The following is a 115,343-nucleotide window of genomic DNA, read 5'->3' on the forward strand; positions in this document are numbered from 1 at the left end:
ATCGCGGTCCTCACGCTGCACGGAGGGGTACGGGTCCGGTACGGCGGCCGGGTGCGGTGCGCGGCCGTGCCGGGCCCTGTTTCTCCACTCTAGGCACGGCCCGGCGGGGCGGCAGGGCCGGTGATCGCGACCTCGAACCAGACTGCCTTCCCCTCCCCGCGCGGCCGCCATCCCCAGCCGGTCGAGAGCCGTTCAAGCAGGTAGAGCCCGTGTCCGGAGGAGCGGGCCGCCTCGTGCGGGCCGTGCGGACGCGGACGTACGGGACTGGTGTCGCTCACCTCGACCCGCAGCCGCCCGTCGGAGCCGTCGAGGCGCAGTTCGTACGGTCTGCCACCGTGCGTGTACGCGTTGGTGACGACCTCCGAGACCAGCAGCAGGACGTCCTCGACGAGAACCTCCCGCGCGCCGTCGAGCGGGCCGAACCAGTCGCGCAGGGCCTGCCGGGTGAGGTCGCGGCACTCCCCCACCACGCCGGTGCCGTCGCGCAGCTCGTACCGGCGGGCGAGCCCGGCGTCCTCCCGTCCGGTCGTCGCCATAGGAGGCCGCTGCCCGAACGGACGGTGCCAAATCACCCATCCAGGGGATAATTGCCTGAGAACGCTCGAACGACGGACCGCGCCGCCCACGCGCGGCGGCGAAGGCTCGCCCCACCCGTCGAGGGAGCCATATGCCCACTCCCCGGAACCCTCCCGCCACGGCCCGCACGCGCGCGGACGCCGAGCAGGCCGCCGTGCGCGAGCGCGCGCTGGACGGTCTGCCCGAGGTCGACCGGCCCACCGAGGTGAGCACCGGCGACGCCCAGACGCTCTCCACGGCGCTCTTCGCCCGGCTGGAGAAGCTGGAGAAGGGCACGCCGGAGCACGCGTACGTACGGAACACGCTGGTCGAGCTGAACCTCAGCCTGGTGAAGTTCGCAGCCCGACGCTTCCGGAACCGCGCCGAGCCGGCGGAGGACATCGTCCAGGTCGGCACGATCGGGCTGATCAAGGCGATCGACCGGTTCGAGACGGGCCGGCAGGTGGAGTTCTCGGCCTTCGCGCTGCCTACGATCGTCGGGGAGATGAAACGATTCTTCCGTGACACCAGTTGGGCCGTGCAGGTGCCACGCCGCCTCCAGGAGCTGCGCATCGAGCTGGCGAAGGCCGTCGACACGCTGGAGCAGCGTCTTGGCAGGCGCCCGACCCGCGCGGAGCTGGCCGCCCATCTGCACGTGGCCGAGGAGAGCGTGGCGGAGGGCGAGCAGGCCTCGAACGGCTACGTCGCCCGCTCCCTCGACACGCCCGCCTGGGACGACAAGTCGACGGTGACGGAGGGGACCCGGCGGCTCGGGGCGGAGGAAGGGGCCTTCGAGCTGATCGACGCGCTGGAGTCGCTCAAGCCGCTGATCGCGGGGCTCGACGTGCGGGACCGCCGGATCCTGGCGCTGCGCTTCGGCGAGGAGCTGACGCAGGCGCAGATCGGCGAGCGGCTCGGCCTCTCGCAGATGCACATCTCCCGGCTGCTCGCCCGGATCCTCGACGAACTCCGCACGGGCCTCCTGGAGGACGCGCGGGACCGGTGACTTCGGCGCGCGCTCGGGACAGCAGCTCCGTGTGCGCGCCCGGACCCACCGCTCCGTGTGCGCACCCGACCTTCTCAGTCCGCCCCACACCCGCCCCTCACCTCAGGTGCCCAGGGCGGGGGACCTCCAGCCAGACGACCTTGCCGCGCCCTCGCGGCTCGGATCCCCAGGCGCCGGCCAGCCGGTCCAGGACCATCAGGCCGTGGCCGCCGGGCAGTGACGGCGCCCTGGGCTGCCGTCGCCTCGGGTGCTCGGGGCTGGCGTCGGAGACCTCGACACGCAGGTGGTCGTCGCGTTGGCGCAGGACCAGCTCCTCGGGGCCGTCGGCGTGCAGGCAGGCGTTGGTGACGACCTCGGAGACCAGGAGCAGGACGTCCTCGACCCGCTCCTGCCCCTCGTCGCCCTCGGCCGGGATCCAGCCCCAGTCGCCGAGCGCCGCCTCGGTGAAGTCGCGGCAGCGCGTGACGACTCCCTTGGTACCGAACAGCACCAACCGCCGCACCTGGCCCTCGTCCACGGCGTTCCCGCCCACGACACCCTCCGCCATCGCGTGTTCTAGCCGCCCGCCCGCCGGTCGGTGAGCGCCTCGGCCACGTTCTCGTACACGCGGAAAACGGTCCGCGCCCCGGTGATCTCGAACATTCGGGAGACAGGCGGGCGCAGTCCGGCCAGTTCCAGCCGACCGCCGGACTCCAGCGCCTGGAGTCGGGCCCGCAGCAGCACGTTGAGACCGGTCGAGTCGCAGAAGCTCAGCCGTTCGCAGTCGACCAGGATCAGTGCCGCGCCGTTCCGTTCCTCCAGCGCCTGCCGCAGAATGTCCGCCGTGTCATGGTCGAGCTCTCCCTCGAGGGAGAGCACCACGGCACCCGACTCACCGGACGCACCGGGCTCCGGGCCGGTCTCGGCCGTGACGGCGAAGCGCTCCGACGCCATCGATTCACCCACCTCCCTCCGTGCTCGTACAGGGGTCTACCCCACTCATGCCCCGGAACGCATGGTTCGCCCCATCGGGGTGTGGGAGCGAACGGGTCCCGTCAGGCGCCGGGGAGACCTTCCAGAGCCTGGCGGGGCGCGGGGCTCGGGCTCCCGACGTACCGTTCGGCCGCGTGCACCGCCTCGCGCGCGTTCCGCTTCCCCATCAGGACGCACAGCGTGTACGCGGTGTCCTCGAAGCGGCGCCGGATCGACAGGTCGCAGGGCCGGGCCAGAACACCCCGTTCCTGGGCCCGGTAGTGCCGCAGCAGCCGGTCGACGGTCTTTCTGTCGGGCATCAACATCATGTCCTCCTGGCGCGACCCCCCTCCCTCCGTCGCTCCATATTCGGGTCGCCGAGTCACCCGCGCGACCCATGCGAACACGGTCCGTCACAGAGCCGGGTCCGGCGTGCGGCCGCGCCCCGGATGGCGGATGGTCGATTCCATGAAGGCGAGTACGGGACTCAAGGTCGTCGTCACGGGCGCCACGGGCAATGTCGGGACGAGTCTGGTCCGGGCTCTGGAACGGGAGCCGCGGATCGCCTCCGTGCTCGGTCTCGCCCGCCGCACACCCTCGCTGTCCCTGGAGAAGACCGAGTGGGCCGAGGTGGACCTGTCGCTGGAGGGCGACGAGCCGAGGCTCGCGCGGTACATCGAGGACGCCGACGCCGTGGTCCATCTGGCCTGGGCCTTCCAGCCGACCCACGAACCGGCCGTGACCTGGCGGTCCAACGTCCTCGGGGCGCTGCGGGTCTTCGACGCCGTCGCGGCGGGGCATGTGCCGACGCTTGTGTACGCCTCGTCCGTCGGCGCCTACTCCCCCGGGCCCGGGAACAGCGCGCCCGTCTCGGAGGCCTGGCCCACGCACGGCTGGCCGGGCGCCGCGTACACCCGTGAGAAGGCGTACCTGGAACGCGTCCTGGACACCTTCGAGCGCGACCATCCGCAGACGCGGGTGGTGCGGATGCGGCCGTGCTTCCTCTTCAAGGAGGAGTCGGCCAGCGAGCAGCGGCGGATCTTCGCGGGCCGGTTCTTCCCCGGCTGGCTGATGCGTCCGGATCTGCTGCCGCTCCTCCCGGAGCTGGACGGGCTGCGCTTCCAGGCCATGCACACGGACGACGCGGCCGACGCCTACGTCCGCGCGCTCGTACGGGACGTCCGGGGGGCGTTCAACATCGCGGCAGAGCCGGTGGTCGACACGACCGCGCTCTCCGTGCTGCTGGACGCCCGGCCGGTGAAGGTGCCGAGCGGGGCGGCGCGCGGTCTGCTCGCGGCGGCCTGGCGGCTACGGGTCGCCGGGGCGTCCCCCGGCCTCTTCGACGCGGCCCTCAGGCTGCCGTTGCTGTCCACCGAGCGGGCCCGCCGGGAGCTGGGCTGGGAACCGACCCGTACCTCCCTGGAGGCGCTGGACGCCTTCCTGCGGGGCGTACGGGCGGGCAGCGGCGACGCGACGGCCCCGCTGGCGGGGCGCCGCGTGGGGTGACGCGCCGTCAGTCGGCCTGCCTGTCGGCTCGGTACGCCGCCCAGTCGACGACGCCCATCGCGGCGCCCGCTGCCTCCCGGCCGCCGCAGTGGGCGCGGTGGCGGGCCGCGATGCCGTCGAGGTCGAGGTGGCGGCCGAACGCCGGCTGCGCGGCGAGGCGTCGGGCGTAGGCCCAGAGGGCCGGGTGTCCGGCGATCCGCTCCAGGGCGCCTGCGTCCAGGTGACGGCGGTGGACGGTGTCGAGCTGGACGAGGGTCACCCAGACGTGGACGTCGGCGGCGGTCAGGCTGTCGCCGAGGACGTACTCCTGCCGCCGCAGCCTGCTCTCAAGGCCGCCGAGGGCGGCGAAGAGCTCGGCGAGCGGGTCCTGGTGAGCGGCCTCGTCGTCGAGCCCGAGCTCCCCGGCGTGCTGCGCGGCCCGGTTGATGCCGCGCTCGCAGAGTTCGCCGATCGCCTCGATCTCGGCCTCGCGCCCCTCGGGCAGCAGGTCGGGGTGGCCGGGGGCACGGAACCGCACGGCGAGGTCGCGCAGGATGTCGGGCACGTGGGTGCTCACGATCCGGCCGGTCCAGCCGTCGCTGAGCACGGGCGCGGCGGCCGGTCCCGCGTACTGGTGGGCACTGGCCTCGTACAGCGGCAGCAGGGCCGCGTACCCGCCGCCGGGCGTGTCCGGGGTGGCGGGGAGGAGCGAGAGCGGGACGGTCTCCTGGAGCCCGAGCAGGCCGTGGGTGACGGCGATGCGCAGACAGCCGGGACAGGCGAGGGAGAGGTGGAGCCGGTAGCGGTGCGGCACGGCGTAGTGGCCGCTGCGGACGTCCGGGCCGATGCGGCCCCGGAAGGCGGGCGCGGCCGAGGCCGGGGCGGCGGGCGACGGAACGGCGTACGGCCGGCCGAGGTGCGGGGTGACGGACATGCTTCTCCCTGGGGGTGCTCGGTGCTGGGTCACGGGCGCGCGACGGCGTCGGCGGGCGGCCGGAGGCAGCAGAGATACGGGAAGGAGGAGTGCTGGAAGCCGCAGTGGGGGGGGGCGGACGGCCCGCGGGCTCAGCGCGCGGTGCCGGTCGAGAGGCCCTGAGTGCCCCGGCGGCGGTGACGACTCGCCGCGCTGCACACACGCAGCAGGTCGATGTGGCGGCGGGAGGTCAGGGGCAGCGAGCGCACCGGCCGGGCGGCGAAGGCCGTCTCCCGTGCTCCCCTGCGCGCCATCGTTTCCCTACCCGTTCGCTCGGATTCCCGTTCCCGAGTGTCGGCGCGGCCACGGCCCGCGTCAAGAGCGCGGACAGCCCTCGGACACGCGGCCGCCCCGCTCCCCCGTGGGGTACGGATCCGGTCACCGAGGTGCGGAATAATGCGGGCATGCGCATCTCAGCCAGGGCCGACTACGCGGTACGAGCCGCGCTCCAGCTGGCCGCCGCCCAGGACGCGGGGCCGGTGAAGGCCGAGGCGATCGCCGAAGGCCAGGACATCTCGCACAAGTTCCTGGAGGGGATCCTCGGCGACATGCGCCGGGGCGGCCTTGTGCAGAGTCAGCGGGGCGGGAACGGCGGCTACTGGCTGGCCAGGCCCGCCGACTCGATCTCCGTCGCGGACGTCATCCGGTGCGTCGACGGGCCGCTCGTGTCGGTGCGCGGGGTGCGGCCGCCGGAACTCTCGTACACGGGTCCCGCCGAGTCGCTGCTGACGCTGTGGATCGCGCTGCGTGCGAACGTGCGGAACGTGCTCGACGGTGTCTCCCTCGCGGACGTGGCGGCGGGGAAGCTGCCGGCCGAGATCTCCGGGCTCGCGGAGTCCCCGGACGCCTGGACCAATCCCTGACCGTCTCGGTTCCTGGAATTGAACTGTCCATGATGTGAACGCCCCTTGGGGCCCCGGCCCTCCCTCTGCGACTATCCCTACCATTCCAGTGGGAAAACTCGGGATCCTATGAGGTGACGTGAGAACGCCGAAGAAGTCAGCGCTGCGCCCCACCTCCCGGCCGGCCGACCGCCGTGGTGACGACGAGATCTGGCCCCGCGTCACCCGCGAGCTCGCCGACGACCTCGCCTTCGACGCCCCGGTGCGGGACCGGGCCGGGAAACCCCCGTTCGACGAGGTCGCCCGGTTGCGGGAGGCCGGGCTGCCCGCCCTGCTCACCCCGCCGGGCGCGAGCGGGCGGGGCGCCGACTGGCGGGCCGCGTGCGCCGTGATCCGGGAGATCTCCGCCGCCGACAGCTCGATCGGCGAACTCCTCGCCCACCATTACGTCCTGGCCTGGAGCGCCCGCTTCCTCGGCGGCGGCGAGCCGCCCGGGATCGCCCCCGGAACCGCCTCCGCGCACGCCGCGTTCGAGGACGGCACGGCCCGGGAGGGCCGGCTGCTCGGCGGCGGCCTGGAGCCGACGGGTACGAGCGGCGAGCGCGAGCTCTCCCTCACCCCGATCCGAGGCGGCCATGTCCTCGACGGGCGCCGCACCTTCCCCTCCGGGGTGACCGTCGCCGACCGCCTGGTCGTCGGCGCGCGCTGTACGGAGACCGGGAACGTCCTGGTCGCGCTCGTGGATCCGGCGGATCCGGCCGTGTTCGTCGAGGCCGGGGCCGAGCGGGTCGGCCAGCGGCTCGCGGGCGCGGGGACGGTGACGTTCGACCAGGTCCGGGTGGACGCCCGGCACATCCTCGGCTCGCTCCCCCGCGACGAGCACGCCGTCGCCCCGTTCACGACGCTGGCCCCGCTCGCGCTGCGGCTCCTGCTCGTCCACGTCGGGCTCGGCATCGCCGAGGGCGCCCTGGCCGAGGCCCGGGACGTCAGCCGCGCGACCCGGGCCGCCCCGGCGGCGGCCGCCGCGCGGATCGGGGCGCCCGACCAGCCGCTGGGCCAGGAGGACCCGTACCTCCTGCTGGCCTACGGGGAGTTGGCCACCGCCGCCCACGCCGCGTCAGCGGTCGTCGAGCGCGCGACGGACGCGCTTGCGCACGGCCTTGGCGCCGGGCGGGCGCTCGGCGTCGAGGACCGGGCCGACATCGCCGTACTCGTCGCGGCGGCCGAGGCGGTGACGAGCCGGGCGGCGGTACGGATCACCACCCGGATCCTCGAACTCGTCGACACCACGGCGCCCGCCGACGCCCCGGGCGGCGGCCCCGGCTTCGACCGGTTCTGGCGCAACGCCCGTACGCTGACCGCCCAGTCCTCCCCGACGCACCGCCTGCGCGACATCGGCGACCACTACCTCCACGGAACCAGGCCGGGACTCAGACTGCTCGCCTGAGGTGCCGCCCGAGGTGCCGCCCGACGTGCCGCCCGAGGATGCCCTCCGGCATGTCGGGACCTCCGACCCTCTCCTCGGGCGGCCGTCGGGTCCAAGCTGGGAGGCATAGAGGGCCCTAGGGCCGGGCCCGCCAAGGAAGTGAGGGAGGCAGCCTGATGAGTCGCGAGATCGTCGCCGGAGTGGACGGTTCGCCCGAGAGTCTCGCCGCGGCCGACTGGGCCGCCCGGGAGGCGAGGCGCCGCGGTCTCGCCCTGCGGCTCGTGTACGCGTGGCGCACGGAGCCGCTCAGTATCCCGCTCGGTCAGGACCGCGCGCGCCAGGACCGCATGGCGGACGAGGTGGTGCGTGCGGCCGAGTCGACGATCGGCGGGCGGTATCCCGGCCTCGCCCTCACCGCCGAGGTCCTCGCCGACACCCCGGTCTCGGCTCTCCTGGGCACCGAGGAGCGGGCCGAGATGCTCGTCATCGGCTCGCGCGGGCACGGGGCGGTGGTGGGCTTCCTGCTCGGTTCCCACGGCCAGCAGATCATCGCGGCCGCCACCCGGCCGGTGGTGGCGGTCAGGGCGCGCGACGACGCGGAGGATGCCGAGGCGGACGACGAGGGCGGCGAGATCGTCGTCGGGCAGCAGGGCAGTCCTGAGGACAGCGCCGCGGCCTTCGGCTTCGCCTTCGCCGCGGCTGCGGCGCGCGGGGCGTCCCTCCGGGCGGTACGGGCGTGGAACCTGCCGTCCCTGTACGCCTACAGCCCCGGGTCCATGGCGCTGGCCGACGAGGCCGGCGGGCTCGTCCCGTACGAGGAGAAGTCGCTCCGCGAGGCCCTGGCGCCCTGGCGGGAGCGGTTCCCCGAGGTGCCGGTGACGGAGCAGGTGGAGATCGGGAGCGCGGGTCAGGTGCTGCTCACCTCCTCGGGCGCGGCGCGGCTCCTGGTGGTGGGGCGCAGGGCCAAGCGCGGGGCGCTCGGGTCCCGGATCGGTTCGGTCGCGCATGCCGCGCTGCACCTGGCGCCCTGTCCGGTGGCGGTCGTGCCCCACGAGTGATGCGGTGACTCCACGGGGCGGCGTGTTGACGGGCCAGGTTGACGAGATGTGTCGACGGGACCGGCGCCGGAAAGTGTGATGACCGCCGCCCCGGCGGCTCTCCCGCGCCGGACGGTCCGGCGGCCCCGGAGAAGAGAGCGGAGCCCATGGAGCACCACGACGAGACGAACCCCGACGAACAGCCGACGAGCGACGGGGGCCGGCACCGCAGAGACGGGGGTGAGGGACGCCGTGCCCGCGGGCGGCTGTCCTTCCGTACGGCGGTGACGCTCGCGGGCACGGCGACGGTCGTCCTCACGGTGGCCGCCGGGGCCTACGTGGCGTCCCTGGGGACCTCGCCCACCACCCGTTCGGAGGACGTCGTGCGCACGAACATGGCGCCGCTCGGCGAGCGGTCCGTACCGCCCACGGCGGGGACGACGTTCTCGGGCGGCGGGAAGGTCGGGCGGTACATCGACGAGGTCGTCGCGCTCGCCAACGCCGAGCGGGAGAAGGCCGGTTGTGCGCCGCTGCGCTCCGATCACCGCCTTGCCGAGTCCGCCCAGGCGCACGCGGACGACATGGCGGACCGCGACTACTACGAGCACAAGACGCCCGAGGGCAGGGACGCGGGCGACCGCATCACGGCGGCCGGGTACGCGTGGTCGAGCTGGGCGGAGAACATCCACCGCGGACCGAAGACCCCCGTGGAGGCGATGGAGGACTGGATGGGCAGCGACGGGCACCGCCGCCACATCCTCAACTGCGCGTTCAAGGACATCGGCGTGGGGGTGACCCTGGCGTCCGACGGGCCGTGGTGGGTGCAGAACTTCGGCATCCGGCGCTGATCCGGCCGCCTGCTCCGGCCGCCCGGTCCCGCCACGCGGTCCGGCCGCCCGGTCCCGCCTCACGGTCCGGCGGCGCGGTCCGGCCGCGCGGGTTCAGGGCGCGGGTGTGGCCAGTTTCTGCACCCAGACCGTGCCGTCGGGCCCGTCCACGGCGGCGACGCCGGTGTCGCGGTAGTCGCAGTCCAGCATGTTGCTCTCGTGCATCGAGCCGTCCATCCAGTCGTCGAAGACGGCGGCCGGGTCCGCGCTGCCGCGCGCCAGGTTCTCGGCCCACGCGGACCACTCGTATCCGACGGCCGAGATCCGCGCGTCGGCGAACCGGCCCTCCGGGCTGTTGTGCGCGTAGTAGCCGCGCCGGACCATGTCCCGCGCGTAGGCGCGGGCGGCGTCGTTGAGGCGGGGGTCGGTCCGCAGGGGCGCGCAACCCTCCTGCGCCCGCCGCTGGTTGACCAGCCGGGTCAGCCGCTCCTCGGCGGTGACCGTCCGCGTCGGCGTGGACGTCGGCTTCGGGGAGGGTGACCGGGTGGGCGTCGGGGTGGGCGTGGGGGTGGTGGGGCTCGGCGGGGGCGTGATCGGCTGGGCCGGGGGCGCCGCCACGGGTGCGGCGGGCGCGGGCGCGCGCGCCTCGGGCTCGGACGGTACGAGCAGGATGAGCCCGCCGAGTACGCCGACGGCCACGGCCCCCGCGACCCAGGCCCGCCCGATCGACCCACCGCCGCCCGCGCCGGCGGCCCCGACCGGTTCCATCTCCGCGCCCCCTTGGGGGACGGCGTCGGAGGCAGCGGAGGCATCCGCCGCCCACGCCGCGGCAGCCTGGGTCTCCGGGCCCGCCGCGCCCCACAGCAGAAGCGGCGGGACCAGCCCGAGGCCCACCAGGAGCGCCTCGGCCGGGGCGAGGACGGTGCGGGGCGGGAGGCAGCGGCGGCAGGGCGTGACATGGCGGGCGACGCGCTTGCGCCAGAGCGGGGAGGGGACGCCGTCCCAGTCGGCGGTCAGCCGGGCCAGCTCCTCGCAGCGCGGCCGGGCTCCCAGCGCGCGGACGACGGTCCGGCCGGTCTCCAGGCGCTCCTTCATCCGCTGGACGCGGACCGCAGCGTGTGCCGGGGTGACGGCGAGCGCCTCGGCCAGTTCGCCGCGGTCGAGTTCGCCGCCGGCCTCCAGCCACCACAGGGCGAGCACCTCGCGGTCGGTGTCGTCGAGCCAGCGGGTGGCCTCGGCGACCTCGCGCCGCTGGCCGGTGAGGCCGAGCCGGAGGATGGTCAGGTCGACGAAGTCGCCGTCGGGGTCGGCCAGTTCGGCCGCCCGGTCGAGGCCGGGGACGGGGCCGCTCTGCCGTTCGCGCCAGCGCCTGCGTATCTGGTTGGTGGCGATGGCGACGAGCCAGGACCGGAAGCGCTCGGGGTCGCGCAGTCCGGGCAGGCCGTCCAGGGCGCGGACCATCGTCTCCTGGACGACGTCGTCGACGTCCGCGTGCCCGTCGAGGGCGCGGCCGACGATGTTGTAGACCAGCGGAAGGTACGCGCGGGCGAGCCGCTCACCGGCGTTCGGGTCTCCCGACACGGCCGCGCCCACCAGTGCGGCGGTGCCGCGCTCGTCGCTGTGCATGTGCCCTGCTCCCTCGTCGTCCTGGGTCTGTGCCGTCCCCGTCCTGAGGAGACCCGTGGGAGCGGGTGGGATAACACTTACGTGGTGGACAAGCCTTGTGCGGGCGCCTTGTGCGGGTGCCTTACGCGGGTGGGTGGGGCAGGTACGGGACGGTGGCCGCGTGCCCGTCCCGTACCGCGTCGACGGCGGCCGCGTGGAGTTCGCGGCTCTCCGCCTCGGAGGAGCACGGCACCGGACTGCCCGCCATGGTGAACCAGTCGGAGGCGCCGGTGTACTGCACGGCTACGCGTGCTTCGCCATCTGCATAGGTGGTGTGCACGGTCATGTCGCCGGTGACCGTACCGACCTCGTCGGTGAGCACCCCACCGCGCCCGGTGTAGACGCCGGGGGTCGTCCATGATGCCCAGCTCATCCATCCAGGTTCACACCCGAATGCCACATGCGCCACCGACGGGACCGCCCCGGCCGGAGGAATTCCGGCCGGGGCGGTTCCGCTGTCGCGCCGGGATCAGGCGAGGGACGCGATGGCCTCGTTGAAGGTGGCGGACGGGCGCATCACGGCGGCGGCCTTGGCCGGGTCGGGCTGGTAGTAGCCGCCGATCTCGGCCGGGGAGCCCTGGACCGCGTTGAGCTCGGAGACGATGGCGCCCTCCTGCTCGGTCAGGGTCTTGGCCAGGCCGGCGAAGGCCTCGGCGAGCTGCGCGTCGTCGGTCTGCTTGGCCAGCTCCTGGGCCCAGTACAGGGCCAGGTAGAAGTGGCTGCCGCGGTTGTCGATACCACCGACGCGACGGGTCGGCGACTTGTCCTCGTTGAGGAAGGTGCCGGTGGCGCGGTCGAGGGTGTCGGCGAGGACCTGGGCGCGGGCGTTGCCCGTGGTGGTGGCGAGGTGCTCGAAGCTGGCGGCCAGGGCGAAGAACTCGCCGAGGGAGTCCCAGCGGAGGTAGTTCTCCTTGACGAGCTGCTGGACGTGCTTCGGGGCGGAGCCGCCGGCGCCGGTCTCGAAGAGGCCGCCGCCCGCCATCAGCGGGACGACCGACAGCATCTTGGCGCTGGTGCCCAGCTCCAGGATCGGGAAGAGGTCGGTCAGGTAGTCGCGCAGGACGTTGCCGGTGACGGAGATGGTGTCCTCGCCGCGGCGGATGCGCTCCAGCGAGAACGTGGTCGCGTCGACCGGGGCGAGGATCTTGATGTCCAGGCCCTCGGTGTCGTGCTCCGCCAGGTACGCGTTGACCTTGGCGATCAGCTCGGCGTCGTGGGCGCGGGTCTCGTCCAGCCAGAAGACGGCCGGGACGCCGGTGGCGCGGGCGCGGGTGACGGCGAGCTTGACCCAGTCCTGGATCGGGAGGTCCTTGGTCTGGCAGGCGCGGAAGATGTCGCCCTCGGCGACCTCCTGCTCCAGGACCACGTTGCCGGCGGCGTCGACGAGGCGGACGGTGCCGGCCGCGGCGATCTCGAACGTCTTGTCGTGGGAGCCGTACTCCTCGGCCTTCTGCGCCATCAGGCCGACGTTCGGGACGGAGCCCATGGTCGACGGGTCGAAGGCGCCGTGGGCGCGGCAGTCGTCGAGGACGGCCTGGTAGACACCGGCGTAGCTGCTGTCCGGGAGGACGGCGAGGGTGTCGGCCTCCTGGCCGTCCGGGCCCCACATGTGGCCGGAGGTGCGGATCATGGCCGGCATCGAGGCGTCGACGATGACGTCGGACGGCACGTGCAGGTTGGTGATGCCCTTGTCGGAGTCGACCATGGCGAGGGCCGGGCCCTCGGCGATCTCGGCGTCGAAGGAGGCCGTGATCTCCTCACCGAGGTGCGGGACGTTCTCCAGGCCCTTGAGGATGGTGCCGAGGCCGTCGTTGGGCGACAGGCCGGCGGCGACGAGCGCCTCGCCGTACTTCGCGAAGGTCTTCGGGAAGAAGGCGCGCACGACGTGGCCGAAGACGATCGGGTCGGAGACCTTCATCATCGTCGCCTTGAGGTGCACCGAGAAGAGCACGTCCTCGGCCTTGGCGCGGGCGATCTGCTCGCCGAGGAAGGTGCGCAGGGCGGCGACGTGCATGACGGAGGCGTCGACGACCTCACCGGCGAGGACGGGTACCGACTCGCGCAGGACGGTGGTGGTGCCGTCGGCGGCGACGTGCTCGATGCGCAGCGTGCCGTCCTCGGAGACGGTCGCGGACTTCTCGGTGGAGCGGAAGTCGTTCTGACCCATGGTGGCGACGTTGGTCTTGGAGTCGGCCGACCAGGCGCCCATGCGGTGCGGGTGCGTCTTGGCGTAGTTCTTGACCGAGCCGGGGGCGCGGCGGTCGGAGTTGCCCTCGCGCAGGACCGGGTTGACGGCGCTGCCCTTGACCTTGTCGTAACGGGCGCGGACGTCCTTGTCCTCGTCGGTCTGCGGGTCGTCCGGGTAGTCCGGGAGGGCGTAGCCCTGCGCCTGGAGCTCGGCGATCGCGGCCTTCAGCTGCGGGATGGACGCCGAGATGTTCGGCAGCTTGATGATGTTCGCCTCGGGCGTCTTGGCGAGCGCGCCGAGCTCCGCGAGGGCGTCCGCGATGCGCTGGCCCTCTTCGAGACGCTCGGGGAAACCGGCGATGATGCGCCCGGCCAGGGAGATGTCACGGGTCTCGACATTGACTCCGGCCGTCGAGGCGTAGGCCTGGATCACGGGCAGGAACGAGTACGTCGCCAGGGCGGGCGCCTCGTCAGTGTGGGTGTAGATGATGGTCGAGTCAGTCACCGGGTGTGCTCCGCTCCACGTCTGCGTCTGCGAGATTGCTCGACATCAAGATATCTCGTGATCCGCCTCGGTGGGAAAGGGCCCCGCCTCCTCGGTAGCGAGGGTGCCCGTGAGCCGGTACGGGGCGGGGCAGGCGTCCAGGTCGACGTGGCGGAGCAGGCCGAGGAGCAGCAGCGCGACGGCCGCGCCGGCCCCGGCGGCGAGGGCGTGGCCGCCCAGGTAGGCGAGGCGGGGGACGGCCGGGTCCGCCGGGTCGAGGACGAACATGGAGTCGACGAGGAGGACGGTTCCGAGGCCGAGGCCGCCGACGGCGGCGAGGGCCAGGGGCACGATCACGAAGAGGGCGCGGAGCGGGAAGCGGCGGGTGCGGGCGGGGGCGACCTTGCCCCGGCGGGCGAGGAGCGCGAGGAGGCCGCAGGCGACGGCGAGGACGAGGAGGTCGGCGCCGAGCACGTCGCTGGGGCGGTGCCAGCCGGCCGCCACGGTGTACGCGCCGACGGCGATCGCCCACAGGGCGCACAGGCCCACGGCGAGGCCGCGCACCCCGTACGGGACGACCAGGACGAGCCCGAACATCACGCTGGTCGCGATCGTGGTGTGCCCGCTCGGGAAGGTGTTCTGTGTCAGGTTCGGGGGCGCCTCGACCAGGTCGGGCCGGACCAGGAGGATGCGCTTGAGCACCTCGGCCAGGACCAGGGAGGCGGTGACGGTGCCGAGCGCGGCGGCCGTCAGCGTGTACCGCTTGCGCAGGGTGCCGATGGCGGCCAGGACGAGCAGGGCGACGACGAGGGAGGAGACGGTGATGTGCTGGAGGCTCCGGTTCGCCTCGTGGGCGGCGGCCAGCGTCTCGTCGGTGAGCCGGCCGGTGAGGACGGCGTTCTCCCAGCGCTGCCCGGTCGCGGTCAGGACGAGCCCGGCGTAGACGACCGCCACGAGCAGGACCGAACCGAGGCAGGCACGCCGCATCCGCTTGCGGACACGGCCGCTGAAGGAGTCGGCCGCTTCACCGGCGACGGCGGCGTACCACCAGGTGCCGGTCTCCAGGGGCCGCGCGCTGCCGTCGGGGCGGAGCCTGTCGTAGGGAGCCATGCTCCGATTCGAACCCGGCGTGCCCCGGGGCGCCCGCTGGACGCACCCGAACGAATCGCCGAGGGGTCAGGGGGTGCGGCGGGGGCGCTGGGCGAGGGTGATCAGGAGGAGGCCGCCGAAGAGGGCCGCGATGCCGACGAAGTTCAGGACGCTGCGTGCGCCGCGGTCGTCGACGAGCGCGCCGGCGATGCCCTGGATCAGGAAGGAGGCCGCCATGACCAGCTGGGCCCAGCCGAAGAGCGGGGCGCTGTGGATCCAGCGCCGCTGGTAGGGGAGCATCCAGCCGTGCCTGAGCGCCGCCACGCCGCCGGCCAGGAGCAGCAGCCCGAGGATGCCGCTCCCTATGCCGAAGTACCCGCCCGCACCCATGTCCCGCCCCTTCCGAACGATGTCGGCGGGATCATGTCACAGCCGCGCGCCCCGCGGATGATCGGTTCTGGCGACGTGTTCCGAAGAGGGTGAAGGCCGTGTTGACCAGGGCGACGTGACTGAGTGCCTGGGGTGTGTTGCCGAGCTGGCGGCGGGCGTGCGGGTCCCATTCCTCGGAGAGCAGGCCGACGTCGTTGCGGACGTCGAGGACCCGCTCGAAGACGGTACGAGCCTCGGCCGGGCGCCCGGTCATCGCCAGGGCGTCGGCGTACCAGAACGTGCAGGCCAGGAAGGCCCCTTCGGCGCCGTCGAGGCCGTCGACCTCGTGCACCTCGCCGTTGCCCACGTCCGCGTACCGCCGCAGGAAGCCGCGGTCGTCGAGCCGGGACATCGCGTCGACGGTGCTCAGGACGCGGGGGTCGGTCGGCGGGAGGAAGCCGAGGCGGGGGATCAGCAGCGCCGTCGCGTCGATGCGGCGGGCTCCGTAGTACTGGACGAACGACCGCTGTTCCTCGCTCCAGCCGAGCGCGCACACCTCGTCCTTCAGGTCACGGCGCAGGGCCTGCCAGCGCCGGACGGAGGTGCGCTGCCCGGCGATGCGGGCGAGCCGCAGGGCGCGGTCGGCGGCGACCCAGGCCATGACCTTGGAGTGGACGAAGTGGCGGCGGGGGCCGCGCACCTCCCAGATGCCCTCGTCGGGATCCTGCCGCCGCTTCTCGACGTACTCCATGAGCGCGGCCATCAGGCTCCACACGTGCGGGTCGATGGCGACGCCGGCCCGCACGGCCGAGTAGATCGTGCTCAACACCTCGCCGTAGATGTCCAGTTGGAACTGGTCGACGGCCGCGTTGCCGAGCCGGACCGGCCGGGAGCCCTCGTAGCCGGGCAGCCAGTCGGCCCGTATCTCGGGGACGTTGCGCTGCCCGGCGACTCCGTAGAGCGGCTGCAGGTCCGCCGGATCTCCGGCGACGGTGCGGACGAGCCAGTCCTTCCAGGCGAGCGCCTCGCGGTGGTATCCGCTGCGCAGCAGACAGGAGAGGGTGAAGGTGGAATCGCGCAGCCAGCAGAAGCGGTAGTCCCAATTACGCTCGCCCCCGATGGATTCGGGGAGCGAGGCGGTGGCCGCGGCGACGACCCCGCCGGTCGGCTCGTAGGTGAGGGCTTTCAGGGTGAGCAGCGATCTCATGACGGCTTCGCGATACGGACCGTCATAACGGAGCTGCCCGGCCCATTCGTTCCAGAAGGCGAGCGTCCGGTCCAATTCGGCGGACACGTCGGGCGGGGTCGGGGGCGCGGAATGCGAGGGCCGCCAGCCGAGGACGAAGGAGACTTTCTGACCGGCCGTCACGGAGACGTCGATCGTGGTGCACGAGTTGGTGACGGTGACCTCGGCGCCGGGTCCGGAGATGAGGTACGCCGCGTCCGGCCCCGCGACCGTCGCGACCGTGCGCCCGTCGATCGGGTATGACCAGGGGACGACGCTGCCGTGGTTGAAGCGCAGCCTCAACTCCCCGTGCAGATCGACCTGTCCGGCGATCCCCTCGACCAGCCGGACGATCCGCGGGGTCTGCTCGCGGGGCGGCATGAAGTCCGTGATGCGTACCGCCCCGGAGACGGTTTCCCAGACCGATTCGAGGACGAGGGAATCGCCCCGGTAACTCCGGCGACTACAGGGACGGTTGCCGACCGGCGCCAGGCTCCACTGCCCGTGGGATTCGTCTCCGAGAATCGCGGCGAAACAGGCGGGTGAGTCGAATCGGGGTGCACACCACCAGTCGACAGCACCGTCCATCCCGATCAGCGCGGCCGTCTCCAGATCACCGATGAGGGCGTAGTCCTCAATTCGCCCTGCCATGTGGGGATTGTAATCCCGCCTTGACGGCGTGGCATTATCCGCAGGATCCTGAGAAAGGTCGCTCTCGGATTCCGGAGAGCTTCTGGAGAAAGCCGTACCGATGGGTAACGGGCCACATCCACTGCGCCGGTCGACCGACCTTCCGCCGGAGGCCGACAGCCGTTCCGTGACTCTCGTCGTGCCGGTGCGCCCCGGCGACCGCGACCCCGGCTGGCTGCTCGCGCAGCTGCCGGCCGACGTCCACGAGGTGATCCTCGTCGGGTACGCGGCGGACGACGGGTACGCGGCGGACGGGCAGCGCGCGACCGGCGAACGCGACAGCGCCTCCGTGACCGTGCGCGGGCTCGGGCCGTGGAACTGCGAGGCGGGCGACATCCCGCACGCGGGCCTGAGCGCCGCCACCGGCGACCTCATCGTGCTGATGGGCGCGGACGGCAGCATGTCGCCGCAGGAGATCCCGCACTACCTGCACTACCTCGACAGCGGGTACGACTTCGTCAAGGGCTCGCGCTTCATCGCCGGCGGCGGCACCGCCGACTACCCGCTGCTGCGCCGGGCCGGGCACGGCGCACTGCTCCGGGTCGCCCGGCGGTTGTACGGTCAACGACTCACCGACCTCTGGTACGGCTTCTGCGCCTTCCGCCGCGGCTTCGTCGACCTCCTCGACCTGCGGGAGGACGGCGTCGAGCTGGGCGGCGAACTGGTCACCCACGCCCTGCACTACGGGCTGCGCATCGCCGAGGTGCCCAGCCTCGAAGGGCCCGGCCACCACGGCCCGTCGCACCCCCGCACGGTCCGTGACGGGGCACGCATCCTGGGCGGACTGCTCGACGAACGCCCGCACAACGCCCTGCTCCGGCTCGCTCCCCGAACGCGGCGCGAGAAGCGCGCGGAAGGCGCGCACCCTGCTTGACGGATCAGATATCGGATGCTAACGGTTGAAGTCAGGCATTTTCTACGCGAATCAGACCCAGGCCCTCGACAGGGTCGGTGGCCGGAAGTAGTACGCCGTGACCGCACAGCGCCTCAGCCGAACGCCGACGGCACCCGGTCCGCATCCACTGCGGCGGGTGACCGACTGGCCCACGGCCGAATCCCGGCACCGCCCGGCCCGCTTCTCACCGCGTCGCCCCACCGCCCACCCCGCCCGGCGCGCCTCCGACCGCATGTTCTCGGCGGTCCGGCACTGTCGCACCGCGCCTCGCGTGCCGAGGCCGACGGCCCGACGGCGGCGCTCGCGCACCGTCCGCGCCCGCGCCGCGAACAGGCGACGGTCCGGCGGTTCGCGAGGCTCCGGCCCAGCGGACCATCCCGGCGAATCCCGCCACTCCGGCCACTCCAGCCCGTCCGGCCCCACCGGCCGCTCGCACCCCTCCCGTCACTCCGACCGTCCAGGGCGGCAGCCTGACGCGTCCCGCGCGTACGCGTACGCCTACGCCCCGATCCGCCGTACGACTCCGCGACGCTCCGCGCGCCGCGCCCCCGAAGGAGGCGAGGCGTGATGGTCGCCGTGCGCGCACACGCACCGCTCCCCCGCTGGCTGACCCGGCCGGCCGTGGACCTCGAACTGATCATTCCGGCCTTCAACGAGCAGCGCCGGCTTCCCTCGACGATCAAGGCGACGACGGCGTTCCTCGCCGCCCGCCCGTGGTCGTCCGCCGTGGTCGTGGTGGACAACAACAGCGCCGACGGAACCCTGGACGCCCTGGACGGTCTCGCCGAACCGCCCGTGGGACTGCACGTGATCGGCTGCAGCGAGCAGGGCAAGGGCGCGGCCGTCCGGCGCGGGATCATCACCTCCTCCGCCCGCTTCATCGGCTTCGCCGACGCCGACAACGCGACCCCCATCGAGACCCTCGACCGGGTGATGGAGCTGCTGCGCGCGGGGCACGGCGCCGTCATCGCCTCCCGGCACGCGCCCGGGGCCCAGCTGGAGGTCGAGCAGTCGGTGCTCCGGAGGGGCGGCGGCCTGCTGTTCCGTACGCTCGCCCATCTGACCCTGCCGGGGATCGCCGACACCCAGTGCGGGTTCAAGTTCTTCTCCGGGCCGCTGATCCGCGAGGTGGTGCGCGACTGCCACATCGACGGATTCGCCTTCGACGTCGAGATGCTCGCCCGTGTCGTCCGCGCCGGGCGCGACGTCGTCGAGGTCCCGGTGGCCTGGTCGGACGTCCCGGGGTCGACGTTCTCGGCCCGCCGTGACGGCCTGCGGTCGATGGCCGATCTGCTGCGGATCTCGCTGGCCAGGTGATCGCGATGACCGCCCTCGACCAACTCGCCCGTACCGACATCGCGTTCCTGAACTGGCGCGACCCCGCCCATCCCGACGCCGGCGGGGCCGAGGCGTACTGCTGGGAGATCGCCCGGCGGTTCTCGGCGGCCGGAGCGCACCTCACGCTCGTCTCGGCCCGCTGCCCCGGCGCCCCGGCCCGCGAGTACCGCGACGGCATCCGGATCGTGCGCGCCGGCGGCACGTTCGGCGTGTACGCGGCGGCAGCCCGGCACCTGCTGGCGAACCGGCACGCGTACGACGCGGTGGTCGACTTCCAGAACGGGATCCCGTTCTTCTCACCGCTGTTCACCCCGCGCTGGACCGCCGACATCTGCGTCATCCACCACATCCACCAGGAGCAGTTCGACGTCCGCTTCGACTGGCCGCTCAACGCGGTCGGCAGGTTCCTGGAGAAGCAGGTGAGCCGGCGGGTGTACCGGGGGCGGCCGATGGTGGTCGTCTCGCCGTCGACGCGGGAAGGGGCCCGGCGCGAGCTCGGCTTCGGCAACCCCATCCACATCGTGCCCAACGGCAGCCCGCACGCCGTGTCCGAGGCCCCCGACGGGCCGCGCAGCGCGACCCCCGCGATCACGGTCGTCAGCCGGCTGATGCCGCAGAAGCGGGTGGACCTGCTGGTCCGGGCCGTGCCCGCACTGCTGCGGAAGGTGCCGGACCTCCGGGTCGACATCTGCGGCGACGGACCCGAACGGGAGCGGCTCGGGGCGCTCGCCGAGGAACTCGGCGTCGGCTCCGCCGTCGTCCTGCACGGGCACGTCTCGGAGGAACGCAAGAGCGAACTCTTCCGCCACGCGTGGCTCACGGTCGTGCCGTCCGTCGCCGAGGGCTGGGGCCTCACCGTGATCGAGGCGAACGCGGGGGGCACGCCCGCCCTCGCCTACGACGTGCCCGGGCTGCGCGACGCGATCAAGCCCGGCGTCAACGGCTGGCTGCTGCCGTCCTCGGCCGATCTCGCCGACGGGGTCGCGGCGGCCCTGGACGAGCTGGCGCGGCCGGAGGCCCGTACGTCCATGGCCACCCGCTGCCGCTCCTGGGCCGCCGCGTTCTCCTGGGACGCGAGCGCCGAACGGCTCGCGCGGGTGGTGCTCGAAGACCTCCAGCGGATCCACCGGCACCGGCGCTCGCGGCGCACGGCGAGCGACCTGGCGGTCGTCACGCGCTTCACCGCGCGGGACGCCGAGGCGACGGAGCGGGCGCTGCGGCGCACGCTGCGCGGAACGGACGTGTGGAGCCGCGACGGAGACGGCTTCCGGCTGATCCTGCACGGCTGCGACGAGGTGCGGGCGCTGGAGGCCCTGAGGAGGCTCGACGTGCGCGAGGCGACCGTCACGCTCGCCGGCGGCCGGGACGTGCTCGTCGGCACGGCGAGCCCTCCCCGGGGGAACACCGCGACCGGTCCCGGAGGCGTCACGCCATGACGACCACAGGACCCGACACCGCCTCCCGCACGGCCTACCCCCATACGGTCGAGGCCCGCGCGGCCGAGGTCGACCCTGCCGAAGTCCCCGGCGGGGCCGACGTGGCGGCGAGGCCTGAAGTCCCGGCCTCGGCCGACATCGCAGTCGGGCCCGAAGTCCCGGCCCCGGACGAGGTCACGGCGGTGCACGGGGCGCGGTGGATCGCCACCGCCGCCGTCACGGTCGGCGTGGTCAACTACGTGTACGCGCTCGCGCTCACGCGGCTGCTCGACGTCGGCGCGTACGCCACGTTCGCCGCCGGGCAGGGGCTGATCGTGTGCACGGCGGCCATCGCCGTGGTCACCGTCCCGTGGATGCTGGCGCAGGCACTGGCCCGGGCCCGATCGGACGCCGAGCGCGGGGAGGCGATCCGCTTCGCCGTGGTGACGGCCGTCGCGGGCGGTGTCCTGGCCGCGGCCGTCGTGGGCGCGGTGGCCACCGAGTTCGCCGGGCTCGGCACCACGCTGGTGATCGGGGCCAGCACCCTGCTCATCTACGTGACCCGGATCTGCGTCGGCTGGCTGCAGGGCACCGAGCGGCTGCGGACCCTGGCGTCGCTGACCGTCGTCGAAGCCGTCCTGAAGCTCGGCATCGGTCTCTTCCTCGTGTCGGCGCTCGATCTGGGCGAGGCGGGCGCCCTGGCGGCGTTCGGCATCGCCGTGGCGCCGTTCACGCTCTTCCTTCCGCACCGCTACCGCAGTCCGGGCCGGCGGCCGTGGCTCGCGGCCACCGCCAACCGGGAGCTGTGGCGGCGCGCCGTCGGTGTCGCGTCCCTCCAGGGCGCCATCGCGCTGATGGCCGCGCTCGACGTCGTCCTGGTGGCGATGCTGCCCGCCGAGCGGGCCGACGCGGCGAGTTATCAGGCTTCCGTGATGCTGGGGCGGGTCCCCCTGTTCCTCGCCGGGGCCGTCTCCATCGCGTTCCTGCCGGCGCTCTCCCGGCGGCGGGCCGGGACGCCGCTCGCCACCCGCGCGATGGGCATGTACCTCACGGTGGCCCTGCCGCTGGCCGTGGTCGCGGCCACGGCGCCGGGCGCCGTACTCACCACCGTCTTCCCCGACGACTACACGAGGATGAGCACGCTGATGGCGTGCACGGCGGTCGCCGGTCTCGCGCTGGGCGCGCTGTCCCTCCTCGTGACCTTCTCGCAGGCGGTGAACGACTACGCGACACTGCGTCCGCTCCTCGCCGGCCTGGTCTGTTACGTGACCGGGCTGACGACCGGGTGGGTGGCCGGCGGTGTGCTGGGGATGGCGATCGGCGGGATGTGCGGGACGGTGGCCGCTCTGGGCGTCCTGCTCGTCCGCGAGGCGGTCCGCAGGAGGGCCGCCGGGCCGGCCGGCTCCCCGCGCACCGTTCCGCGCGCCGCCGTGCTCCGCGCCCTGCTGCCGCCCCTGCTCCTCGCCGGGGTGCTGGTGGCGCTCCGGCCCCATGCCATCGCCTGGTTGATCGCCGCCGTGCTCACCACGGCCGTGGCGCTCTGGCGCTTCTTCCGCCGGCGCGGCGAGCCCGTCGCCCACGAGCCGCCCGACACGGACCCGCCGGACACGGACCCTCCCGACGCGGACCCTCCCGACGCGGACCCGCCGGGCGGGAACGCCACAGGCCCGATCGACGGCGTTCCGGGTGCCAGCCACCCGGACGGGACCGTGCACGGGACCGGGCGGGGCGGTACGGAACCCGGTGTGCCGGACCGGGCTCCGTACCCGAAGCCGCCCCCGAAGCTGCACCCGAAGCCGTACCGCCGGGACGCCCGCCCGGTGCGGACCCCCGGCCCCGACGAGCGGGCGCTCCGGCTGCTCACCGACGCCGTCTGGCGGGACGACCCGCCGCTCGCGCCGGACGAGGAGCTGCGCGCCGCGCTGGCCACCGCCCGCCGCAACCGGGTCGAGGGCCGTCTCGCGCGGGCCTACCCCGGTCAACTGGCCGCGACCGCCGACGCGGTGAGCGACGCGACCCGGCTCTTCCGGCACAACCTCGTCGTCTCGACGGAGCGGCTCGGCGACGCCGGAGTGCCCACCCTGCTCGTCGACGACGACCCGGGCGGCGACCACGTGGACGGCGCCTTCGACCTGGTCGTCCCCGCGGACCGCTGGAAGGCCGCGCGGACGGCGCTCGACGGCTGGTACGCGCGACGCCCGGCGTACTGGCCGGAACGGTCCGCCACGGTGCTCCCGGAGCCGCCCGGCGGCCCCTGCGCCCATCTGCGCACCTCGGTGTCCTGGTTCGGCGTCCCTGTCATCGCCGCCGACCGGCTGTTCGCCCACGCCGTTCCCGACCGCGACGGCCGTGCCTGGTTCGTCCCCTGCCCGGCCGACCGGCTGAGGATCAGGCTGGCCCACGGAGTCTTCCGGAACCTCTCGCTCGACCTCTCCGAACTCCTCGCGCTGCGCGAGCTCCTGGCTCCCGAGGTGCTGGCCGAGGCCCGCACCCAGGCCGCCCGCGAGGGCTGGTTCGCCGGCGGCGGGCAGGCCCTGGCCCTCGCGATGGAGGCGATCGCGCGCCTCGACCGCGGCGCGCTCGTCCGGCTCCCCCTCCCGCTGCCGGTCACCACCTCGCTGCGCACCGGCGCCGGGCACGCCGGACACCTGCTGACCCGCGGGCGGGCGGGCGCGGCCGCCCGCGAGGTCGCCGTGCGCGTACCGCTCACCGTCACCGAGCGACTGCGGAGGCACCCCTCATGAACACGGCGAGGCCCCTCCTGGTCGCGGTCTCAGGACCCGCGGGCGCGAGCACGTCCGCGCTGGTCCCGCGGCTCGCCGGGCTGCTGCGGGAGCGCGGCTTCGCGGTGACGACCCTCGACGACCACGGCTGCTTCCTCTGCCGTGGGTCCGCGCGCCGGGGCCCCCGGGCGCGCCGTGCCCACGCCCTGGTCCACGCGGGCGAACTGGCCGTACGGACGTCCGCCGCACGGCGTGCGCTGGCGGTACGAGCCCTGGGACGCCCCGCGGTCGTCCTGACGGACCGGGGGCCGCTGGACGGGCTTGTCGCCTTCGACGTGCCGCCGGGCGGCGGCGCCTCGGGCCCCTTCGTCCGGCTCGCCCGCCGCCACGATCTGACCCTGCTCATCGAGAGCACTCCGACCACGGCCCTTCGAGGGCCCGACCGGGAGGGGACGGCCCGCTCGCCGCTCATCGAGGAGGCGCGCTACCGCGCCTGGGCCGCGCGCCTGCCCCGCGTGGTCCGCCTCGACGGCGAGCGTGCCCCGTCCCGGATCGCGGCCGACGCCTCGGAACGCGTACTGGACACCGTACGGAGGCGGCGGCTGCCGGACGTCGGGGACGGGCCGCCCCCGACGGCGCGCGGGCGGGTCGTCGTCTCGATCTTCGACGACGCGGGCAACCCCGACTACCGGGGCGGCGGGGCCCTGGTGGTGGAGAAGGTCGCCCGCCGGCTCGCGGACGACTTCGACGTGACCGTGGTGACGGCCGGGAAGCACGGTGGCACCCGGTCGCGGGACGGGATCCGCTACGTCTACCTGCCGGTCCGCCGGGCCGGTCCGCGCGCCGGGCAGCTCGTCTTCCTGGCCCTGCTCCCGTTCCTGGCCCGCAGGCTGCCGCACGACGCGTGGCTGGAGAGCTTCACCCCGCCGTTCTCGACGAGCTTCCTGCCGCTGTTCACCCGCGCCCCGGTCGTCGGCGTCGACCAGGGCCGCAGCGCGGAGGCGCTGTGGCGCCGCTACCACATCCCGTTCTTCCTGGTGGAGCGGCTCGGGTTGCGCTGCTACCGGCACATCGTGGTGATGAACGAGGCCGACGCCTCCGCCGTCCGGCGGCTCAGCCCCCGGGCCGACGTACAGGTGATCGCCAACGGCGTCCAGCGGCGGCAGATCGACGACGCCCGGCTCGGCGGCGGGGACCACATCCTGTTCCTCGGGCGGATCGACACCTGGGTCAAGGGGATCGACCTGCTCCTGGAGGCCTACCGGAGGGGCCGCCCCCCGCTGCCGCTCGTGCTCGCCGGCAGCGGCACACAGACCGAGGAACGCAGGCTGGCGGCGCTGCTCGCCGCGCACCCGGGCAGCGTCCGCTGGGTGGGGTTCGCCGGGGAGGAGCTCAAGCGCGACCTGCTGCGCGACAGCGCCTTCCTGGTCATGCCGTCGCGCCACGAGACCTTCGGCCTGGTGGCGCTGGAGGCCATGTCGTACGGGAAACCGGTCCTGCACTTCGATCTGCCCGCGCTGCGGTGGATGAGCGACGGCGGCGATGTCGCCGTCCCGCCGTTCGACGTGGCCGCGCTGGGCGACCGGATGCGGATGCTGGCCTCCGACGAGGCGGCGCGCCGCGCGCTCGGCCGGCGCGCGGGGCACGCGGCCCAGCGCTACACCTGGGAGGAGATGACGGGCCGGTATCTGGCCCTGACGCGCCGTCTGATCGACACTCCGGCCGCCGGGCGGCGGCCGCGGAAGGACAGGAGGGGTGCGCCATGGCCGACCAGCCACTGACCTCCCGGACTCCCACGACTCCCCGGACGGCGACCGCCGAGGCGATGGCGGCCGAGATCGACGCCGGACAGCCGCTGATCGCGTTGTCGCCGCACCTCGACGACGCGGTGCTGTCGTGCGGCGCGCTGCTGCTGCACGCGCGCGTGCGGGCCCCGGTCACGGTCGTGTCGTTCTTCACGGAGGCCGCGCCGCCGCCGTACACCCTGTCCGGCCGGCAGTACCTGCGGCAGACCGGGGCCACGGACGCCGAGGAGCTGTACGCGGCCCGGCGGGACGAGGACCGGGCCGTCATGGCGGAGCTGGGCGTCGCGTGGAGTCACCTCGGCCTGGTGGACGGTCTTTTCCGGCGCAGGAGCGGCCGGTCGCCGCACACGGGCGGCCTGGCGGGGAGGCTGCCGGAGATCGACCACGTCTATCCCACGTACCGGCTCCATCTGTCGCGCGGCCGGGTCTCCCGCCACGACGCGAAGACCCTGAACGCGGCCACCAAGGTGATCGCCGCGCTACTGCCCCCCGGCCGGGGCCTGGTCCTCGCGCCGCTGGGCGTCGGCGGCCACGCCGACCATGTCCTGGTCCGTACGGCGGCGGAGCGCAGCGGGCAACGGGTGGCGTACTACAGCGACTTCCCGTACAACCAGCGGCACCGGCCCGATCCCGCCTTCACCGCGCGCCACGACTTCGTCGCGTGCGCCTGGGAGGACGGCCTGGCCGAGAAGCAGGAGCTGATCCGGGGCTACCGCACCCAGGCGGACGCCCTGTTCCCGCAGGGAGCCATCCCGCTCGCGCCCGAGGTCTACCTGCTGACCGAGGACGTGCGCGCCGCGCCGGCGCACCGGACGGGAGGCGGATCATGACGCTCTCCCGTACGACCGGACCGCCGGTCCCCCCAGTCCCTCCCATGCCGACGGTCCCGCCCATGCCGCCGTTCCCGCCGATGCCGATGGTCCCGCCGATGCCGCCGGGGCCGCCTCCCGCTCCCGCTCGCACCGGGCGGCGGCCGGAGAAGCCCCGCCGCGTCGGGGGGTGGACCGTGCCCACGCTCGCCCTGGCGGCCCTGGCCGCGGTGGTCACCTCGACCCTCCGGCTCGTGGCCGTCGACCGCTCGGGTGACGTGTTCGTGGACGAGTTGATCTACACGGAGCTGGGCAGGAGCGCGGGAGCGGGCGGCTTTCCCCGTACCGAGGAAGGGCTGTTCTTCCTGCATCCGCCGGGGTTCTTCTACCTCCAGGCGGGCTGGTCGCGGCTGTTCGGCACGGACGGCGGCGACGTCCTCACACAGGTGCACGACGTCCGGGTGCTCAACGCGCTGCTCGCCGGTGTGACGGCCGCGCTGCTCGTCCTCCTCGTCGCCCGGGTCAGGTCGCGTGCGGCCGGGCTGATCGCCGGTCTCGTCTTCGCCGTGGACCAGTTCTGCGTCCGGCAGAACGACCGGGCGCTGCTGGAGACCGAGACGATGGTCTGGGTCCTCGCCGGATACCTGGTCCTGATCCCGCTCGCCCGCGACAAACCACCGCGCCGGCCGCGCGCGCGGGCGGTCGCCGCCGGGCTCCTCTTCGGGCTCGCGATCCTGACGAAGGACCACTCGGCGCTGATCACCGTCCTGCCGCTGCTTGCCGCGTTCGCCCTGAACTGGGGGCCGCCGCGCCGGTTCACGGCCCTCACCCTCGCCACGGCCGTGGTGCCCTACACCGTGTACCTGACTCTGGTCAGGGCCTTCGGTCACTTCGACGACTTCTGGTACGCGAAGACGACCGGCCTGCAGCGGCTGCTCGGCATCGTGCAGGAGACCGGCTTCAACGCCCCCGGTTCGCCCTCCCTGATGGGGCGGCTGACCGCCCAGCTCCCGGAGTACGCGCCGACGTACGCGATGCTCCTGCTCACCCCCCTGGCGCTCTACCTGCTGCTGCGGCGCAAGGACGGCGTCCACCGGATGCTCGCCCTCTTCCACGCCTCGGCGATCCTCACCCTGCTGTACGCCTTCGCGCTGGGGACGCTGGAGGAGCAGGCGCTCTACCTGCTGTTCGTGCCGAACCTGGTGGCCCTCGCGGTCACCCTGCCGCTGCCGGCCCGGCGCGCCGTGACCCGGCGCGCGGCCGTCGCGGCCGGCCTCTCCGCCGCGTTCCTGGCCTGCGCGATCCTCGGTCCCGCCGCCGTGTACGCGAAGGACCGCGGCCGGGCGGACGACGGGTTCGTACAGCTACGGGCCTATGTGACCCAGCACTTGCCGCGCGGCACCACCATCGCCACCGTCGACGGCGGCACCAGCCGAGGCGTCTCCCACTACGCCCTCAACGACCTGTACCGGCTCGACCATTGGGTGTCGGAGGAGGAGCGGGCCTACGAGCGCGTCGAGTACCTGATCGTCCCCTGGAAGGTGATCGAGCAGGGGTACGGCAACACGAGCATGGCCGAGGTCGAGCGACTCACCGAGCGGGGGCAGCTGCTGTTCTCCTTCGAGGGCGAGATGTACGGGGAGCTGGCCCTCTACCGGATCCCGCTGCCGGACGGGGCCCGCCCGGCGCCCGAGGGGATCGGGCGATGACGGTGAGCGCGCGCCCGCCGCGTGTCCTGCTCCTGACCAGCAGCCCGCTGGACGGCGCGGACGGATCGGACGTGGCCCTCGCGCGGGACGTCCTCGGGGCGCTGCCCGACATCGAGTTCCTCTGGTTCTCCCAGTGGCCCGGGCGGCGCGGCCGCCCGCTGCCGCCCGTCGGCCGGGCGATCGCCCTGTGGTCCGGGGACGGCGCCCCGCACGCGCCGGTCCGGTTGCAGGCGGCGCTCGCCGGGGCCGTCGCGGCGCGCCGCGCCGATCTCGTGCACGCGTTCCTGACGATCGGGCGGGCGTTTCCGGCGTTCTCCTGGTTGCGCCCCCTGATGCTGGGGGCGCGGCCCGTCGTGCACAGCGTGCCCGGGGTGATGGACTCCCGGCTGCTGGCCAGGACCCGGCCGCTGGGGACGACGGTGGCGCTGACGGAGTCGATGGCCCGGCGGCTGCGCGCGGCGGACTTCGGTGACGTACGGGTGATCCCGCCGATGGTCCCGCTGGGGCGGTGGCCGTGCCTGCCGCGCCCCGAGGGGGTGCCGGTGGTCCTCTTCGTCGGTCACCACGATCCGCACGGCGGTGCCGCGATCGCCGTGGAGGCGGCGGCGGAGGCGGCACGGGCCGGGGCCCGGTTCCGTCTCGTCCTCGCCATGCGCGGGCGGCCCGGGCAGAACACGGCCGCACTGGGAGACGAACTGCGGGAGCTGTCAGGGGCGGTGGGGCTGACCGACTTCGAGGTGCGGGGCTATGTCGAGAACATGCACGCCCTGCTGGCCTCTGCGCACGTGCTGCTCTTCCCGCCGCCGGTGATCGGCGGCAAGGCGGACATCCCGTTCACGGTCCTGCAGGCGCTGGCCACCGGGCGTCCCGCGATCCTCAGCGACCTGCCGCAGTTCGCCGACCTGGGGGACGCGGTGCTGCGCGCGCCGGCCGGTGACGCCCGCAGGACCGGCCAGCAGTTGCTCTGGCTGCTCGAACAGCCCCGGGTCTGGGACATGCTCGCGGAACGGGGCCGGGCGATCGTGGAGGAGTCCTTCGGCCCCGAGCGGTTCGCGGCCCAGTACGCGGCCCTGTACCGGGAGTTGCTGGCATGAGGCCGCGGAGGCGCCTCCGCGCGGTCCTCGGCCTGCTCGCCGTCCTGGTCCTGGTCCTGACGACGGTCGGGGTCCTGCGCCACGACGGCGCGGCCGGGGAGAAGACGGACGCGTACTGGTTCGGCACCCTGCAGACCCACGAGGACGAGGCGCGCCACGAGTACGAACACGGCATCAGGGTCGCGCACCTGGAGATCGACTGGGACCGGTTCGAACCGCGGCGGGACACGTACGACGACGCGTACGCGGAGGGGGTCAAGGACCGGATCCGCGCGTTCCGTGACGCGGGGCTGCGGATCGAGGCCGGGCTCGGCCTCAACCATCCGCCGGCCTGGCTCGCGGAGACCTATCCATGGGCGGTGTACGTCAACCAGTTCGGCGAGCGGTCGCCGAAGACCGCGAACCTCGTCTTCAGCAAGGTCGTCCGCGACGAGGCCGAGCAGTACGTGAAGGAGGTGAAGGAGCGGATCGGCCTGGAGGACTTCTGGGCGCTGCGGATCGGGGTCAACGAGTCCGGCGAGTTCGGCTATCCCTCCCCCGTCTCCGCCGACCGCGCCGAGGGCGAGTTCTGGGCGTACGACGACAACGCCCAGTCCACGGCTCCCGACACCGACCGTCCGGCCACGGTCCCGCAGAACCCGTTCCCCGGGTGGCGGCCCGGGGACAGCACGTACCGGGGCGAGCCGTTCACCGAGCGGCAGGTGGGGCTCTGGTACCACTGGTACCTCACCTCCCTGGCCGACGCCGTCAACTGGCAGATCGGGCTGTACACCGCCCTCCGCCACGACGGTCCGCTGAAGGTGCTGATCCCCGGGGCAGGTCACCTCCCCGCCGACCAGCGGGCGGCGATCGCCGCCCACCTGGGCCCGACGGAATCGGGGCGGCTCGTCGGGCGCGGGGTCGCGTTCTTCGAGACGATCGGGATGATCCACCGGCAGGACGACGTGGTCCTGGTGTCGACCGCTCTGGTCGACGGGACGGGCACGCCACGGGACAACGCCTGCGCGCCCTCCGACGCCTCCGTGGACATCGACGCGCCGGACGAACTGACCGTACGGGCCTGGTCGTCCACCCGCTGGGTGGTGGCGGTGGCGCGCGCCGAGGGCTTCACCCGGCTCGCCGGGGAGAGCGCGGGGCCCCAGGTGGCGGCGTACCACCCCGGGGTGATGGAGACGGCCGCGCGGCAGATGACGTCCTGCGGCCTGGAGGGGCTGATGTGGGCCTTCGACCGGAACCTGTACGACGGGACGCCCGGCTCGTCGTTGGAGGAGTACGCGGCGATGATCCGCCGTCATGTGTGAGGCTCGGGTGCGAGGCTCCGGTATGAGGCTCAGGTGTGAGGTCCGGCCCGGCGGGCGGTCAGCAGCAGGACTCCGGTGTCGCCGTACTCGGGCAGGGTGGGGTCCTTCGCGACCCGGGTGATCCGCAGCTCCTCGGTGAGGGGCTCGAAGACGGACCGGAGCGCGCCCTCGTCCACCGGGCAGGCGGGCCAGCGGGGTCCGCTGCCGATCCGGTAGCTCGGCATGCGTTCCATGAAGGCGGCGACGAGGTGGCCGCCGGGCCGTACCGAGCCGACGAAGACCCCGCACAGGGCGGCGACCTCCACGAAGTCCTCGGTGACGCTCTCGGCGACGAAGTTCATCGAGGCCAGGTCGTAGCTGCCGGGCATGAGGTCGTCGGCGTCACCGGGCACGATCCGCACCCGCGCGAGCGCCTCGGCGGGTGTGGCGGGCAGTGCGGGGTCGAGGCTGCGGCAGAGCGTGTAGAAGGGCTGCCAGCTGTCGTCGGGGCCCCGCTCCAGCTGGCCGCGGAGGTAGCGGACGCCGGCCGTGCTGGGTTCGAGCGCGTCGATGCGGCGGCTCGCGGCGGCGGCCAGCATCAGCGGGTACAGGTTGGGTCCCGCGCCGAACTCCAGGGAGCGGGCGATGCTGCCGGGCGCGAACCGCTGGTAGAACGCCGAGTGGTGGTGGATGACGCCGATGTCGCAGGGGTGCAGCCGCCGGTAGTTCTCCGCCAGGTAGTCGGCGACGGGCCAGGCGTTCCAGTCCGCGTCGCGGTTGCGCCGGGGCGCCCGGATCCGCTCGGCCCGGTTCACCGGGGCTCCGGCGGCCGGCCGGCGGCGACGCCACCGGGGTGCGGGGCCTCGATCCGCTGCAGGCCGAAGCGGTGCGAGAGTTCGGTCAGCGCCGCGTTGAGCTGCTCGATCTCCTCGTCGGTGTTGGCCGCGGTGACCTGGATCCGGAAGCCCACCCGGTTGCGCGGGACGAGCGGATAGCTGGCCAGGGTGACGTAGATGCCCCGTTGCCACAGGAACGCGCCCACGGCTTCGAGGTCCTGGGCGTCGGCGAGCGGGATCTCGATGATCGGCAGCCCGTCGGTGTTGGGGGTGTCGATGTCCAGGGCGCGTACGTGGTCGAGGATCCGCGTGGTCTTGCGGTGGAGGTCGGCCCGGATCGCGTCGCCGCGCACGGCGTTGACGTCGAGCCCGGCGAGGGCGGTGGCGAGCGAGGCCGTCGGGGAGGGACCCGAGTAGAGGTAGGGGGCGGCCGCGACCTTGAGGTGGTCCTTCAGCGCCCTCGGCAGAGCGAGGAAGGCGAGCAGCGAGGAGTAGGCCTTGGAGAAGCCGCCGACCATCACCACGCCGTCGTAGCTCTCGCCGAGGTGGCGGACGATGCTGTTGCCGCGCGCGCCCCACGGGGAGGTCTCGCCGGGTTCCCGCTGGCCGATCACGCCGAAGCCGTGCGCGTCGTCGACGTACAGCAGGGCGCCGTTCTCCCGGCAGATCCGGGCGATCTCGCGCAGGTCGGGGAAGTTGCCGGTCATGCTGTTGACGCCGTCCATGCAGACCAGGCGGCTGACGTCGCCGGGGAGGGCCCGCAGCTGCACGTCCAGTTCCCAGGGGCTGTCGGCGTGGAAGCGCTGCACCGTGGCGCCCTGACCGCGCGCCACCACGCACGCGTCGTACACCGTGCGGTGGGCCTGGGCCTCGACGTAGACGCGTCCGGTGCCGGCGAGCAGCGGGACGACCGACTGGTGGATGAGGGTGATGGTCGGCAGCAGCAGGGTGTCGGGCGCGCCGAGCAGTTCGGTCAGCCGCTCCTCGATCAGGGGGTAGAGCCGGGGGCTGCCGATGAGCCGCGACCAGCTGGGGTGCGTTCCCCAGCTTCTGACCTGGGGGTCGATCGACGCCATGATCTCCGGGTCGAGGTCGAAGCCGAGGTAGTTGCAGGAGGCGAAGTCGACGAGCCACTGGTCGTCGACGCGGAGCTTGCGGCCATCGATCTCGTCGATGACGGCGTCGCACATCGGGCTGGTCCGCTTCAGGCGTTCCAGGTCGAGCCACCGGGGGTCGCGCCGCGCGGGGCCCCGGCCCTGGCGCCCGGCCACCGCCCGCGACGTCGCCGGCCGCGCAGGCGTGCCCCGCGTGGTGCCTGACGTGGTTACCGGCGTGGCGCGCTCCTTGGGCTGCGGGGCCGTCGGCCGTGCGGCGGCGGGCTGCCCGGCCTGCGCGGCGGCGGTGCCCGAGGACGAGCGGCGCAGGAACGACTCCGCCTGATGGGCGGTCATCGGCCGGGCGAACAGGAAGCCCTGTCCGTACTGGCAGCCCATGGCGGCGAGCAGTTCGCGCTGCTCCTCGTGCTCGATGCCCTCGGCGACGACGTCGAGCCCGAGGACCTCGGCGATGCGGACGATGCCCTCGACCAGCGCCACCTGCTGCCGGTCGGTGGTGATGTCGTCGATGAACGACTTGTCGACCTTGAGCACGTCGATGGGGAACTCGCGCAGATAGCTGAGTGAGGAGAATCCGGTGCCGAAGTCGTCGATGGCGAGGGAGACGCCCAGGTCGCGCAGGGCCCGCATGGTGGTGCGGATCTGCTCGTCCTTGCGCATCAGGACGGTCTCGGTGAGTTCCAGGACCAGGGAGCCCGGCGCGAGTCCGGAGGAGCTGAGGGTGCGGCGCACGTCGTCGAGGAGGCCCGGGTCGCGGAACTGCCGGGCCGACACGTTGACGTTGGCGCGCAGCGGCGCCTGCCGCCCCGGCCGGGCGCGCTGCCAGCGGGCGACCTCGAGCGCCGCGTGTTCCAGGACCCAGGCGCCGAGCGGCATGATGTGCCCGCTCTCCTCGGCCAGGGTGATGAACTGGTCGGGCGGGACCATGCCCCGGCGGGCGTGCGGCCAGCGGATCAGCGCCTCGAAGCCGGCGACGACCCCGCCGGCGACCTCCACGATCGGCTGGTAGCGCAGGGCGAAGGCATGGTCGGCGATGGCCGTGTCCATGCCCTCCTGGAGTTCGTGCCGGTCGACGAGCCGGGAGTGCAGTTCGGGCCGGAACCGCCGCCAGCGCTTCTTGCCCGCCGCCTTGGCCGCGTAGAGCGCGAGGTCGGCGTGGCCGAGGAGTTCCTCGGCGTGGGCGCTGTCGAGGACCGTGGCGACGCCGACGCTGGTCGAGACGGAGACGGCGCCGTCGGTGAGGTGGAAAGGCTGGCTGAGGGTGTGCACAATCTGGGCCGCGAGGGCCTCGGCGTCCCCGGGTTCCTTGGCCCCCTCGATCAGTACGGCGAACTCGTCCCCGCCGAGCCGGGCCGCCGTGTCGCTGAGCCGTAGGACGGAGGAGAGGCGGCGCGCGACGGCGACGAGGAGTTCGTCGCCGACGGAGTGCCCCATGGTGTCGTTGACGACCTTGAAGTCGTCGAGGTCGACGAAGAGCATGCAGGTCAGGGTGGATTCGCGGCGGCCGCGCAGCAGGGCACGCTCGATCCGTTCGAGCAGCAGGACGCGGTTGGGCAGCCCGGTGAGGGAGTCGTGGAACGCGCGGTGGGTCAGCTCGCGCTCCAGTTTCCGCTGCTCGGTGACGTCCCGCAGGGTGAGGACGAGACCGTGGACGGTCTGTTCGTTCCTGAGGTTGCTGCACCGGACCTCGACGTGCAGGTCGGTGGCCTCGCCGCGGCGCAGCTTCCAGTCGTCCCTGGCATCCCCGTCGCCGCGCGAGCGGACGCCCGCCAGGATCCGCAGCGCGCTCGTGGCGTCGCCGGGCGCGAGGAGTTCGGTGAGAGGGGTGCCGGGCAGCAGCGAGTGGCCGAACATGGACTCGGCCGAGGGGCTGGCGTACCGCACGGTGTCGTCGTCGTCGACGATCAGGATGACGTCGGAGGTGTTGTGCACGAGGGTGCGGAAGTACGCCTCGCTGGTACGGCGGTTGACCTCCTCGCTGAGCCCGAACCGCTCCAGGGCGAGCGCGGCCTGGGAGGCCAGGGACTGCGCGGGTCCGGCGATGGCGCGGAGCTTCTTCTCGGGGGCGGCGAGCAGCAGGACTCCCAGCAGGGACTCCCCGGCTGCGGGCTGCTGGAGCTCCAGCGGGGACAGCAGAGCGTGCGAGAGCAGGCCGAGGGCGTGCGCGACGGTGGGGTCGAGCTCGTCGGTGGCGACGACCCGGCCGCCCTGGGCGAGGAGTTCGGGCCAGCGGACGCCCTGGGGGCCGGTGAGTTCGGTGCCCCGGAAGTTCCAGGGCAGGTGCCCGGTGGGGACGGCGTACAGGAGCCGTCGCCGGTCGCGGGCCAGGAGCATCGTCTTGTGTGGGGTGCCGGGTCCGACGAGGGTCGCGGCGGCGACCTCGACGGCGCTGGCGACCTCGCGCGGGCTCAGTGAGGCGACCAGGGAGGCGGCGGCCACGCGCAGACTGCGCTCGCGGGCCTCGGCGTTGCGGTGCTCGGCCATCATGCCCCAGAGCCGGGTGAGGACGAGCAGGAACATGATCGCGGAGAAGACCGCGATGACGGCGATGTCCTGTTCGCGGTCCTCGCGCAGGGACTGGTAGAGCAGCAGGACGGGTGCGATGAGCGAGGCCGCGGCCAGCATCGCGAGGCGCCGCTCGGCGATGAGCGCCGGGGGCTGCGGCGCCCGCTCGGTCAGGCCGGTCATGGAGGGGTGCAGGGCCGCGAGGCCCCAGGCGGTGAAGAAGAGCACCCAGCCGATGTCCCAGCCGGTACCGACCTGCCAGGTTCCCCGCAGCTGGAGCGTTCCGTAGATGACGTCGGAGGCGAGGATGCCGCACGTGCCGACGGTGAGCAGCTGTACGGCACGGGACTTGAACCCGCCGGGGACCAGGAGGCGGGCGAGCATGGCGAGCATCAGGACGTCGCCGAGCGGATACGCGATCGAGATCGCCTTCTCGATCCACGTCATGTCCGGCGACTTGGCGAGCGGGGTGATCAGGTACACCCAGGAGAGCAGGGCGAGTCCGGAGGTGAGGATGAGGGCGTCGAGCGCCACGGCGAGGTCGCGCGAGGCGGCGCGGTAGCGGATGAACCCGAAGAGCCCGATGGCGAACAGCGGGTACGTCGCCAGATAGAGCGCGTCGGCCACCGAGGGAAAGGGGTTGGTCTGGTCGAACAGGCTCTCAAGCAGGTTGTACGCCGTATCGCCCGCGACGAAGGTGAAGTTGGCCCCCGCGAGCACGAGCCAGGGCCAGCGTCTGGCCGGCCGGTGGAGGTGCACGCCCGTGAGGATCGCGGCGACCCCGCTGAGCCCGATCAGCGCCCACAGCAGGGTGTGCCATTCGGGATACGCGAGATAGGCGGCCGTGAGCCCCGTCACGACCACCACATAGACCAGGGTCCAGCTCTTCAGCGTTCCGGGCCGGTAGGGCACCCGGTTCTGCTGTCGCAGCGGCATCGTCGACCGCCCCCTTGCCAGGTTGGCGCCCGGTGCCGGAACGGAACGGACCCTGTCTCCCCATTCTCCGCACATCGCACCACTGGTGCACCTTTCGCCACGTCGGCGCAGGTCAAGGCCTTACGACATGCGCCGCACACCCGCTCGGCGTAACGTCGCGGAAGGATCTCGGGTACCCCGACCGGCCACGGGAGGTCGTGTGCGCGACTCCAGGAACGGTGACGCCAGGGGCCCCTCCCCCGGCGACGAGGACGACGCGACGCCGTCCTCCTCTCGCGGTCGGCGCGTACGGCTCGCGGTGATCGCGGCCGGAGTGGCCCTCCTGGCCGCCGGCGGACTGTACGCGGCGGGTCTGATCGCCACCGGGGACGAGATATCCGAGGGCACCCGGGTGGACGGGGTGGACATCGGCGGCATGAGCCGCGAGGAGGCCCGCGCCAAGCTGACATCGTCGGCACCGGCGTCCTGGACCGCGCCGATACCGGTGCGGATCGGCGGGAGCACCGGCACCGTCGATCCCGCCGCGGCCGGGCTGAGGGTCGACGTGGCGAAGACCGTCGACAAGGCGGCCGACCCGGCGCGCGATCCGGTCACCGTGATCGGGCGGCTCTTCTCCTCCGACGAGCGGGACGTCGAACCCGTCGTCGCCTTCGACGAGACCGAGGCCCGGGCGGCGATGGTCGAGACGGCCCGCACCTACGACCGTACGACCGTGGACGGCGCCGTCTCCTTCAAGAACGGCCAGGCGGTCACCGTGCAGGCCAGGGACGGCCAGAAGATGGACGTAGACGGCTCGGTGGACACCCTGCGCGCCAACTACCCCGAGCCCGAGAGCGAGAACCCGCTGACGCTGCCGACCGCCGTGTCCCCGCCGAAGGTCGGCGAGGCCGAGACGGCCGGCTTCCTCAACACCTTCGGTACGCCCGCGATGTCGGGGCCGGTCACCCTCACCGTGGACGGCGAGAGCGTGCGGATCACGCCGACCACACTCGGCGCCCATCTGAGCGTGAAGGCGGACGACCAGGGCCGGCTCGTCCCCACGCTCGACGAGAAGGGCCTGCTCCGCGACCCGGCGGTGGCCCGCCCGCTCGACGCGGTCGCGACCGGCCCGGTCGAGGCGCGCCTCGGCGTGGAGAACGGCCGGGTGGTGGTCCTCGCGGACGGCACGCCGGGCCACGAGGTGACCGCGAAGGCCCTCGGGGACGCGGTCATGCCCCTGCTGCCGAAGCGCGGTGACGCCGCGCGGACCGGGCCCGTGGCCACCGAGCTGATCCAGCCGGTGCTGACCCGGGAGTCGGTGGCGAAGATGGGCATCAAGGAGCAGATGTCGACGTTCACGGTCAACTTCCCGACCGCGCCCTACCGGACGATCAACATCGGCCGGGCGGTGGAGCTCATCAACGGCTCGCTGGTGAAGCCGGGCGAGGTCTGGAGCTTCAACCGGACCGTCGGCGAACGCACCAAGGCCAACGGCTTCGTCGACGGCACGATGATCCTGGACGGCCAGTACCACTCGGCGCCGGGCGGCGGGGTGTCCGCCGTCGCGACCACGGTCTTCAACGCCATCTTCTTCGCCGGGGTGAAGCCGGTGGAGTACGGCGCGCACTCCTTCTACATCGAGCGGTACCCGCCGGGCCGGGAGGCCACGGTGGCCTGGGGCACGCTCGATCTGAAGTTCCGCAACAACTCGGACGCCTGGATCTACATCAAGGCGACCGCGACGGACTCCTCGGTGACGATCAGCTTCCTCGGCACGAAGAAGTACGACGCGGTGGAGGCGGTGGAAGGGCCCCGCACCAACCTCACGGAGCCCGCCGAGCGGACCGGCACCGGCCCGAAGTGCGAGCCGCAGCCCCCGCTGGAGGGCTTCGACATCACCGTGGACCGGGTCTTCCGCGACGGCGGGGCGGAGGTCGGCCGGGAGACCTTCCGTACGCACTACACCCCGCGCGACCGCGTCACGTGCGAACCAGCGGAGCCTCCGCCGCCAGCACCTGAAGAAGGTGAGTGACCGCCTCGGCGACTGCTGTACGCGCCGGGCCGAGGTAGCGGCGCGGGTCGACGGTCGAGGCGTTCTCCCCCAGGTGGGTCCGGACGGCGCCGGTGAACGCCTTGTTGAGATGGGTGGCGACGTTCACCTTCGTCATCCCGGCGTGCACGGCCCGGCCGAGGTCCTCGTCCGGGACGCCCGAGGAGCCGTGCAGCACCAGGGGGACGCCCACGGCCTCGCGGAGCAGGGCGATGAGCGCGAGGTCGAGGACGGCGTCCCGGGTGAGCATCGCGTGGGAGCTGCCGACGGCCACGGCGAGCGCGTCGACGCCGGTGGCCTCCACGAACGCGCGCGCCTCGGCCGGGTCGGTGCGCACGCCGGGCGCGTGGGCGCCGTCCTTGCCGCCCACCTCGCCGAGTTCGGCCTCCAGCCAGACGTCGTGGCGGTGGCAGTGCTCCGTCATCGCGCGGGTGGCGGCGACGTTCTCCTCGTACGGGAGGGTCGAGGCGTCGAACATGACGGACGGGAAGCCCAGGGCGACCGCCTCGTGGACGAGTTCGGGCGACTCGGCGTGGTCGAGGTGGACGGCGACCGGGACGGCGGCGCGGCGGGCGATGGCGAGGGCGGCGAGTCCGATGGGCTCCAGGGAGCCGTGGTAGCGGACGGTGTTCTCGCTGATCTGGAGGATGACGGGCAGCCCCGCGGCCTCGGCGCCGGCGACGATGGCCTGCGCGTGCTCGATCTGGATGACGTTGAACGCCCCCGCGCCCGCCTTGCGTTCGCGGGCGCCGAGGACGATCTCGCCGGTGGGGGTGAGGGGCATCAGCTCTCCTCCGTCCCTGCGGGGGCGAGCACGACGGACCGGGTGAGGTTCCGGGGCCGGTCGGGGTCCTGGCCCTGGGCCTCGGCGAGCAGGACGGCGAGCCGCTGGACGCGGATCAGGTCGGCCATCGGGTCGAGTTCGGCGTCGGTGTCGCCGGAGTCGGCGACGAGGGTGCCGCCGACCCGGGCGACGTCGTCGGCGAGGCCGGCGGGGACGGGGCCGAAGGACCAGGCGACGCGGCCGGGCGCGGTGATGCTGATGGGGCCGTGGCGGTACTCCATGGCGGGGTAGCCCTCGGTCCAGGCGCCCGCCGCCTCGCGCATCTTCAGGCCGGCTTCGAGGGCGAGCCCGTAGGTCCAGCCGGTGCCGAGGAAGGTGTACTGCTCCGCACCGGTGACCGCGGCGCCGAGGGGTTCGGCGACGGCGCGCTCGGCGTCCTTCGCGGCCCGCTCGACGGTCCGCACCCCGGCCGGGAGGGCGTCCTCGGCCTCCAGGTGGGCGCGGAGCAGGGCGAGGGCGGTGGTGGCGAAGCGGGTCTGCACCACCGACTCCTCGTCGGCGAAGTCGAGGACGGCGACGGCGTCGGCGGCCGTCATGACCGGGGTCGCGGGGTCGGCGGTGAGGGCGCCGGTGGCGACGGTCCCCTGGACGCGGCGGAGCAGGTCGAGGACCTCGGTCGTGGTGCCGGAGCGGGTGATCGCGAGGACCCGGTCGTAGCGGCGGCCGAACGGGAACTCGGAGGCGGCGAAGGCATCGGTCTCGCCGTGACCCCCGGCCTCCCGGAGCTGGGCGTAGGCCTGGGCGATGAACCAGGAGGTGCCGCAGCCGACGACGGCGACACGCTCGCCGCGCACCGGGAGCGCCGCGCGGTGCTGGGGCAGGGTCTCGGCGGCCCGGCGCCAGGTGGCCGGTTGGGAGGCGATTTCGGCGGCGGTGCGGGAGGGTCCCGGGATGGGCACGTGCGGCTCCTTCACAGACACAGGATGCTCAGTCTTGCTCGTAACAGATTATTTTCGAGCATCTTCGAGCAACAGCTACGGTGCGTAGTATCCATCAGCCGGGGCGTACGGTCCAGGGCCCACGGCGCCCGCGCGGCGCTAAGATCGCGATCATGTCGAAGCACGAGCGGTGGAACACGCTCCTCGAACTGCTCGCCGCGACCGGCCGGCTGGAGGTCGAGGAGGCCGCCGGCACGCTCGACGTCTCCCCCGCCACGATCCGCCGGGACCTGGACGAACTCGCCGAGCAGCGCCTGCTGGTCCGCACCCGCGGCGGGGCCGTCCCGCACGGCGTCTCCTACGAGCTGCCGCTGCGCTACAAGTCCTCCCGGCACGCCTCGGAGAAGCAGCGCATCGCCGCGGCCGTCGCCGAACTCGTCCACGAGGGCGAGGTGGTGGGCCTCAACGGCGGGACGACCACGACCGAGGTGGCCCGCGCGCTCGCCCTGCGCTTCGGCGGAGGCATGGCCGAGTCCCCCGGCGCGCCGTCCGCGCCCGCGCTGACCGTGGTGACCAACGCGCTCAACATCGCCGGCGAGCTGGCCGTACGCCCGCAGATCAAGATCGTCGTGTCGGGCGGGGTGGCCCGGCAGACGTACGAACTGGTCGGACCGCTCGCCGCCGGGGTCCTCAACGAGGTCGTCCTCGACGTCGTCGTCCTCGGCGTCGACGGCATCGACCCCGACCTCGGGATCATGGCGCACCACGAGGACGAGGCCGGGATCAGCCGGCTGTTCGCCGAGCGGGCGAGCCGGGTCGTCGTGGTCACCGACTCCTCGAAGATGGGGCGGCGCGCCTTCGCCCGGATCTGCGACCTCGACCGCGTCGACGTCCTGGTCACCGACGCGGCGATGCCCGCGGAGGCGGTGCGTCGGCTGACCGACGCGGGCGTCGAGGTCGTCACGGTCTGACCCCGCCGCACGGGAGATCCCCGCCGCGGGGACATGAAGAAGGCCCCGCGCCCGGCAGTGCGGGCGGGGGCCTACGGGAGGCGAACGTAAGGGCTCAGCGGCCCCGGCGGACGCGGGCGGCCTGGCGGGCCTCGGCGGTCTTGCGGGCCTCGGCGGAGCGGCGGGACTCGTTCTTGGCGCGGCCGGGCTTCCCCGGGACCGTGCCGATCCCCCGGAACGCCGCGCCGCCGCGCTTGGCGCCTTCGGTGCTCGGCTTGCTGCCCTCGACGGGTACGCCGGACGGCTTCCTGGCACCGGTGATACGGCTCAACTCGGCCTCGCCGGAACGGACCTGGGTCACCCGGACCCGGATCCCCGCGTCGCCCATGAGCCGGACGACCTCCTTGCGCTGGTCCGGCACGACCAGGGTCACGACGCTGCCGGACTCGCCGGCGCGGGCGGTCCGGCCGCCCCGGTGCAGATAGTCCTTGTGGTCGGCGGGCGGGTCGACGTTGACGACGAGGTCCACTTGGTCGACGTGGATGCCACGCGCGGCCACGTTGGTGGCGACGAGGACGGTGATCTCACCGCTCTTGAACCGCTCCAGGGTCCGGTTGCGCAGCGGCTGCGACTTGCCGCCGTGCAGCGCCTCCGCGCGTACCCCGCTGCCGCGCAGGTGCTTGGTGAACCGGTCGACGGAGGCCTTGGTGTCCAGGAACATGATCACGCGCCCGTCGCGGGCGGCGATCTCCGTGGCGGTGGCGTACTTGTCGGCGCCGTACACCTGGAGGACGTGGTGCTCCATCGTGCTGACGGTGGCCGCCGAGGGGTCGACCGAGTGCGTGACGGGGTCGTGCAGGTAGCGCTCGACCAGCTGGTCGACGTTGTGGTCGAGGGTGGCGGAGAACAGCATGCGCTGGCCGTCGGGGTGGACGAGGTCGAGCACCTCCGTGACCTGGTCAAGAAAGCCCAGGTCGGCCATCTGGTCGGCCTCGTCCAGAACGGTGATCTCCACCCGCTCCAGGCGGCAGTCCTTGCGCGCCACGAGGTCGTTCAGGCGGCCGGGCGTCGCGACGACGACCTCGGCGCCCTCGCGCAGCGCGGCGGCCTGCCGGCCCATGGAGAGGCCGCCGACGACGGTGGCCAGGCGCACCTTCAGGACGTTGGCGTACGGCGTGAGGGCGTCGGTGACCTGCTGGGCCAGCTCACGGGTGGGGACGAGGATCAGGGCGCGCGGCTTGCGCGCCTCGGCGCGGCGGCCGGCGATGCGCACGAGCAGGGGCAGGCCGAAGGCGAGGGTCTTGCCCGATCCGGTCCGCCCGCGCCCGAGGACGTCGCGTCCAGCGAGGGCGTTCGGCAGGGTCGCGGCCTGGATGGGGAAGGGCGTGTCGACACCGAGCTCGGTGAGCACCTCCCGTACCGCGACGGGCAGATCCAGCTCGTCGAAGGCGGCGACCGGGGGAAGCGCGGGGGTGTGGGCGGCCGGCGATGCGAATTCGTTCATGAGAGACCTCGTCCGAAAATGCGACGAGCTGGGGTCCCACCTGGCGGGTGGGAACCCCAGCTGCGTCTGAAGGCTCGGCGTCAGGCGGGGAGGATGTTCTCCGCCTGCGGGCCCTTCTGACCCTGGGTGACGTCGAAGGTCACCTTCTGGCCCTCCTGAAGCTCACGGAAGCCCGAGGTCGCGATGTTGGAGTAGTGGGCGAACACGTCCGGGCCGCCACCCTCCTGCTCGATGAAGCCGAAGCCCTTTTCCGAGTTGAACCACTTCACGGTGCCAGTAGCCATGTCATATCTCCTTCGAGGCACTACCCGAGGTCCGCACTGTGCGAAACCCAGCGTCGCGTCGATGATTGCCCCGTCCGGAAACAGCACCGAAAATACAAAAAGTGCCCGACGAAAACAATTCGTCTAAGGCACTTGAAGTCTATGGGAACCACAACTGCAACTGGTCACGACTGTAGCACGGTGTGGTCGACTGCGCACGGAATCTTTGGCGCGCCGCGCTCGGGACCGTCGGCACGGGCGAGCAGGGCCGCCGACGCAGGCGAGCGGGGCCGTCTGCGCAGGCGGGCGGGGTCGCCCCGGCGGGTGGGCGGGGCCGTCCCCGGGGACGGGGGCGGGGTCTCCGGCGGGGTGACAAGCAGCGCCTATCAGGCCATCGGAAAGTCCTCTTTGACGCGTCCACCGGAATTGTCGGAGGCTCATTCCCCAAGCCCCCTCGACCGAAAGGCGCGTTCCGCCATGCCCGTTTCCCGTTCCGCGCATGGCTGGATTCCGGTGGCGGCCGCGCTGTTCGCCGCCGGGTGGGGTGCGAACCAGTTCGCCCCGCTGTCGGTGGTGTACCGGACGCAGGAGCGGTGGCCCGCCGTCCCGGTCGCCGCCATGTTCACCACGTACCTCCTCGGGCTCCTGCCCGGTCTCCTGCTCAGCGGCCCGGCCGCGCGCCGGGCGGGGCGGCGGCGCGTGGTGCGCTCGGCGCTCGCGCTGTCCGCCGTCGCCAGCGTCGTCCTCGCGGCGGGAGCCGTGTCCCAGGCGGCCGTGTACGTCAGCCGGCTCGCCACGGGCCTCGCGGCCGGTCTCGTGCTGACCGCGGGGACCGCCTGGCTGCGGGAGCTCTCCGCCGGGGCCGGCCGGCCCGACGCGGGGGCGGTCCGCGCCGCGTACGCCACCGGAGGCGGCTTCGCCGCCGGGGCGCTCACGGCGGGCTCGCTCGCCGAGTGGCTGCCGGGGCCGACGGTGCTGCCCGGTCTCGTCCACGCCGCCGTGGTCCTGCTGGTGCTCGGTGCGACCGCCCGGGTGCCCGGGACCACGCCGCCGTCGCCGGGCGCCGGGTGGGAGCCGCGGGTCGCGAGCCTCGGCCGGGCCGTGCTCGCGCACCCCCGCTTCCTCTGGGTGGTGCTTCCGGCGAGCCCGGCGGTGTTCGGCGCCTCCACGGTCGCGTACGTCGTCCTGCCGCCGCTGGTGGCCGACCGGATACCCGGGTACGAGCCGGTGTTCAGCGGTCTCGTCACGGCGCTGACGTTCGCCGTGGGCCTCGCCGTCCGGCCGCTGGCGGACCGGCTCGACCACGCGCACAGCGCGCGGGCCACGCTCGTGTCGATGGTGACCGTGATCGGCGGGCTGCTGGTCGGCGCGTGCGCCGCGTACGGGGACTCGGTCGTCCTGGTGGTGGTCGCGGCGGTCCTCCTGGGCGCCGGGTACGGCCTCACGCTCGCTTCGGGGCTGCGGGAGATCGAGCGGCTCGCGCCGCCCGCCTCGAGGCCGTCGACGGCCTTCGTCCACCAGGGCGCCGCCTACAGCGGCTTCCTGACCCCGCTGCTGCTCGCCGTGACCGCCGGGGCCGCCCCCTACCCCGCCCTGCTCGCGGGCCTCGCCGCCGGGGGCCTGCTCTGTCTGATGGTCACGGCGCGGTTCAGCCGCCGGAGCCTGCCCCTAGGGTGAGCGGGTCGGCGGGTCCCGATTGGCGTGGCCGAGAACCGTCGGGTAGACCCGTGACGTGCTGTTCCGCCAACTCGAGTACCTCGTCGCCCTCGCCCGTGAGCGTCATTTCGCCCGGGCCGCCCAGTCCTGCCACGTCTCCCAGCCCGCGCTCTCGGAGGCCGTCCGGAAGCTGGAGGAGGAGCTGGACGTGCCGCTGGTCCGGCGCGGCCGGGCCTACGAGGGCCTGACGCCCGAGGGCGAGCGGATCGTGGTGTGGGCCCAGCGGATCCTCGCCGACCGCGACGCGCTCAAGGACGAGATCGGCGCCCTGCGTACGGGCCTGAGCGGGCGGATGCGGGTCGGCACGGTCCCGAACGCGTCCGGCGCCGTCTCCCTGCTCACCGCCCCGTTCTGCGCCGCGCACCCGCTGGTGACCGTCGAGGTCCTCGCGGACCTGCGGTCGGAGGAGATCCTCCGCCGACTGCGGGACTTCGAGATCGACGCCGGGCTCATGTACCTGGGCGCGGAGCTCCCGGACGGCTTCTCGGCCCTCCCGCTGTACGAGGAGCGGTACGTCCTGCTCACCGGTGTCGCCGACCGGACCGCGCACGGGACGACGGCGACCTGGGCGGAGGCGTCACGGCTGCCGCTCTGCCTGCTGAGCGGCGCGATGCAGGGCCGGCGAGTTCTCGACGAGGTGTTCGAGGAGGTCGGGGTGCGGGCCTCGCCCCGGGTGGAGACCGATTCGGTGGGCGCCCTCTTCTCCCATGTCCGTACGGGCCGGTGGGCCAGTGTCGTGCCGCACACCTGGCTCCATGTCTTCGGCGTCCCGCACGAGATGCGCGCGGTGCCGCTGGTCGCGCCGGAACGGACCGTACCGGTGGGCCTCGTGGTCGCCTCGCGGGAGCCGGGTTCGGTCATGGCCCGCGCCCTGACGGCGGTGGCCCGGGAGACCGATGTGGCGGCCGCCCTGGAGCGGGTCCCCGGGGACCCGTGATCGGGGTCAGTCCGTGACGAGGCCCACGACGAGATTGATGGCGGTGGCCAGGATGCTGGTGCCGAAGACGTACGACAGCAGGGAGTGGCGCAGGACCACGGCTCGGACGCGTGGACTGGACACGTCGGTGTCGGAGACCTGGTAGGTCATGCCCAGGTTGTAGCTGAAGTAGAGGAAGTCCCGGTACGCGGGCGGCTCCTGGGAGTTGAAGTCGATCCCGCCCTCGGCGCTCCCGCCCCCGTCGGCCCCGCAGTAGAGGTACGCGTACCGCGTGGCGTACATCAGGTGGAGCGCCGCCCAGGCCATGAACACTCCGCTGAGCGCGGTCGCGGCGGCGGCGTGGCCGGTGTCGGTGCCGCCGCGCAGCAGCAGGACGACGATGCTGGCGAGCCCGCACAGGGCCACGGCGACGATGACGATCTCGTCGACGGCGGGCTTGAAGTCCTCGCGGCGGGCGTCGCGGCGGGTGGTGGCCGCGTCCATCGGCCAGAGGACGAGCCACCCGGTCACCACGAACACCGTCTCGGTCGCGGCGATACCGGCGAGCGTTCCCATCGGCGGGTCGGCGAGCACGGCGACGACCACCGCGACCACCGCTCCGGCGACGAGCGAGCCGGCGAGCCGGGCGACGGCGGACTGTGGCAACCACCGCGTCATGGCGTCCTGAGGGCGACGACCGCCTCGTCCGTGTACGTCAGGAACGTCAGGGTCTCCTGGAAGTACAGCTCGATGCCCTTCGCGTCGTGCCCGGTGTAGCCGATCGCCAGGTCCTGGCCGAGCAGCAGCTCGAAGTCCCCTCCCCGGGTGGAGAGGACGAACGCGCCGGTCAGCGCGGGCGCCCAGATCGGGTCGCCGCCGAGGATGCGGCCGAGGTGCGCGGCGATCGGGTAGCCGTGGTCGGAGGTCTCGCTGACCGCCGTGTACGCGTCGGCGCCGAGCAGCAGGGCGTACGGACCGTCGACGCCGGCCAGGCGCAGCGCGGTCAGGGCCCGGCTGATCGCGTCGGGGTAGTCGCGCGGCTCGGCCGGCAGGCTCAGCTCCGGGTTGGAGGAGCGGGTCCGCAGCCCTTCGATGCCCGCCGCCGCGTACCCGTCGAAGACGGCCCGGTCCTCCGCGAACGCCATGGCGCGCGCCGCGTCCTTGACCGGCTGCCAGTCGGAGTCGTGCGAGCCGCGCTCGACGTCGTCCACGGCGGAGCGGCTCACGGTGAACGGGACGCGGAGTTCGACCAGCGGGCGGGCCTCGCGCAGGTGCGCGGTGACGCCGGGGGCGGGCGGGTCGATGGCGGAGAGGTGCCCGGTGCCGGTGGCGGCGAGCCCGGGGCCGCCCGGGTCCGGCACGTCGACGACCCGGCGTCCGGCGACGTGCCGCCGGAAGGTGCGGCGGGCCTCCTCCTCGATCTCGGCCCAGGCGGCGGGGGTGATCGGGGCGAGTTCGCGGTGCAGGTTGCCGGTGTCGGCGGGGGTCGTCATGACGCTCGGGCTCCTTTGAGGCTGCCGATGCGCAGCGAGTCGTCCCACTGGACGGCGGCTGCCGCTGCGGGCGGGGCGGGGAGGTCGTCGAGGAGGTCGGCACTGGGGACGAAGAAGAGGCCCCCGGTGACGGCCTTGGAGAAGTCGAGGATGCGGTCGGTGCGGCCGGGCGGGTCGCCGAGGAACATGTTGCGCAGCATCCGCTCGGTGACCTCGGGGGTCCGCGCGTAGCCGATGAAGTACGTGCCGAACTCGCCCCGGCCGATCGTGCCGAAGGGCATGTTCTCGCGCAGGATCTGCCGTTCGGTGCCGTTCTCGTCGACGATCGTGTTGAGCGCGACGTGCGAGTCGGCGGGCTTGACGTCGTCGGGGAGTTCGACGTTGGCGGCCTTGGTGCGGCCGATGACGTGTTCCTGCTGCTCGACGGTGAGCGACTGCCAGGCCGCCATGTCGTGGACGTACTTCTGCACGACGACGTAACTGCCGCCGTGGAAGGGCGGATCGTCGTCGTCCGCGGTGACGAAGACGGCTTCGCCGGCCGCGTCGCCCTCGGGGTTCTCGCTGCCGTCGACGAAGCCGAGGAGGTCGCGCTCGTCGAAGTAGGTGAAGCCGTGGGTCTCGTCGACGACGGTCACGGCGGGGCCCAGGGCCTCGACGAGGAGCCGGGCGAGTTCGAAGCAGAGGTCCATGCGCCGGGCGCGCAGATGGAAGAGGAGGTCGCCCGGAGTGGCCGGGGCCCGGTGCCGGGGTCCGGTGAGCGGCGGGAAGGGGTGGAGCTCGCGGGGGCGCGGCCCGCCGACGAGCCGGTCCCACGCCGTGGAGCCGATGCCGACGACGCAGGTGAGCCGGTCGTCCGGTGCGCGGAAGGCCACGGAGCGCGTCAGCCCGGCCAGATCGGCGAGCGCGTCGCGTACGGCGGTCTCTGAGCCGGGGTTCACCGTGGCCACGAGGAACACGGCGGCCTTGGAGGGCGGTACGACGACGGGCTGCGGGGTGACCATGTGACTCCCGGCGGAGAGTGGGGTGGGCGGGGCGCTGTCAGGCGGCCGGGGCGATGGTCACCCGGAGGTGCTTCATGATCGGCTGGTCGCTCTGGGTGCTGTAGTCGCCGAGCGCGCACAGGACGTTCATCTCGGGCATGTAGCCGGCCGCGCAGCCGCGCGGGATGTCGTACGGGATCGCCAGGTAGCCGTGCAGCCGGCGCCGGCTGCCGTCCCTGGCCGTGCTGGTGATGTCGACGGGGTCGAACTTCTCGACGCCGCGTTCGCGCATGTCGTCCTCGTTCATGAAGACGAGCGTGCGCAGGTTCTTGATCCCGCGATAGCGGTCGTTGTCGGAGTAGATCGTGGTGTTCCACTGGTCGTGCGAGCGCATGGTGCCGAGCGCCAGGGTGCCGGGGGCCGGGACGACGTCGGGGAGTTCGGCGGTGGAGAACTCGGCGCGCCCCGACGGGGTGAGGAAGACGAGTTCCCGCGCGGGCTGCTTGATGCGGAAGCCGAGCGGCAGCCGTACCCGGCGGTTGAAGTCCTCGAAGCCGTCGAGGGCGCGGGCCATCGTGTCGCGGATGCGGTCGTAGTCCTCGACGTACCACTCCCACGGCGTCTCGCTGTCAGGGAGGGCCGCGCGGGCCATGCCGGCGACGATCGCGGGCTCGGAGAGGAGGTGCGCCGAGGCCGGGCGCTTCATGCCGGCGGACAGGTGCACCATGCTCATCGAGTCCTCGACGGAGGTGCTCTGGAGGCCCTTGCGCTGCTGGTCCTTCTCGGTGCGGCCGAGGCAGGGCAGGATCAGGGCCTGCCGGCCGTGGACGACGTGGCTGCGGTTGAGCTTGGTGCTCACCTGGACGGTCAGTTCGCAGGCGCGCAGCGCCTCGTACGTGACGGGGGTGTCGGGGGCCGCGAGGGCGAAGTTGCCGCCCATGCCGACGAAGACCTTCACCTCGCCGCGGAGCATCGCCTCGATGGTCCGCACGGTGTCCAGGCCGTGCTCGCGCGGCGGGTCGATCCCGCAGACCTCGGCGAGCCGGTCCAGGAACTCCGCGGTGGGCCGGTGGTCGATGCCGCAGGTGCGGTTGCCCTGGACGTTGCTGTGGCCGCGCACCGGGGAGGGCCCGGCGCCCTCCCGCCCCAGATTGCCGCGCAGCAGCAGGAGGTTGACGATCTCCCGTACGGTGTCGACGCCGTGCTCGTGCTGGGTGACGCCCAGGCACCAGCTGACGATGGAGCGGTCCGCCTCGCGGTAGACGCGGGCCACCTTGAGGATGTCGGCGCGGCCGATCCCCGACTGGTGCTCGATGTCCTCCCAGGACGTGGCCTCGCACAGGGCGCGGTACTCCTCGAAACCGGCCGTGTGACGCTCGATGAACTCCGGGTCCAGCGCCTTGGGGTCGGCGGAGGACTGCTCCAGGATCGCCTTGGCCATGCCCCGTACGAGCGCCATGTCGCCGCCGATGCGCGGCTGGAGGTTGAGCGTGCTCGTCCGCGTCGCGTGGAGGGTGGCCATGTCCTTGAAGTCGTGCGGGATGATCGTGCGGGTGGCGGCCGCCTCCACGAGCGGGTTGACGTGCACGACCTGGGCGCCCCGGTGGTACGCCTCCGCGAGGGCGGTCAGCATCCGGGGCGCGTTGGAGGCGGCGTTGACGCCGAGGATGAACAGGGCGTCGGTCGTCTCCCAGTCCTTCAGGTCGACGGTCCCTTTTCCGGTGCCCAGGGACGCCTTGAGGGCCCGGCCGCTGGCCTCGTGGCACATGTTGGAGCAGTCGGGCAGGTTGTTCGTGCCCAGCTCCCTGGCCATGAGCTGGTAGAGGAAGGTGGCCTCGTTCCCGAGCCGGCCGGAGGTGTAGTACGCGGCCCGGTGCGGGGAGTCCAGTGCGTGCAGGGTGCGTCCGACGAGCTCGAAGGCCTCCTTCCAGCTGATCGGGGCGTAGTGGTCCGTGTCGGGGTCGTAGACCATCGGTTCGGTCAGCCGGCCCTGGTTCTCCAGCTCGTAGTCGCTCCAGCCGGCCAGTTCGGTAACCGAGTGGGCGGCGAAGAACGCGCGGTCGACCCGCTTGCGGGTCATCTCCCAGGTGACGTGCTTGATGCCGTTCTCGCAGATGTCCAGGTGCAGGCCCTTGGTGTCGTCGGGCCAGGCGCAGCCGGGGCAGTCGAACCCGGTGTTCTCGTGGTTCATCCGCATGATCGCCCGGGGGCCGTCCACGAGCGCGCCCTCGCGCACCATGAACCGGGTCACGCTGTTGGCGGCGCCCCACCCGGCGGCCGGGTGGTGATAGGGCTGGAACTCCGGCTCCCCGGTGGGCTCGGGCCCCACCCTCGCCTCGACCTGTTCCCGCTCCTCGGGGGTGGCGCTCATGCTTCCGCCCTTTCGCCGGCCTGGCTCGCGACGGTGTGTTCACGTACCGCGATCCGGGCCAGCTTCGTCAGCATCATGCCGTTGCGGACGGCCATGACGTAGTCCACGGGGAGGCCGTGCATCCGGGTGCCGGGGCCCCGCAGGGGGTGCCAGTCGAGGGTGAAGAGGGTGTTCTCGCCCCAGGGCTTCAGGTTCATGGCGATCCGGGCCGCGCCGAAGGGATCGGCCTTCGCCTCCAGCTCCAGGCGGCGCCCCGGTTCGCAGACGCGGACGACACAGGTGTCGTCGAGGGTCAGCGGGCCCGCGCCGACCCGGACCCTCAGCCGGGCGCCGACGGCCGGCCAGTGCGGGTCCGCGGCGAGGATCTCCCGCGTCCCCGTCACCCACTCTCCGTAACGGTGACCGTCGGCCAGCAGGCGCCAGACCTCGGGCGGCGAGCTGAGGATCAGACGGCGGTTCCGGGCCACGCCGATCACGCTCCTTCAGGAGGGGGTCGGGCCCAGCCTCGTACCGTACGGCCGTCCGCGCAGTCCGGCAGGACCGAACGGATGGCGGCGGGCTCGCGACGCGCCGACCCGCGAACTCGGACATATCGTTCGTAACGATCGGCGTTTCGTAAGGATCGTCGTTCGTCACGATCGGCCGCACTCATTCCGCGCGCCCCCGCGATTCCCTCGCGCCCCCGCGACCGCCCCCGAAAGGTCGGCTCTCATGCGTCCCGCGCTCAGCACCGAACTGCTCGCCAAACTGCGTCAGCCCCGCCCGTATCCGGCCGTGTCGCTGCTCATGCCGACGCACCGCAGGGAGCCCGACAACACCCAGGACCCCGTCCGGCTCCGCAACCTCGTGGCCAGGGCCGGGGAGGCCCTGGAGCAGGACCCCGCGGTGACCCGCGAGCGGCGGCTCGACGTGCTGAGCCAGCTGGAGCACGCCCTCGGCGAGGTCGACCTCGTCCACGCCGAGGACGGCCTCGTGATCTACGCGGCCCCCGGCGAGCACCATGTCTGGTCCGTGGCCCGGACGGTGCCCGAGCGGGTCGTCCTCGCCGACACCTTCCTCACCCGCAACCTGGTCGCCGCGCAGGCCGCCGAGCAGCCTTTCTGGGCGCTGGCCGTGGCGGCCGACCGGGTCTCCCTCTGGGACGGCGAGGCCGAGCGGGTCGTCGAGCGCACCGGGGACGGCTTTCCGCTGACGCGGAGCCTGGCGGACCCCGACGCCGAGCGGAAGGAGCAGATCGGCGACGTGCCGAGCACCTTCCAGGACGAGCAGGCCCGCCAGTTCCTGCGGGAGGCGCACGAGGCGATGCGCCTCGTGCTCAGCTCCTCGCCCCGGCCGCTGTACCTGATCGGGGACGCGCCCGCGCTCGCCCTCCTGGAGGAGCAGGGTGCGCTGGGCAAGGACGTCACGGCGGTCCCGGCCGGCGGTCTGGCGGCGGGCCCTGCGGCGGAGGTGTGGCGGACGCTCCAGCCGCTGCGGGCGGCGCGCGCGGAGGCCGACACGGCGGCCGTCGTCTCCGAGCTGGACGCCGCTCAGGGCCGGCGCGAGTTCGCGGGCGGCCTCGACGAGGTCTGGGAGGCTGCGAAGGAGGGCCGGGTCCGTCTCCTTGCCGTCGAGGAGCACTACCGGGCGGTCGTCCGCGACTACGGCGACCACCTCGAACCCGCCGAGCCGGCCGACCTCGACGCGCGCGACGACATCGTGGACGAGATCGTCGAGCAGGCCCTGGGCACGGGCGCGGGCGTGCGCTTCGTCCCCGACGACACCCTGGCCGACTCGCGGCGCATCGCGGCGGTGCTGCGGTACTGACGCCGCTACGACGGGGGCGGTACGGAGAGTCTCCGTACCGCCCCCCGGTCGTCGTCGCCGGGCCTAGTCCGTGCCCGCGAGCTGCTCGGCGAGGGCGTTCTCGTCCTCCTCGGTGAGGGAGGTCTTCAGGAGGGTGCCGCCGAAGGGCTGCATCGCGGCGGCGAACTTGTCCTCGGTGACCTTCGAGGCCATGATCACCACGGCCGCGGAGCCGGGCTTGAGGAGCGAGTCGACCTTGCTCCGGAAGTCCTTGTCGATGCCCATCTGGCTGAGCTTGCCGATGAGGCCTCCCACCGCCGCTCCGACGACGCCGATGGCCGGGGTGAGGATGATGATCCCCAGGAACATGCCCCACAGGGCGCCGGCCGTGGCCGAGACGGCCACCTTCTCGCTCTTGGCGGGGGTGTCCACGTGGGTCTCGCCGTCCGCGTCGACCGAGACGACGGCGAGTCCGTTGAGGTCGACCACATGGCTGTTCTGGAGCTCCTGCACCGCCTTGAAGGCCTTCTTCGCCACGGATGTGTCGTCGTAGCCGATCACGATGAGCTCGGACATCTCATGTCTCCTTTGTCATCAAACCAGTCACTTCGCACCCTATGCGGGTCACCGGGGGTGTGGCATCAGAGGCACGGACGGCCGGGGCGCTCCCGCTCCCGCTTCACCTGCCTGGTCTCGCGCGCGTGCGGGCGCCGGGGCGCGCGGGGAGAGTGACGTTCATGCGCACCAGCGAGCCGGGCGACGGGCCGGGCGACCCGCACGGACCTCCCGGCCGGGCCGTACCGCCCGAGCTGGAGCGGGGTGACACCGAGTTCGGCGACGAGCTGGGCCGCGGGGCGATCTCGACCGGCTCCCTGCCCGAGGCGGGCGCGGTGGACACGCTGCTGCGCGAGACGCACGCCCGCTATCTGCCGTCGGTCGAGGGCCGGGTCGCCGACTACGTACCGGCGCTCGCGGCGGCGGACCCCTCCTGGTTCGCCCTGAGCCTCGCCGACACGCGCGGACGGGTGCACACCGTCGGCTGCGCCGACCGGTCCTTCTCGATCCAGTCGATCTCCAAGGTCTTCGTCTTCGCGCTCGTCTGCGAGCGGCTCGGCCATCGCGCCGCCTGGGAGGCCGTCGGGGTGAACAACACCGGGCTCCCCTACGACTCGGTCATGGCGCTCGAGCTGAACGGCGGCTCCCCGATGAACCCGATGTGCAACGCGGGGGCGCTGGTGACCACCAGCCTGGTGCCCGGGGACAGCGAGACCGCCAAGTGGACGTTCGTCCAGGACGGCCTGTCGGCGTTCGCCGGACGGCGGCTCGAACTCGACGTGGAGGTCTACGAGTCCGAGGCGGCGACCAACCAGCGCAACCGCGGTATCGCCCGGCTCCTGGAGAGCTACGGCCGGCTGCCGTTCGATCCGCTGGAGAGCACGGACGTGTACACCCGGCAGTGCGCCCTGACCGTGACCACCCGGGATCTCGCGGTCATGGGCGCCACCCTGGCCGACGGCGGGATGAACCCGCTCACGGGCGTCCAGGTCGTGAAGCCGGGCACCTGCCGCCGCGTGCTCGCCGCCATGGCGGCCTCGGGGCTCTACGAACGGTCCGGGGACTGGCTGTACGACATCGGGCTGCCCGGCAAGAGCGGTGTGTCGGGCGGGATCGTCGCGGTGGCGCCCGGGAAGTGCGCCCTGGCCTCCTTCTCCCCGCCGCTCGACGCGGCGGGCAACAGCGTGCGCGGGCAGCGCGCGGCGCGGCGCCTGTCCCGGACGCTCGGCCTCAACCTCTTCGCCTCCGCACCTGTGGGCGGCGCGCCCCGTGAGCCCAAGAACCGGAAGGAGCGGTGACTGCGGGCTGACTACCAGCCCGGGATCGTCGGCAGCACCTGCTCCGCCACACGCAGCAGGACCGCGTCGTCCGGCACGGTGCCGTCCTCGCGCCACATCGCGAGCTCGAAGGAGCCGCCGCTGTCCTTGGCGTCCTTGGCCACGGACAGGACGCGGGCGGGGGCGCCCTTACCCGTGTGCGCGTCGCTCCCGTCGAGGCGGAAGCTGATGGCGACGGTGGACTGCGAGTACACGACGGCCGGGCGGCCGAGCACGGTCCGCGGTCGCGCGCCGTCCCAGAGGAGCCCGGCGTCGGAGCCCTTCACCGGGAGCCGGTCGTAGGTGGCCGCCAGGGACACCGTGTACGTCTCGAACTCCACCTGGGAGGTGGGCGTGGCGATGTCCCGGAGACTGCCGCCGCCCAGATTGAGGGAGGCGTCGCTCCCGCCGGCGGACGTCGCCATCTCTCCTGGTGTGCCGAGGAGTCGGGCGAGGTCGGGGCGGTTCAGCGCCTGGCACAGCTGCTCGCCGGTCACGCGCCGGCCCGCGTCGCCCGCGTCGCCCGCCGCGTCCGCGGGCGGCGGCGTAGGCGGCGTCGGCGGCGTCCCGCTGCCGCCTCCCGAACACGTGGCGGGCCTCCGTTCGGCGCCCGTGACGGGCGTGTCCGCCACCTCGCCGTAGGCCCAGAGCGCGGCGCCGAGCGCGGGTATCAGCATCAGCCCCATGATGGTCTGCCCCCACACGCCCGCGCCCTTCGGAAGCGCGTCGATGTCCTCGGCCATTTCAAGATCCCCCCTGTGCGACGGGGCACCGTAACCCGTGATCAGCGGGCGGACAAGACCCGGCCGCCGCCCTTCGGGGTATCCGGGTGGGCGGCTGCCGCGCGGCGGGGCGGTCGGCCCACCCGTAGGGGATATCAGTGGTCGCAGGAGGGCGGTCGGCGCCGATCGTCCCGTTCCCGGAAAGGCCGAAGTCCAGTGAGCGTCAAGCCCGTTCCCGAGGGATACCCGAACCTCACTCCGTACCTCAGTGTCGACGGGGCCGCGGCCGCGATCGACTTCTACGTCGCCGTGCTCGGCGCGACCGAGCGGATGCGGATGCCCGCGCCCGGCGGCACCATCGGCCACGCCGAGCTGGAGGTGGGCGACTCGCTCCTCATGCTCGCGGACGAGTACCCGGACATCGACTTCCGCTCCCCCAAGGCGCTGGGCGGCACGCCCCTCACCCTGCACCTGTACGTGGAGGACGTCGACGCGGTCTTCGCCAAGGCCCTCGCGCACGGCGCGCGGGAACTGAAGCCGCTCACGGACGAGTTCTACGGCGACCGCATCGGCCAGTTCGAGGACCCCTTCGGCCACCGCTGGAGCGTCGCCACGCATGTGGAGGACGTGTCGGAGGAGGAGATGACCAAGCGCGCCGAGAAGGCGATGGGCTCCCCGGACGGCGGCTGAGCGCGGGCGCCGGCCCCGGGTCAGGTGCCGAAGCGGCTCCGGGACTCCTCGATGGCGCCGAGATACGTATGCGTCCAGGCGCACAGGCCGTCGATCGTCACCCGGAGGGCGAGGCCCGGCTCGGTGAGGGCGTATTCGACGCGTGGCGGGACCGTGGGGTGCACGGTGCGCTCGACCAGGCCGTTCCGCTCCAGCATGCGCAGGTTCTGCGTGAGCATCTTGTGGCTGATGCCGTCGACGCCGTCCCGCAGCTGGCTGAAGCGCAGGGTGTCCTCACCGAGGAGCTCGATGATCAGGAGCGCCCACTTGTTGGCGACGTCGGAGAAGATCTCCCGGCCGAGCGAGTCCGCGCGCCGCACGTCCGCGTCGTCGAGCAAGCCGCTGAGCTGCTTGGTCACCATCGGGTTCCCCAGTCACTGAAAAGTGCGTTCTTCCATGTCACGCACCACTCTCCTACGGTGCCTGAGTAACCACAAGAGAGCACGAGAGGCACGATCATGGCCATCACCTTTGCGAACCCCACCGGACTGCCCGAGGTCCCCGTCTACCGACAGGTAGCGGTGGCGACGGGGTCGAAGCTGGTGTTCATCGCCGGCCAGGTCGCCTGGACCCCCGACGGGGTCACCGTCGGCAAGGACGACCTGCCCGCCCAGGTCGAGCAGTGCTACGTCAACATCGCCACCGCGCTCGCCGAAGTCGGCGCGACCTTCGAGAACGTGGCGAAGCTGACCGTCTACGTCGTCGACTGGACCCCCGACAAGATGCCGCTGCTGCTGGAAGGCCTCGAGCGGGCCTCCGCCCGGCTGGGGTTCACCCCGGTGCCGCCGGCGACGATGATCGGCGTCGCGGCCCTCGACGTACCGGAGCACCTGGTCGAGGTGGAGGCGACGGCGGTCATCGACTGATCCGCGGAGACTGATCCACGGCTGCGGACGACTGGCCGAGGGTGCGGCCTCGGCTCTGTCGGCTGTCGGCTACTTGCCGAAGCCGTCGAACTTCACGTCGGGACCGCAGACGTTGAAGGTGCCCGCCGAGCCGTCGGCCTTGGTCACCTTGACCGTACGGCCCTCGTCGTCCGGGAGCGCGATCTCGACCGTGGACGCCTGGATCGCGCACACCTCGCGGGCCGAGGCGCTGCCCTCGAAGTTGAGGTCGGCGTAGAGGACCGTCGCCTGGGCCGAGGCGCCGGGCTTGATGTCGACGGCGTCGGTGCCGTTCGCGGAGGTGTCGGCGCTGATCGGCTCGGCCTTGCCCTGGTCGTCTTTGGCCACCAGGGTGCTGGCACCGACGAGAGTGCAGGTCGCCTTGGAGGTGTTGGTGACCTTGACGGTCGCCGCGGCGGGCTCCTGCTCGCCGGCGTGGTGGGCGGAGGCGATGAAGGTCACCGAGGTGTTCTTCGTCGTGCACGCGGACGCGGCGCCACCCGTTCCACCGCCGGTCGAGGTGTCCTTGGTGGAGGTGCCCTTGGCCGGTGCCTTCGAGACGGAGCCGCTCGCCGAGGCGGAAGCGGAGGCCGAGGCCGTCGCGGAGGCGGAAGCCGACGCGGAGGAGCTGGTGCCGCCCGCCTTGTCTGCCTTGTCGGTGTCACCGCCGCAGGCGGTCAGGCTGAGGGCCGCCAGCACGAGGGCGGCGGCGGTGGAGGCGGTACGGAGGTGCGTGCGCATGGTTCTCTTCCAGAGGGTCGATCTTGACGGTGCACGCTCATAGAGAGCGCGGCGGCGCCGCCGGTTCCGCCGGCCGGCCGCGAGAACCGTTCCTTGACGAAAGCTGCACGATTCCCCCCATGTCAGTGGGCGTGGAGGCGGCCCCAGTCGAAGTTCTGGCCGAAGCCGGTTCCCGCCCCTCCCGTGCACACCTGCCCCGCGGCGTAGTACGTCGCCACGAGGTGCGCGTACACCGCGCGCGCGTTGGCCGAGGCTAGCGGGTCACGGTCCGTCAGCTTCGGTCCGACGGGCGGCGCCGCGGCGGCCCGCGCATCCGGGGCGGTCAGCCCGCCGGCCGCGATCGCAGCTCCGGCGGCGGCCATGAACGTACGCCTGCGCATGAAAGGCCTCCGGATCGAGGAGCGAGCGAACGAACCCAGCGAACAGAACGAACCAACCGGCGAACGGGCAGATCGTAGTGGAGACGCCCCGGCGCGGCGGGGCTGGACAGGACCCTCCGGCGCGGCTTAGGTTAGCCTTACCTAAGCCGCATCGGATGTCCCGATGTCCGTCGCCACGCGAGGAGTTGCCTTGAGCGCCGTCACCGACACCGTCCCGTCCGACCAGGCCGCCGCGGAGCGCGTCCGCTCCGTACTGGCCCACGCGGTCTCGCTCTCGCTCACCACCGACGGACAGTGTTACGACCTCATCGGCATGCACACCGTGGGGCAGACCGGGCGAATCACCCTCACCGCGCAGGCCGACAGCCCGCTGACCGCCCAGGTCGCCGCGGCGCCGCACGGCAGTCTGGCCGTCCTTCTCGAGTTCACCGACATCGCGCCGACGCCCCTGCGGGACCGGGTGCGCGCCCGGGTGACGATCTCGGGCTGGCTGGCCCCCGCAGGGCCGACCGACGTGGTCGGAGAGGCGGACGGGAACGGCGGCGGCGAGGGGCTCCGGCTCGACCTCGCGCGCGTCACGCTGCGGACCGCCGCCGGGACCCAGGAGGTGAGCCTGGACGCCTACGCCCTCGCGCGCCCCGACGCGCTCGCCGTGGAGGAGGCCGCCATGCTCACGCATCTCGCCGACGCCCACGCGGACATGGTGGCCGACCTCGTCATCCTCGCCGGGTCGCGCCTGCCGTACGGGGTGGTCCGGGCACTGCCGCTGGCCGTGGACCGGTACGGCATCACGCTCCGGTGCGAGTACCGCGAGGGCCACTGCGACCTGCGCATCCCCTTCCCCATCGAGGCCCGGGACGCGGCCGAGGCCGGCGAGCAGGTCCGGCGGATCCTCACGACGCCCTCCTGCTCCCACCACCGGCACCCTTCACCCCGCGCGTGACGGTCGCTCCGTCGCCCCGGGCAACTCATCGGCCCCCATGAGGGGTTGGCACTGCCCGGACAGGTGTCACTTAGGTTAGGCTAAGCTAAATCACACGTCAGGGGTGGTCGGCGCGGACCCGCGCCCACCATCCGGGGGGAGGAACCACCCATGGGCCTGCCGACAGTCGGCCCCTACCCCCTGCCCGACCGTGCCGCCCTCCCCCGGTCCTGCGTCTCCTGGTCCATCGACCCCGCGCGCGCCGCGCTCCTGGTCCTCGACATGCAGAACCACTTCGTGGAGGCGTTCCCGGCCGGGCAGAGCCCGGTCGTCGAACTCGTCGACAACATCACGGCCCTGCGCGAACTCGCCGGCACCCTCGGGATGCCCGTCGTCTTCAGCGCCGAGCCGGCCGCCCAGCGGCCCGGCCAGCGCGGCCTCGTCGCCGACGTCTGGGGTCCCGGCATAGGAGACGAGCCCGACGCGGCCGCGATCGTCGCACCGCTCACGCCCCGCACCGGCGAGCACCTGCTCGCCAACGTGCGCCACAACGCCTTCCTCCGCAGCCATCTCGGCCGACTGCTGCGCTCCGAAGGCCGCGACCAGCTGATCATCTGCGGGGTCTACGCCCACCTCGGCGTCCTCCTGACGGCGGCCGACGCCTTCATGAACGACATCCAGCCCTTCGTCGTCGCGGACGCCGTGGCGGACTTCACCCCCGAGGAACACGCGATGGCGCTGCGCTGGGCCGCCCGCAGCGGCGTGGTGTGCACGACCGAATCCCTGCTGCGCGACCTCTTGCTCAGCAGGGCGCAACCTGCCGTTCGCCGGGACGCGTGACCGAGTCCCCCTGACGGCGACCTGCGGCGCCGATCCTGTCACCGCAGCCCCCACACGGACAGGGAGAAACGAAGAAGATGACCGTACGGGTCGCGGTGGCCGGTGCCAGCGGCTACGCGGGCGGGGAACTCCTGCGCCTGCTGGATTCGCATCCCGGCGTGGAGCTCGGCGCGCTCACCGCGCACAGCAGCGCGGGCCGCCCGCTCGGGTCCGTGCAGCCGCAGCTGCCCGGGCTCGCGGACCGGGTCCTGACGGAGACCTCCGCGGCCGCCCTGCGCGGCCACGACGTGGTCTTCCTCGCCCTGCCGCACGGGCAGTCGGCCGCGCTCGCGCGGGATCTCGACGCCGACACGGTGGTCGTGGACTGCGGGGCGGACTTCCGGCTCCGCGACCCGGAGGCCTGGGAGCGGTTCTACGGCTCCGGGCACGCCGGGACCTGGCCGTACGGTCTCCCCGAGCTTCCCGGCACCCGCGAGGAGTTGAAGGGGGCCACCCGGATCGCGGTGCCCGGCTGCTATCCGACGGCGGTCACGCTCGCGCTGTTCCCCGCGTACGCGGCACGGCTGGTCGAGCCGGACGCGGTGATCGTCGCGGCCAGCGGGACCTCGGGGGCCGGGCGGGCGCTCAAGCCGCACCTGGTCGGCGCCGAGGTGATGGGCTCCATGACCCCGTACGGCGTGGGCGGCGGCCACCGGCACACCCCCGAACTGACGCAGAACCTCTCCCTGGTCGCGGGCGAGCACGTGACCGTCTCCTTCACGCCGACCCTGGCGCCCATGTCCCGGGGCATCCTCGCCACCTGCTCGGCCCGGCTGCGCCCGGAGGCCGCCGCGGGCGGCGAGGCCGCGGTGCGGTCCGTGTACGAGGCCGCCTACGCCGACGAGCCGTTCGTACGGCTCCTGCCTCCCGGGCGGTGGCCGTCGACCGCCGCCGTCCTCGGCTCCAACACCGCCCAGGTGCAGCTCGCCGTGGACCCGGAGGCCGGCCGGCTGGTCTGTGTGAGCGCCATCGACAACCTGGTGAAGGGCACCGCGGGTGGCGCGGTGCAGTGCATGAACCTCGCCCTCGGCCTGCCCGAGGGCCTGGGCCTGCCCACGAACGGAGTGGCTCCGTGAGCGACGCACGCGCGGCCACCGGTCCGCAGTCGACGACGATGCCCGCACTCCTGAGCTGCGCGGGCCGAGAAGCAAACGGAGAAGCACAGTGAGTGTGACCGCTGCCCGTGGATTCCTCGCCTGCGGCGTCGCCGCCGGCATCAAGGAGTCCGGCGATCGTGACCTCGCGCTGGTGGTGAACCGGGGCCCGTCCCGTGCGGCCGCCGGCGTCTTCACCTCCAACCGCGTGCAGGCCGCGCCCGTACGCTGGACCCGGCGCGCCCTCGCCGACGGCCGGCTCGCGGCCGTCGTCCTCAACTCCGGTGGTGCCAACGCCTGTACGGGACAGGCCGGCGCGGTCGACGCGCTGCTCATGGCCGAGCGCACGGCGCGGGCCCTGGACACCGAGCCGCACGAGGTCGCGGTGTGCTCCACCGGTCTCATCGGCGTCATGCTGCCGATGGACCGGGTCACGGCCGGCATCGACACCGCCGCCGAGCAGCTCAGCGAGGACGGCGGGGCGGACGCGGCCCGCGCCATCAAGACGACGGACTCGGTGCACAAGACCGCCGCCGTCACCCGGGACGGCTGGACGGTCGGCGGCATGGCCAAGGGCGCGGGCATGCTCGCCCCCGGCCTCGCCACCATGCTCGTCGTCCTCACCACCGACGCCGACGTCGACGCGGGCGCGCTCGACGCGGCGCTCCGCCGGGCGGTGCGCACCACCTTCGACCGGGTCGACTCCGACGGCTGCATGTCCACCAACGACACCGTCCTGCTGCTCGCTTCGGGCGCCTCCGGGATCGCCCCGGACCCCGAGGCCTTCGACGAGGCCGTGCACGCGGTCTGCCTCGACCTGGCCGGGCAGCTGGTCGCGGACGCCGAGGGCGCGTCCAAGGAGATAACGGTGACGGTCCTCGGCGCGGCCTCCGAGGAGGACGCCGTCGAGGTGGGCCGCTCCATCGCCCGGAACAACCTGCTCAAGTGCGCGCTGCACGGCGAGGACCCGAACTGGGGCCGGGTGCTGTCCGCGATCGGCACGACGGCGGCGGCCTTCGATCCCGACCGTCTGGACGTGGCGATCAACGACGTCTGGGTCTGCCGGAACGGCGCGGCGGGCGAGTCCAGGGAGAAGGTCGACCTGTCGGGGCGCCGGATCACCATCACGGTGGACCTGTGCGAAGGCGAGTCCTCCGCGGTGATCTGGACCAACGACCTCACCGCCGAGTACGTCCACGAGAACAGCGCGTACAGCTCATGAGCGGGCAGGGGACGGTGACCGGCCCGACGGCCGGGGTGACCGCGGGCCCGACCGCGGGGATCGACGCCGACCGGACCGCCGGGCTGACCGCCGCCGATCTGCCGTGGCTGGAGGAGCTTCAGGGCCGCACGGTCGTCGTCAAGTTCGGCGGCAACGCCATGGTCGACCCCGCGCTGCACCGGACGTTCGCCCAGGACGTCGTCGAGCTGTGGCACGCGGGGCTTCGCCCGGTCGTCGTGCACGGCGGCGGGCCGCAGATCAGCGCGATGCTCGACCGCCTCGATCTGGAGGTCAGGTTCGAGGCGGGTCTGCGCGTCACGACACCCGAGACGATGGATGTGGTCCGCATGGTGCTCACCGGCCAGGTCCAGCGGGACCTGGTCGGCGCGCTCAACGCCCACGGACCGTTCGCGGTGGGCATGTCGGGCGAGGACGCGCACACCATGACAGCTGTACGTCGCCCGGCGTGGGTGGACGGCCGGCCGGTGGACATCGGACTCGTCGGCGAGGTCGTGGCCGTGGAGCCGGGCACCGTAAGGACGCTGCTCGACCAGGGCCGTATCCCGGTGGTGTCGCCGGTGGCGCGGGGTGAGGACGGGGAGGTCTACAACGTCAACGCCGACCTCGCGGCCTCGGCGCTCGCCGTCGCGCTCGGCGCGGAACGGCTGGTGGTCCTCACCGACGTGGAGGGGCTGTACGCGGACTGGCCGCACAGCACCGAGGTGATCGACCGGCTCACGGCGGCGGAGCTCGAATCCCTGCTGCCGGGGCTCGCGAGCGGCATGCTCCCGAAGATGGAGGGCTGTCTGCGCGCGGTACGCGGGGGTGTGCGGCGGGCCCACGTCCTGGACGGCCGGGTACCGCACGCCCTGCTGCGCGGCGTCTTCGCCGAGGAAGGTCCGGGCACGACCGTCGTCCCGGACGAGAAGCCCGGCAACGGGACAGAGGAGGACCCCAGGTGACCGCGGAGGCCGACGCCGGCGCCACACCGCTCACGCGCCGTTGGAGCGCGGTGATGATGGACACGTACGGCACTCCATCGCTGGCGCTCGTCCGGGGCGAGGGCAGCACGGTGTGGGACGAGGCGGGCCGTGCGTACACGGACTTCACCGGCGGCATCGCGGTGAACACCCTCGGGCACGCGCACCCGGCCGTGGTGGCGGCGGTCCAGGACCAGATCGGCCGGCTCGGGCACGTCTCGAACCTGTTCGTGGCCGGGCCGCCCGTCGCGCTGGCCGAGCGGCTGCTCGGTCTCTTCGGCCGGGCTCGGGGCCGGGTGTTCTTCGCGAACTCCGGTACGGAGGCGGTGGAGGCCGCCTTCAAGATCGCCCGCAGGACGGGGCGGCCGCACCTGGTCGCGACGGAAGGCGGCTTCCACGGACGCACCCTCGGGGCGCTCGCGCTCACCGGACAGCCCGCGAAGCGGGAGCCGTTCCTGCCGCTGCCGGGCGAGGTCACGCACGTGCCGTACGGAGACGTCGAGGCGCTGCGCGCGGCCGTGACCGAGGAGACCGCGGCGGTCTTCCTCGAACCGATCCAGGGCGAGGCGGGGGTCGTTCCGGCGCCCGAGGGCTATCTGCGGGCCGCCCGCGAGATCACCCGGGCCACGGGAACCCTGCTCGTCCTCGACGAGGTGCAGACCGGGATCGGCCGGACCGGCCACTGGTTCGCGCACCAGGCGGCCTCGGGCGTGGACCCGGACGTGGTCACGCTCGCCAAGGGCCTGGGCGGCGGGCTGCCGATCGGCGCCACGGTGGCCTTCGGCGAGGCGGGCGAGCTCCTTGGCCCCGGCGCGCACGGCTCCACGTTCGGCGGCAACCCGGTCGCGTGCGCGGCCGGTCTCGCCGTCCTGGAGACCATCGAGACGGAGGGGCTGCTCGACCGGGTGATCCGGGTGGGCGAGCGCCTGCGCCAGGGCATCGAGGAGCTGGCGCACCCCCGGGTCGCCGAGGTACGCGGCACGGGCCTCCTCCTGGGCGTGGCCCTCACGGAGCCGGTCGCCCCGCTCGTCCAACGGGCGGCGCAGGACGCCGGTTTCCTCGTCAACGCGGCAGGCCTGACCACCGTACGCCTGGCTCCGGCCCTGACCCTGACGGACGACGAGGCCGACCAACTGGCGAAGGCCCTCCCGGAGATCCTCTCCGTCTGAACACACGCCACCCGTCACGAAAGGGCGGGCCCGAAGCCTCGATCGGCTTCCGGGCCCGCCCTTTGCGGTATCGGCGGAAGGACGGACCTCCATCGCGACGAAGCGGCTAGGAGCCCCCGTCGCCCTCGACGTTGGCGATCATCGTGCGCAGCACCTTGAGCGCGGCCACATACTCCTCGTCGCTGATGCCCTTGTGGACCTCCGCGCGGAGCTCCGTGACCAGGCCGCGCAGCCGGAGCCTGGTGGCCTCGCCGGTGTCGGTGAGGTGCAGGTGCTGCTCGGCGTCGGTCCGCAGCCAGCCGCGGTGGAGCAACTGGTCGATGACGCGAGGTATCTCGCGCTCCCCGTCGGCGAGGGGGGTCAGCTGGGCGATCACTTCTTCGCGGCTGGGTGGCGTGGGCCCGCCGTTGACTCGGTTGAGCACCCAGTACTGCGGCTGGGTGACATCGATCCTGGCCATGGCGTCACGCAGATGCCGGGTCACGGCCTCATGTGCGAGACCGCTCCAGTAACCGATGGGCTGACTGGCCAGCATGTCTTCCGTGGCGGCCGGATCGGCCGGGGCCTGGTCGGTGATGCTGCCGTTCGACGGGTTCATGATCACGACGCTACATGCCGGCCTCGGAGTGAGGCCCTAGAGGGCTCGGGCCAGGATGCGGGCGTTGCGGCGGGGGTCCAGGGACTGGGCCCAGGCCGGGGGTGCCAGGGTCGGGTGGGTGGGGGTGAAGTCGTGGCGGAGGAAGAGATCGCCGCCGCCGGTCGTCGCCGTGAACAGCGTCCGCAGGGAACGGGTCCTGGCCTTGGTCAGTGCGGCGCGCAGGAGCCGGGCTCCCGTGCCGCAGCCCTGACGGTGGCCGGCCACGCAGAAGTTGTAGAGGACGCCCGCCTTCTCGGCGGCGTACGCGCGCAGGCCGAGGCAGCCGTCGAGGGTTCCTCCGGGGGACTCCGCGACGAGGAAGTCGGACGCCTGGTCGGCGTAGACGGAGAGCGGGCGCTCGCGGAGCGCTCCCGAGCGGACGAACGGCAGGGAGAGGGCGGCTAGCGCCTCGGCGTCCTCGGGCCGTGCGGTACGGACGCGGGGGCCGCCGCCGGGGGTGTCGGGGACCGCTGGGACCTCGGGGAGATCGGGGAGATCGGGGAGATCGGTGAGATCCGGGACGACGGGAAAGGCGGGCAGGGCGGGGAGGACGAGCGGGTCGAGTGCGCGCGGCGACAGCGGGGCCTGGCGCGGCGGGGCCGTGGTCAAGGCGTTCCTTCCTCGGTCCACCGTGCGCGAAGAGACGAACGGCTCGTCGCGCCAACCGGCGGAACAGTCGAACTAAGGTTAGCCTTACTTGAATTGCCCGCCAAGTCGACCCGCCCCGCTCAGCAGGGCCGCCCGGGATAGTCGTCGCTCTCCGGTGCCCCGGCCCGCCGCATCCGGCGGACGACCTCCGCGAGCGCGGCGTCCTCCACGTCGGCCGGTATGTTCAACTCCCGGTCGAACACGATGTCCTCGCCGTCGCCCGCGTGCCAGATCACCCAGCGGGACGGGCCCTGGGCACCCTGCCAGAGGTCCGCGTGGCGCTCCAGGGGGTCCGCGGGCCCGGTCACAGCTTCTTCCCGTCCGTCGCCTCGCGCCCGTCGACGAAGGCCGCCAGGACCTCGATGTCGCCGATCCTGGAGGTGTCGACGCTGCACGGGTCGTCGCCGAGGACGACGAGGTCGGCCCGCTTGCCGGGGCCGAGGCTGCCGGCGGTGTCGTCCCAGCGGCAGGCGTACGCGCCGGCGGCGGTGTACGCGTACAGCGCCTCGTCGACCGTGATCGCCTCGTCGGGGCCGATGAGCTGCCCCGACGTCGAGGCCCGCTCGACCATGAACTGGACGGCCCGCAGCGGCGATCCGTCCGTGACGGGCCGGTCGGAGCTGCCGACGAGCGTGACGCCGTGGTCGAGGAAGCCCCGGCCCCGGTACATCCAGGGGGCGCGCTCGGCGCCCATGATCGTCGCGTAGTCGTCGCCGAAGTAGTGGAGGAAGTTGGGCTGGACGACGGCGCTGAGGCCGAGCCGGGCGAAGCGCGGGAGCTGGTCGGGGCGGATGAGGCCCGCGTGCTCGATGCGGTGGCGCGCGTCGGTGCGGGGGCGCAGCTCCTGCGCCCGCTCCAGGGCGTCGAGCGCCAGGTCCGCGGCCCGGTCGCCGATCGCGTGGACGGCGAGCTGCCAGCCGCCCAGGTGACCGTCGACGATGAGGGAGGTGAGGTGTTCGGGGTCGGCCTGGAGCTGGCCGGTATGGTCCGAGCCCTCGTACGGGGCGGTGAGCGCGGCCGTACGGGCCATCATGCCGCCGTCGGTGTAGATCTTCAGCGCGCCGACGGAGAGCCAGTCGTCCCCGAAGCCCGTCCGCAGGCCGAGGTCGAGCCCGCGCGGGATGCCGTCCCGCTCGTGCGCGCCCACCGGCCGCAGCGTGTCGCCGCCCGGCATGAGCTGGACCCGCAGGGGCAGCCGGCCCTGGTCGCGCAGGAGTTGGTACGCGCCGAGCTCGACGGGGCTGTGGCCCAGCAGGCCGCCGCCGATGCCGGCCTCGGCCACGGCGGTGATGCCCTCCGTGAGGCACTCGCGGGCCGCGTACTCGATGGCGTCGGCCAGCTCCTCCTGCGCGTACGGCAGCCGCAGCTTGCGCACCGCGCCCATCGCGCTCTCCACGAGGACGCCGTCCTCGTGCGGAACGTCCGCGGAGAGCAGGTCGAGGACGGCCGTGTTGACGACGCAGGCGTGACCGGACTGGTGCATCACGAAGACCCGGTGGCCCTGGCTGACGCGGTCGAGTTCGGCTGCCGTCAGGTGCCGCCCGAGGGCCCGCTGGTCGTAGCCGCCGACGCTCACCCACGCGCCGGGGGTGTTCTTGCGGGAGCAGGCCTCGGCCACCACGTCGAGGACGTCCTCGACGCGCGCGAGTCCGGCTAGGGACGGGGAGCTCGCCTTGAGGCCGGTCCACGCGAGGTGGACGTGGCTGTCGATGAACCCGGGCAGGACGGTGGCGCCCTGGAGGTCGATCACCTCGCGGGCGGGCAGGGAGGTCACGGCCTCGTCCAGGCCGACGATCCTGCCCTTCCAGATGCCCAGGTCGTGGGCGGCCGGATGGTCCGGGTCCATGGTGAGGACGCGGGCGTTCGTCAGCCTCGTGCAGAGCATCATGGGCGGTCCGTTCCTAGGGGGTCTCGGCCAGGACGGCGGCAGCGTCGGGTGCGTGCTCGGACGCGGGGTCGGGTTCCGGGTCGAAGCGGCGGGGCGCGGCGGGGATCATCATCGGGGTGCCGGTCTCGGGGTCGTCGATGATCCGGCAGCGCAGCCCGAACACGTCCTCGACCAGCTCGGCCGTCATGACCGTCGCCGGGTCGCCCTGGGCCGCGATGACGCCGCCGGGACGCATCACGATGAGGTGAGTGGCGTAGCGGCAGGCCTGGTTGAGGTCGTGCAGGACCGCCACGACGGTCTGCCCCTTGCGGGCGTGCAGCTCGGCGCAGAGGTCGAGCACCTCGACCTGGTGGGCGATGTCGAGGAAGGTGGTCGGCTCGTCGAGCAGGAGGATGGAGGTCTGCTGGGCCAGGACCATGGAGAGCCAGACCCGCTGCCGCTGGCCGCCGGAGAGGTCGTCCACGGGACGGTCGGCGAGCTCCAGGACGCCGGTCTGCCGCATCGCCTCGACCACGGCCGTCTCGTCCTCGGCGGACCACTGCTTGAGCAGCCGCTGGTGCGGGTACCGGCCGCGGGCCACGAGGTCGCCGACCGTGATGCCGCCGGGCGCGCTGGAGGACTGCGGGAGCAGGCCGAGCCGGCGGGCGACCTCGCGTGAGCGGTACGAGGCGATGGCGGCGCCGTCGAGGTAGACCTGGCCCGCCTTGGGCTTGAGCATCCGGGCGAGCGCGGTGAGCAGCGTCGACTTGCCGCAGGCGTTCGGCCCGAGGATGACCGTGAAGGAGTGGTCGGGGATGTCGACGCTCAGCTCCGTGGCGACGGTCCGCTGGTCGTAGGAGAGCGTGAGGTCCTCGGCGCGCAGCCGGGGGCCGGGGGCGGGGTTGTTCTTCGTTCCAGTCATGCGCGGCTCTTTCATGCGCGGCTCTTTCGCGACTCGGTGATCAGCAGCCAGATGAGGTAGGCGCCGCCGACGGCGCCGGTCGCCGTGCCGACGGGCAGCAGCGCGGGAGCGAACAGCCGTTGGACGACGAGGTCGCTCAGGGCGAGCAGGAAGGCGCCCATGAGGGCGGAGGACACCAGTACGGGTCCGGACGAGCGGGTGAGGGTGCGGACCACCTGGGGCGCGGCGAGCGCGATGAACGCGATGGGACCGGTGACGGCGGTCGCGAACGCGGCGAGGGCGACGCTGATGATGAAGAGGATCGTGCGCGTCCGGGTCACGTTGACGCCGAGGGCCGTCGCCGTGACGTCGCCCATCTCGACCATGGAGAGGCGGCGGGAGAGGAGCAGGGCGGGCGGCAGCAGGACCGCGAGGGCGATTCCGATGGTGTTGGCGTGCATCCACAGCCGGTTGCCGAGGCTGCCGATCAGCCACGCCTGCGCCTCCTGCGCCTCCTGGAAGGTCGCCCGGGTGATCAGGTACGAGTTGACCGCGAGCAGCAGGGCGCTGACGCCGATGCCGATGACGACGAGCCGGAAGCCCTGCAACCCCCGGCCGATCAGCAGCAGATGGACGACGAGGGCCGTGGCGAGGCCGCCGATGAGGGCGCCGATCGCGATCTGGGTCATGCTGCCGCGCAGCACGATGATCACGATGAGCGCGCCCACGGCCGAGCCGTTGGTGAAGCCGATGATGTCGGGGCTGCCGAGGGAGTTGCGGGTGAGGCTCTGCAGGATCGCGCCGCTCACGCCGAGGGCGGCGCCGACGAAGACCGCGGTCAGGATGCGCGGCATGCGCAGGGTGTTGACGACGAAGTCGGCGGCGCCGGAGCCGTTTCCGGTGAGGGCGCCGACGACCTCTCCGACGGTCAGCTTGAAGTCGCCGGTGGTCAGCGTGATGCCGATGACGACGACGAGCGCGAGGAACAGCAGGGCGGTCACCGCGACCGTACGGCTCTGGAAGCGCAGCGAGAGACCGCCCGTTCCGGCGCGGACGACCCGGCCGCTGATCACGCGGGGGGCGGTCTTGGGCTGCGGCGGGGTCTTGAGGGTGGAGGCTTTCGTCTCCCGTACGGCGCTCACAGCATGACCAGCTTTCGACGGCGGCACAGCGCGATGAACAGGGGCGCCCCGAGGAACGCGGTGACGATGCCGACCTGGACCTCGCCCGGCGCTCCGAGCACCCGGCCCAGCACGTCCGAGCCGATGAGCAGGACTGGTGCGAGCAGCGCCGAGTACGCGAACACCCAGCGCTGGTCGGCGCCGGCGAGGAACCGGGCGACGTGCGGAACGGCCAGGCCGACGAAGCCGATCGGTCCCGCCGCGGCGGTGGCCGCCCCGCAGAGCAGCATCACGGCGACGGCCGCGAGGACGCGGGTCCGGCCGACGTGGACGCCCAGGGCGCGCCCCATCTGGTCGCCCATGGCCAGGGCGTTGAGGGAGGGCGCGAGGAAGAAGGCGAGGACGAGGCCGACGACGACGAACGGCAGCATGAGCAGCACGATGTCGCCGTACCGGCCGGCTAGGGAGCCGACGGTCCAGTAGCGGAACTGGTCGAACGCCTCCGGGTCGAAGATCAGGACGCCCCAGTTGAAGGCGTACAGCACGGCGGTCACGGCCGCTCCGGCGACGACGAGCCGGTCGGGGGTGGCCAGTTTCCGCCCGGAGGAGCCGAGGAGGAAGACGCCGACCGACGCGGCGGCGGCGCCGGCGAGGGCGAACCAGACGTAGCCGAGCGGCGCGGCGACGCCGAGGAAGGCGATGGCGACGACGACGCCCGCGGAGGCACCCAGGTTCACGCCGAGCAGACCGGGGTCGGCGAGCGGGTTGCGGGTCAGGGCCTGCATCAGGGCGCCGGAGAGGCCGAGGGCGATCCCGACGAGGAGGCCGAGGACGGTGCGGGGGATCCGGTAGTCGTGCACGATGACGGAGGCTTCCGAGCCGTCGGGCGACCACAGCAGGTGCCAGACGGAGGTGAACGGAATGCCTCGCGTACCGACCCAGACGCTGACGAGCGAGACGAGGACCAGTGCGCCGACGGTCACGAGGAGGCCGAGGCTCCTGAGGGCCACCGCGGCCGGACGGGCCGTGGGCACGACGGGACCGGCAGGGCCACCGGTCTCGGTTCCGGGCGCCGCCCGGGTTTCGACGGACAACGACCACTCCCCTGGCGGCGGAATCGAGCGCCCCGCGAGCCGCGCGAAGCGTTGAACACGGGCGTGCGGCACGCGAGATGACACACCCTCGTATGGAACTTAGGTGAGGCTAACCGTACAGTCGGGGCGGGGTCAACGCGAGGGTACGTTCCCGACCGCCCCGCACGCTGCGAAGATGACCCCGGGGGTGCCACGCACCCTTGGCACCAGCCGTGTTTAAGGTAGCCTTACCTAACTATCACACCCCCTTTCTGTGGAGGATCCGCATGCCCGCTGGAGGACCAACGGGGGGCGCCGTCCTCCGCAGAGCGCTCGCCGATCAGCGCCGCCGCGTCAGCGTGGCCTCGTTCCTCGGCATGGCGCACCAGGCGTGCGAGGCCCTCGTCCCGGTCGTCATCGGTCTGGTCATCGACCAGGCGGTGGCGACCGGTTCATCGGGCGCGCTGCTGCGCTGGCTCCTGGTGCTCGCCGGTCTCTTCCTGATCCTGTCGACCTGCTACCGGAACTCCGCGCGGCTCGCCGAGGGCGCCGGCGAGGCCGCCGCGCACCGGATCCGGCTCGACCTCGGCGCCCGGGTCCTCGACCCGAGGGGCGGCGCCGACGCCGGCCGGCTGCCCGGCGCGCTGACCGCCGTCGCCACCGGCGACGCCCGGCGCGTCGGCTCGGTCGCGGCGGCGCTCCCGTACACGCTCTCCGCGATCGCCGGTCTGGCGGTCAGCGCGGTGGCCCTGCTCCGTATCTCCGTACCGCTCGGCCTCCTCGTCCTGCTCGGTGTCCCGCCGCTGCTGTGGCTCGGCCATGTCATCAGCCGCCCGCTGGAGCGGCGCAGCGAGGCGGAGCAGGAACACGCCGCCCACGCCTCGGGCGTCGCCGCCGACCTGGTCGGGGGCCTGCGGGTACTGAAGGGCATCGGCGCCGAGGCGGCGGCGGTCGACCGGTACCGGGAGACGAGCCGGAGCTCGCTTGCGGCCGCCCTTCGGGCCGCGACCAGCCGGGCCTGGCACGACGGCGCGATCCTCGCCCTGACGGGCATCTTCATCGCGGCCATCGGCCTCGTCGGCGCGCACCTCGCGATGAGCGGCAGCATCACCGTGGGTGAGCTGGTGGCGGCCGTCGGCCTCGCCCAGTACCTCCTCGGCCCCTTCCAGCTCCTCACCTACGTCAACGGCGAGTTCGCCCAGGGCCGTGCCTCGGCCGACCGGATCGCCGAGGTCCTCGCCTCGCCGCCGGCCGTCGCGGCCGGGACCGCCGAGCTGCCCGAGCGGGTCGCCGGACAGCTGCGGCTGCGCGGCGTGACCCAGGGCGCCCTGCGCGGTATCGACCTCGACATCGCCGCCGGCAGCCTCGTCGGTGTGGTCGCCCGCGACGCGGCCGCCGCCAACGACCTGCTGCTCTGCCTGGGCCGCGAACTCGACCCCGCCGAGGGGAGCGTCGAGCTGGACGGCGTACCGCTGACCGACCTCGGCCCGGCCGACGCGCGCCGCGCGATCCTGGTCGCCCACCACGACGCCGACCTGTTCGAGGACAGCCTCCTGGCCAACGTGCGGGCGGGCGCGCACAAGGAAGGGGTCGACGTGGGCCCGGCGCTCGCGGCCTCGGCGGCGGACGACGTCGCCCAGGCGCTGCCGGACGGCGTGGACACCGTCCTCACCGAGCGGGGCCGGTCGCTCTCCGGCGGCCAGCGCCAGCGCGTCGCGCTCGCCCGCGCCCTGGCGGCCGACCCGCCGGTGCTCGTGGTCCACGACCCGACGACGGCCGTCGACACCGTGACCGAGGCCCGCATCGCGGCCAAGCTGCGCGACCTCCGCAAGGGCCGCACGACGGTCCTCGTCACGACGAGTCCGGCGCTGCTGGCCGGCACGGACGTGGTCGTCATGCTGGACGACGGCCGGGTGGCCGCCGAGGGCAGCCACCCCGAGCTGGTCGCCGCCCACGAGTCGTACCGCACGGCGGTGCTGGCATGACGAGCACGCAGGACAGGGACCCGCAGGACACTGGCCCGCAGGACGTACAGGGCCAGGACAGCAGAGACATGAAGAAGGACGAAGGACGGACGATGAGCGGACCCGGCACGCCCGAACGCGAGCTCCTGCCCACCGCCACCGGCGCGCAGACCTTCTCCGTCGTCCGTGAACTCCTGCGCCACCACCGCGCCCTCGCGGTGACGGCGCTGACGGTCCTCGTCGTCGGCACGGGCATCGGCCTGCTGACCGCACCGCTGCTCGGCCGCATCGTGGACCTGGTCGTGGACAAGAGCGGCGCGGGCGCGCTGACCGTGCCGATGGTGCTCCTGCTCGCGGTCGCCGTCGCCCGGGGTATCGCGACGGCGATCGGCAAGTCGCTCGTGGCCCGGCTCGGCGAGACGATCCTCGCGGATCTGCGGGAACGGTTCATCGCGCGGGCGCTGCGGCTGCCGCTCGAACGGGTCGAGCAGGCCGGTTCCGGCGACCTGACCTCGCGCGTCACGGGTGACGTCACGCTGATCGCGAAGGCGGTACGGCAGGCGCTGCCCGAGTTCACCAGCGCCTTCCTCACGATCATCCTGACGCTGATCGGTCTCACGGTCCTCGACTGGCGCTTCCTGCTTGCGGTGCTCGTGGCCGTCCCCGTCCACGTCCTGACGGTCCGCTGGTACATCCCGCGCGCCGCGACGATCTACGCCGCGCACCGGGTCGCGACCGGCGCCCTGCAGCACCAGCTCCTCGACAGCGTCGGTGGCGTCCGTACGGTACGGGCGTTCCGGCTGAACGGCCGGCACGCCGACCTCCTGGAGCAGCGCTCGCAGGCGGCGGTCGGCCTGGCGGCACGCGGCATGCACCTCGTCTCGGGCTTCTTCTCCCGCCTGAACATCGCCGAGTTCATCGGCATGACGTCGATCCTGCTGACCGGGTTCTTCCTGGTCGACGCGGGCTCGGTGAGCATCGGTACGGCGACGGCGGCGGCGCTGTACTTCCACGGCCTGTTCAACCCGATCAACGCCGCGCTCTTCCTGATCGACGACGCGCAGTCCGCGGGCGCGAGCCTGGCCCGCCTCGTGGGCGTGTCGAGCCTCCCGGCGGAACGGGAGCCTGACGTCCGGGCCGCCGCACCGGTGGACGGCTCGGTGAAGGTCTCCGGCCTTGGCCACTCGTACGTCGACGGCCACCCGGTACTCACCGCGGTGGACCTGGAGGTCAGGGACGGCGAGCGCGTCGCCCTGGTCGGCGCGAGCGGCGCGGGCAAGACGACGCTGGCGAAGCTGATCGCGGGCGTCCACGACCCGGCGTCCGGCTCGATCTCCCTGGGCGGGGTGGACGCGCGGGAGCTGGGCCCGGCCGGGGTCCGGCGGGCGGTCACCCTGATCAGCCAGGAGGTCCACGTCTTCGCGGGCCCGCTCTCCGAGGACCTGCGGCTGGCCCGGCCGGGGGCGACCGACGAGGAGCTGCGCGCCGCGCTGACCCATGTCGACGCCCTGGAGTGGGTGGACGGACTGCCCGACGGTCTGGCCACGGTCGTCGGCGAGGGCGGCCACCGGCTCACGGTGACCCAGGCACAGCACCTGGCGCTGGCCCGGCTCGTCCTCACCGACCCGCCCATCGCGATCCTCGACGAGGCCACCGCCGACGCGGGCAGCGCGGGCGCCCGCGTCCTGGAGACGGCCGCCCTCCGCGCCCTGGAGGGCCGCACGGGCCTGATGGTCGCCCACCGCCTCCCCCAGGCGGCAACGGCCGACCGCGTGGTCGTCCTGGACCAGGGCCGCGTCGTCGAAACAGGCACCCACGACGAACTGGTAGCGGCAGGCGGCCGCTACGCCGAACTCTGGTCGGCCTGGTCCGACAGCCGCCGAGAGCCGGCGGTACCGGCGTAACGCCAAGAGCCCCGAAGTCCCCGTCGCACCCTGCTGGGTGGGACGGGGACTTCGGCGTTTCCGCGCGGGGCGGCCGGCCGAGAACGGCGGGGGGGGCGGAGACGGGACTGTCAGGCGGCGGGACGGTCAGGTGTCGGCGGCTGCCAGGAATTGGGTGGTGGCCAGTTCGGCGTACAGGGGGTCCGTCGTGACCAGTTCGCTGTGGGTGCCCACTGCGCGTACGCGGCCCGTGTCCATGACGATGATGCGGTCGGCCATGGTGACCGTGGAGAGGCGGTGGGCGACCACCAGGACGGTCGTCGTGCGGGAGACGTCGGCGACGGTGTCGCGTAGTGCGGCCTCGTTGACGGCGTCGAGTTGGCTGGTGGCCTCGTCGAGGAGGAGCAGGCGGGGGCGGCGGAGCAGGGCGCGGGCGATGGCCACGCGTTGGCGTTCGCCGCCGGAGAGTTTCGTGCCGCGGTGGCCCACCAGGGTGTCCAGGCCCTTGGGGAGTCGCTCGACCAGGCCGTCGAGGCGGGTGGTGCCCAGGACGCGGTGCAGGTCCTCCTCGCGCGCATCCGGGTGGCCGAGGAGGAGGTTGTCGCGGAGGGTGCCCGAGAGGACGGGTGCGTCCTGCTCGACGTAACCGATGGACGAGCGGAGTTGGGGTATCTCCCACTCGGCCAGGTCGCGGGCGTCGAACGTGATCCGTCCCCCGTCCGGGTCGTAGAACCGCTCGATGAGGGAGAAGACCGTGGTCTTGCCCGCCCCGGACGGGCCGACGAAGGCGGTCATGCCGCGCGGCGGCACGGAGAAGCTCACCCCGTGGTGGATGTACGGCAGATCCTCCGCGTACCGGAACCGGACGTCCTCGAAGGCCAGCGCGGCCGGTTCGGCGCCGGGTTCGGGCAGCGGCGCCGGCTCGGCCGGTGGTTCGGCGGGCAGCCGCAGCGCCTCGCGGATCCGGGCGAGGGCCGCGGCGCCCGCCTGGTACTGGGTGACCGCGCCGACGACCTCCTGGATCGGGGACATCAGGTAGAAGACGTAGAGGAGGAAGGCGACCAGGGTTCCTACGTCGATCGCGTCCGTCGCCACCCGGGCGCCGCCCACCGCAAGGACGGTGATGAACGCGATCTGCATGGACAGGCCCGCCGTGTTCCCCGCCAGCGCCGACCACTTGGCGGCCCGTACGCTCTGCCGCCAGGACTCCTCGGCCGCCGCGTGCACGGCCTTCTCCTCGCGGTGCTCGGCGCCGGACGCCTTGATGGTGCGCAGGGCGCCGAGGGTGCGTTCCAGTGACGCGCCCATCGCCCCGACCGCGTCCTGTGCCTGCCGGGTCGCCTTGTTGATGTGGGGCACGATCACGCCGATCACCGTGCCCGCGGCAAGGACCACGCCCAGCGTGACCGCCAGCAGGACCGGGTCGACCAGGCCCATCATCACCAGCGTCGCGACGAGCGTCAGGCCACCGGTGCCGAGACCCACCAGCGAGTCGGTGGTGACCTCGCGCAGCAGGGTCGTGTCGGAGGTGACGCGGGCCATCAGGTCACCGGGTTCGGTGCGGTCCACGGCGGAGATGCGGAGCCTCAGCAGGTACGACGACAGGGTGCGCCGCGCGCCGAGGACGACCGACTCGGCGGTGCGCCGAAGCACGTACCCGCCGAGAGCGCCGATGCCCGCGTTCGCGACGACCAGGGCTGACATCAGCAGCAGGGCGCCCGTGATGGGACGGTCGTCCGAGAGCGCGTCGATGAGGTACTTGGCCACCAGGGGCAGCGCGAGCCCGGTGGCCCCGGTGACCAGCGACAGCACCGCCCCGCCGAGCAGCGTCCAGCGGTGCGGCCGGACGTAGCCGAGGAGCATGCGCCACGCGGGCGGGTCGGGTTCCGTGAGTGCGGTGGGCTCTGTCGTGGTGGCCACGCTTGCTCCCTCTGTTTCGGTGCGGCGTCCACATCAGGACGCGTCGGTGGGGTCGGGGGTTGAGGGAGGTCAGTTCACCTGGGCCTTCCACGCCCGCTCGAACAGGGTGGGCAGGGGAGCCGAGGGGACCGCGGCCAGGTGTGACGTCGACCGGTGCTCTCTGGCCAGCGGCAGCAGGCCGAGCTTCGCCGCCTCGATCGGGAGGCGCGGCGGCTTCCGCTCCTGCCAGGCGCCCGGCAGGAAGAGGGAGCGGCCCGCTCGTGGCCGGACGGCGCGCAGCACGCGGCCCGAGGTGCCCAGTTCGGCCTCGGCCGCCTTGAAGCGAGTGGGCTTCCAACCGGTCCACGCCTTGACGTTGCGGTCCGACGGGTCCGGCAGGGCGAGCAGCGTCAGGTAGAGCGCCGCGGCGTCCTCGCTCAGTCCGTACGTCTTCGCGCACTCCTCCACGAGCTGCGGTACGGAGCGTTCCGGGTTCTGCTCCCAGCCCGAGGGGCGCTCCCCGTCGGTGGTGAGGTGCTCCCCCAGCGCGGCGAAGTCGTCGCTCAGCAGCAGCCGCAGGTCCGCGAGGGCAGGCAGCCCGGACAGGGTGGGCAGCCACTGGGAGGGCAGTACGGAGTCGAGGTACGCGTCCAGCGTGTCCAGGAGGGGATCGTCGGCCCCCTTGAGCGCGGCCGGGTCCACCCGGATGTGGCGTACGTCGTACACCGGGTCGGCCTCCTCCGTGACCGCCGGATGCGCGGCGATCGCCTCGGTCGAAGGGGGCGCGCCCATCAGGTAGTTGCTCTGGAGGGAGAAGACTGTGAGCGGTTCCGTGGCCGACGCCGACACCTCGCGCAGTCGGGAGATCGCCGCGCCCACCGCGGGGCGCAGCGGATCGCCGGCCTGGGTGCGGTAGGCGATCCAGGCGGCCATCCTCGGGAGCGCCAGGACCTGGGGTTCGCCCAGCAGGGCCGACCGGTGGGGGTCGAGACAGTGCGCCCCGGCGGCGAGGCGGCCGAGCAGGGCGGGCAGCCGCAGGTGGGGCCACCAGGCCCAGGCGTCCCTGCTGTGCACGCGGTGGAGGGCCGGCTCGCCCCTGGGCAGGAGGGTCTCCTTGGCGGCGGGGCGCAGCAGTTCCGTGGGTACGGGCAGGGGTGCCCCCAGCTCGTGCTCCCACCACTGGGCGGCCCGGTCGACGTCGGGCCCGGTGGTCCACAGCTGCTCGGGGTCGTCGGGGAGGAGCCTGTCGTAGAGCGTCGTGACGGACCGGGGGGCGAGCGCGGACGTCAGTGCGCCGACCGCCTCGTCCGCTTCGTTCCGCCGGATGTTCCAGGGCTCCAGGTCGGCGCTGGAGTGACGGGAGACGTAGCCGTCCTCGTCCTCCAGTTGGTGCGGCGCGCAGGGGACGTGCGCCATCAGCAGCACGGTGGCCTCCGCCACGGTGAGGCCGAGCCGCTCGGCGAAGTCCTCCGCGAGCTCGGGTCGGGCGGGCGCCGGGCCGCGCTCGCGGTGCAGCTCGGCGAAGCGCGCGAACCAGGCGCCGGGGCGGACCGGCTCCAGCACATGGGCGCGCGTGAGCTTCAGGCCCGCGGGAGCCAGGGGTCCGTCCTCGGAGAAGGAGCCGTCGGGGGCGTACTCCCACAGCGTCCGGTGGGACTTGCCACCGCCCAGGACGACGGACGCGGACGTCGCCGTGCGGAAGGCCTTCCCGGGGAGGGGCAGCTGGACGTCCGCACCGTCCTCGGGCACCTCGCACCGGCCGAGCCGCCATCGGCCCGGTTCCCCGGCGAGGAGGGGGTGGGCGGCGTATGCCGACAGAGACCGGTCCGGCCGGCCGCCCGCCCTGAAGGAGACCGCGCTCAGGGCGAACGGCGCGGCGCAGGCGTGCGTGTGGCGGAAGCTGTTGTCACGGGGAAGGTTGTCGATCGTGGCGTCGGCCTGCGCGAGATCGCCTCCCCAGACCGTGGTGCCGTGCTCGGCGAGCCGCACCAGCCGACGGCTCATCCGAATGTCCGGATCGTCCGACTCCGTCTCGGGCGAGGGCGCGGACGAAGACGCGGACCCGGTCGCGGACCCGGTCGCGGACGTCGGACGGTCCTCGTCCGGGGTGAAGCGGCGGACCAGCCGCTCGAGCCCGTCACGGCAGTTGGCGGCCATGACCAGGGAGCGGGCGGCCAGGCTGTGGATCGGTTCGCCCAGCTGAGGCAGGGCTTCCAGGATCGGTCCCCGGTTGACTCCTCGTACGCCCTCGTCGTCGACGTGGTACGGCTCGAGCCTGCCCACCAGCTCCTCCGCCTGCTCACGTGTGACGGTGTCGGGCAGCTCGGCCATGAGCAGCGGCATGACGTCCACCGCCGCGAACTCCGCTGCGGCGTCCGCGTCCTTGAGGAGCAGGTCCGTCGCCACGCCCACGTGCGCGTAGCGGCCGAGCAGCAGGACCAGCTCGTCGAAGTCGACCCCGGCGCGCAGCCTCGCCCGCTCGCGCTCGGACCAGGCGCGGATCTCCTCGTGCCCGATCGGGTTGTCGAAGAGCGCGGGGATCCGCTCCCAGCCCTTGGTGGCCTGCGGCTGGTACCACCTGTTGGTCGCCTGGCTCTTGGTGGTCATCTCCAGGTCGGCCCGCACGCGTGCCCGCAGCTCACGGGCGAAACGCTCGTCGGCCCGCAGGTGCTCCAGCTTCGGCCTGCGGTCGAGCTGGAGGTGGTACAGCTCCGACGGGCCGAGGAGCGCCGGCGGGTCGGAGACCGGGGCGCCGTGCTCAAGGAGCACGTCGATGAGGTCGAGAGGAGTCCTCCTGTCGGTCCGACGGCCGAAGGTGTCGTACGGGAACTCCACGGGGACACCGTCGGCGGCCAGCCGCGGGGCGATCCTCTCGGCGATCTCGTACATGACCCGCCAGGGGCCCATCCGCCTGCTGTTCGACTCGACGCACTCGGACAGCCAGGCGGCGGCCTCGCCCGCCGGCAGCCCGCCGGCCTCGCCGGTGAGCAGGGCCAGCGCACCACTGCGTTCGAGCAGCTCCCGCCACAGCTTGGAGTTGCCGCTGAACCGCTCGGGCCGCAGCTTCAGCACCTGGCGCGCCGCCTCGGGGGCGTGAACGCCGAGGAGGTCCATGGCCGAGCCCTTGAAGCAGTCGGTCCAGAACTTGTCGTCGCTCAGCGAGACGGCGCCGACCGCGCACACCTCTCCGAGCAGCGTGGCCAGTTCCCGCTCGGCTTCGAGACCGGCGGCCCTGGCGATCTTGCGTACGTCGACGGCCAGCTGCGGGTACAACTCCCCCGAGGCCTGGACGCGGCGGATGACCACGTGCCGGAAACGGGCGAGGTCGGCCCCGGTCGCCGCGCCCTTGACGGCCAGGTCGCGGGCCCAGGCACGCAGGACCGTGGCGGAGAGGGCCTTGCCCTCGGCGTACGCGAGGTAGCGGCCCGCCAGCCACTCCCGGTCGACCTTGCGCGCCTGCGTGCGCTCAGCCGTGCGGGCGCGCCCGAACCAGGCGGTGGCCGTCGGCTGCTCGCCCTTCTCCAGGGCCAGGTCGGCCAACTCGTCGAGGAGGGTGATCATCAGCGCGGGAGCCGACTCTTCGAGCTCATGCAGGATCACGTCGACGTCATACTTGAAGAGGAACCTCCACCCGCTCGTGAGGTCCTGCAGGGAGATGAGCTTCTGGGCGGCCAGTTCCTCGAAGCCCGGGTGCGCGGCGATGACCCGCTCGGGGAACGGCAGTTCCCCGTCGGAGGGGTCCGGTACGCCGGTGGAGAAGCAGCTGTCCGGCTCCCAGCCCTCCTCGCGCATCAAGCGGTCGCGGTACGGGACGAGTTGTTCGGGAAGCAGGAGGGTCAGCGTGCGGCCGTCGAACCCGGTGTACGTACGCGCCCACAGGCCGCCCTCGCCCAGTTCGTCCTCGACGTCGACGGCCTCGGACTCCAGTGCCTCCTGCCAGAGCGGATCGGCGTCGGCCAGCGCGCGCGGGACACGCGCCCCGGCCTGCGCCCATGCCCGCGCCTGCTCCCGGCACGCCTCACGCTGCTTCTTCAGCCGCGTCCAGGTCTTGAGCAGCAGGCCGAGCCCGGGCGTTCCGGAGAGGGGTTCGGGGACGTTCTTCACCTTCCGCCCCTGCGGATTGCGGTAGACGACCTCCAGGTCGTCCGTCAGTTCCGCGGTGTAGCCGCTGCCCTCGACACGCGTGCCCATGCGCCGTTCTCCCCCGTGCTGTTGATCGACACCCCCAACGCTACGCGGCGTCACTGACATCGCCGCCCGCCCCTCCACCGCATCTCCCACGCCCTCCCCCGTACCCGCCCGGCGGGGAACTTCCCAGGTCGTTCGCACGTTCCGGAGGGCGATCAGATTGTTTGGTGTAGGTGACAACGGCGGCGCGGTCGTCGGGAGAAGTGAGCAACCGATGGCCATGGTGGGCCTGTTCTGGATCGCCGAAGGCGATGTGTACGTGGGCGCGAAGCCGGCCGGTCTGACTCCCGGGGTGCGTCTGACCCCCGAGGGCGTGCTGGCCCTCGGCGACGGGCAGTCCCGCCTCTACCTATGGGAGGACGTGCGGGCCCTGACGATGTCGGCCGTCCCCGTGAAGACCCTGAAGCGGCAGATCGGCGCGGTCACGGAGATGGCGCTCGACACGGTGGTGAACCTCGCGATGTCGGGCGGCAGCGGACCGACCGGCGGCGGCCCGGCGCTGATGACGCTGCGGGTGGAAGCACACGACGGTGACGAAGAGCTGTCGGTGTACGCGGCCGCCGCCGTCGGCTACTCCGCGGCGGAGGCCGACCTCTCCCAAGCGCTCCTGTCCCGCCTCACGGACGGCGCCGCGACGATGGCCACCACGCTGGCCGCGATGGCGGAGTGGGGCCGCGCGTGGGAGGAGGGGTCGTCGCCCCGGGCGGCTCAGCGGGAGGAGCTGCTGCGGAGCTGGGTGGGCTAGCGGCCCGTACGGACGACAGACGCCGCCGCCCGTGGAGTGGTGCTCCTAGGGCGGCGGCGTCCGCGTGTCCGGGGTCCGGTCAGCCCTGCTGCGCGGTGGCGAGGCTCGCCGGGCGCAGGTCCGTCCAGTTCTCCTCGACGTAAGCGAGGCACGCCTCCCGGGTGCCCTCACCGAAGACGGACCGCCAGCCGGCGGGGACCTCGGCGAACGAGGGCCAGATCGAGTGCTGGTTCTCGTCGTTGACCAGGACCAGGAAGCTGCCCTGCGGGTCCTCGAACGGGTTGGTGCTCATGCGTTGTCACTCCTTGTGGACATGGTGGTGAAAAGCTCCGAGAGCGGCTGTTCCGGGTCGGCGGCCACACTGCGCAGCAGCCTCTGCAGTTCGTCGGCGAGCTTCCGCGCCTTGGCGGTGCCGATCAGGTCGGTGGCGTGGATCAGGCCGCAGTGGACGGGCCCGTCGCCCTGCGGTTCGTAGAAGCTGAGGGTCAGATCGGCCCGGGTGGAGCCGGTCGGTACGGCGTCGAGGGAGCCGATGCCGCCCTCCAGCCGCTCCAGGTCCGCCTGCTCGTGGTGGATGACCATGACCTGCGGGCCCTTCGGCGGCAGTCCGGTCGCCCGGACGACCTCCTCGAACGGGACGTCCTGCCGGTCGAGGGCGCTCAGCGTCGTCTCCCGTACGCGGGACAGCAGCTCCGCGAAGGTCGGGTCGCCCCCGGTGTCCGTGCGCAGCACGACCGTGTTGAAGAAGCAGCCCACCAGGTCGGCCAGCTGGTCGTCCGTACGGCCCGCGACCATCGTACCGATGGGCAGGTCCGTGCCCGCGCCATGGGCGGTGAGGACCGCGGCGAGAGCGGAGTGCAGCACCATGAACATGCTGGTGCCGGTCGCCCGGGCCAGCTCGTCCACGCCCGCGTGCAGCTCCTCGTCGAGGACGAAGCCGACGTGGTCCGCGCCGGGCGCGCCCGCACCGCGGGGGCCGTCGGCCGGGAGGGCGATCCTGAGCGGGACGTCCTCCAGCGCCTTCGTCCAGTAGCCGAGTTGGCGGCCGCCCAGGCTCTCCGGGTCGCGCAGGTCGCCGAGTACCTCGCGGGCCCAGTGGGCGTAGTCGCGGTACGAGACCGGCAGCGGCTGCCACTCGGGGGCCCGGCCTTCCGTACGGGCCTGGTAGGCCGACGTCAGGTCGCGGAAGAGCGGTACGACCGACCATTCGTCGACGACCAGGTACTGCATGGTCAGGAGCAGGGCCTGCTCCCCCGTGCCGGCGGTCAGCAGGTGGGCGCCGAGCGGTGCCTCGCGGTCGGCCCGGGGCGCGCCGGCCGCCAGTTCGGCGAGGCGGGCCTCCAGGTCCTCGCACGTCTCGGTCCGCAGGGCCAGCGGCTTCGCCCGGAACTGGTACAGCGTGCCCTTGTCCTCGCGGTACCGCGTGCGCAGCGGTTCGTGGCGCTCGGCCACGTCGGCGAGCGCGGCGGACAGCGCGGCGGCGTCCAGGCCGCCGGGCGAACGCAGCACCAGCGCGTGGTCGAAGGCCGCCGAACGGTCAGGGCCGTAGTGGGCGTCCCACTGCCATCGCTGCACCGGCGCCGCCTCGGCGAGCCGCTCGGGGCGGTACGCCCCGGGCCGCAGCGCCGGGCGGGCCGTGGCCGCGCCCTTGAGCTTGGCCTCGATGCCGGCGACGGTCAGCGCGTCGAAGACGTCGCGGATACTCAGCTCCACGCCGAACTCGGCGCGGATCCGGCCCAGGAGCCGCATCGAGGCCATGGAGTGGCCGCCGAGCGCGAAGAAGTTGTCGTGGACGCCGACCTTCTCCAGCTTGAGGATCTCGCCGAACAGTTCGGCGAGTTGGGCCTGGGTCGCGTTGGCGGGCTGCGCGTCGCCGGTCATCGCCGCCCAGTCCGGTACGGGCAGCGCCTTGCGGTCCAGCTTGCCGTTGGGGGTCAGCGGCAGCGGCCCGTCGAGCGCGATCACGAGCGCCGGGACCATGTACTCGGGCAGTTGCCCGGCCACATGGGCGCGCAGCTCCTGCGGGTCCGCCTCGCCCGCTTCGGGCACCGCGTAGCCGATCAGGCGGACGATGTCGCCGTCGCGGTCGGGCACCACGGCGGCCTGGGCGACCGAGGGGTGTCCGGCGAGCGCGGCCTCGATCTCGCCGAGCTCGATGCGGAAGCCGCGGACCTTCACCTGGGTGTCGACGCGCCCGAGGAAGTCGAGGTTGCCGTCCGCGCGCCAGCGGGCGCGGTCACCGGTGCGGTACATGCGGCTGCCGGGGGCGCCGAACGGGTCGGCGACGAACCGCTCCGAGGTCAGCGGGGCCTTGCCGAGGTAGCCGCGGGCGAGGCCGCGGCCGGCCACGTACAGCTCGCCGACGACGCCGGGCGGGACGGGCCGCAGGTGGTCGTCGAGGACGTAAGCGCGGGTGTTGGGGTCGGGCCGGCCGATGGGCACCCGGCCGGACGGGCGGCCGCCGTGCTCACGCGAGGGCCACAGCGTGGAGTTGACCGTCGCCTCGGTGAGACCGTAGGCGCAGATCAGGTGGGCCGTGGCGCCGAACCGCTCGAACACGTCCGGCGGCACCGTCTCCGTACCGACCAGGACGGTCGATCCCTCGGGCAGGGCGCAGCCGGGCGGCAGCGCGGAGACCAGGGACGGCGGCAGGATCATGTGGCTGATCGCGTGCTCCGCCAGGAAGTCGGTGAGCGCCGGGCCAGCGACCCGTGCCTCGTCGGTGATGAGGACGAGCCGGCCGCCGTGGCAGAGCGCCATGGACAGTTCGAAGGCGAAGACGTCGAAGCCGATCGAGGCGAACTGCAGGACGTGGCTGTCGTGTTCCAGGCCCATGCGGTCGACCGCCGTGGCGACGAGGCTGGCGATGCCCTCGTGCGGGACGACGACGCCCTTGGGCCGGCCGGTGGAGCCGGAGGTGTAGATGACGTACGCGGCCTGGTCCAGGTGGACCGGCGCCGTGTCGAGCGCGCTCTCGGGCAGGGCCGCCAGTTCGGCGGCGACCGTCGGCTCGTCGAGCAGCACCACCGGTACGCCCGCCACCTGCGGGATCTTGCCCGCGACGGGCTCGGTGCCGACCACGAGCGCGGCCCGCGAGTCCTCGATCATGTACGTCAGCCGGTCGGCCGGGTGGACCAGGTCGAGCGGCAGGAACGCGGCGCCCAGCTTCAGCGCGGCGAGCACCGTGGCGACCATGTCGACCGAGCGGGGCACGGCGACACCGACCACGCTCTCGGCTCCGGCGCCGCGCTCCGCGAGCAGCCGGGCGAGCCGGTTGGCGCGGGCGTCGAGCTCCGCGTACGTGACGGTCCGGTCGCGGTCCACGACGGCGACCGCGTCGGGGCGCTCGGCGAGCCGCGCCGCGAACAGCGCCGGGAACGTTTCCTCGTCGACCTCGCGGGCGGCGCCGTTGAAGCCCTCCAGGACCAGGTGCCGTTCGCCGCCGGCCAGGATCTCGGCCCGCGAGACGGGCGCCTCGGGTGCGGCGACGAGGGCCGCGACGAGGGCCCGGAGGCGGGCGCCGAGGCGCTCGACGGTCTCGTGGTCGAACAGCTCGGTGGCGAACTCCAGGCGGCAGGCCAGGGAGCCGGCTCCGCCGTCGGCGGGGGTGTGCTCGGTGAAGCTGAACACCAGGTCGAACTTGGCGGACCGGATGCGGAACGGCACGTAGTCGGCGCTCAGGCCGGGCAGTTCGAAGCCGTCGCCGGTACGGGCGTGGTAGCCGACCATCACCTGGAACAGGGGGTTCCGGGAGAGCGAGCGGGTCGGGTTGAGCTTCTCCACGACCGACTCGAACGGCACGTCCGCGTGCGAGAACGCGGCGAGGTCGGTCTCCCTGACCCGGGCGAGCAGCTCGGTGAAGGACGGGTCGCCGCTCAGGTCGGTGCGGAGCACGAGGGTGTTGACGAAGAAGCCGACCAGGTCGTCGAGGGCCTCGTCGCCGCGCCCCGCGATGGGCGAGCCGAGCGGGATGTCCGTACCGGCGCCCATGCGGTGCAGCAGGGCGGCCACGGCGGCGTGGACGACCATGAACATGCTGGCGCCGGTCTCGCGGGCGAGCCGCTTCAGGCCCTCGTGGACGTCGGCGTCGAAGGCGATGTCCAGTTCGGCGCCGGAGAACGCCGGGCGGGCGGGCCGGGGCCGGTCCGTGGGCAGTTCCAGCTCCTCGGGGGCGCCGTCCAGGGTCGTACGCCAGTACTCCAGCTGGCGGGCGGCCAGGCTGTCGGCGTCCGCCGGGTCGCCGAGCAGGCGCTGCTGCCAGAGGGCGTAGTCGGCGTACTGGACGGGCAGCGGCTCCCAGACGGGTGCCGCGCCGGCGAGGCGGGCCGCGTAGGCGGTGGCCAGGTCGCGGAGGAACGGGCGGTCCGACCACTCGTCGGTGGTGATGTGGTGGAGCAGCAGGACGACGACGTGGTCCTCCGGCGCCAGGCCGATCACCGTGGTGCGCAGGGGCAGTTCGGTGGCGAGGTCGAACGGCCGGTTGACGAGCTTCTCCACGAGGTCGGGGACCCGGTCCTCGGTGACGTCGTGGATCCGCTCCACGGGCTGCCAGGCCCGGTCGGCGGGCAGCACCCGCTGGAACGCCTGGCCGTCGCGCTGCGCGAAGACCGTGCGCAGGGCCTCGTGCCGGGCGGTCACATCGCCGACCGCGCTGGCCCACGCGTCGGCGTCGAAGGCTCCGCGCAGGCGCATGACCAGCGGGAAGTTGTACGCGGCCGAGGTGCACTCGATCTGCTGGATGACCCAGAGCCGCTGCTGGGCGTGGGAGAGCGGCAGTTCGTCGGGCCGCTCCCCTGCGGTCAGGGCCGGCCGGGAGGCGCTGCCGGCGCGGTCCGCCCGCTCGACGAGCTCCGCGACGGTCGGTGCCTCGAACAGGTCGCGGATGGCGAGTTCGGTGTCGAGGGCGGTACGGGCGCGGCTGACGAGCCGGGTGGCGAGCAGCGAGTGGCCGCCGAGCTCGAAGAAGTCGCTGTCGATGCCGACGCTGCCCTCGGGCAGGCCGAGGACCTCGGCGAAGAGGGCGCAGAGCGTCTCCTCGCGCGGGGTGCGCGGGGCGCGGCTGGTGCCCGAGCCCGCGAAGTCCGGGGCGGGCAGGGCCCGTACGTCGAGCTTGCCGTTGACGGTGAGCGGCAGCGTCTCCACCGGGACGAGTGCGGAGGGGACCATGTAGTCGGGCAGCCCGGCCTTCAGGTGCTCGCGCAGGCGCTGGATCAGCTCCTCGCCGGGCTCCGTGCCGGCCTCCGGCGCGAAGTAGCCGACGAGGCGCTTGGTGCCGGTGCTCTCGTTGACGACGACGGCCGCGTGCGCGACCTCGGGGTGCGAGGACAGGGCCGTGGAGATCTCGCCGAGCTCGATGCGGTAGCCGCGGATCTTGACCTGGTCGTCGGTGCGGCCGAGGAAGTCGAGGAGGCCGTCGTACCGCTCCCGTACGAGGTCGCCGGTGCGGTACATCCGCTCCCCGGGCTCGCCGAACGGGTCGGCGACGAACCGTTCGGCGGTCAGGCCGGGGCGGTCGTGGTAGCCGCGGGCCAGGCCGGTGCCGGCGATGTACAGCTCGCCGGGGCAGCCGGGCGGGACCGGGCGCAGCATCGCGTCGAGGACGTAGGCGCGGGTGTTGCGGATGGGCCTGCCGACCGTGGGCGTACGGCTGTCGGTCGTCGAGCCGCCGAGCGTGTTGATGGTGTACTCGGTCGGCCCGTACAGGTTGTAGCCGTACGTGTCAGGGGTGCGGGCCAGCGTCGACCACACGGTGTCGGAGACGGCCTCGCCGCCGAGCAGGACGAGCGCGGGGCGGTGGTGTCCGGGGCCCGACTCCTCGTCCTGGAGGAGGCCTTCCTCGATGAGCAGCTGGGCGTACGTCGGGGTCACGTTGACGACGTCGATCTTGTACTGGTCGCAGTAGGCGACCAGCGCCTCGGCGTCGCGGCGCAGCTCCTCGTCGCAGACGTGGACCTCGTGGCCCTCGACCAGCCAGAGCAGCTCCTCCCACGACATGTCGAAGGCGAAGGAGACGGTGTGGGCGATGCGCAGGCGGCGCCCGCCGGCCGAGGCGATGGCCGGGTCGAAGATCTCCTTCTGGTGGTTGAGCTGCATGTTCGTCAGACCCCGGTAGGGGGTGACGACGCCCTTGGGCCGGCCGGTGGAGCCGGAGGTGTAGATGACGTACGCCGGGTGTTCGAGCCGGTCGGCGATGTCGTGGGCGAAGGCGGGCCGCTCGGCGTCGGTGATCTCGCCGCCGGGCAGGGCGGCCAGCTCGGCGGCCACGGCCGCGTCGTCCAGGAGGAGTTCGGGCGCTCCGCCGGGTCCCCGCAGGGTCGGGGCGACGGCCTCGGTGGAGACCACGCACAGCGGCCTCGTGTCCTCGATCATCAGCCGCAGCCGGTCGGCCGGGTGGTCCAGGTCGAGCGGCAGGTACGCGGCGCCGGTCCGCAGGACCGCGAAGAGGGCGGCGACCATGTCGATGGACCGGGGCAGCGCGAGCGCCACGGCCCTCTCCGGGCCCGCGCCCCGGGCGAGGAGCAGGCGGGCGATCCGGTTGATGTGCGCGTCGAGTTCGGCGTACGTGAGGGAGCGCTCGCCGAAGACCAGGGCCACCGCGTTCGGGGTGCGGGCGACCTGGGCCGTCAGCATGTCGGCGATGGTCTCGTTGGGGACGGGCTCCCGGCTGCCGGCCCACTCGGCCGTCAGCGTGGCGCGCTCCTTCGGCAGGAGCAGGTCCACGGCGACCGTACGGGCGGTGCCGGCGTCCGGGGCGGCGAGCAGCTCGCCGATCCGCTCCAGGACGGCCGTGAACCGGCCCAGGATCGTGGCGGACTCCTCCACGTCGAACAGGTCGGGCCGGGCGGCGAGGGTGACCCGGAGCCGGGTCTCGGGGGTGACGATCAGGGTGAGCGGGAAGTGGGTGCCGTCGACGTTCGACACGTCGGTGATGCCGTGGCGCTGGCGGAGCGCGGCGGCCCGGTCCTCGCCGTCGGCGGAGCGGAGCACGAAGAGGGTGTCGAAGAGACGGCGGTGCCCGGTCTCCTGCTGGAGGGTGCCGAGGCCGACGTACTCGTACGGCATGACGGCGGCGCGCTCGGACTGCATGCGGCGCAGCAGGTCGAGCAGCGGCTCGTCCGGGGCGAACGCGACCCGGGCGGGGATCGTGTTGAGGAACATGCCGATGATGCCGGCGACCTCGGGCACCTCCGCGGGCCGTCCCGCGACCGCGGTGCCGAAGGCGACGTCCGAGCGGCCGGTCATGGCCGAGAGGACCAGGCCCCAGGCGGCGTTGAGGACCGTGTTGAGGGTGAGTCCGTGCTGCCGCGCGAGGGTGCGCAGCCGGTCGCTCGTCTCCCGGGACAGGACGGCGTCGAGGTCGGCCGGGAGGACGGGACCCGCGTCGCGGCCGGTCGGGGCGACCAGCGTCGGCTCGTCGAAGCCGGCGAGCGCGTCGTGCCAGGCGCCGAGGGCCCGGGTGGTGTCCTGCTGGTCCAGCCAGGCCAGGTAGTCGCGGTACGAGCCGGGGGCGGGCAGTCCCGCGGTGTCGCCGGCCCGCTCGTAGAGCGTGAACAGCTCCTCCAGGAACAGCCACGCGGACCAGCCGTCCCAGAGGATGAGGTGGTGGGTGACGACGAGCCGGTCGTGGCCGTCGCCGAGCCGTATGAGGTGGAGGCGGCAGAGCGGCGGCGCCGACAGGTCGAAGCGCTGCCGGCGGTCGGCGGCGAGCAGCTCGTCCATCCGGACGGTCCGCTGCTGGGGAGTCAGTCCGCTGAGGTCGGTCACCGTCAGCGGGATCTCGGCGCCGTCGGCGATGAACTGCACGGGCCGGGGCAGGCCGTCGCTGGTGAAGCCGGCGCGCAGGCTCGCGTTGCGCTCCAGGAGCGCCCGGCCTGCGGCGCGCAGCCGGTCGGCGTCCAGCGCGGTGTCGAAGTCCAGGGTCTCCTGCGAGAGGTAGACGTCGAGGGCGTCACCGGTGTCGTAGGTGGCGTGGAAGTACATGCCCTCCTGGAGCGGGGAGAGCGGCCAGACGTCGGCGACCGGGAGCCCGGCCACGGCCTCGACGCGGGCGGTCTCCTCCTCGGTCAGCTCGAGGCCGCCGAGCGGGGCGGGGGCCTCGGGCTCCGCCGGGGCACCGGCGGTCAGCTGGTCGAGCAGCGCCTTCAGGGCCGGGTCGACGGCGGCGCCGGACTGGGCCTGGGCGGCGAGCATCGCCTGCAGGGCGGCTGCGGCCTGCCCGGCGTCGGCGGCGGACACGGTCACCGCGGCCGCGGGCGCCTCGGGGGCGGTCTCGGCGGCGGGCTCGTCCGGCACCTGCGCGGCCGTCGCGGCGAGCGCGGCGGGCGTACGGTGCTCGAACACATCGCGCGGGCTGATGGTCAGTCCCCTTTCACGGGCCCGGGTGGCGACGGAGATGGAGCTGAGGCTGTCGCCGCCGAGCATGAAGAAGTCGTCGTCGGCACCGATCCCCGGCAGGCCGAGGACGTCGGTGAAGATCTCGCACAGGGCGCTCTCCCGCTCGTCGCGGGGCGCGCGGCCGCCGGCCCGGGGGGCGACGGACGGCGAGGGCAGGGCGTTCTGGTCGAGCTTGCCGCTGGGCGAGAGCGGCAGCTCGTCGAGGGTGGTGACGGCCGTCGGGACCATCGCCGCGGGCAGCGCGTCGGCGAGCGCCCGCTGGAGCGCCTCGGCGTCCGGGGCGGCGGCGCCGGGAGCCGGCACCGCGTAGCCGAGGAGGGCGCCGTCGCGGACGATCACGGCGGCGCGGGCGACGCCCGGGAGGGCGGCCAACGCGGCCTCGATCTCGCCCAGTTCGATCCGGTTGCCGCGCACCTTGACCTGGCGGTCGGTCCGTCCGAGGTACTCGACGGCGCCGTCGGCGCGCCGGCTGACCAGGTCGCCGGTGCGGTACATCCGGGCGCCGGGCTCGCCGAACGGGTCGGCGACGAACCGCTCGGCGGTCAGGCCGTGCCGGTCGTGGTAGCCGCGGGCCAGCTGGACGCCGGCGAGGTACAGCTCGCCGGGGACGCCGTCCGGGACGGGGCGCAGGAAGGAGTCGAGGACGTACAGGCGGGTGTTCCAGACGGGCCGGCCGATCGGTACGGCCGGCTCGGTGCCGCCCTCGTACGGGAAGTACGTGACGTCGACGGCCGCCTCGGTGGGTCCGTACAGGTTGTGCAGCGGCACGGGGCCCGTGCCGCGCCGCGCGGTCAGCTCCGACCAGCGGCGGGCGTCGGGTCCGGTGAGGGCCTCGCCGCTGCAGAACACCCGGCGCAGGCGCGCGGCCCACTCGGGCGCGCCGGGGGCGCCCTCCATGACCTGGACGTACGCGGCCAGCATCGACGGGACGAAGTGCAGGGTGGTGATGCGCTCGGTACGGATCAGTTCGGCGAGGTACGCCGGGTCGCGGTGGCCGTCGGGCCGGGCGAGGACCACGGTCGCGCCCTCGATCAGCGCCCAGAAGAACTCCCAGACGGAGACGTCGAAGCTGGACGGGGTCTTCTGAAGCACCCGGTCGTCCGCGTCGAGCCCGTACGCGTCCTGCATCCAGGCGAGCCGGTTGACGATCGCCCGGTGGGTGACCGCGACGCCCTTGGGACGCCCGGTGGAGCCGGAGGTGTAGATCAGGTACGCCGGGTGATCGGGCCGGGCCTGGACGGTCTGGGTCGCGGGGACTTCGGCGTCCGAGCCCTCCTCGACCCCGTCGACCAGGACGTGTTCCAGGTCCGCGGCGCCGGGCAGCCGGCCGGCCGCGTCGGCGGTGGTGAGGACCGTACGGGCGCCGGAGTCGGCGAGCATGAACGCGACCCGGTCGGCGGGGTAGTCGAGGTCGACGGGCAGGTAGGCGGCGCCCGCCTTGTGCACGGCGAGCAGCGCGACCATCAGCTCCGCGGAGCGGGGCACGGCGACGGCGACGAACCGCTCGGGGCCCGCGCCGCGCGCCCGCAGCCGCTGGGCCAGGGCCTCGGCGCGCCGGTCGAGTTCGGCGTACGACAGGGTCGTGCCCTCGAAGACGACGGCGGGCGCGGCGGGCGTCCTGGCCGCCTGCGCGGCGAAGAGGGAGGCGAGGGTGGCGTCCGCGTCCGGCAGCGGGCGCGTGGTGGCGTTGAGCGCGGCGAGGCGCTCGGCCTCGCGCTCGGAGAGCAGCCCGACGCGGGCGACCGGGCGGGCGGGCTCGGCCACGAGGGTCCGGAGGAGCGCCTCGAAGCGGTGGGCGATCACGGCCACGGCGAGCTGGTCGAGCCGGGCGGCGTCGTACTTGAAGCGCAGCGCGAGCCCGTCGCCGCCCTGCTCGACGATGAGCGCGAGCGGGTAGTGCACGGCGTCGAAGACCTCGGCGCCTGCGAGGCGGAGCGCCTCCGGGTCGGCGTCGGTGGCCAGGTCGCCGGTCGGGTAGTTCTCGAACACGACGAGGGTGTCGAAGAGTTCGCCGCCGCCGGCGCCGCCCGCGATCCGCTGGATCTCGGCGAGGCCGAGGTGCTGGTGGTCCAGGAGGCCGGCGTGCTCGTCCTGGACGCGCAGCAGCAGTTCGGCGAGCGACTCGCCGGCGCGCAGGGTGACCCGGGCCGGCACGGTGTTGATGAACAGGCCGACGGCCGAGTCCAGGCCCTCGACCTCGGTGGTGCGGCCGGAGACGGTGGTGCCGAAGACGACGTCCTGGCTGCCGGTGAGACCGCCGAGGAGCAGTGCCCAGGTCCCGTTGACGACGGTCGACAGGGTCAGTCCGTGGCTGCGGGCGCGGGCCGTGAGGTCGGCGCTGAGCGACTCGGGGAGCCGGACGTCGACGTGCTCGGGCAGCGCGACGGGCGCGCTGGACGTGCCGGAGTGGTCGGCCGAGGCGAGGGCGGGCAGCCGGGTCGCGCCGTCGAGGCCGGCCAGGGCCTGCCGCCAGGCCTCGCGGGCGGCGTCGAGGTCCCGGCCCGCGAGCCAGGCCAGGTACGGCTGCGGCGCGGGCGGCTCGGGCAGGGTCTCGCCCCGGTAGGCGAGGTCGAGTTCGCGGAGCAGGACGGAGACCGACCAGCCGTCGGCGATGATGTGGTGCAGGGTGAGCAGCAGCCGGTGGCGCTGACCGTCCCTGATCAGGGTGGCCCGCATCAGCGGCGGCCGGGCGAGGTCGAAGCCCTCGGCGCGGTCCTGCCTCAGCACCTCCGCGAGCGCGGTGCGCGCGGTGTCGGCCTCGCTCCACGGCAGTTCGGCGTGGTCGGCGAGGCGCTGGACGACCTGGCCGCCGGGAAGCTGGCGGAACGCGGCGCGCAGCAGCGGGTGCCGGTCGAGGAGCAGCTGGAGCGCGTCCTTGAGCCGGGCCGGGTCGACGGTGCCGCCGAGGTCGAGGAGCTCCTGGACGACGTAGAGGTCGGCGGCGTCCCGGTCGAACTCCGCGTGGAAGAAGAAACCTTCCTGGAGCGGGGAGACCGGTAGCGCGTCCTCGTCGAGGACGACGTCGAGGGACGGGGCCGAGGCGGCCGCGGCCGAGTCGGCGGTCCGGGCGAGCGCCGACACGGTCCGCTGGCGGAAGATGTCGCGCGGGGTGATCGCGAGCCCGGCCTCGCGGGCGCGGTTGACCAGCTGGATGGCGACGATGCTGTCGCCGCCCAGCTCGAAGAAGCTGTCGTGGACGCCGACCGCGGGCAGCCGCAGCACCTCGGCGAAGAGCGCGGCGAGCGCGGTCTCGCCAGGCGTCGTGGGCGCGTCGCCGCCGGCCGTCGCGGTCCACCGGGGTTCGGGCAGGGCCCGGCCGTCCAGCTTGCCGTTGGGCGTCAGGGGCAGCGGTCCGTCGAGGCGTACCACGGCGGAGGGGACCATGTAGTCGGGCAGCGCTTCGGCGATCCGTGTGCGCGCTGCGGCGACGGCCGCCTCGGGGTCCGTACCGGCCTCGGCGACCAGGTAGGCGACGAGCCGCTTGGCGTTGCGGTGGTCCTCGCGGACCAGGACGGCGGCCTGGGCGATGCCCTCGCAGGCCATGAAGGCGCTCTCGATCTCGCCGGGCTCGATGCGGTGGCCGCGGATCTTGATCTGGCCGTCGGAGCGGCCCAGGAACTCCAGGTTGCCGTCGGCGCCCCAGCGGACGCGGTCGCCCGTGCGGTACATCCGCGCGCCGGGCTCGTCGGCGTAGGGGTCGGCGACGAAGCGCTCGGAGGTGAGGCCGGGCCGGCCGAGGTAGCCGCGGGCGAGGCCGCGACCGGCGACGTACAGCTCGCCCTCGGCGCCGACCGGAACCACCCGGAGCGCGGAGTCGAGGACGTACGCGCGGGTGTTGGGGTCGGGCTCGCCGATGGGCGCGGGTCCCGGCCGGTCCGGGGTGGCGACCCAGAGCGTGGAGTTGACGGTGGCCTCGGTGAGACCGTACGCGACGACGACCCGGAGCCGTCCGTTCCAGCGGGCGATCAGCTCGCTGGGCACCGCTTCCGTGCCGACGATCAGGACGGCGCCGTCGGGCAGCTCGCACTCCTGCGGCAGGGCCGAGACGAGGGACGGCGGGAGGATCATGTGGGTGGCGCGGTGCCGGCCGATGTACTCGGTGAGGGCGGGGCCCGCGACGCGGCGCTCGGTGGGGACGACGATGATCCGGCCGCCCACGCACAGCGACATGATGAGGTCCCAGACCGTCACGTCGAAGCCGACGGAGGCGAACTGGACGACGCGGCTCTCGGCGGTGATGCCGATGCGTTCGGTGGCGGTGGCGACGAGGCTTCCGACGCCGTCGTGGGAGACGACGACGCCCTTGGGCCTGCCGGTGGAGCCCGAGGTGTAGATGACGTACGCGGCCTGGTCGAGCGCGATCGCCAGGTTCAGGTCCGAGGCGTCGAGGGCGGCGCACTCGGCGGCGACCGACGGCTCGTCGAGCAGCAGGTGGGTGACGCCCGGGGCGTCCGGCAGGGCGGCGGACAGCTCGTGGGTGGTGAGGACCGTACGGGCGCCCGCGTCGGCGAGCATGTACGCGATCCGGTCCTGCGGGTGGTCGGCGTCCAGCGGCAGGTAGGCGGCGCCCGTCTTCATCACGGCGAGCAGGGAGACGACGAGTTCGGCGGAGCGCGGGACGGCGACGGCGACGACGTCCTCGGCGACGACGCCCCGGGCGAGCAGGAGCCGGGCCAGCCGGTTGGCCCGCGCGTCGAGTTCGGCGTACGTCAGCTCGACGTCCTCGCAGACGAGGGCGACGGCGTCGGGGGTGCGGCGGACCTGCCGCTCGAAGGCCTCGGGCCAGGTCAGCTCGGGCGACTCGCACGGGGCGACGCCGAACTCGCCGAGGAGCCGGGACCGTTCGGCGGGCGAGGTCAGTTCGATGTGGCCGACCGGCCGGTCGAGGTCCTCGGTGAAGGCGTCGAGGAGGGCGAGGAGGCGGGTCTCGTGGCCCCGGAGGGTCTCCTCGTCGCAGACGGCGGCGTCGGCGTCGAGGTGGACGCGGAGGCCGCGCCCGCCGTCGCACTCGGCGAAGCTGAGGGCTAGGTCGCTGACCGGGCCGAGCCAGACCGGTTCGAGTTCGGTCGCGTGGTCGCCGAAGCGGAGGTCCTCGGGGCGGGGCAGGACGTTGACGGTGGGGCCGACGAGCTCGTTCACGCCGTCGGGGAGTCCCAGCTCCCTGGCCAGGTCCTCGGCGCGGTAGCGGCCGTGGGCGACCGCCTCGCCGACCGTCTGCCGTACGGCGGTGAGGAGTTCGGCGCCGGTCGTGCCGGGGTGGACGGCCAGGCGGAGCGGCACGATGTTGGACACCATGCCGGGGACCTCGACGGACGCGGCGTCCTGGCGGGCCGCGATCGGCAGGCCGAGGACGAGGTCCTGCTCGCCGCTGACCCGGTGCAGGTAGGCGGCCACGGCCGCGACCAGGACCCGGGAGACGCGGGTGCCGGCGCGCTCGGCGGCGGCGTTCAGGCGGCCGGTCCGCTCGGCCGACAGCTCCGACGTACGGCGCAGCCGCCGGGTCATGGGCAGCGGGGCGCGCTCGACGAGGCGGACGGGCTCGGCGCGGCCGGCCATCCGGTCCAGCCAGTAGGCGCGGTCGGCCTGATGGGCGGCGGAGGCGCGGTAGGCGCGGTCGGCGTCGACGAGGCGGGCGAGCGCCCAGTCGCGGGGCGCGGGGGCCTGGTCGCCGGCGGTGTAGAGCTCGCCTGCGCGGCGGGTGACGAGGGCGACGCCCATGCCGTCGGTGACGATGTGGTGGTACCGCTGGTACCAGAGGACGTGGTCGTCGGCGAGGCGCAGCAGGGCGTGCCCGAAGAGGGGGCCGCCGGCCAGGTCCACCGGGCGCTCGCGGTCGGCGGCCATCCAGCCGTCGGCCTCGCGCGCGGGGTCCGCGGCGCCGCGCAGGTCGACGACGGGGACGTCGAAGGGGGCGGGGGCGGGCGTCTGGCGGGGTACGCCGTCCTCGGTCGTGACGCGCACGTGCAGGTTCTCGGCCTCGCCGACGGACTGCCGCACGGCGGCGGCGAGGCGGTCGAGGTCGACGTCGCCGCGCAGGTCCAGGGCGAACACGATGTTGTAGGCGGAGCTGTCCGGGTCGATCTGCTGGGCCAGCCAGATGCCGGATTGCCCGCCCGTGACGGGTGTTCCGGAAGCGGACGTCCGGTCCGACGCGACGTCAAACATCGTTCGAGTGGGCCTTTCCCTGGTGGTACGTCAGTGAGGCCCGCCCGTCCGCGAGAGCTCGGCGGACGGGCGGGATGCCGGTGTGACGGCTCTTACTTGATGGCCGCGATCAGCGGCTCGACCTGGTCGATGGCGTACGGGATCGACAGGACGGTGTTGAAGGAGAACGCCGCGCCGATGTCCGGGTCCTGGTACGGCACGAACAGGTCGCGCTTCTCCTGGTTGACCTTGAGCTTCTTGTAGAGCGGCTCGGCCTTGATGCGCTCGTTGGCCTCGGTGCTGGAGGTGACCCAGACCACGCGGTCGACGTCGAGCACGTTCAGCTTCTCGGCGCTCAGCTCGGCGACGTTCCAGCCCGGCTTGGCCAGGGTGTCGATCTCGGGCTTCAGCTTGAAGCCGAGCTCGTTGAAGAAGATCGCCTTCGGGTCGGTCTTCGTGAAGGCCGAGTACTTGCCGGCCTCGAAGCTGTCGGCGACGGCGATGGTCTTCGTCGCGAACTCGGGGTGCTTGTCACGGACGGCCTTGAAGCGGGCGTCGATGTCGGTGATCAGCTTCTCGGCCTCGGCGGACTTGCCGAGGGACTTGCCGATCTGCCGCGTCATGACCTGCCAGGACGCTCCGTAGTCGGGGAGGTCCTTGGGCTGCGCGACGACCTTGGTGAACTTGGAGAGCGTGTCGAACTGCTCCTTCTTCATGCCCGAGTACTGGGCGATCACCAGGTCGGGCTTGAGCGCCGCGATCTTCTCGATGTTGTACTCGTCACGCTCGCCGACGATCTGCGGCTTCGTGGTCCCCCACTTGTCCTTCGCCCACGGCCACTTGCCGTACGGGGTCTCCTTGAACCAGTCCACGGCCCCGACCGGCTGGATCCCGAGCGCCAGAACCGCGTCCTGGTCCGACAGGCCCAGGGTGACGACCTTCTTCGGCGCCGCGTCGATCGTCGTGCTGCCGTACTTGTGCTCCACGGTCACCGGGAAGACGGCGGCAGCGGAGGCCTTCGGCTCGCCGGAAGGCTTGGACTCCGCCTTCTCGCTGCCGCCCCCACAGGCGGAGAGCGCGAGCGCGGCGACGGTGGCGACGGCCACCCTGGGGACGTATCTGACGAAGCGCGTCAGAGAGGGGCGCGTACCTGTGGACACGGATGTTCCTTTCACGGGGATGACACAGTGCGTGCCTCGCCCGCCGCGTACGACGACGCGGGCGGCGGGTGGGGCGAGTGGGGGCTTGGGTGGTGCTTGGGTGGGGCCGTTGGCCGTGGAAGGGCCCTTGGGGAGGAGGGTTTCCTCGGCCGGCCGCGCGGGAAGGACCGGCGGACCGACTGACCGGACGTCAGCGGCCGTCAGCGGCCGCGTGGTGTCAGCGGACCGAGCCGATGCCGTCGGCGACCTGGCGGGGAACGCCCGGCGCGGGTTCCGGCTTCCGGCCCAGGATCGAGTCGAGGATCTCGCCGACCCGGATCGCGGTGTTGGAGAGCAGCGACGACGTGATGCCGTGGGTGTGCTCCGTGCCGCCCTGCAGGTAGATGCCGCAGCGCAGTTCGGGGTCGGTCGCGATGCGGTAGTCCCGCTCGACCCGGACCCGGCCCTGCTCGTCGCGGTGGCAGCGCCCGGCGACGTCGCCGAGGAGGCCGAGCGGCTCGGCCTGGCTGTAGCCGGTGGCGAGGACGACCACGTCGGCGTCGATGACGTTCTCCTCGCCGGTGACGAGGGAGGTGACGGTGGCGCGGACGGTGTCCCCGGCCTCCTCGACGCCCGTCAGGCGCGAGATGTTGAGGAAGCGCAGCCGCTCGGTGCCGAGCACCTTCTCCTGGTACGCCTGCCGGTACAGGTCGTCGATCAGGTCGATGTCCACGACCGAGTAGTTGGTGTTCCCGTGATAGTCCATCAGCCTGCGCTTGATGTCGTCGGGAGCCGTGTAGTACTCGTCGACGGCGGCCGGGTCGAAGATCCCGTTCGCGAAGCTGCTGTCGTCCGCCGGGCTGTAGCCGTAGCGGGAGAAGACCGCGCAGATCTCGGCCTGCGGGAAGCGGCGGTGCAGGTAGGCCACGTTCTCGGCGGCGCTCTGGCCGGCGCCGACCACGATGAAGCGCTTGGGGTCGGTGCCCTCGATCCCGTCGACCTTGGCGAGCAGGTCGGAGTTGTGCCAGACGCGGTCGGTCCGCTCGACGCCCTCCGGCATCAGCGGGCGAAGTCCCGTGCCGATGACGAGGTTCCGGGCCCGGTGGACCACGGTCTCCGCGCCGGAGCGGGCGGTGACTTCGAGGTACTCGATCACGCCGTCGCGCGTCACGGGCTCGACCGAGATGACCTCGTGGCCGTAGGAGACCATGTCGTCGACCTTCGCCGCGGCCCACTCGAAGTAGTCGTGGAACTCCACGCGGAGCGGGAAGAGGTTCTTGTGGTTGACGAAGTCGATCAGCCGGCCCTTGCTCTGCAGATAGCGCAGGAAGGTGTACTCGCTCGACGGGTTGCGGAGCGTCACCAGGTCCTTGAGGAAGGAGACCTGCATGGTGGCGTCGTCGATCAGCATGCCGCGGTGCCAGCCGAAGCTCGCCTGGCGCTCGAAGAAGTGAGCAGTGACCGCCTCCTGCCTCCCGACGCGAGCGTTGTGCTCGCTCAGCGCGATCGCCATGGCCACGTTGGACGGCCCGAAGCCGATACCTATGAGGTCGTGGACCAGAGGGGTGTCGCCAGGAAGAACCTGTGACATGTCACTCCCATCGTGCGGGACAGCCGCCAGTGAGGCGTGGGTGAAAAGAGCGGGTGCCGACCTCGCCGTGGACCCGGCCAGCCGAACTTAGGTAAAGCTAACCTGACCTGACTTGAACTGTCGACTGGGCAAAACGGACAAGCGAGAGATCACGGCGATGAACGGGCGTGAAATGAGGGGTCGTTGCATCCTTAGGTAAGGCTTGCTTTACTTGGCGGGGTCATTCGCTCTTCTGAGGAGGAACCCCATGCGGGTCGTCATGTTCGGTTACCAGACCTGGGGGCACCGCACCCTGCAAGCTCTCCTGGACTCCGAGCACGACGTGGTCATGGTCGTGACGCACCCCAAGAGCGAGCACGCGTACGAGAAGATCTGGAGCGACTCGGTCGCCGACCTGGCCGAGGAGCACGGCGTTCCGGTCGTCATCCGCAACAGGCCCGACGACGAGGAGCTGTTCCAGCGGCTGAAGGACGCCGATCCGGACATCATCGTGGCCAACAACTGGCGGACCTGGATCCCGCCGCGGATCTACACGCTGCCCCGGCACGGCACGCTGAACATCCACGACTCCCTCCTGCCCAAGTACGCCGGCTTCTCCCCCATCATCTGGGCGATGATCAACGGCGAGTCGGAGGTCGGCGTCACGGCGCACATGATGGACGAGGTGCTCGACGCGGGCGACATCGTCGACCAGCGCGCGGTGGCCATCGGCCCCACGGACACCGCCACCGATCTGTTCCACAAGACGGTCGACCTCATCGCGCCCGTCACGGTCGGCGCCCTTGACCTGATCGCCTCCGGGCAGACCGAGTTCACCAAGCAGGACCGCTCGCAGGCCAGCTTCTTCCACAAGCGGGCCGAAGAGGACATCCGGATCAACTGGGACTGGCCCGCCGAGGTCCTGGGTCGCCTGGTCCGCGCCCAGTCGGCCCCCTACCCGGCCGCCTTCACCTTCCACAAGGGCAAGCGCCTCGAAGTCCTCTCGGCCGTGGTCTCCGAGGGCCGTTACGGCGGCACCCCCGGCCGGATCTTCTACCGCGAGGGCGAGGGCGTCGTGGTCGTCGCCGGCGCCGACGCGCGCACCGGCCGCAACCACGGCCTGGCGATCACCCGCGTACGGACCGAGGACGGCCGGGAGCTGCCCGCGACGGAGTACTTCACCTCGATGGGCGGCTACCTCACCAGCCGTCCCTGACCTCCCGAACTCCGGCGCCCCCAGACGGTCCTGGGGGCGCCGGTTCCACGCAGGATGACTGGGTTGGGTTCACCTAACTCGTACGGGGAACAGGTAGAGATCCATGGAACACCGGGTGACCTCCGGCACCGCTCACGACGCGAACGGCACCAGGTTCGCCGTCGTCGGCATATCGAACATCCCGACGGACTGGGCGCAGGTCTTCAGCTCGCTCGCCCACACCGATCTGACCATCGACCCCGCTCCGGGCGGCTTCACCGCCCTGCTGGCCGCACCGTCCCCCACAGGAACCACGGGAACCACGGGACCCGAGCGGCCCGATCGACTCGCGGAACTCCCCGCCCCGGCCGGCCCCTTGGGCCCGCGCTCCCTGAGCACGACGCCGCCCAGCGTGCTGAACCTCCACGCCTATCTGCTGTACGCGCTCGGCAAGGCCGCGCGCCGCAGGCTCGCCGAGAAGCTGTCCGCGCACGGGCTTCGTCTGTGGCACCTGACCGTGATGGCGATGGTCGCCGACCTGGGTCCGCAGATGAAGACGGTGCTCGCGGCCCGTCTAGACATGAACGCCAGCGACCTGGTGAAGATCGTCAACGATCTGGTGAAGACGGGTCATGTCGACTGCGGCCGGGATCCGGCGGACCGGCGCCGCGTCGTCGTACGGCTGACGCCCGAGGGCAGGTCCTTCCTGGCGGCGCTCAACGCGGAGATCGCCTCGACGGACGACGACATCCTGGCGCCGCTGAACGCGGAGGAACGCGAGGTGCTCGGCTCCCTGCTCCGCCGCGTCCACCGGCATCTCGAACCCGCTCCGGCCGGCGTGGTCCACGAGCACCCGCGGTTCGAGACGCCCGCCCGCGCGGACTCCGTCGAGGACGGCAGGATCGACTGGACGCGCCCTGCCTCGGAGATCGCCCGGCTCGTCGAGGACCGGCGCCACCTCTTCCCGACGGCCTACACGCACCACGACGGCCGGCGGCTCGAACTCCTCACGGCACGGGTCTCCGACGGCGCGTACTCCGGCGACCCCGGCCAGGTGGTCCACCGAGAGGGCGAGGGCGTCGTGATCGTCACGGGGCCGAAGGCGGCCGCCACAGGGGCCGAACCCGGCCTGGTCCTGAGCCGGTTACGCACCGAGGCGGGCCGGGAGGTCTCGGCGGAGGAGTACTTCCCCTCCGCCGGCGCGCTCCTCGCCGACCGGCCCTGACGCACCGGACCGACGGCCGGGCCGCCCGGGGTCGCTCACTCCCAGTCGTCCCAGGGCGGCTCCTCCTCCGGGTCGAAGGGCGGCGGCTCCTCGTCGAACGCCGCCCGTGGTGCCGAAGGCTGCTCCACCGCAGCCTTCGGTACCGAAGGCTCTGGTACCGCAGCCGGTGTCTCCGGGGCGGCAGCCGCCCCCGAGGCGCGGCTCTCCCCCAGCGTTTCCAGGACGCCTTCGGCGTACTTGGCGAGCTTGGCCTCGCCCACGCCGCCGACGGTGCCCAACTCCTGGACGGTCGTGGGGAACAGCGTCGCGATCTCCCGCAGCGTCGCGTCGTGGAAGACGACGTACGCCGGAACGCCCTGCTCGCGCGCCGTCGCGGCCCGCCAGGCGCGGAGCGCCTCGAAGACCGGAACGGCCTCCGCCGCCAGGTCGACCGGCACGCGGGCGCCCTTGCCGGAACGCGACCCGGACTCCTTCTTGCGGGAGCCCGCGGCGGGAGCCTTCTCCTTCCGCATCAGGACCTCGCGGCGGCCGCCCAGCACCTCGCCACTCGCCTCGGTCAGCACGAGCGTGCCGTAGTCGCCCTCCACCGCGAGGAGCCCCTGCGCGAGGAGCTGGCGGACGACGCCGCGCCACTCGGCGGTCGACAGGTCGGCGCCGATGCCGAAGACCGAGAGGCCGTCGTGGTCGAACTGGATGACCTTGGCCGTCTTCTTGCCCTGCAGGATGTCGATGATCTGGCCGGCGCCGAACTTCTGGCGCCGCTCCTTCGCCAGCCGCCAGACCGTGGACAGCAGCTTCTGCGCCGGGACCGTGCCGTCCCAGGACTCGGCCGGTGTCAGGCAGGTGTCGCAGTTGCCGCACGGCTCGCCCTGCTGCCCGAAGTACGCGAGCAGCCGCACCCGGCGGCAGTCGACCGTCTCGCACAGCGCGAGCATCGCGTCCAGGTGCGTGGCCAGGGACCGGCGGTGCGTCTCGTCGCCCTCGGAGCCCTCGATGAGCTTGCGCTGCTGGACGACGTCCTGCAGTCCGTACGCCAGCCAGGCCGTGGCCGGCTCGCCGTCGCGGCCGGCCCGGCCGGTCTCCTGGTAGTAGCCCTCGACCGACTTCGGCAGGTCGAGGTGGGCCACGAACCGCACGTCCGGCTTGTCGATGCCCATGCCGAAGGCGATCGTCGCGACGATCACGACACCGTCCTCGCGCAGGAAGCGGGACTGGTTCGCCGCGCGCGTCCGGGCGTCCATGCCGGCGTGGTACGGCAGGGCGTCGACGCCCTGCTCCACCAGGAAGGCGGCGGTCTTCTCCACGGAGGAGCGCGAGAGGCAGTAGACGACGCCGGCGTCCCCGTCGTGCTCGGCGCGGATCAGTTCGAGGACCTGCTTGAGCGGGTTGTTCTTCGGGACGATGCGGTACTGGATGTTCGGCCGGTCGAAGCTCGCGACGAAGTGCCGGGCGTCCTGGAGGCCGAGCCGCGTCGCGATCTCGGTGTGGGTGGCCTCCGTGGCCGTCGCGGTCAGCGCGATCCTCGGCACCTTCGGCCAGCGCTCGTGCAGCATGGAGAGCGCGAGGTAGTCGGGCCGGAAGTCGTGACCCCACTGGGCGACACAGTGCGCCTCGTCGATCGCGAAGAGCGACACCGTGCCCCGGTCGAGCAGCCGCTGCGTCCCCTCCGTACGCAGCCGCTCGGGAGCCAGGTAGAGCAGGTCGAGCTCGCCGGAGACGAAGGCCTGCTCGACCGTCTGCCGTTCGTACGGGTCCTGGGTCGAGTTCAGGAAGCCGGCCCGCACGCCGAGGGCGGTGAGCGCGTCCACCTGGTCCTGCATCAGCGCGATGAGCGGCGAGATCACGACGCCCGTGCCCTGTCTGACGAGCGCCGGGATCTGGTAGCAGAGCGACTTGCCGCCGCCGGTGGGCATCAGGACGAGGGCGTCGCCGCCCCCGACGACCTGCTCGACGATCTCCTGCTGAGCGCCGCGGAAGGAGCTGTAGCCGAAGACGCGGTGCAGCACCTCCGATGCCTCGGAGGGGGTCGCGGGGGAAGCTTCCGGAAGGACCATTCCAGAAGCCTAACGGCGTCGGCCGACACTCCCGTCCCGGTCCGGTGAACCTGTGGACAACCACCGCACGGGCTCACCTGTGGACAACGCTCAGCCCGCGGTCCTGGCCATCCACGCCTCGACCTCGTCCGCCGTGCGCGGCAGGCCCGCCGACAGGTTCTCGTGTCCGTCGGCGGTCACGACCAGGTCGTCCTCGATCCGGACGCCGATGCCCCGCCACTCCTCGGGCACGGTGAGGTCGTCCGGCTGGAAGTACAGGCCGGGCTCGACTGTGAGCACCATGCCGGGTTCGAGGACCCCGTCGACGTACTCCTCGTTCCGGGCCTGCGCGCAGTCGTGGACGTCCAGACCGAGCATGTGGCCGGTCCCGGCCATGGTGAAGCGGCGCTGCAGACCGAGTGCGTACGCCCGCTCGGCGGGCCCCTCGATGAAGCCCCACTCGACCAGCCGGGCCGCGAGGTGCCGCTGGGACGCCTCGTGGAAGTCGCGGTACGCGGCGCCCGGCTTCACGGCGGCGAAGGCCGCCTCCTGGGCCTCGTACACGGCGTCGTAGACCTTGCGCTGCACGGGAGAGAAGGTGCCGCTGATCGGGAGCGTGCGCGTGACGTCGGCGGTGTAGAGGGTGCGGGTCTCCACGCCGGCGTCGAACAGGAGCAGCTCCCCCGGGCGCACCGGGCCGTCGTTGTCCGTCCAGTGCATGATCGTGGCGTGGTCGCCCGCGGCGCAGATCGATCCGTAGCCGACGGAGTTGCCCTCCAGGCGGGCGCGGCGGAAGAAGGTGCCCTCGATCCAGCGCTCGGACGAGGCGACCGCGCGGGACAGCTCGCCGATGGCGTCGGTGAAGCCGCGCACGGTGGAGTCCACGGCCTTGCGCATCTCGGCCAGCTCCCACGCGTCCTTGACGAGCCGGAGGTCGCCGAGCGCCTCCTCCAGTTCCTCGTCGCGCTCCGCGTCGGTGGTGACGGCGGCCTCCAGGGCCGGGTCGACGCCGCGGACGATCCGGGTCGGGACGGTGGAGGCGGCGGCGAGGTCGCGGGCCGCCGTACGGACGTCACGGCAGGCCAGGCCGAGGACGCGCTCCGACTCGGCGAGGGACCGGCGCCGCCCCATCCACAGCTCGGCCGTGGGGCCCGTCCAGAACTCGTCGTTGTCCCGGCCGTCCCGGGGCAGCTGGTAGCAGTACGCGTCGTGGCCGCCGTCCGCGCGGGGTTCGAGGACGAGCGCTCCGTCCCGAGCCTGGTCGCCGGTCATGTGGACATAGCCGGTGTACGGGCGGAAGGGGTAGGTGTCGTCGTTCGAGCGGACCTTGAGGTTGCCCGAGGGGATGACCAGGCGCTCGCCGGGGAAGCGCGCGGAGAGCGCGGCGCGGCGGCGGGCCGCGTACGGTGCCTGCTCGTCGAGCTCCAGGTCGTGCCGTTCGGTGTCCGCCCACCCCGTGCGCATGAGCGCCGACAGTTCGGCGGAGAGTTCCGTGTACAGACCGTTCTTCCGACCCTTGGCCACGTCGTGTCCCTTCGTCCATCGCGTCCGGAATCGCGTCCGGGCGGTGCCTTCGCCGACGGACAGTAGCCCTCGAAGCGGGCCTCGGGTGCCCAGGAGTGCCACTGGCACTGATCGGCCACGGCGGGCGTCGATAATGCGAGGCATGACGAACGCGAAACTCGGCGAGGCCCTCCGCCTCCTCGGCGTCGGCGAGCCCGCCGTGCGGGTCTATCTGGCGCTCCTGGACCAGGCTCCGGCTCCGCTGGACGCGATCGGGACGGAGACCGGTCTGGGCGGCGCGGAGCTCGCGGCGGCCTATGGGGAGCTGGCCGACGCCGGTCTGGCGAGCGCGGCCGACGAGGGTGCGGACGCGGTGGCTCCGGTGCCGCCGGCGGCCGGTCTGGAGATCCTGGCCCGGCACCGGGCGGCCGAGCTGGAGGAGTCGCGGCTCGCGGTCGGCGGCGCGTTCGAGTCGTTCCGGCGCCGGCGCCTCGCGGCGTACGACGCCCCGCTCGTGGAGGTCGTCACGGGGGAGGCGGTCGGTTCCCGGATGCGGCAGGCGTGGGCGAGCGCCCGCGAGCAGATCCGGCAGTTCGAGTCCCCTCCGTACTTCCCCCACCCGGGCGCGACGGACGACGCGCTGGCCACGCTGGCGCGCGGGGTGAACCAGCGTGTCATCTACTCCCGCGAGTCGCTGGAGTACCCGGGCCGTCTGGCGGAGGCCATCGAACCGGCCGTCGAGGCCGGCGAGCAGGCCCGGGTGCTGCCGTCCGTGCCGGTCAAACTGGTGATCATCGACGAGGCGTACGCACTGGTGTCGCTGTCGATCCGGGAGGCCGACGTGCACAACTCGATGCTGGTGGTGCAGCCGTGCGGGCTGCTCTCGGCGCTCGTGGCCCTGTTCGAGCAGTCCTGGCAGAACGCGCTGCCGTTCCACGGCCGCACCACCCGCCCCGGCGGCCTGCCGCCCGCCGACCGGCGTCTGCTGTGGCTCCTCGCGGGCGGTGCGAGCGACGAGGTCGTCGCCCGCGAGCTCGGGATCAGCCGCCGCACGCTGTTCCGCCGCCTCCAGATCCTGATGGCCCGTCTGGGCGCGGCGAACCGCTTCCAGCTGGCGCTCCAGGCCCAGCGCGCGGGCTGGCTCTGACAGCGACCGGCGAGACAGCGACCGGCGAGACAGCGGCTGGGCGCTAGGCGTTCATGAACGCGCCGACCGGCAGGGCGCGTCCGGCGACCCGTACGTCGCCGATCCAGCCCCGGAAGAGCTGGTCGAGGCCGCCGCCGTACTCGTATCCGCCGAGCAGCCAGGAGAGCCCGAGCGTGGTCAGGCCGTTGGCGGGGGTGGCCGGGTTGCGGGCGACCGGGCAGCCGTCGACGTACAGGGTGGTGTGCCGGCCGTCGTTGACGACGGCGGCGTGCCACCAGGTGTCGAGCGGGAGTTCGTGGCTCCAGTTGCTGACGAGCCGGTTCTGGCTCAGGGGCGCCGCGGCCCACTGGAGGGCGTGGCCGTCGGAGAGCGAGAGGGTGGCGACGGGCTCGTCCTGGTCGCCCTCCTTCCCGGCGGCGGCCAGGGTGCCCTGGCGGCTGAGGATCGCGGACCAGGCGTTGCGGGAGCTCGTCCAGTCGGCGGGCAGCTTGAAGAACGCCTCGACGGTGAAGCCGGCCCGGAAGGTCGCGGTGTCCAGCGGCGCGCCCTTGGCCGTACGCAGGAAGGCGCCGCGCAGCGGAGGCCGGCCGCCGTCGAAGTGGAGGCTGCCGTGTCCGGGCTGGTCGGGGTGGTGCTCGGCGGACCAGCGCAGGGCGTCGGCGGGGCTGCCGGGGACGGTCGTACGGATCAGGTCGTTGCCGTGCCCGGAGAGGTCGGGGACGCGCAGCGTCTCGTCGGCCGGGGAGCCGTCCTCGCGGCCGGTGTCGAAGCGCCAGTACGCGAGCGTGCCGGGGACCAGCATCCGGGCGGCGGGGCGGGGGCGGCGCGGGGCGACGGGGGCGAAGCCGGCGAAGCGCTTCTCGAAGTCGATCGGGACGGAGAAGGAGTTGTCCGGGTCGGTGAGTTCGAGCTCGTGCCGCTCCAGGGAGTTGAGGCGGCCCTCCGCCTCCTTGGCGAGCAGCCACGGGGAGAAGGTGGAGACGTCGACGGTGTTCCTGGCGAGGTCGAAGCGGTAGAGCCGGATCATCGCGCTGCCGCCGAAGTACCGGTCCTGGTAGTTGGTGAGGTGCAGGTGGACGTCGTTGCCGGCCGCGTTCTTCCGCGCGGTGCGCCCGGCCGGCCAGTAGTGGCCGTTGAGGGTGAGGAAGATCTGGTCGTTGTCCTCGATCAGCTCGTCCCACAGGTGCTGTCCGTGCGCGGAGAGCTCCGCCGTGCCGTCCCCGGCGTCGGCGTGCACGAGGTCGTGGGTGGTGAGGACGACCGGGGTGTTCGGGTGCTGGGCGATGACGCCGCGCGCCCAGGCGAGGCCGGCGGCCGAGGGCCGCCAGTCGAGGGCGAGGACCAGCCACTGGCGGCCCGCCGCGCGGAGCAGGTGGAAGGTGTTGTACCCGTCCGGGGAGGCACCGCCGAAGGTGCGCAGGGGGCGCAGGCGCTTGGGGCCGAAGGCGTCGAGGTAGGCGCTGCGGCCGCGCTGGTCGTCGGTGCGCGCGTCGATGTCGTGGTTCCCCGCGAGGACGCTGTACCCGGCGCCGCGCCGGTCGAGGAGCCGGAACACCTCGCCGAGCGGCGCGAATTCCTCGGGGCGGCCGTTCTCGGTGAGGTCGCCCAGGTGGGACAGGAAGACGATGTTCTCGTCGTGGGCCTGGTCGAGGAGGTGGCGCAGGGCGGCCTCGACGGGCTCCTTGTGGATGCTCGCGCCGTCGAAGAGGTACTGGGTGTCGGGCATGACGGCGAGTGTGAAGCGCGGGCTCTCCGCGTCGGGCCCGGGGCGCCGGCGCGTTCCGGCAACGTTGTCGGCGGCGGTCGCGGAGGCGCTCGTGCCGCCCGCGATGCCCACGGTCGCGGAGGCCGCGGCGGCGACCCCGGCCGCCCGAAGAACCGCCCGGCGGCCCGTACCTGTGGAACTGGACATGCGTGCTCCCCACCCCTCGTTCGACGTGACGCCCGCACGCTAGGGCCGCCTCACGCGCCCCGGGCCCCGCATCGGCGACGCCGGGAAGAAGAGTGAGTGAACGGGCCGCCGGTCACATGGACGCGGCGGCCCTCACGGCTCACCCGTGTGTCTGCCCGTGGATCAGCGGTTCTCGGGCAGGTCCTGCTCGGCCGGGAGCGCCGTCGGCGTCTGCGCGTCGAGCGCCGCGCGGGACGAGGACTTCGCCGCCGGGGCCGGCTTCTTGCCGCAGAACGCGGCCTCCAGCGTGCCGCCGAGCGCGGTGTTGGCCTCGCCGCGGTTGGACGTGTTCGCCATCGCGGCGAGGCTGCGGCGGCCGTCGCGGGTCGCGAAGGTGTACGTGTAGAAGCCCTGCACGGTCCCGGTGTGGCCGAACACCTGCGTCCCGCAGGACAGGTCGTAGCGGCGCAGGCCGAGGCCGTAGTGCCGGGTGTTGGTGGCGTCCGTCGGGGTGACCGTGGTCATCGCCTCGAGCATGCGCGGCGACAGCAGGCGGCCCCGCATCAGCGCGGTGGTGAAGGTGTTCAGGTCCGCCGGGTTGGAGATGACCGCACCGGCCGACTGCGCCCAGGACACGGTCTGTTCCGTGGAGTCCACGAGCGCGCCGCCGGCCTCGTCGGGGTGCAGGTAGCCACGCACCTGGAGCCCGGCGATCTTGGTGTCGGGGTGGACGTACGAGGTGTTCCGGAGCCCGAGCCGCTTGAAGATGCGACGCTCGTACTCCTGGCCCACCGGCTTGCCGGTGAGCTTCTCGATGAGCATGCCGACGACGACGAAGTTGGCGTTCGAGTACTTGTACGACACGCCGGGCTCCGTGGTGCGCGGCTCGCTCAGGGAGAGGTCGACCAGTTCCTGGTAGCTGAAGACCCGGTTCCGTACGGCCTCGAAGCCGGGCACCGTCTGGTTGAACATGGCGTTGGTGTAGTCGGCCAACCCGCTGCGGTGGGTGAGCAGGTGACGCACCGTGATCCTGTCGTCGGGCAGCAGCCCGGGCAGGTAGTGGTTGACCGGCTGGTCGAGCTCGACCTTGCCCTCGTCCACCAGCTGGAGCAGCACGACGGAGGAGAAGGTCTTGCTGACGCTGCCGATCCGGAAGCGCGCCTGGGTGTCCATGGCGGCGCCCGAGACCCGGTCGCGGACGCCGAGGGCGCGCGTCTTGGTGCCAGTGGGGCCGGTGTAGCGGGCCATGGCGCCCGGAGCGCCCTGGTCCATGGCGGCCTTCAGCGCTCCGGCGACGCCCTCCATGTCGGGGAATTGACCGGGGCCGGGGCGGCCGGCGTCGGCCGCGACGAGCGCGTCGGTGGCGGTGGGTGCGGCGGCGGGGGCGGGGGCGGCGACCGCGCTGGTGGCGGGCGCGACACCGGCGGCGAGTGCGGCGACCAGGGTGGCGCTGACGGCAAGGCGTCTTTTCGGCGACAGGTGCACGTGGATTCCCTCGGCTCGTTCGACGCGGCACCCAGTCGGCGGTGTGCCGCGGGGTTCCGGCCGAACCGGGCGCGGTGCGCGCGGTCTCCGGAACCCATGGATCATGAGTGCCAACGTCCGTAAACGGTTCCTGACACGGGCCACGGGTTCCGGAGCACGTCCTTCCGTCCTATCTGGTGGCGGAGTGCCTCAGGCGCGGCAGCGCAGCATCACCAGCGGCGGGCTCGTGTAGAGGTCGGCCCAGAACTCCTCGCCGTACTCGCGGACACCCTCGTCGGACACCTGAAGCGGAACCCACTCCAGCTCGCTGAACCCGGCCGCCCGCAGGCTCTCCTCGTAGACCTCGCGGCGCGGGCACGAGGCGACGATGCTGATCGGCTGCGGGTCGAGGAGCGCCGTGACCCGCACGCGCGGACCCGTCTCGCTCTCCTCGCCGGTCGGCTCGCAGCGGAAGCCGTACGCGTCCAGGGAGGCGCAGTCGAAGGTGTAGTCGGGCCGCTGGGCGAGCACGAAGAACTCACCGCCCGGGACCAGGCTGCTGTGGATGCCGCGGCACATCCGCTCCATCGCCGCGATGTCCTCGGCGTAGTTGAGACACTGCACGGCGAGGGCGATGTCGAAGCGCTGGTCGAGCGCCCGCAGTTCGCTGACGTCACCGACCTCGTAGCGCACGCCCAGCGGGTCGCGCCGCTCGATGTCCCGCGCGGCGGCGATCATCTCGGTGGAGATGTCGACGCCGAAGACGTCTGAGGCGCCGCGGCGCTTGAACTCCCTGCTGTAGAAGCCGGTGCCGCAGGCGAGGTCGAGCACCGACCTGCCGCTCACGTCGCCGACCAGTCCCAGGAAGCTCGGCACCTCCCCGTAGCGGATCAACGGCAGGGACTTGAATCCCTCGAACGCCTCACCGATCTTGTCGTACTGATGCACGGTCACGTGCTCCCCCTCTTCTTCATCCCCGCTTCATCCGGCCGTTGGCGGCCGTGGCGACGAGTCTCCTCCGCCCTCGGGCGGCGGCCGTACTGGCGGATGGCACGAAAAGCGGGCGGGGCGACCTGCCCATCGCCCAACACGACCGCGCGCGGTCGTGCGCGGACGCGCGGGGCTCCGATGAGTTCCGGAGCTGTGGGCGGTCCACCCTTCAGCACTGCCGGCCACCGGCTGCCCGGCCGCGGCGCGCCGTCGTCGTGCGCGACCGACGGCCCGGTGCGAGGCTGGCGACAAAGCACCCCAGAAGGGAAATCTCATGATCACCACCGACCCCGTACCCGGCACCCCCTGCTGGATCGACCTCGGGGCACCCGACGTACCGGCCGCGGCGGCCTTCTACGGCACCGTGCTCGGCTGGGAGTACGAGGCCATGGAGGGCGGTGAGGGTGGCGACGGCGGCAGCGGCGAGGACATGGAAGGCGGGATGTTCCGCAAGGACGGCAAGATCGTCGCGGGGCTCGGCAAGCTCACCGAGACGGGGGCGCGCTCGGCCTGGATGATCTACTACAGCGTCGAGGACGCGGACGCCACGACCCGGGCGGTCGAGCAGGCGGGCGGCACGGTCCGGGTCGCCCCGATGGACCTCGGCGAGTGGGGCCGGATGGCGCAGTACAGCGACCCGCTGGGCGGCCAGTTCGCCGTCTGGCAGCCCGGCAAGGACAGCGGTGTAGAGCTCGTCGACGCGCCGGGCTCGCTCTCCTGGACGGAGCTGTACACGAGCGACGCGGCGGCCGCGAAGCGGTTCTACGGCGATGTACTCGGCTGGTGGTACAGCGACATGGAGCTGCCGGGCGGCGGCGGTACGTACTCCCTGGTCACCCCGGCCGGCCTGTCCGAGGACCGGATGCAGGGCGGCATCATGGGCATGCGCGCGGAGGACCTGACGCTGACGAACGGCCGGCCGTACTGGCACCCGGTCTTCGACGTCGAGGACTGCGACGCGGCGGTCGCCCGGGTGACGGCGAACGGCGGCAGTGTCCAGATGGGCCCGGACGACGCGGAGGGGGTCGGACGCCTTGCGGTGTGCGTGGACCCGTCGAACGCGGACTTCGTGCTCCTGACTCCGGAAAAGCCCTGACGAGCCTCGCCCATATGATCAACTGATCAACATGAAGGCGGCAACGCGACACCACGACCACAGAGGCCCGACGATCGATGGCGAACCAGCGCGTGTACCTCGTGACCGGCGGCGGAACGGGCATCGGGGCGGCGACGGCCCGGCTGCTGTGCGCGGCGGGTCACCACGTGGTGATCTCGGGGCGCCGCCCCGAGCCCCTGCACCTCGTCGCCGAGGAGACCGGCGCGCTGGCCGTCCCGTCCGACATCGACGACCCCGACGCGGTACGCGCGCTCGTCGACGCGGCGGTCACCGCCCACGGCCGCCTCGACGGGGTGGTCCTCAACGCCGGTATCGGGCGCGGCGGGGGCGTCGGCGAGGTGACCCTCGACGACTGGGACGCGGTGATGCGGACGAACCTCACCGGCCCGTTCCACCTGCTGCGCGCCGCGCTCCCGCATCTGCTGGAGGCGCGGGGCGCGGTGGTCGCCGTGGCCTCGGTCTCCGCCCTGCGCAACGGCGTCGGCAACGCGGCGTACGCGACCTCCAAGGCGGCGCTCCTCCAGCTCTGCCGCTCGCTCGCCGTCGACTACGGGGCGGCCGGGCTGCGCGCCAATACGGTGTGCCCGAGCTGGGTGCGCACGGACATGGCGGACCGCCGCATGAGCCGCTTCGCGGACGAGGAGGGCCTCGACGACATCGACGCGGCGTACCGCGAGGTGACCCGCGTCCTCCCGACCGGCCGCCCGGGCGAGCCCCGCGAGGTCGCGGAAGCCGTCGCGTGGCTCCTGTCCCCGGCCGCGTCCTTCGTCAACGGAGCGGTCCTGACAGTCGACGGCGGCGCCACAGCCCTGGACCCCGGCACCCTCGCCTTCGACTTCCACCTCACGCCTCGCACTCCGGACGCCTGAGGCCCGAGGCCTGAAGCTCTGAGGACCGACGCGGCTGTTCGTCCCACTCGGCCCACCCGCGCCACCCGTTCACGCGGCTGGATTTGCACCCTTGTGGGCGGACCTGCCCTTCCGTCACCTTCGGCAGCGACACCCGTGTCGATCACGAGGGGGACCTGTTGGCCCACCCGACCGCATCCGAAACCCGACCCTTGACCCTGTGGACCGGCCGCGCGCTTCTGCGCTGGGCGCGCCTCCTCCAACGTACGGTCGCGTCCCGTGACCGTCGTCGCGCCCACGTGGCCCGGCGGAACGCCGCCATGCGCGCCGCGTGCGAGCGTGGTGTCGACCGGGAGACGATCGCCCGAACGATCGGACTGAGCCAGGCCCATGTGAGTCAGGCACTGCGAGGAGAGCCCACCACCGAGTAGTTCCGCCGGCCGCGGCAGTCGGCGGCGGCCCGCCCGAGGTGGCCGGTTCGTGCCCCCGTTCCGCGCTCGGAACGGGGGCACGTCCGCAAGGGCGTCACCCGACGCGGCGGAGGGCCTCCGGGGTCAGGTCTGTGAGGGTGGGGTAGCCGTCTACGGCCATCAGGAGGTCGGCTTCCGCGAGGAGGGAGCGGAGGACGTGGATCAGGCCGTCGACGCCGCCGAGGGCGAGGCCGTAGGCGTAGGGGCGGCCCACGGCGACCGCGGTGGCGCCGAGGGCTAGGGCCTTGATGATGTCCGTACCGCTGCGTACGCCCGAGTCGAAGATCACGGGAAGGCCGTCGGCGGCCTCGACGACCTCGGGCAGGGCGTCGAGCGCGGCGAGGCCGCCGTTGGCCTGGCGGCCGCCGTGGTTGGAGCAGTAGACGCCGTCCACTCCCCCGTCCTTGGCACGGCGTACGTCCTCGGGGTGGCAGAGGCCCTTCACGATCAGCGGGAGCGAGGTCAGGGAGCGTAGCCACGGGAGGTCTTCCCAGGTCAGCGGGTTGCCGAAGACGCCCGCCCAGTGCAGCACCGCCGCGCCGGCGTTCTCCTCCGGGGGCTGGGCGAGCGCCGCGCGGAAGACCGGGTCGCTGGTGTAGTTCGCCAGGCAGTGGCCCCTCAGCTGGGGGAAGTTGCTCGTCGCCAGGTCCCTCGGGCGCCATCCGGTCACCCATGTGTCGAGCGTGACCACGATGCCCCGGAACCCGGCCTTCTCGGCGCGCTCCACCAGGCTCGCGGCAAGATCCCGGTCCGTGGGCGTGTAGAGCTGGAAGAACCCCGGAGTCGAGCCGAACTCGGCCGCGACCTCCTCCAGCGGGTCCACCGACAGCGTCGAGGCGATCATCGGCACCCCGGTGGCAGCCGCGGCGCGCGGCGGCCAGGTCGCCGTGCCCGTCCTGCGCGCACAGGCCCAGCACCCCGATCGGCGCCATCATGAGCGGCGAGGGCAGAGACAGCCCGAACATGGACACCGACATGTCCCGTTCCTTGGCGCCCACGAACATCCGGGGGATCACCCCGTGACGGGCGAAGGCGGCGACGTTCGCCCGCTGCGTGTGCTCGTCACCGGCCCCGCCCGCCACGTACGACCACACCGACGGCGACAGCGCCGCGCGCGCCTTCTCCTCCCAGCCCTCGTACGACATCGGGAATCGCGGCAGAACCCCGCCCAGCCCGTTGAGGTAGATCTCGTTCTGATACTCGCCGAACGCGCCCACTGTGCTCCCCACTCCCTCGACAGCTTGTGGGGGTGATTCAAGCCGTCAGGTCCGCCAGCAGTCCACGGACGCGCGCCTCGATCTCGTCCCGGATCGGCCGGACCGCGTCCACGCCCTGGCCGGCCGGGTCGTCGAGGGTCCAGTCGAGGTACCGCTTGCCGGGGAAGACGGGGCAGGCGTCACCGCAGCCCATGGTGATCACGACGTCGGACGCCTGGACGGCCTCGACGGTGAGCACCTTCGGCGTCTCGGCGGCGATGTCGATTCCGACCTCGGCCATCGCCGCTACCACGGCCGGGTTCACGGCGTCGGCCGGCGCCGAGCCCGCCGAGCGGACCTCGACCCGGCCTTCGCCGAGGTGCGTGAGGAAGGCGGCGGCCATCTGCGAACGACCGGCGTTGTGGACACAGACGAACAGCACGGACGGGCGCGACGGAGACGGCGACGGGGACGGGTGCATGGGAGGTCTCTCCGGGAGGTTCAGCGGGTGGCGGGGACGGCAGGAAGCGCGGCGGTCGAGCGCTCGCCGAAGACCAGGGCCGCCAGGCCCAGGCCGACGGCGGCGCCCACGAGTTGCGCGATGACGAACGCGGGGACGGAGGCCGGGGCGATCCCGGCGAAGGAGTCGGTGAAGGCCCGGCCGATCGTCACGGCCGGGTTCGCGAAGGAGGTGGAGGAGGTGAACCAGTAGGCCGCCCCGATGAACCCGGCCACCGCGACCGGCGCGAGGTTCGCTCGGCCGACGCGGGGCAGGCCGAAGACCACCAGGAGCAGCCCTGCGGTCGCCACCACCTCGCCCAGCCAGAGGTGGGGCGAGGAACGGTCATGACTGGACAAGGCCGCCAGCCGGGCGCCGAACATCGCGTTCGCCAGTACCGCTCCGGTGATCGCGCCCACGATCTGGGCGGGCACGTACGCCCCCACCTCCCGCGCCGAGGGACCGGCGCCCGAGCGGCGGCCGGCGGCCCAGGCCGCGAGCGTGACCGCCGGGTTGAAGTGGGCGCCCGAGACCGGTCCGAACAGCACGATCAACACCCCGAGCCCGAACACGGTCGCCAGGCAATTCGCCAACAACTGGATGCCGACGTCGTCCGACAGCTCGGTGGCCTGGATGCCGGAGCCGACCACGACCGCCACCAGAGCCGCCGTGCCGACGGCTTCGGCGGCCACCCGGCGGCCCAGCGGAACAGGCGCCTCCCTCACGCCGTCGCTCCGGCCGGCAGCGGGGCCTTCAGGACCGTCGCGAGCCGCTCCAGCGTCGCGGGCAGAACCCAGTAGTAGACCCAGGTCCCGCGCCGCTCGCAGTCGACGAGGCCGGCCTGGCGCAGCAGCTTGAGGTGGTGGGAGATCGTGGGCTGGGACAGTTCGAAGGCCGGTGTCAGCTCACAGACACAGACCTCGCCCCCGTCCCGGGAGGCGATCATCGACAGCAGCCGCAGCCGGACCGGATCCCCCAGGGCCTTGAAGACCCTCGCGAGGTCCTGCACCTCCGCCTCGTCCAGCGGCGCGGACGCCAACCCCGCACAGCAGGCGTCGTCGGCGCTCTCTTGATTCGACATGCGTCTATGTTGACGTTCTTCGATCCAGAGCACAAGCTTGTATCGAAGCTCATCGATACAGCCATCATCGCCGTCGTCGTCGGGAGCCGTCGCCATGAACCAGCAGTCCACCGACCTGCGCGAGACCGTACGCCGCCGCTACGCCGCGGCCGCCCTCCAGGTCATCGAGGGCGGCACCGCCTGTTGCGGCCCCCAGGCCGTCGAAGTGGACGAGAACTTCGGCGGAGCGCTCTACGCCGACGACGAGCGCGGCGGACTGCCCGCCGAGGCCGTCGCCGCCTCCCTCGGCTGCGGCAACCCCACGGCCGTCGCCGAGCTGAACGAGGGCGAGCGCGTCCTCGACCTCGGGTCGGGCGGCGGCATCGACGTCCTCCTCTCCGCCCGCCGGGTCGGCCCGACGGGCAGGGCGTACGGCCTGGACATGACCGACGAGATGCTCACCCTGGCCCTGGCCAACGCGGCGAAGGCGGGCGCGACGAACGTGGAGTTCCTCAAGGGGACCATCGAGGCGATCCCGCTGCCCGCCGCCACGATCGACGTCGTCATCTCCAACTGCGTGATCAACCTGTCCACCGACAAGCAGGCCGTGTTCGCCGAGACGTTCCGCGTCCTAGCGCCGGGCGGTCGCCTCGGCGTCTCCGACGTCGTCGCCGACGACGCCCTCACCACCGAGCAGCGGGCCGAACGCGGGGACTATGTCAGCTGCGTCGCGGGCGCGCTGACCTTCGCCGAGTACCGCCACGGCCTCGAAGCCGCCGGGTTCACCGACATCGACATCACCACGACCCACACGGTCGCCGACGGCATGCACGCGGCCATCGTCCGGGCGGTCAAGCCCGGCGACTGACGCCACGTCCTGACCATCAGCGCGCGCCGAACACCTGGGTCCAGTAGGGGCCGCCCTGGTCATGGATGCCGATCCCGATCTCCTTGAAGTCGCAGTTGAGGATGTTCGCCCGGTGGCCGGGGCTGTTCATCCAGGACTCCATCACCTGCTCCGGGCTGCTCTGCCCCATGGCGATGTTCTCGCCGTACGTCGACCAGGGGTAGCCGGTGGCCGTGACGCGCTCGCCCGGACCGTTCCCGTCGGGGTTGGTGTGGTCGAAGTAGTCCCTGGCGGCCATGTCCTGGGAGTGGCCCTGCGCCGCCCTCGTCAGCTGCGAGTTCGCCGTCAGGGGGCTGCAACCGGCCTTCGCCCGCTCGGCGTTGACCAGACTGATCACCTGGTCGGCCGTGGAGTCCGAGCCCGTGGGGGCCGTCGTCGCCGTGACCTTCGGCTTCGGCTTCGGCTTGGGCTTGGCCGCGGGCGACGAGGTCCGGGGAGCCGCCGTCTTCGACGGCGTGGCCTTCGCGGTGCGGCTCGGACGGGCGGACGGTGTCGCCGTCGCACTGGCCGACGCCGACGCCGAGGCGGAGGCCGAGGTCGAGGGGGTCTCCAGGAGCGTGGTCGGGTCCTGCCCGAAGGCCAGATCCGGGCCGGGAGCCGCGGCGCGGTTCGCGTCCACGGTCTCCCCGTCCCCATCGGGTCCGGCGTTCAGGTAGAAGGCGCCGCCGGTGACCGCCACGACCGCCATGCCCGCGGCGACGACGGCCCTGCGCCGACCACGCCGCTGCTCCTGCGCCCTCCGCCGCCGCGCTGCCCGCGAGCTGCGGGGACCGGCGAGGTGTGTTGCGGGTACGGGACTGATGGTGGTGGTGGCGCTCTGGGGCTCGTACGGCGCCATCGGCTCGTACTGTGCCGTCGGCTCGTACTGTGCCGTCGGCTCGTACTGTGCCGTCGGCTCGTACGGCTCGTACGCGGGCTCCCCGTACTGCGCCGGTATCTCGTACGCCTCGTACGCCTGCGTCCCGTACGCCCCGTTTGTGTCGTACGCCCCCGGCGTCCCGTACTGGTACCCCGTACTCGCCGCCGCCGCCG

At 73.0% G+C, this 115,343-nt stretch carries 90 protein-coding genes and 1 pseudogene (2 of these 91 cut by a window edge); 39 read left to right on the top strand and 52 right to left on the bottom strand.

What is annotated here, in order from left to right; translation table 11 throughout:
• Positions 1-2 carry a 2-nt sliver of a HAMP domain-containing protein gene (locus ACFWRO_RS16310; protein ID WP_384510254.1) on the bottom strand. The gene continues 3,025 nt to the left of window position 1, outside the view, so just 2 of its 3,027 coding nucleotides fall inside the window; its start codon straddles the left edge of the window (only 2 of its three bases are visible, at positions 1-2); the stop codon falls past the left edge of the window.
• An 87-nt stretch (positions 3-89) separates the two neighbouring features.
• The gene (locus ACFWRO_RS16315; RefSeq protein WP_384510257.1) at positions 90-536 is read right to left on the bottom strand and encodes an ATP-binding protein; all 447 of its coding nucleotides are present in this window, start codon (positions 534-536) and stop codon (positions 90-92) included.
• Positions 537-667: 131 nt separating this feature from the next.
• Between ACFWRO_RS16315 and ACFWRO_RS16320 the strand changes: the two genes are divergently transcribed.
• A complete protein-coding gene (locus ACFWRO_RS16320; protein ID WP_384510259.1) occupies positions 668-1,561 on the top strand; it encodes a SigB/SigF/SigG family RNA polymerase sigma factor in 894 nt (297 codons plus the stop codon).
• Between the two features lie 97 nt (positions 1,562-1,658).
• Here the strand turns inward: ACFWRO_RS16320 and ACFWRO_RS16325 are convergent, their stop codons facing one another.
• The 3 genes from ACFWRO_RS16325 to ACFWRO_RS16335 form a co-directional block, all read right to left on the bottom strand.
• Positions 1,659-2,093: an ATP-binding protein gene (locus ACFWRO_RS16325; protein WP_384510262.1), complete on the bottom strand. Its 435-nt coding sequence runs from the start codon at positions 2,091-2,093 to the stop codon at positions 1,659-1,661.
• Positions 2,094-2,116: 23 nt separating this feature from the next.
• Positions 2,117-2,494: an STAS domain-containing protein gene (locus tag ACFWRO_RS16330; RefSeq protein WP_384510265.1), complete on the bottom strand. Its 378-nt coding sequence runs from the start codon at positions 2,492-2,494 to the stop codon at positions 2,117-2,119.
• 101 nt (positions 2,495-2,595) lie between these two features.
• Positions 2,596-2,832 (bottom strand): DUF5133 domain-containing protein, encoded by a 237-nt coding sequence (locus ACFWRO_RS16335; protein ID WP_384510268.1) that lies wholly within the window; start codon positions 2,830-2,832, stop codon positions 2,596-2,598.
• A 148-nt stretch (positions 2,833-2,980) separates the two neighbouring features.
• Here ACFWRO_RS16335 and ACFWRO_RS16340 point away from each other — a divergent pair, with 148 nt between their 5' ends.
• Positions 2,981-4,018 carry an NAD-dependent epimerase/dehydratase family protein gene (locus ACFWRO_RS16340; RefSeq protein ID WP_384510271.1) on the top strand — a complete coding sequence of 346 codons (1,038 nt, stop codon included), beginning with the start codon at positions 2,981-2,983 and terminating at the stop codon, positions 4,016-4,018.
• Positions 4,019-4,025: 7 nt separating this feature from the next.
• On the opposite strand, the gene ACFWRO_RS16345 is transcribed toward ACFWRO_RS16340, so the two are convergent.
• Together ACFWRO_RS16345 and ACFWRO_RS16350 are read right to left on the bottom strand one after the other, a co-directional pair.
• Positions 4,026-4,931, bottom strand: coding sequence for a glutathione S-transferase C-terminal domain-containing protein (locus ACFWRO_RS16345; protein WP_384510273.1), 906 nt, complete (start codon positions 4,929-4,931; stop codon positions 4,026-4,028).
• Between the two features lie 131 nt (positions 4,932-5,062).
• Entirely contained in the window at positions 5,063-5,224 is a 162-nt protein-coding gene (locus ACFWRO_RS16350) for a hypothetical protein (RefSeq protein ID WP_384510276.1), read from the bottom strand.
• A gap of 150 nt (positions 5,225-5,374) precedes the next feature.
• On the opposite strand from ACFWRO_RS16350, the gene ACFWRO_RS16355 reads away from it, so the two are divergent.
• From ACFWRO_RS16355 to ACFWRO_RS16370, 4 genes are all read left to right on the top strand, one after another.
• Positions 5,375-5,833: an RrF2 family transcriptional regulator gene (locus tag ACFWRO_RS16355; protein WP_384510279.1), complete on the top strand. Its 459-nt coding sequence runs from the start codon at positions 5,375-5,377 to the stop codon at positions 5,831-5,833.
• A gap of 118 nt (positions 5,834-5,951) precedes the next feature.
• The gene (locus tag ACFWRO_RS16360; protein WP_384510282.1) at positions 5,952-7,259 is read left to right on the top strand and encodes an acyl-CoA dehydrogenase family protein; all 1,308 of its coding nucleotides are present in this window, start codon (positions 5,952-5,954) and stop codon (positions 7,257-7,259) included.
• Positions 7,260-7,414: 155 nt separating this feature from the next.
• Positions 7,415-8,296, top strand: a complete 882-nt coding sequence (locus ACFWRO_RS16365; protein ID WP_384510285.1) for a universal stress protein — start codon at positions 7,415-7,417, stop codon at positions 8,294-8,296.
• 146 nt (positions 8,297-8,442) lie between these two features.
• Positions 8,443-9,123, top strand: coding sequence for a CAP domain-containing protein (locus tag ACFWRO_RS16370; protein ID WP_384510288.1), 681 nt, complete (start codon positions 8,443-8,445; stop codon positions 9,121-9,123).
• A 93-nt stretch (positions 9,124-9,216) separates the two neighbouring features.
• On the opposite strand, the gene ACFWRO_RS16375 is transcribed toward ACFWRO_RS16370, so the two are convergent.
• The 6 genes from ACFWRO_RS16375 to ACFWRO_RS16400 all read right to left on the bottom strand — a co-directional run bounded on the left by ACFWRO_RS16375 (position 9,217) and on the right by ACFWRO_RS16400 (position 16,772).
• Positions 9,217-10,728 (bottom strand): sigma-70 family RNA polymerase sigma factor, encoded by a 1,512-nt coding sequence (locus ACFWRO_RS16375; RefSeq protein WP_384510291.1) that lies wholly within the window; start codon positions 10,726-10,728, stop codon positions 9,217-9,219.
• A gap of 121 nt (positions 10,729-10,849) precedes the next feature.
• Positions 10,850-11,140 (bottom strand): hypothetical protein, encoded by a 291-nt coding sequence (locus ACFWRO_RS16380; RefSeq protein WP_384510293.1) that lies wholly within the window; start codon positions 11,138-11,140, stop codon positions 10,850-10,852.
• A 96-nt stretch (positions 11,141-11,236) separates the two neighbouring features.
• Positions 11,237-13,459: an NADP-dependent isocitrate dehydrogenase gene (locus tag ACFWRO_RS16385; protein ID WP_384510297.1), complete on the bottom strand. Its 2,223-nt coding sequence runs from the start codon at positions 13,457-13,459 to the stop codon at positions 11,237-11,239.
• 45 nt (positions 13,460-13,504) lie between these two features.
• Positions 13,505-14,548: a phosphatase PAP2 family protein gene (locus ACFWRO_RS16390; RefSeq protein ID WP_384510299.1), complete on the bottom strand. Its 1,044-nt coding sequence runs from the start codon at positions 14,546-14,548 to the stop codon at positions 13,505-13,507.
• 66 nt (positions 14,549-14,614) lie between these two features.
• Complete coding sequence (locus ACFWRO_RS16395) at positions 14,615-14,917, bottom strand: hypothetical protein (RefSeq protein ID WP_384510302.1); 303 nt, start codon at positions 14,915-14,917, stop codon at positions 14,615-14,617.
• 31 nt (positions 14,918-14,948) lie between these two features.
• The gene (locus tag ACFWRO_RS16400; protein ID WP_384510304.1) at positions 14,949-16,772 is read right to left on the bottom strand and encodes a glycoside hydrolase family 15 protein; all 1,824 of its coding nucleotides are present in this window, start codon (positions 16,770-16,772) and stop codon (positions 14,949-14,951) included.
• 166 nt (positions 16,773-16,938) lie between these two features.
• On the opposite strand from ACFWRO_RS16400, the gene ACFWRO_RS16405 reads away from it, so the two are divergent.
• From ACFWRO_RS16405 to ACFWRO_RS16445, 9 genes are all read left to right on the top strand, one after another.
• The gene (locus ACFWRO_RS16405) at positions 16,939-17,685 is read left to right on the top strand and encodes a glycosyltransferase (RefSeq protein ID WP_384510307.1); all 747 of its coding nucleotides are present in this window, start codon (positions 16,939-16,941) and stop codon (positions 17,683-17,685) included.
• A 588-nt stretch (positions 17,686-18,273) separates the two neighbouring features.
• Positions 18,274-19,023: a glycosyltransferase gene (locus tag ACFWRO_RS16410; RefSeq protein WP_384510510.1), complete on the top strand. Its 750-nt coding sequence runs from the start codon at positions 18,274-18,276 to the stop codon at positions 19,021-19,023.
• A 5-nt stretch (positions 19,024-19,028) separates the two neighbouring features.
• Positions 19,029-20,480 carry a glycosyltransferase family 4 protein gene (locus ACFWRO_RS16415; protein ID WP_384510309.1) on the top strand — a complete coding sequence of 484 codons (1,452 nt, stop codon included), beginning with the start codon at positions 19,029-19,031 and terminating at the stop codon, positions 20,478-20,480.
• Entirely contained in the window at positions 20,477-23,203 is a 2,727-nt protein-coding gene (locus tag ACFWRO_RS16420; protein WP_384510311.1) for a hypothetical protein, read from the top strand. The genes ACFWRO_RS16415 and ACFWRO_RS16420 overlap by 4 nt, the downstream gene beginning before the upstream one ends.
• On the top strand, positions 23,200-24,963 hold the full coding sequence (locus tag ACFWRO_RS16425; protein ID WP_384510314.1) for a glycosyltransferase family 4 protein: 1,764 nt from the start codon (positions 23,200-23,202) through the stop codon (positions 24,961-24,963). The genes ACFWRO_RS16420 and ACFWRO_RS16425 overlap by 4 nt, the downstream gene beginning before the upstream one ends.
• Positions 24,945-25,817, top strand: coding sequence for a PIG-L deacetylase family protein (locus ACFWRO_RS16430; protein WP_384510317.1), 873 nt, complete (start codon positions 24,945-24,947; stop codon positions 25,815-25,817). The genes ACFWRO_RS16425 and ACFWRO_RS16430 overlap by 19 nt, the downstream gene beginning before the upstream one ends.
• Positions 25,818-25,993: 176 nt before the next feature.
• Positions 25,994-27,505, top strand: coding sequence for an ArnT family glycosyltransferase (locus ACFWRO_RS16435; RefSeq protein WP_384510320.1), 1,512 nt, complete (start codon positions 25,994-25,996; stop codon positions 27,503-27,505).
• Complete coding sequence (locus tag ACFWRO_RS16440) at positions 27,502-28,599, top strand: glycosyltransferase family 4 protein (protein WP_384510322.1); 1,098 nt, start codon at positions 27,502-27,504, stop codon at positions 28,597-28,599. The genes ACFWRO_RS16435 and ACFWRO_RS16440 overlap by 4 nt, the downstream gene beginning before the upstream one ends.
• Positions 28,596-29,900 carry a beta-galactosidase gene (locus tag ACFWRO_RS16445; protein WP_384510325.1) on the top strand — a complete coding sequence of 435 codons (1,305 nt, stop codon included), beginning with the start codon at positions 28,596-28,598 and terminating at the stop codon, positions 29,898-29,900. The genes ACFWRO_RS16440 and ACFWRO_RS16445 overlap by 4 nt, the downstream gene beginning before the upstream one ends.
• Positions 29,901-29,929: 29 nt before the next feature.
• Here the strand turns inward: ACFWRO_RS16445 and ACFWRO_RS16450 are convergent, their stop codons facing one another.
• Positions 29,930-30,694 (bottom strand): class I SAM-dependent methyltransferase, encoded by a 765-nt coding sequence (locus ACFWRO_RS16450; RefSeq protein WP_384510328.1) that lies wholly within the window; start codon positions 30,692-30,694, stop codon positions 29,930-29,932.
• Positions 30,691-35,271, bottom strand: coding sequence for an aminotransferase class I/II-fold pyridoxal phosphate-dependent enzyme (locus ACFWRO_RS16455; RefSeq protein ID WP_384510331.1), 4,581 nt, complete (start codon positions 35,269-35,271; stop codon positions 30,691-30,693). The genes ACFWRO_RS16450 and ACFWRO_RS16455 overlap by 4 nt, the downstream gene beginning before the upstream one ends.
• Positions 35,272-35,470: 199 nt before the next feature.
• Between ACFWRO_RS16455 and ACFWRO_RS16460 the strand changes: the two genes are divergently transcribed.
• Positions 35,471-37,282 carry a VanW family protein gene (locus ACFWRO_RS16460; protein ID WP_384510334.1) on the top strand — a complete coding sequence of 604 codons (1,812 nt, stop codon included), beginning with the start codon at positions 35,471-35,473 and terminating at the stop codon, positions 37,280-37,282.
• Here the strand turns inward: ACFWRO_RS16460 and ACFWRO_RS16465 are convergent.
• Both ACFWRO_RS16465 and ACFWRO_RS16470 read right to left on the bottom strand, forming a co-directional pair.
• Positions 37,230-38,084, bottom strand: coding sequence for a ketose-bisphosphate aldolase (locus tag ACFWRO_RS16465; RefSeq protein WP_384510336.1), 855 nt, complete (start codon positions 38,082-38,084; stop codon positions 37,230-37,232). The two genes, ACFWRO_RS16460 and ACFWRO_RS16465, sit on opposite strands and share 53 nt — an antisense overlap.
• Positions 38,084-39,043: an SIS domain-containing protein gene (locus tag ACFWRO_RS16470; protein WP_384510339.1), complete on the bottom strand. Its 960-nt coding sequence runs from the start codon at positions 39,041-39,043 to the stop codon at positions 38,084-38,086. The genes ACFWRO_RS16465 and ACFWRO_RS16470 overlap by 1 nt, the downstream gene beginning before the upstream one ends.
• A gap of 152 nt (positions 39,044-39,195) precedes the next feature.
• On the opposite strand from ACFWRO_RS16470, the gene ACFWRO_RS16475 reads away from it, so the two are divergent.
• Positions 39,196-39,993, top strand: coding sequence for a DeoR/GlpR family DNA-binding transcription regulator (locus ACFWRO_RS16475; RefSeq protein WP_384510342.1), 798 nt, complete (start codon positions 39,196-39,198; stop codon positions 39,991-39,993).
• A gap of 94 nt (positions 39,994-40,087) precedes the next feature.
• On the opposite strand, the gene ACFWRO_RS16480 is transcribed toward ACFWRO_RS16475, so the two are convergent.
• Together ACFWRO_RS16480 and ACFWRO_RS16485 are read right to left on the bottom strand one after the other, a co-directional pair.
• On the bottom strand, positions 40,088-41,476 hold the full coding sequence (locus ACFWRO_RS16480; RefSeq protein ID WP_384510345.1) for a DEAD/DEAH box helicase: 1,389 nt from the start codon (positions 41,474-41,476) through the stop codon (positions 40,088-40,090).
• Between the two features lie 80 nt (positions 41,477-41,556).
• Positions 41,557-41,760 (bottom strand): cold-shock protein, encoded by a 204-nt coding sequence (locus ACFWRO_RS16485; protein WP_033201600.1) that lies wholly within the window; start codon positions 41,758-41,760, stop codon positions 41,557-41,559.
• Positions 41,761-42,216: 456 nt separating this feature from the next.
• Between ACFWRO_RS16485 and ACFWRO_RS16490 the strand changes: the two genes are divergently transcribed.
• Both ACFWRO_RS16490 and ACFWRO_RS16495 read left to right on the top strand, forming a co-directional pair.
• Entirely contained in the window at positions 42,217-43,416 is a 1,200-nt protein-coding gene (locus ACFWRO_RS16490) for an MFS transporter (protein WP_384510349.1), read from the top strand.
• 55 nt (positions 43,417-43,471) lie between these two features.
• On the top strand, positions 43,472-44,392 hold the full coding sequence (locus tag ACFWRO_RS16495; protein ID WP_384510352.1) for a LysR family transcriptional regulator: 921 nt from the start codon (positions 43,472-43,474) through the stop codon (positions 44,390-44,392).
• A 6-nt stretch (positions 44,393-44,398) separates the two neighbouring features.
• Here ACFWRO_RS16495 and ACFWRO_RS16500 read toward each other — a convergent pair whose 3' ends face one another.
• From ACFWRO_RS16500 to ACFWRO_RS16520, 5 genes are read right to left on the bottom strand one after another with little or no spacing between them, the layout of a single operon-like run.
• Positions 44,399-45,049, bottom strand: coding sequence for a DUF1345 domain-containing protein (locus ACFWRO_RS16500; protein WP_384510355.1), 651 nt, complete (start codon positions 45,047-45,049; stop codon positions 44,399-44,401).
• Positions 45,046-45,864, bottom strand: a complete 819-nt coding sequence (locus tag ACFWRO_RS16505) for a family 1 encapsulin nanocompartment shell protein (RefSeq protein WP_384510358.1) — start codon at positions 45,862-45,864, stop codon at positions 45,046-45,048. The genes ACFWRO_RS16500 and ACFWRO_RS16505 overlap by 4 nt, the downstream gene beginning before the upstream one ends.
• Entirely contained in the window at positions 45,861-46,865 is a 1,005-nt protein-coding gene (locus tag ACFWRO_RS16510) for a Dyp-type peroxidase (RefSeq protein WP_384510361.1), read from the bottom strand. Before ACFWRO_RS16510 ends, ACFWRO_RS16505 begins: the two co-directional genes overlap by 4 nt.
• Positions 46,866-46,902: 37 nt before the next feature.
• Positions 46,903-49,215 carry an FdhF/YdeP family oxidoreductase gene (locus ACFWRO_RS16515; RefSeq protein WP_384510364.1) on the bottom strand — a complete coding sequence of 771 codons (2,313 nt, stop codon included), beginning with the start codon at positions 49,213-49,215 and terminating at the stop codon, positions 46,903-46,905.
• Positions 49,212-49,682: an SRPBCC family protein gene (locus ACFWRO_RS16520; RefSeq protein WP_384510367.1), complete on the bottom strand. Its 471-nt coding sequence runs from the start codon at positions 49,680-49,682 to the stop codon at positions 49,212-49,214. The genes ACFWRO_RS16515 and ACFWRO_RS16520 overlap by 4 nt, the downstream gene beginning before the upstream one ends.
• 244 nt (positions 49,683-49,926) lie before the next feature.
• Here ACFWRO_RS16520 and ACFWRO_RS16525 point away from each other — a divergent pair, with 244 nt between their 5' ends.
• Positions 49,927-51,021, top strand: a complete 1,095-nt coding sequence (locus ACFWRO_RS16525) for a chemotaxis protein (RefSeq protein WP_384510370.1) — start codon at positions 49,927-49,929, stop codon at positions 51,019-51,021.
• A gap of 63 nt (positions 51,022-51,084) precedes the next feature.
• Here ACFWRO_RS16525 and ACFWRO_RS16530 read toward each other — a convergent pair whose 3' ends face one another.
• Positions 51,085-51,576 carry a DUF1269 domain-containing protein gene (locus ACFWRO_RS16530; RefSeq protein WP_384510372.1) on the bottom strand — a complete coding sequence of 164 codons (492 nt, stop codon included), beginning with the start codon at positions 51,574-51,576 and terminating at the stop codon, positions 51,085-51,087.
• 161 nt (positions 51,577-51,737) lie between these two features.
• Between ACFWRO_RS16530 and glsA the strand changes: the two genes are divergently transcribed.
• A complete protein-coding gene (glsA, locus tag ACFWRO_RS16535; protein WP_384510375.1) occupies positions 51,738-52,853 on the top strand; it encodes a glutaminase A in 1,116 nt (371 codons plus the stop codon).
• An 11-nt stretch (positions 52,854-52,864) separates the two neighbouring features.
• Here the strand turns inward: glsA and ACFWRO_RS16540 are convergent, their stop codons facing one another.
• The gene (locus ACFWRO_RS16540) at positions 52,865-53,614 is read right to left on the bottom strand and encodes a DUF6215 domain-containing protein (RefSeq protein WP_384510377.1); all 750 of its coding nucleotides are present in this window, start codon (positions 53,612-53,614) and stop codon (positions 52,865-52,867) included.
• Between the two features lie 195 nt (positions 53,615-53,809).
• Here ACFWRO_RS16540 and ACFWRO_RS16545 point away from each other — a divergent pair, with 195 nt between their 5' ends.
• Positions 53,810-54,283 (top strand): VOC family protein, encoded by a 474-nt coding sequence (locus ACFWRO_RS16545; protein WP_384510379.1) that lies wholly within the window; start codon positions 53,810-53,812, stop codon positions 54,281-54,283.
• A gap of 20 nt (positions 54,284-54,303) precedes the next feature.
• Here ACFWRO_RS16545 and ACFWRO_RS16550 read toward each other — a convergent pair whose 3' ends face one another.
• Positions 54,304-54,684, bottom strand: coding sequence for a winged helix-turn-helix transcriptional regulator (locus ACFWRO_RS16550; RefSeq protein WP_384510381.1), 381 nt, complete (start codon positions 54,682-54,684; stop codon positions 54,304-54,306).
• Between the two features lie 96 nt (positions 54,685-54,780).
• Here ACFWRO_RS16550 and ACFWRO_RS16555 point away from each other — a divergent pair, with 96 nt between their 5' ends.
• Positions 54,781-55,188: a RidA family protein gene (locus tag ACFWRO_RS16555; RefSeq protein ID WP_384510384.1), complete on the top strand. Its 408-nt coding sequence runs from the start codon at positions 54,781-54,783 to the stop codon at positions 55,186-55,188.
• 69 nt (positions 55,189-55,257) lie between these two features.
• On the opposite strand, the gene ACFWRO_RS16560 is transcribed toward ACFWRO_RS16555, so the two are convergent.
• Together ACFWRO_RS16560 and ACFWRO_RS16565 are read right to left on the bottom strand one after the other, a co-directional pair.
• Positions 55,258-55,947, bottom strand: coding sequence for a DUF4232 domain-containing protein (locus ACFWRO_RS16560; protein WP_384510386.1), 690 nt, complete (start codon positions 55,945-55,947; stop codon positions 55,258-55,260).
• Positions 55,948-56,069: 122 nt separating this feature from the next.
• On the bottom strand, positions 56,070-56,327 hold the full coding sequence (locus ACFWRO_RS16565; protein WP_384510388.1) for a hypothetical protein: 258 nt from the start codon (positions 56,325-56,327) through the stop codon (positions 56,070-56,072).
• A gap of 190 nt (positions 56,328-56,517) precedes the next feature.
• Between ACFWRO_RS16565 and ACFWRO_RS16570 the strand changes: the two genes are divergently transcribed.
• The 6 genes from ACFWRO_RS16570 (at position 56,518) to ACFWRO_RS16595 (ending at position 62,593) form a co-directional block, all read left to right on the top strand.
• Positions 56,518-57,270 carry a DUF2470 domain-containing protein gene (locus ACFWRO_RS16570; RefSeq protein ID WP_384510391.1) on the top strand — a complete coding sequence of 251 codons (753 nt, stop codon included), beginning with the start codon at positions 56,518-56,520 and terminating at the stop codon, positions 57,268-57,270.
• Positions 57,271-57,420: 150 nt separating this feature from the next.
• Entirely contained in the window at positions 57,421-58,089 is a 669-nt protein-coding gene (locus tag ACFWRO_RS16575; protein WP_384510394.1) for an isochorismatase family protein, read from the top strand.
• Positions 58,090-58,166: 77 nt separating this feature from the next.
• A complete protein-coding gene (gene argC, locus ACFWRO_RS16580; protein ID WP_384510397.1) occupies positions 58,167-59,204 on the top strand; it encodes an N-acetyl-gamma-glutamyl-phosphate reductase in 1,038 nt (345 codons plus the stop codon).
• 88 nt (positions 59,205-59,292) lie between these two features.
• Positions 59,293-60,444 (top strand): bifunctional glutamate N-acetyltransferase/amino-acid acetyltransferase ArgJ, encoded by a 1,152-nt coding sequence (gene argJ / locus ACFWRO_RS16585; protein WP_384510400.1) that lies wholly within the window; start codon positions 59,293-59,295, stop codon positions 60,442-60,444.
• Entirely contained in the window at positions 60,441-61,406 is a 966-nt protein-coding gene (gene argB / locus ACFWRO_RS16590) for an acetylglutamate kinase (RefSeq protein ID WP_384510403.1), read from the top strand. Before argJ ends, argB begins: the two co-directional genes overlap by 4 nt.
• Complete coding sequence (locus ACFWRO_RS16595) at positions 61,403-62,593, top strand: acetylornithine transaminase (RefSeq protein WP_384510406.1); 1,191 nt, start codon at positions 61,403-61,405, stop codon at positions 62,591-62,593. Before argB ends, ACFWRO_RS16595 begins: the two co-directional genes overlap by 4 nt.
• 106 nt (positions 62,594-62,699) lie before the next feature.
• On the opposite strand, the gene ACFWRO_RS16600 is transcribed toward ACFWRO_RS16595, so the two are convergent.
• From ACFWRO_RS16600 to ACFWRO_RS16630, 7 genes are all read right to left on the bottom strand, one after another.
• Entirely contained in the window at positions 62,700-63,191 is a 492-nt protein-coding gene (locus ACFWRO_RS16600) for a MarR family winged helix-turn-helix transcriptional regulator (protein ID WP_384510408.1), read from the bottom strand.
• Positions 63,192-63,227: 36 nt separating this feature from the next.
• Positions 63,228-63,839, bottom strand: coding sequence for a GNAT family N-acetyltransferase (locus ACFWRO_RS16605; protein WP_384510411.1), 612 nt, complete (start codon positions 63,837-63,839; stop codon positions 63,228-63,230).
• A 119-nt stretch (positions 63,840-63,958) separates the two neighbouring features.
• On the bottom strand, positions 63,959-64,186 hold the full coding sequence (locus ACFWRO_RS16610) for a hypothetical protein (RefSeq protein WP_384510413.1): 228 nt from the start codon (positions 64,184-64,186) through the stop codon (positions 63,959-63,961).
• Positions 64,183-65,763, bottom strand: coding sequence for an amidohydrolase (locus ACFWRO_RS16615; RefSeq protein WP_384510513.1), 1,581 nt, complete (start codon positions 65,761-65,763; stop codon positions 64,183-64,185). The genes ACFWRO_RS16610 and ACFWRO_RS16615 overlap by 4 nt, the downstream gene beginning before the upstream one ends.
• Before the next feature lie 16 nt (positions 65,764-65,779).
• Positions 65,780-66,667: an ABC transporter ATP-binding protein gene (locus tag ACFWRO_RS16620; RefSeq protein WP_384510415.1), complete on the bottom strand. Its 888-nt coding sequence runs from the start codon at positions 66,665-66,667 to the stop codon at positions 65,780-65,782.
• A gap of 11 nt (positions 66,668-66,678) precedes the next feature.
• Positions 66,679-67,788: a FecCD family ABC transporter permease gene (locus tag ACFWRO_RS16625; RefSeq protein WP_384510418.1), complete on the bottom strand. Its 1,110-nt coding sequence runs from the start codon at positions 67,786-67,788 to the stop codon at positions 66,679-66,681.
• A complete protein-coding gene (locus tag ACFWRO_RS16630) occupies positions 67,785-68,861 on the bottom strand; it encodes a FecCD family ABC transporter permease (RefSeq protein WP_384510421.1) in 1,077 nt (358 codons plus the stop codon). Before ACFWRO_RS16630 ends, ACFWRO_RS16625 begins: the two co-directional genes overlap by 4 nt.
• Positions 68,862-69,127: 266 nt before the next feature.
• On the opposite strand from ACFWRO_RS16630, the gene ACFWRO_RS16635 reads away from it, so the two are divergent.
• Both ACFWRO_RS16635 and ACFWRO_RS16640 read left to right on the top strand, forming a co-directional pair.
• A complete protein-coding gene (locus ACFWRO_RS16635; RefSeq protein WP_384510423.1) occupies positions 69,128-70,825 on the top strand; it encodes an ABC transporter ATP-binding protein in 1,698 nt (565 codons plus the stop codon).
• A 68-nt stretch (positions 70,826-70,893) separates the two neighbouring features.
• Complete coding sequence (locus ACFWRO_RS16640) at positions 70,894-72,708, top strand: ABC transporter ATP-binding protein (protein ID WP_384510516.1); 1,815 nt, start codon at positions 70,894-70,896, stop codon at positions 72,706-72,708.
• Between the two features lie 126 nt (positions 72,709-72,834).
• On the opposite strand, the gene ACFWRO_RS16645 is transcribed toward ACFWRO_RS16640, so the two are convergent.
• Both ACFWRO_RS16645 and ACFWRO_RS16650 read right to left on the bottom strand, forming a co-directional pair.
• The gene (locus ACFWRO_RS16645) at positions 72,835-74,550 is read right to left on the bottom strand and encodes an ABC transporter ATP-binding protein (RefSeq protein WP_384510519.1); all 1,716 of its coding nucleotides are present in this window, start codon (positions 74,548-74,550) and stop codon (positions 72,835-72,837) included.
• Between the two features lie 126 nt (positions 74,551-74,676).
• A complete protein-coding gene (locus ACFWRO_RS16650; protein ID WP_384510426.1) occupies positions 74,677-78,777 on the bottom strand; it encodes a hypothetical protein in 4,101 nt (1,366 codons plus the stop codon).
• 211 nt (positions 78,778-78,988) lie between these two features.
• On the opposite strand from ACFWRO_RS16650, the gene ACFWRO_RS16655 reads away from it, so the two are divergent.
• Positions 78,989-79,519: a hypothetical protein gene (locus tag ACFWRO_RS16655; protein WP_384510429.1), complete on the top strand. Its 531-nt coding sequence runs from the start codon at positions 78,989-78,991 to the stop codon at positions 79,517-79,519.
• A gap of 79 nt (positions 79,520-79,598) precedes the next feature.
• Here ACFWRO_RS16655 and ACFWRO_RS16660 read toward each other — a convergent pair whose 3' ends face one another.
• The 4 genes from ACFWRO_RS16660 to ACFWRO_RS16675 all read right to left on the bottom strand — a co-directional run bounded on the left by ACFWRO_RS16660 (position 79,599) and on the right by ACFWRO_RS16675 (position 96,787).
• Positions 79,599-79,811, bottom strand: a complete 213-nt coding sequence (locus ACFWRO_RS16660; protein ID WP_384510431.1) for an MbtH family protein — start codon at positions 79,809-79,811, stop codon at positions 79,599-79,601.
• Positions 79,808-94,078 (bottom strand): amino acid adenylation domain-containing protein, encoded by a 14,271-nt coding sequence (locus ACFWRO_RS16665; protein WP_384510434.1) that lies wholly within the window; start codon positions 94,076-94,078, stop codon positions 79,808-79,810. The genes ACFWRO_RS16660 and ACFWRO_RS16665 overlap by 4 nt, the downstream gene beginning before the upstream one ends.
• 92 nt (positions 94,079-94,170) lie before the next feature.
• Positions 94,171-95,217: an iron-siderophore ABC transporter substrate-binding protein gene (locus tag ACFWRO_RS16670; RefSeq protein WP_384510437.1), complete on the bottom strand. Its 1,047-nt coding sequence runs from the start codon at positions 95,215-95,217 to the stop codon at positions 94,171-94,173.
• Between the two features lie 217 nt (positions 95,218-95,434).
• Positions 95,435-96,787 (bottom strand): lysine N(6)-hydroxylase/L-ornithine N(5)-oxygenase family protein, encoded by a 1,353-nt coding sequence (locus ACFWRO_RS16675; protein WP_384510440.1) that lies wholly within the window; start codon positions 96,785-96,787, stop codon positions 95,435-95,437.
• A gap of 247 nt (positions 96,788-97,034) precedes the next feature.
• On the opposite strand from ACFWRO_RS16675, the gene ACFWRO_RS16680 reads away from it, so the two are divergent.
• A complete protein-coding gene (locus ACFWRO_RS16680) occupies positions 97,035-97,982 on the top strand; it encodes a methionyl-tRNA formyltransferase (protein ID WP_384510443.1) in 948 nt (315 codons plus the stop codon).
• Positions 97,983-98,085: 103 nt separating this feature from the next.
• Positions 98,086-99,186, top strand: a complete 1,101-nt coding sequence (locus ACFWRO_RS16685) for a winged helix DNA-binding protein (RefSeq protein ID WP_384510446.1) — start codon at positions 98,086-98,088, stop codon at positions 99,184-99,186.
• 35 nt (positions 99,187-99,221) lie between these two features.
• On the opposite strand, the gene recQ is transcribed toward ACFWRO_RS16685, so the two are convergent.
• Both recQ and ACFWRO_RS16695 read right to left on the bottom strand, forming a co-directional pair.
• The gene (recQ, locus tag ACFWRO_RS16690; RefSeq protein ID WP_384510449.1) at positions 99,222-101,240 is read right to left on the bottom strand and encodes a DNA helicase RecQ; all 2,019 of its coding nucleotides are present in this window, start codon (positions 101,238-101,240) and stop codon (positions 99,222-99,224) included.
• Positions 101,241-101,330: 90 nt separating this feature from the next.
• A complete protein-coding gene (locus ACFWRO_RS16695) occupies positions 101,331-102,743 on the bottom strand; it encodes an aminopeptidase P family protein (protein ID WP_384510452.1) in 1,413 nt (470 codons plus the stop codon).
• 142 nt (positions 102,744-102,885) lie between these two features.
• Between ACFWRO_RS16695 and ACFWRO_RS16700 the strand changes: the two genes are divergently transcribed.
• Positions 102,886-103,869: a LuxR family transcriptional regulator gene (locus ACFWRO_RS16700; RefSeq protein ID WP_384510455.1), complete on the top strand. Its 984-nt coding sequence runs from the start codon at positions 102,886-102,888 to the stop codon at positions 103,867-103,869.
• 43 nt (positions 103,870-103,912) lie between these two features.
• Here ACFWRO_RS16700 and ACFWRO_RS16705 read toward each other — a convergent pair whose 3' ends face one another.
• From ACFWRO_RS16705 to ACFWRO_RS16715, 3 genes are all read right to left on the bottom strand, one after another.
• Complete coding sequence (locus ACFWRO_RS16705; protein WP_384510458.1) at positions 103,913-105,781, bottom strand: LamG-like jellyroll fold domain-containing protein; 1,869 nt, start codon at positions 105,779-105,781, stop codon at positions 103,913-103,915.
• Positions 105,782-105,943: 162 nt separating this feature from the next.
• Positions 105,944-107,245 carry a serine hydrolase domain-containing protein gene (locus tag ACFWRO_RS16710; protein ID WP_384510460.1) on the bottom strand — a complete coding sequence of 434 codons (1,302 nt, stop codon included), beginning with the start codon at positions 107,243-107,245 and terminating at the stop codon, positions 105,944-105,946.
• Between the two features lie 189 nt (positions 107,246-107,434).
• The gene (locus ACFWRO_RS16715; protein ID WP_384510463.1) at positions 107,435-108,178 is read right to left on the bottom strand and encodes a class I SAM-dependent methyltransferase; all 744 of its coding nucleotides are present in this window, start codon (positions 108,176-108,178) and stop codon (positions 107,435-107,437) included.
• Between the two features lie 310 nt (positions 108,179-108,488).
• On the opposite strand from ACFWRO_RS16715, the gene ACFWRO_RS16720 reads away from it, so the two are divergent.
• The 3 genes from ACFWRO_RS16720 to ACFWRO_RS16730 all read left to right on the top strand — a co-directional run bounded on the left by ACFWRO_RS16720 (position 108,489) and on the right by ACFWRO_RS16730 (position 110,610).
• Positions 108,489-109,310 carry a VOC family protein gene (locus ACFWRO_RS16720; protein ID WP_384510465.1) on the top strand — a complete coding sequence of 274 codons (822 nt, stop codon included), beginning with the start codon at positions 108,489-108,491 and terminating at the stop codon, positions 109,308-109,310.
• Between the two features lie 77 nt (positions 109,311-109,387).
• Positions 109,388-110,200, top strand: a complete 813-nt coding sequence (locus tag ACFWRO_RS16725; RefSeq protein WP_384510468.1) for an SDR family NAD(P)-dependent oxidoreductase — start codon at positions 109,388-109,390, stop codon at positions 110,198-110,200.
• A 191-nt stretch (positions 110,201-110,391) separates the two neighbouring features.
• Positions 110,392-110,610 (top strand): hypothetical protein, encoded by a 219-nt coding sequence (locus ACFWRO_RS16730; RefSeq protein WP_384510471.1) that lies wholly within the window; start codon positions 110,392-110,394, stop codon positions 110,608-110,610.
• 94 nt (positions 110,611-110,704) lie between these two features.
• Here the strand turns inward: ACFWRO_RS16730 and ACFWRO_RS16735 are convergent.
• The 4 genes and pseudogenes from ACFWRO_RS16735 to ACFWRO_RS16750 form a co-directional block, all read right to left on the bottom strand.
• Positions 110,705-111,878, bottom strand: a pseudogene (locus tag ACFWRO_RS16735) (alpha-hydroxy-acid oxidizing protein).
• Between the two features lie 25 nt (positions 111,879-111,903).
• Positions 111,904-112,326: an arsenate reductase ArsC gene (locus ACFWRO_RS16740; RefSeq protein WP_384510474.1), complete on the bottom strand. Its 423-nt coding sequence runs from the start codon at positions 112,324-112,326 to the stop codon at positions 111,904-111,906.
• A 20-nt stretch (positions 112,327-112,346) separates the two neighbouring features.
• Positions 112,347-113,069 carry an aquaporin gene (locus ACFWRO_RS16745; RefSeq protein ID WP_384510477.1) on the bottom strand — a complete coding sequence of 241 codons (723 nt, stop codon included), beginning with the start codon at positions 113,067-113,069 and terminating at the stop codon, positions 112,347-112,349.
• Entirely contained in the window at positions 113,066-113,425 is a 360-nt protein-coding gene (locus ACFWRO_RS16750; RefSeq protein WP_384510479.1) for an ArsR/SmtB family transcription factor, read from the bottom strand. The genes ACFWRO_RS16745 and ACFWRO_RS16750 overlap by 4 nt, the downstream gene beginning before the upstream one ends.
• 94 nt (positions 113,426-113,519) lie before the next feature.
• Here ACFWRO_RS16750 and arsM point away from each other — a divergent pair, with 94 nt between their 5' ends.
• Positions 113,520-114,272: an arsenite methyltransferase gene (arsM, locus tag ACFWRO_RS16755; protein WP_384510481.1), complete on the top strand. Its 753-nt coding sequence runs from the start codon at positions 113,520-113,522 to the stop codon at positions 114,270-114,272.
• Between the two features lie 16 nt (positions 114,273-114,288).
• On the opposite strand, the gene ACFWRO_RS16760 is transcribed toward arsM, so the two are convergent.
• Positions 114,289-115,343, bottom strand: partial view of a sigma-70 family RNA polymerase sigma factor gene (locus ACFWRO_RS16760; RefSeq protein WP_384510484.1) — the 3' portion only. It continues 814 nt past the right edge of the window; the window shows 1,055 of its 1,869 coding nt (coding positions 815-1,869); its start codon lies off the right edge, out of view; the stop codon is at positions 114,289-114,291.

Origin of the sequence: Streptomyces sp. NPDC058579 (genome assembly GCF_042718575.1) — a bacterium.
GTDB lineage: Bacteria > Actinomycetota > Actinomycetes > Streptomycetales > Streptomycetaceae > Streptomyces.

Coding starts and splice junctions, on each gene's coding strand:
- ACFWRO_RS16465 (WP_384510336.1), bottom strand. CDS start 38,084: ATGCCCCTCACCCCCACCGGCGAGATCGTCCTCGGCGCCCGCGAACGC.
- ACFWRO_RS16660 (WP_384510431.1), bottom strand. CDS start 79,811: ATGAGCACCAACCCGTTCGAGGACCCGCAGGGCAGCTTCCTGGTCCTG.
- ACFWRO_RS16530 (WP_384510372.1), bottom strand. CDS start 51,576: ATGTCCGAGCTCATCGTGATCGGCTACGACGACACATCCGTGGCGAAG.
- ACFWRO_RS16425 (WP_384510314.1), top strand. CDS start 23,200: ATGAACACGGCGAGGCCCCTCCTGGTCGCGGTCTCAGGACCCGCGGGC.
- ACFWRO_RS16410 (WP_384510510.1), top strand. CDS start 18,274: ATGGTCGCCGTGCGCGCACACGCACCGCTCCCCCGCTGGCTGACCCGG.
- ACFWRO_RS16515 (WP_384510364.1), bottom strand. CDS start 49,215: ATGAGCGCCACCCCCGAGGAGCGGGAACAGGTCGAGGCGAGGGTGGGG.
- ACFWRO_RS16365 (WP_384510285.1), top strand. CDS start 7,415: ATGAGTCGCGAGATCGTCGCCGGAGTGGACGGTTCGCCCGAGAGTCTC.
- ACFWRO_RS16390 (WP_384510299.1), bottom strand. CDS start 14,548: ATGGCTCCCTACGACAGGCTCCGCCCCGACGGCAGCGCGCGGCCCCTG.
- ACFWRO_RS16330 (WP_384510265.1), bottom strand. CDS start 2,494: ATGGCGTCGGAGCGCTTCGCCGTCACGGCCGAGACCGGCCCGGAGCCC.
- ACFWRO_RS16650 (WP_384510426.1), bottom strand. CDS start 78,777: ATGGGCACGCGTGTCGAGGGCAGCGGCTACACCGCGGAACTGACGGAC.
- ACFWRO_RS16490 (WP_384510349.1), top strand. CDS start 42,217: ATGCCCGTTTCCCGTTCCGCGCATGGCTGGATTCCGGTGGCGGCCGCG.
- ACFWRO_RS16700 (WP_384510455.1), top strand. CDS start 102,886: ATGACGAACGCGAAACTCGGCGAGGCCCTCCGCCTCCTCGGCGTCGGC.
- ACFWRO_RS16420 (WP_384510311.1), top strand. CDS start 20,477: ATGACGACCACAGGACCCGACACCGCCTCCCGCACGGCCTACCCCCAT.
- ACFWRO_RS16665 (WP_384510434.1), bottom strand. CDS start 94,078: ATGTTTGACGTCGCGTCGGACCGGACGTCCGCTTCCGGAACACCCGTC.
- ACFWRO_RS16550 (WP_384510381.1), bottom strand. CDS start 54,684: ATGGTGACCAAGCAGCTCAGCGGCTTGCTCGACGACGCGGACGTGCGG.
- ACFWRO_RS16395 (WP_384510302.1), bottom strand. CDS start 14,917: ATGGGTGCGGGCGGGTACTTCGGCATAGGGAGCGGCATCCTCGGGCTG.
- ACFWRO_RS16375 (WP_384510291.1), bottom strand. CDS start 10,728: ATGCACAGCGACGAGCGCGGCACCGCCGCACTGGTGGGCGCGGCCGTG.
- ACFWRO_RS16635 (WP_384510423.1), top strand. CDS start 69,128: ATGCCCGCTGGAGGACCAACGGGGGGCGCCGTCCTCCGCAGAGCGCTC.
- ACFWRO_RS16355 (WP_384510279.1), top strand. CDS start 5,375: ATGCGCATCTCAGCCAGGGCCGACTACGCGGTACGAGCCGCGCTCCAG.
- ACFWRO_RS16510 (WP_384510361.1), bottom strand. CDS start 46,865: ATGGTCACCCCGCAGCCCGTCGTCGTACCGCCCTCCAAGGCCGCCGTG.
- ACFWRO_RS16315 (WP_384510257.1), bottom strand. CDS start 536: ATGGCGACGACCGGACGGGAGGACGCCGGGCTCGCCCGCCGGTACGAG.
- ACFWRO_RS16685 (WP_384510446.1), top strand. CDS start 98,086: ATGGAACACCGGGTGACCTCCGGCACCGCTCACGACGCGAACGGCACC.
- ACFWRO_RS16720 (WP_384510465.1), top strand. CDS start 108,489: ATGATCACCACCGACCCCGTACCCGGCACCCCCTGCTGGATCGACCTC.
- ACFWRO_RS16335 (WP_384510268.1), bottom strand. CDS start 2,832: ATGCCCGACAGAAAGACCGTCGACCGGCTGCTGCGGCACTACCGGGCC.
- ACFWRO_RS16505 (WP_384510358.1), bottom strand. CDS start 45,864: ATGACGACCCCCGCCGACACCGGCAACCTGCACCGCGAACTCGCCCCG.
- ACFWRO_RS16345 (WP_384510273.1), bottom strand. CDS start 4,931: ATGTCCGTCACCCCGCACCTCGGCCGGCCGTACGCCGTTCCGTCGCCC.
- ACFWRO_RS16740 (WP_384510474.1), bottom strand. CDS start 112,326: ATGCACCCGTCCCCGTCGCCGTCTCCGTCGCGCCCGTCCGTGCTGTTC.
- ACFWRO_RS16340 (WP_384510271.1), top strand. CDS start 2,981: ATGAAGGCGAGTACGGGACTCAAGGTCGTCGTCACGGGCGCCACGGGC.
- ACFWRO_RS16320 (WP_384510259.1), top strand. CDS start 668: ATGCCCACTCCCCGGAACCCTCCCGCCACGGCCCGCACGCGCGCGGAC.
- ACFWRO_RS16620 (WP_384510415.1), bottom strand. CDS start 66,667: ATGACTGGAACGAAGAACAACCCCGCCCCCGGCCCCCGGCTGCGCGCC.
- ACFWRO_RS16485 (WP_033201600.1), bottom strand. CDS start 41,760: ATGGCTACTGGCACCGTGAAGTGGTTCAACTCGGAAAAGGGCTTCGGC.
- ACFWRO_RS16560 (WP_384510386.1), bottom strand. CDS start 55,947: ATGCGCACGCACCTCCGTACCGCCTCCACCGCCGCCGCCCTCGTGCTG.
- ACFWRO_RS16615 (WP_384510513.1), bottom strand. CDS start 65,763: ATGCTCTGCACGAGGCTGACGAACGCCCGCGTCCTCACCATGGACCCG.
- ACFWRO_RS16725 (WP_384510468.1), top strand. CDS start 109,388: ATGGCGAACCAGCGCGTGTACCTCGTGACCGGCGGCGGAACGGGCATC.
- ACFWRO_RS16500 (WP_384510355.1), bottom strand. CDS start 45,049: ATGACGCGGTGGTTGCCACAGTCCGCCGTCGCCCGGCTCGCCGGCTCG.
- ACFWRO_RS16440 (WP_384510322.1), top strand. CDS start 27,502: ATGACGGTGAGCGCGCGCCCGCCGCGTGTCCTGCTCCTGACCAGCAGC.
- ACFWRO_RS16680 (WP_384510443.1), top strand. CDS start 97,035: ATGCGGGTCGTCATGTTCGGTTACCAGACCTGGGGGCACCGCACCCTG.
- recQ (WP_384510449.1), bottom strand. CDS start 101,240: ATGGTCCTTCCGGAAGCTTCCCCCGCGACCCCCTCCGAGGCATCGGAG.
- argB (WP_384510403.1), top strand. CDS start 60,441: ATGAGCGGGCAGGGGACGGTGACCGGCCCGACGGCCGGGGTGACCGCG.
- ACFWRO_RS16415 (WP_384510309.1), top strand. CDS start 19,029: ATGACCGCCCTCGACCAACTCGCCCGTACCGACATCGCGTTCCTGAAC.
- ACFWRO_RS16540 (WP_384510377.1), bottom strand. CDS start 53,614: ATGGCCGAGGACATCGACGCGCTTCCGAAGGGCGCGGGCGTGTGGGGG.
- ACFWRO_RS16475 (WP_384510342.1), top strand. CDS start 39,196: ATGTCGAAGCACGAGCGGTGGAACACGCTCCTCGAACTGCTCGCCGCG.
- ACFWRO_RS16750 (WP_384510479.1), bottom strand. CDS start 113,425: ATGTCGAATCAAGAGAGCGCCGACGACGCCTGCTGTGCGGGGTTGGCG.
- ACFWRO_RS16655 (WP_384510429.1), top strand. CDS start 78,989: ATGGCCATGGTGGGCCTGTTCTGGATCGCCGAAGGCGATGTGTACGTG.
- ACFWRO_RS16600 (WP_384510408.1), bottom strand. CDS start 63,191: ATGAACCCGTCGAACGGCAGCATCACCGACCAGGCCCCGGCCGATCCG.
- ACFWRO_RS16525 (WP_384510370.1), top strand. CDS start 49,927: ATGCGTCCCGCGCTCAGCACCGAACTGCTCGCCAAACTGCGTCAGCCC.
- ACFWRO_RS16370 (WP_384510288.1), top strand. CDS start 8,443: ATGGAGCACCACGACGAGACGAACCCCGACGAACAGCCGACGAGCGAC.
- ACFWRO_RS16645 (WP_384510519.1), bottom strand. CDS start 74,550: ATGCTCCTCGGCTACGTCCGGCCGCACCGCTGGACGCTGCTCGGCGGG.
- ACFWRO_RS16455 (WP_384510331.1), bottom strand. CDS start 35,271: ATGCCGCTGCGACAGCAGAACCGGGTGCCCTACCGGCCCGGAACGCTG.
- ACFWRO_RS16445 (WP_384510325.1), top strand. CDS start 28,596: ATGAGGCCGCGGAGGCGCCTCCGCGCGGTCCTCGGCCTGCTCGCCGTC.
- ACFWRO_RS16480 (WP_384510345.1), bottom strand. CDS start 41,476: ATGAACGAATTCGCATCGCCGGCCGCCCACACCCCCGCGCTTCCCCCG.
- ACFWRO_RS16575 (WP_384510394.1), top strand. CDS start 57,421: ATGGGCCTGCCGACAGTCGGCCCCTACCCCCTGCCCGACCGTGCCGCC.
- ACFWRO_RS16400 (WP_384510304.1), bottom strand. CDS start 16,772: ATGGCAGGGCGAATTGAGGACTACGCCCTCATCGGTGATCTGGAGACG.
- ACFWRO_RS16705 (WP_384510458.1), bottom strand. CDS start 105,781: ATGTCCAGTTCCACAGGTACGGGCCGCCGGGCGGTTCTTCGGGCGGCC.
- glsA (WP_384510375.1), top strand. CDS start 51,738: ATGCGCACCAGCGAGCCGGGCGACGGGCCGGGCGACCCGCACGGACCT.
- ACFWRO_RS16555 (WP_384510384.1), top strand. CDS start 54,781: ATGGCCATCACCTTTGCGAACCCCACCGGACTGCCCGAGGTCCCCGTC.
- ACFWRO_RS16430 (WP_384510317.1), top strand. CDS start 24,945: ATGGCCGACCAGCCACTGACCTCCCGGACTCCCACGACTCCCCGGACG.
- ACFWRO_RS16380 (WP_384510293.1), bottom strand. CDS start 11,140: ATGAGCTGGGCATCATGGACGACCCCCGGCGTCTACACCGGGCGCGGT.
- ACFWRO_RS16350 (WP_384510276.1), bottom strand. CDS start 5,224: ATGGCGCGCAGGGGAGCACGGGAGACGGCCTTCGCCGCCCGGCCGGTG.
- ACFWRO_RS16675 (WP_384510440.1), bottom strand. CDS start 96,787: ATGTCACAGGTTCTTCCTGGCGACACCCCTCTGGTCCACGACCTCATA.
- ACFWRO_RS16640 (WP_384510516.1), top strand. CDS start 70,894: ATGAAGAAGGACGAAGGACGGACGATGAGCGGACCCGGCACGCCCGAA.
- argC (WP_384510397.1), top strand. CDS start 58,167: ATGACCGTACGGGTCGCGGTGGCCGGTGCCAGCGGCTACGCGGGCGGG.
- arsM (WP_384510481.1), top strand. CDS start 113,520: ATGAACCAGCAGTCCACCGACCTGCGCGAGACCGTACGCCGCCGCTAC.
- ACFWRO_RS16565 (WP_384510388.1), bottom strand. CDS start 56,327: ATGCGCAGGCGTACGTTCATGGCCGCCGCCGGAGCTGCGATCGCGGCC.